General features: G+C 36.2%; 87 protein-coding genes (1 of these 87 running past the window's edge). 36 read left to right on the forward strand and 51 right to left on the reverse strand.

The window, feature by feature from the left end; all coding sequences use genetic code 11:
* Together J5J03_RS10330 and ytvI are read left to right on the forward strand one after the other, a co-directional pair.
* Positions 1-231: the 3' portion of a YugN family protein gene (locus J5J03_RS10330; protein ID WP_208589356.1), read on the forward strand. It extends 135 nt beyond the left edge of the window; the window shows 231 of its 366 coding nt (coding positions 136-366); its start codon lies beyond the left edge, outside the window; it ends in the stop codon at positions 229-231.
* Positions 232-335: 104 nt separating this feature from the next.
* Entirely contained in the window at positions 336-1,391 is a 1,056-nt protein-coding gene (gene ytvI / locus J5J03_RS10335; protein ID WP_208589357.1) for a sporulation integral membrane protein YtvI, read from the forward strand.
* Between the two features lie 93 nt (positions 1,392-1,484).
* Here the strand turns inward: ytvI and J5J03_RS10340 are convergent, their stop codons facing one another.
* From J5J03_RS10340 to cyoE, 7 genes are all read right to left on the reverse strand, one after another.
* Positions 1,485-1,940, reverse strand: coding sequence for a DUF420 domain-containing protein (locus J5J03_RS10340; RefSeq protein ID WP_208589359.1), 456 nt, complete (start codon positions 1,938-1,940; stop codon positions 1,485-1,487).
* An 18-nt stretch (positions 1,941-1,958) separates the two neighbouring features.
* Positions 1,959-2,849 carry a cytochrome c oxidase assembly factor CtaG gene (gene ctaG / locus J5J03_RS10345; RefSeq protein WP_208589361.1) on the reverse strand — a complete coding sequence of 297 codons (891 nt, stop codon included), beginning with the start codon at positions 2,847-2,849 and terminating at the stop codon, positions 1,959-1,961.
* Positions 2,850-3,731: 882 nt separating this feature from the next.
* Positions 3,732-4,055: a cytochrome c oxidase subunit IVB gene (ctaF, locus tag J5J03_RS10350; RefSeq protein ID WP_208589363.1), complete on the reverse strand. Its 324-nt coding sequence runs from the start codon at positions 4,053-4,055 to the stop codon at positions 3,732-3,734.
* Positions 4,056-4,058: 3 nt separating this feature from the next.
* The gene (locus tag J5J03_RS10355) at positions 4,059-4,679 is read right to left on the reverse strand and encodes a cytochrome (ubi)quinol oxidase subunit III (protein WP_208589365.1); all 621 of its coding nucleotides are present in this window, start codon (positions 4,677-4,679) and stop codon (positions 4,059-4,061) included.
* On the reverse strand, positions 4,679-6,529 hold the full coding sequence (gene ctaD, locus J5J03_RS10360; protein ID WP_231710695.1) for a cytochrome c oxidase subunit I: 1,851 nt from the start codon (positions 6,527-6,529) through the stop codon (positions 4,679-4,681). The genes J5J03_RS10355 and ctaD overlap by 1 nt, the downstream gene beginning before the upstream one ends.
* Before the next feature lie 26 nt (positions 6,530-6,555).
* On the reverse strand, positions 6,556-7,650 hold the full coding sequence (gene coxB / locus J5J03_RS10365) for a cytochrome c oxidase subunit II (protein WP_208589369.1): 1,095 nt from the start codon (positions 7,648-7,650) through the stop codon (positions 6,556-6,558).
* 85 nt (positions 7,651-7,735) lie between these two features.
* Positions 7,736-8,671, reverse strand: coding sequence for a heme o synthase (gene cyoE / locus J5J03_RS10370; protein ID WP_208589372.1), 936 nt, complete (start codon positions 8,669-8,671; stop codon positions 7,736-7,738).
* A 370-nt stretch (positions 8,672-9,041) separates the two neighbouring features.
* Between cyoE and J5J03_RS10375 the strand changes: the two genes are divergently transcribed.
* Positions 9,042-9,932: a COX15/CtaA family protein gene (locus J5J03_RS10375; RefSeq protein ID WP_208589374.1), complete on the forward strand. Its 891-nt coding sequence runs from the start codon at positions 9,042-9,044 to the stop codon at positions 9,930-9,932.
* 433 nt (positions 9,933-10,365) lie between these two features.
* On the opposite strand, the gene J5J03_RS10380 is transcribed toward J5J03_RS10375, so the two are convergent.
* Together J5J03_RS10380 and J5J03_RS10385 are read right to left on the reverse strand one after the other, a co-directional pair.
* Entirely contained in the window at positions 10,366-11,559 is a 1,194-nt protein-coding gene (locus J5J03_RS10380; RefSeq protein ID WP_208589376.1) for an FtsW/RodA/SpoVE family cell cycle protein, read from the reverse strand.
* A 273-nt stretch (positions 11,560-11,832) separates the two neighbouring features.
* Complete coding sequence (locus J5J03_RS10385; RefSeq protein ID WP_153835369.1) at positions 11,833-12,114, reverse strand: YlaN family protein; 282 nt, start codon at positions 12,112-12,114, stop codon at positions 11,833-11,835.
* A 194-nt stretch (positions 12,115-12,308) separates the two neighbouring features.
* Between J5J03_RS10385 and J5J03_RS10390 the strand changes: the two genes are divergently transcribed.
* Positions 12,309-12,767: a hypothetical protein gene (locus J5J03_RS10390; protein ID WP_208589378.1), complete on the forward strand. Its 459-nt coding sequence runs from the start codon at positions 12,309-12,311 to the stop codon at positions 12,765-12,767.
* Between the two features lie 86 nt (positions 12,768-12,853).
* Positions 12,854-13,444, forward strand: coding sequence for a YhcN/YlaJ family sporulation lipoprotein (locus tag J5J03_RS10395; RefSeq protein WP_208589379.1), 591 nt, complete (start codon positions 12,854-12,856; stop codon positions 13,442-13,444).
* A gap of 87 nt (positions 13,445-13,531) precedes the next feature.
* Here the strand turns inward: J5J03_RS10395 and J5J03_RS10400 are convergent, their stop codons facing one another.
* Positions 13,532-13,795: a hypothetical protein gene (locus J5J03_RS10400; RefSeq protein WP_231710696.1), complete on the reverse strand. Its 264-nt coding sequence runs from the start codon at positions 13,793-13,795 to the stop codon at positions 13,532-13,534.
* 269 nt (positions 13,796-14,064) lie between these two features.
* On the opposite strand from J5J03_RS10400, the gene J5J03_RS10405 reads away from it, so the two are divergent.
* Positions 14,065-14,271, forward strand: a complete 207-nt coding sequence (locus J5J03_RS10405; protein WP_208589381.1) for a YlaI family protein — start codon at positions 14,065-14,067, stop codon at positions 14,269-14,271.
* Positions 14,272-14,303: 32 nt separating this feature from the next.
* Here J5J03_RS10405 and J5J03_RS10410 read toward each other — a convergent pair whose 3' ends face one another.
* Positions 14,304-14,687 (reverse strand): YlaH-like family protein, encoded by a 384-nt coding sequence (locus J5J03_RS10410; RefSeq protein WP_208589382.1) that lies wholly within the window; start codon positions 14,685-14,687, stop codon positions 14,304-14,306.
* Between the two features lie 119 nt (positions 14,688-14,806).
* Between J5J03_RS10410 and J5J03_RS10415 the strand changes: the two genes are divergently transcribed.
* Positions 14,807-14,977: a DUF5325 family protein gene (locus J5J03_RS10415; RefSeq protein WP_208589383.1), complete on the forward strand. Its 171-nt coding sequence runs from the start codon at positions 14,807-14,809 to the stop codon at positions 14,975-14,977.
* A 37-nt stretch (positions 14,978-15,014) separates the two neighbouring features.
* Here J5J03_RS10415 and J5J03_RS10420 read toward each other — a convergent pair whose 3' ends face one another.
* Positions 15,015-15,818, reverse strand: coding sequence for an inositol monophosphatase family protein (locus J5J03_RS10420; RefSeq protein ID WP_208589385.1), 804 nt, complete (start codon positions 15,816-15,818; stop codon positions 15,015-15,017).
* A 141-nt stretch (positions 15,819-15,959) separates the two neighbouring features.
* On the opposite strand from J5J03_RS10420, the gene J5J03_RS10425 reads away from it, so the two are divergent.
* Complete coding sequence (locus J5J03_RS10425; RefSeq protein ID WP_208589386.1) at positions 15,960-16,580, forward strand: YktB family protein; 621 nt, start codon at positions 15,960-15,962, stop codon at positions 16,578-16,580.
* A gap of 102 nt (positions 16,581-16,682) precedes the next feature.
* Here the strand turns inward: J5J03_RS10425 and J5J03_RS10430 are convergent, their stop codons facing one another.
* Positions 16,683-16,952 (reverse strand): UPF0223 family protein, encoded by a 270-nt coding sequence (locus J5J03_RS10430; RefSeq protein WP_208589387.1) that lies wholly within the window; start codon positions 16,950-16,952, stop codon positions 16,683-16,685.
* Positions 16,953-17,096: 144 nt separating this feature from the next.
* On the opposite strand from J5J03_RS10430, the gene J5J03_RS10435 reads away from it, so the two are divergent.
* Entirely contained in the window at positions 17,097-18,566 is a 1,470-nt protein-coding gene (locus tag J5J03_RS10435; protein WP_208589388.1) for an aminotransferase class I/II-fold pyridoxal phosphate-dependent enzyme, read from the forward strand.
* A 73-nt stretch (positions 18,567-18,639) separates the two neighbouring features.
* On the opposite strand, the gene J5J03_RS10440 is transcribed toward J5J03_RS10435, so the two are convergent.
* The 8 genes from J5J03_RS10440 to J5J03_RS10475 form a co-directional block, all read right to left on the reverse strand.
* The gene (locus J5J03_RS10440; protein WP_231710686.1) at positions 18,640-19,557 is read right to left on the reverse strand and encodes a hypothetical protein; all 918 of its coding nucleotides are present in this window, start codon (positions 19,555-19,557) and stop codon (positions 18,640-18,642) included.
* A gap of 98 nt (positions 19,558-19,655) precedes the next feature.
* On the reverse strand, positions 19,656-20,171 hold the full coding sequence (locus tag J5J03_RS10445) for a TetR/AcrR family transcriptional regulator (RefSeq protein WP_208589389.1): 516 nt from the start codon (positions 20,169-20,171) through the stop codon (positions 19,656-19,658).
* A gap of 219 nt (positions 20,172-20,390) precedes the next feature.
* Positions 20,391-21,299 (reverse strand): polysaccharide deacetylase family protein, encoded by a 909-nt coding sequence (locus J5J03_RS10450; RefSeq protein ID WP_231710687.1) that lies wholly within the window; start codon positions 21,297-21,299, stop codon positions 20,391-20,393.
* A 340-nt stretch (positions 21,300-21,639) separates the two neighbouring features.
* The gene (lpdA, locus tag J5J03_RS10455; protein WP_208589390.1) at positions 21,640-23,049 is read right to left on the reverse strand and encodes a dihydrolipoyl dehydrogenase; all 1,410 of its coding nucleotides are present in this window, start codon (positions 23,047-23,049) and stop codon (positions 21,640-21,642) included.
* A gap of 4 nt (positions 23,050-23,053) precedes the next feature.
* Entirely contained in the window at positions 23,054-24,337 is a 1,284-nt protein-coding gene (locus J5J03_RS10460) for a dihydrolipoamide acetyltransferase family protein (RefSeq protein ID WP_208589391.1), read from the reverse strand.
* 30 nt (positions 24,338-24,367) lie between these two features.
* Positions 24,368-25,345, reverse strand: coding sequence for an alpha-ketoacid dehydrogenase subunit beta (locus J5J03_RS10465; RefSeq protein ID WP_208589392.1), 978 nt, complete (start codon positions 25,343-25,345; stop codon positions 24,368-24,370).
* 3 nt (positions 25,346-25,348) lie between these two features.
* Positions 25,349-26,431 carry a pyruvate dehydrogenase (acetyl-transferring) E1 component subunit alpha gene (pdhA, locus tag J5J03_RS10470; protein ID WP_208589394.1) on the reverse strand — a complete coding sequence of 361 codons (1,083 nt, stop codon included), beginning with the start codon at positions 26,429-26,431 and terminating at the stop codon, positions 25,349-25,351.
* Positions 26,432-26,818: 387 nt separating this feature from the next.
* Entirely contained in the window at positions 26,819-27,463 is a 645-nt protein-coding gene (locus J5J03_RS10475) for a YkyA family protein (RefSeq protein ID WP_208589395.1), read from the reverse strand.
* A gap of 172 nt (positions 27,464-27,635) precedes the next feature.
* On the opposite strand from J5J03_RS10475, the gene def reads away from it, so the two are divergent.
* Positions 27,636-28,190: a peptide deformylase gene (def, locus tag J5J03_RS10480; protein ID WP_208589396.1), complete on the forward strand. Its 555-nt coding sequence runs from the start codon at positions 27,636-27,638 to the stop codon at positions 28,188-28,190.
* 137 nt (positions 28,191-28,327) lie between these two features.
* On the opposite strand, the gene J5J03_RS10485 is transcribed toward def, so the two are convergent.
* Positions 28,328-29,104 (reverse strand): Cof-type HAD-IIB family hydrolase, encoded by a 777-nt coding sequence (locus J5J03_RS10485; RefSeq protein ID WP_208589397.1) that lies wholly within the window; start codon positions 29,102-29,104, stop codon positions 28,328-28,330.
* A 430-nt stretch (positions 29,105-29,534) separates the two neighbouring features.
* On the opposite strand from J5J03_RS10485, the gene J5J03_RS10490 reads away from it, so the two are divergent.
* Both J5J03_RS10490 and rnjA read left to right on the forward strand, forming a co-directional pair.
* Positions 29,535-29,744: a DNA-dependent RNA polymerase subunit epsilon gene (locus tag J5J03_RS10490; RefSeq protein WP_208589398.1), complete on the forward strand. Its 210-nt coding sequence runs from the start codon at positions 29,535-29,537 to the stop codon at positions 29,742-29,744.
* Between the two features lie 3 nt (positions 29,745-29,747).
* On the forward strand, positions 29,748-31,415 hold the full coding sequence (gene rnjA, locus J5J03_RS10495; protein ID WP_208589399.1) for a ribonuclease J1: 1,668 nt from the start codon (positions 29,748-29,750) through the stop codon (positions 31,413-31,415).
* Between the two features lie 74 nt (positions 31,416-31,489).
* Here rnjA and J5J03_RS10500 read toward each other — a convergent pair whose 3' ends face one another.
* From J5J03_RS10500 to J5J03_RS10510, 3 genes are all read right to left on the reverse strand, one after another.
* Entirely contained in the window at positions 31,490-32,161 is a 672-nt protein-coding gene (locus J5J03_RS10500) for a potassium channel family protein (protein WP_208589400.1), read from the reverse strand.
* 112 nt (positions 32,162-32,273) lie between these two features.
* A complete protein-coding gene (locus J5J03_RS10505) occupies positions 32,274-34,100 on the reverse strand; it encodes an ABC transporter ATP-binding protein (protein ID WP_208589477.1) in 1,827 nt (608 codons plus the stop codon).
* Positions 34,101-34,127: 27 nt separating this feature from the next.
* A complete protein-coding gene (locus J5J03_RS10510) occupies positions 34,128-35,879 on the reverse strand; it encodes an ABC transporter ATP-binding protein (RefSeq protein WP_208589402.1) in 1,752 nt (583 codons plus the stop codon).
* 191 nt (positions 35,880-36,070) lie between these two features.
* On the opposite strand from J5J03_RS10510, the gene J5J03_RS10515 reads away from it, so the two are divergent.
* Complete coding sequence (locus tag J5J03_RS10515; RefSeq protein ID WP_231710688.1) at positions 36,071-36,904, forward strand: mechanosensitive ion channel family protein; 834 nt, start codon at positions 36,071-36,073, stop codon at positions 36,902-36,904.
* Between the two features lie 97 nt (positions 36,905-37,001).
* Here J5J03_RS10515 and J5J03_RS10520 read toward each other — a convergent pair whose 3' ends face one another.
* The 3 genes from J5J03_RS10520 to cbpB form a co-directional block, all read right to left on the reverse strand.
* Positions 37,002-38,117 (reverse strand): N-acetyldiaminopimelate deacetylase, encoded by a 1,116-nt coding sequence (locus J5J03_RS10520; protein ID WP_208589403.1) that lies wholly within the window; start codon positions 38,115-38,117, stop codon positions 37,002-37,004.
* 591 nt (positions 38,118-38,708) lie between these two features.
* The gene (dapD, locus tag J5J03_RS10525) at positions 38,709-39,428 is read right to left on the reverse strand and encodes a 2,3,4,5-tetrahydropyridine-2,6-dicarboxylate N-acetyltransferase (RefSeq protein WP_208589404.1); all 720 of its coding nucleotides are present in this window, start codon (positions 39,426-39,428) and stop codon (positions 38,709-38,711) included.
* Positions 39,429-39,497: 69 nt separating this feature from the next.
* Positions 39,498-39,938, reverse strand: coding sequence for a cyclic-di-AMP-binding protein CbpB (gene cbpB / locus J5J03_RS10530; RefSeq protein ID WP_208589405.1), 441 nt, complete (start codon positions 39,936-39,938; stop codon positions 39,498-39,500).
* A gap of 175 nt (positions 39,939-40,113) precedes the next feature.
* Between cbpB and J5J03_RS10535 the strand changes: the two genes are divergently transcribed.
* The 3 genes from J5J03_RS10535 to J5J03_RS10545 all read left to right on the forward strand — a co-directional run bounded on the left by J5J03_RS10535 (position 40,114) and on the right by J5J03_RS10545 (position 42,078).
* On the forward strand, positions 40,114-40,965 hold the full coding sequence (locus tag J5J03_RS10535) for a metallophosphoesterase (protein WP_208589406.1): 852 nt from the start codon (positions 40,114-40,116) through the stop codon (positions 40,963-40,965).
* Positions 40,966-40,978: 13 nt separating this feature from the next.
* Complete coding sequence (locus J5J03_RS10540) at positions 40,979-41,551, forward strand: SCO family protein (protein ID WP_208589407.1); 573 nt, start codon at positions 40,979-40,981, stop codon at positions 41,549-41,551.
* Positions 41,552-41,613: 62 nt separating this feature from the next.
* The gene (locus J5J03_RS10545; RefSeq protein ID WP_208589408.1) at positions 41,614-42,078 is read left to right on the forward strand and encodes a YkyB family protein; all 465 of its coding nucleotides are present in this window, start codon (positions 41,614-41,616) and stop codon (positions 42,076-42,078) included.
* A gap of 60 nt (positions 42,079-42,138) precedes the next feature.
* Here the strand turns inward: J5J03_RS10545 and J5J03_RS10550 are convergent, their stop codons facing one another.
* A complete protein-coding gene (locus tag J5J03_RS10550) occupies positions 42,139-42,471 on the reverse strand; it encodes a hypothetical protein (RefSeq protein ID WP_208589410.1) in 333 nt (110 codons plus the stop codon).
* A 111-nt stretch (positions 42,472-42,582) separates the two neighbouring features.
* Between J5J03_RS10550 and J5J03_RS10555 the strand changes: the two genes are divergently transcribed.
* Positions 42,583-43,743: an aminotransferase A gene (locus tag J5J03_RS10555; protein WP_208589411.1), complete on the forward strand. Its 1,161-nt coding sequence runs from the start codon at positions 42,583-42,585 to the stop codon at positions 43,741-43,743.
* A gap of 424 nt (positions 43,744-44,167) precedes the next feature.
* On the opposite strand, the gene J5J03_RS10560 is transcribed toward J5J03_RS10555, so the two are convergent.
* The gene (locus J5J03_RS10560; RefSeq protein WP_208589412.1) at positions 44,168-44,347 is read right to left on the reverse strand and encodes an aspartyl-phosphate phosphatase Spo0E family protein; all 180 of its coding nucleotides are present in this window, start codon (positions 44,345-44,347) and stop codon (positions 44,168-44,170) included.
* An 803-nt stretch (positions 44,348-45,150) separates the two neighbouring features.
* Between J5J03_RS10560 and J5J03_RS10565 the strand changes: the two genes are divergently transcribed.
* The 3 genes from J5J03_RS10565 to J5J03_RS10575 all read left to right on the forward strand — a co-directional run bounded on the left by J5J03_RS10565 (position 45,151) and on the right by J5J03_RS10575 (position 48,253).
* Positions 45,151-46,308, forward strand: a complete 1,158-nt coding sequence (locus J5J03_RS10565; RefSeq protein ID WP_208589413.1) for a zinc-ribbon domain-containing protein — start codon at positions 45,151-45,153, stop codon at positions 46,306-46,308.
* 16 nt (positions 46,309-46,324) lie between these two features.
* Entirely contained in the window at positions 46,325-47,452 is a 1,128-nt protein-coding gene (locus J5J03_RS10570; RefSeq protein WP_208589414.1) for a S1C family serine protease, read from the forward strand.
* A 165-nt stretch (positions 47,453-47,617) separates the two neighbouring features.
* Entirely contained in the window at positions 47,618-48,253 is a 636-nt protein-coding gene (locus tag J5J03_RS10575; protein WP_208589415.1) for a hypothetical protein, read from the forward strand.
* Positions 48,254-48,374: 121 nt separating this feature from the next.
* Here the strand turns inward: J5J03_RS10575 and J5J03_RS10580 are convergent, their stop codons facing one another.
* Positions 48,375-48,821, reverse strand: coding sequence for a hypothetical protein (locus tag J5J03_RS10580; RefSeq protein ID WP_208589416.1), 447 nt, complete (start codon positions 48,819-48,821; stop codon positions 48,375-48,377).
* 148 nt (positions 48,822-48,969) lie between these two features.
* Here J5J03_RS10580 and J5J03_RS10585 point away from each other — a divergent pair, with 148 nt between their 5' ends.
* From J5J03_RS10585 to spoVAE, 4 genes are read left to right on the forward strand one after another with little or no spacing between them, the layout of a single operon-like run.
* Positions 48,970-49,428: a YhcN/YlaJ family sporulation lipoprotein gene (locus J5J03_RS10585; RefSeq protein ID WP_208589418.1), complete on the forward strand. Its 459-nt coding sequence runs from the start codon at positions 48,970-48,972 to the stop codon at positions 49,426-49,428.
* A gap of 13 nt (positions 49,429-49,441) precedes the next feature.
* Positions 49,442-49,897: a stage V sporulation protein AC gene (gene spoVAC, locus J5J03_RS10590; RefSeq protein ID WP_208589420.1), complete on the forward strand. Its 456-nt coding sequence runs from the start codon at positions 49,442-49,444 to the stop codon at positions 49,895-49,897.
* Positions 49,897-50,901: a stage V sporulation protein AD gene (gene spoVAD, locus J5J03_RS10595; protein ID WP_208589421.1), complete on the forward strand. Its 1,005-nt coding sequence runs from the start codon at positions 49,897-49,899 to the stop codon at positions 50,899-50,901. Before spoVAC ends, spoVAD begins: the two co-directional genes overlap by 1 nt.
* Before the next feature lie 17 nt (positions 50,902-50,918).
* Positions 50,919-51,269 (forward strand): stage V sporulation protein AE, encoded by a 351-nt coding sequence (spoVAE, locus tag J5J03_RS10600; protein ID WP_208589422.1) that lies wholly within the window; start codon positions 50,919-50,921, stop codon positions 51,267-51,269.
* A 104-nt stretch (positions 51,270-51,373) separates the two neighbouring features.
* Here spoVAE and J5J03_RS10605 read toward each other — a convergent pair whose 3' ends face one another.
* Entirely contained in the window at positions 51,374-52,351 is a 978-nt protein-coding gene (locus J5J03_RS10605) for a zinc-binding dehydrogenase (protein ID WP_208589423.1), read from the reverse strand.
* Between the two features lies 1 nt (position 52,352).
* Positions 52,353-52,826: a DUF6884 domain-containing protein gene (locus J5J03_RS10610; RefSeq protein WP_208589424.1), complete on the reverse strand. Its 474-nt coding sequence runs from the start codon at positions 52,824-52,826 to the stop codon at positions 52,353-52,355.
* Between the two features lie 662 nt (positions 52,827-53,488).
* Between J5J03_RS10610 and ilvB the strand changes: the two genes are divergently transcribed.
* The 8 genes from ilvB (at position 53,489) to J5J03_RS10650 (ending at position 62,488) form a co-directional block, all read left to right on the forward strand.
* Positions 53,489-55,222 carry a biosynthetic-type acetolactate synthase large subunit gene (gene ilvB, locus J5J03_RS10615; protein WP_208589425.1) on the forward strand — a complete coding sequence of 578 codons (1,734 nt, stop codon included), beginning with the start codon at positions 53,489-53,491 and terminating at the stop codon, positions 55,220-55,222.
* Positions 55,219-55,737 (forward strand): acetolactate synthase small subunit, encoded by a 519-nt coding sequence (ilvN, locus tag J5J03_RS10620; protein ID WP_208589429.1) that lies wholly within the window; start codon positions 55,219-55,221, stop codon positions 55,735-55,737. Before ilvB ends, ilvN begins: the two co-directional genes overlap by 4 nt.
* 54 nt (positions 55,738-55,791) lie before the next feature.
* Entirely contained in the window at positions 55,792-56,823 is a 1,032-nt protein-coding gene (ilvC, locus tag J5J03_RS10625; RefSeq protein ID WP_208589430.1) for a ketol-acid reductoisomerase, read from the forward strand.
* Positions 56,810-58,333 carry a 2-isopropylmalate synthase gene (locus J5J03_RS10630; protein ID WP_208589431.1) on the forward strand — a complete coding sequence of 508 codons (1,524 nt, stop codon included), beginning with the start codon at positions 56,810-56,812 and terminating at the stop codon, positions 58,331-58,333. Before ilvC ends, J5J03_RS10630 begins: the two co-directional genes overlap by 14 nt.
* Positions 58,334-58,357: 24 nt before the next feature.
* Positions 58,358-59,425 carry a 3-isopropylmalate dehydrogenase gene (gene leuB, locus J5J03_RS10635; RefSeq protein WP_208589433.1) on the forward strand — a complete coding sequence of 356 codons (1,068 nt, stop codon included), beginning with the start codon at positions 58,358-58,360 and terminating at the stop codon, positions 59,423-59,425.
* A gap of 174 nt (positions 59,426-59,599) precedes the next feature.
* Positions 59,600-61,018 carry a 3-isopropylmalate dehydratase large subunit gene (gene leuC / locus J5J03_RS10640; RefSeq protein ID WP_208589434.1) on the forward strand — a complete coding sequence of 473 codons (1,419 nt, stop codon included), beginning with the start codon at positions 59,600-59,602 and terminating at the stop codon, positions 61,016-61,018.
* Between the two features lie 21 nt (positions 61,019-61,039).
* On the forward strand, positions 61,040-61,624 hold the full coding sequence (gene leuD, locus J5J03_RS10645) for a 3-isopropylmalate dehydratase small subunit (RefSeq protein WP_208589435.1): 585 nt from the start codon (positions 61,040-61,042) through the stop codon (positions 61,622-61,624).
* A gap of 165 nt (positions 61,625-61,789) precedes the next feature.
* Complete coding sequence (locus J5J03_RS10650; protein WP_208589436.1) at positions 61,790-62,488, forward strand: TraR/DksA C4-type zinc finger protein; 699 nt, start codon at positions 61,790-61,792, stop codon at positions 62,486-62,488.
* A 48-nt stretch (positions 62,489-62,536) separates the two neighbouring features.
* Here J5J03_RS10650 and J5J03_RS10655 read toward each other — a convergent pair whose 3' ends face one another.
* From J5J03_RS10655 to J5J03_RS10690, 8 genes are all read right to left on the reverse strand, one after another.
* A complete protein-coding gene (locus J5J03_RS10655) occupies positions 62,537-63,163 on the reverse strand; it encodes a DUF421 domain-containing protein (protein WP_208589437.1) in 627 nt (208 codons plus the stop codon).
* Positions 63,164-63,637: 474 nt separating this feature from the next.
* Positions 63,638-64,309 (reverse strand): deoxyribose-phosphate aldolase, encoded by a 672-nt coding sequence (gene deoC, locus J5J03_RS10660; RefSeq protein ID WP_208589438.1) that lies wholly within the window; start codon positions 64,307-64,309, stop codon positions 63,638-63,640.
* Positions 64,310-64,318: 9 nt separating this feature from the next.
* Entirely contained in the window at positions 64,319-64,720 is a 402-nt protein-coding gene (locus tag J5J03_RS10665; RefSeq protein ID WP_208589439.1) for a cytidine deaminase, read from the reverse strand.
* A gap of 20 nt (positions 64,721-64,740) precedes the next feature.
* Positions 64,741-65,553, reverse strand: coding sequence for a purine-nucleoside phosphorylase (locus J5J03_RS10670; protein ID WP_208589441.1), 813 nt, complete (start codon positions 65,551-65,553; stop codon positions 64,741-64,743).
* Positions 65,554-65,569: 16 nt separating this feature from the next.
* Positions 65,570-66,748 (reverse strand): phosphopentomutase, encoded by a 1,179-nt coding sequence (deoB, locus tag J5J03_RS10675; RefSeq protein WP_208589443.1) that lies wholly within the window; start codon positions 66,746-66,748, stop codon positions 65,570-65,572.
* Between the two features lie 17 nt (positions 66,749-66,765).
* Entirely contained in the window at positions 66,766-66,930 is a 165-nt protein-coding gene (locus J5J03_RS10680) for a XapX domain-containing protein (protein WP_208589445.1), read from the reverse strand.
* 90 nt (positions 66,931-67,020) lie between these two features.
* Complete coding sequence (locus tag J5J03_RS10685; protein ID WP_208589447.1) at positions 67,021-68,322, reverse strand: pyrimidine-nucleoside phosphorylase; 1,302 nt, start codon at positions 68,320-68,322, stop codon at positions 67,021-67,023.
* 289 nt (positions 68,323-68,611) lie between these two features.
* Positions 68,612-69,337 carry a GntR family transcriptional regulator gene (locus J5J03_RS10690; RefSeq protein ID WP_208589448.1) on the reverse strand — a complete coding sequence of 242 codons (726 nt, stop codon included), beginning with the start codon at positions 69,335-69,337 and terminating at the stop codon, positions 68,612-68,614.
* Positions 69,338-69,565: 228 nt separating this feature from the next.
* Here J5J03_RS10690 and htpG point away from each other — a divergent pair, with 228 nt between their 5' ends.
* From htpG to J5J03_RS10705, 3 genes are all read left to right on the forward strand, one after another.
* On the forward strand, positions 69,566-71,446 hold the full coding sequence (gene htpG, locus J5J03_RS10695; protein WP_208589450.1) for a molecular chaperone HtpG: 1,881 nt from the start codon (positions 69,566-69,568) through the stop codon (positions 71,444-71,446).
* A gap of 430 nt (positions 71,447-71,876) precedes the next feature.
* On the forward strand, positions 71,877-73,814 hold the full coding sequence (locus J5J03_RS10700; RefSeq protein WP_208589452.1) for an aconitate hydratase: 1,938 nt from the start codon (positions 71,877-71,879) through the stop codon (positions 73,812-73,814).
* A gap of 20 nt (positions 73,815-73,834) precedes the next feature.
* Positions 73,835-74,011, forward strand: coding sequence for a hypothetical protein (locus J5J03_RS10705; RefSeq protein WP_018934035.1), 177 nt, complete (start codon positions 73,835-73,837; stop codon positions 74,009-74,011).
* 44 nt (positions 74,012-74,055) lie between these two features.
* Here J5J03_RS10705 and J5J03_RS10710 read toward each other — a convergent pair whose 3' ends face one another.
* From J5J03_RS10710 to J5J03_RS10740, 7 genes are all read right to left on the reverse strand, one after another.
* Positions 74,056-75,099 (reverse strand): lactonase family protein, encoded by a 1,044-nt coding sequence (locus J5J03_RS10710; protein ID WP_208589454.1) that lies wholly within the window; start codon positions 75,097-75,099, stop codon positions 74,056-74,058.
* A 268-nt stretch (positions 75,100-75,367) separates the two neighbouring features.
* Complete coding sequence (locus J5J03_RS10715; RefSeq protein WP_208589456.1) at positions 75,368-75,625, reverse strand: hypothetical protein; 258 nt, start codon at positions 75,623-75,625, stop codon at positions 75,368-75,370.
* 72 nt (positions 75,626-75,697) lie between these two features.
* Positions 75,698-76,234, reverse strand: a complete 537-nt coding sequence (locus J5J03_RS10720; protein ID WP_208589458.1) for an RNA polymerase sigma factor — start codon at positions 76,232-76,234, stop codon at positions 75,698-75,700.
* 14 nt (positions 76,235-76,248) lie between these two features.
* A complete protein-coding gene (locus J5J03_RS10725) occupies positions 76,249-78,252 on the reverse strand; it encodes an ABC-2 transporter permease (protein ID WP_208589459.1) in 2,004 nt (667 codons plus the stop codon).
* A complete protein-coding gene (locus J5J03_RS10730) occupies positions 78,227-79,126 on the reverse strand; it encodes an ABC transporter ATP-binding protein (protein ID WP_208589460.1) in 900 nt (299 codons plus the stop codon). The genes J5J03_RS10725 and J5J03_RS10730 overlap by 26 nt, the downstream gene beginning before the upstream one ends.
* The gene (locus J5J03_RS10735) at positions 79,101-79,508 is read right to left on the reverse strand and encodes a GntR family transcriptional regulator (protein ID WP_208589461.1); all 408 of its coding nucleotides are present in this window, start codon (positions 79,506-79,508) and stop codon (positions 79,101-79,103) included. The genes J5J03_RS10730 and J5J03_RS10735 overlap by 26 nt, the downstream gene beginning before the upstream one ends.
* A gap of 763 nt (positions 79,509-80,271) precedes the next feature.
* Positions 80,272-80,880: an alpha/beta hydrolase gene (locus tag J5J03_RS10740; RefSeq protein ID WP_208589462.1), complete on the reverse strand. Its 609-nt coding sequence runs from the start codon at positions 80,878-80,880 to the stop codon at positions 80,272-80,274.
* Between the two features lie 186 nt (positions 80,881-81,066).
* Between J5J03_RS10740 and J5J03_RS10745 the strand changes: the two genes are divergently transcribed.
* Positions 81,067-81,690: a precorrin-2 dehydrogenase/sirohydrochlorin ferrochelatase family protein gene (locus J5J03_RS10745; RefSeq protein WP_208589463.1), complete on the forward strand. Its 624-nt coding sequence runs from the start codon at positions 81,067-81,069 to the stop codon at positions 81,688-81,690.
* On the opposite strand, the gene J5J03_RS10750 is transcribed toward J5J03_RS10745, so the two are convergent.
* From J5J03_RS10750 to cobA, 3 genes are read right to left on the reverse strand one after another with little or no spacing between them, the layout of a single operon-like run.
* Entirely contained in the window at positions 81,687-82,733 is a 1,047-nt protein-coding gene (locus J5J03_RS10750; RefSeq protein WP_208589464.1) for an anthranilate phosphoribosyltransferase, read from the reverse strand. The genes J5J03_RS10745 and J5J03_RS10750 overlap by 4 nt on opposite strands.
* The gene (locus J5J03_RS10755; protein ID WP_208589466.1) at positions 82,705-83,472 is read right to left on the reverse strand and encodes a sirohydrochlorin chelatase; all 768 of its coding nucleotides are present in this window, start codon (positions 83,470-83,472) and stop codon (positions 82,705-82,707) included. The genes J5J03_RS10750 and J5J03_RS10755 overlap by 29 nt, the downstream gene beginning before the upstream one ends.
* Before the next feature lie 12 nt (positions 83,473-83,484).
* A complete protein-coding gene (gene cobA, locus J5J03_RS10760) occupies positions 83,485-84,267 on the reverse strand; it encodes a uroporphyrinogen-III C-methyltransferase (protein ID WP_208589467.1) in 783 nt (260 codons plus the stop codon).
* Positions 84,268-84,520 lie beyond the last annotated feature (253 nt).

The raw sequence follows: 84,520 nt of genomic DNA on the forward strand, positions 1-84,520 counted from the left end.
TCTCCTGAAAAAAACATTACATATTATATAAGAGTACAAGGCTATGCAGTGGAAGGCGATGTTGATAGAGGTGATGCAGTAATCAAATTGCTAACACCTTTATTAGGGAAACATTATTATCCTCATGGAGTTGAGTATGGAGAGGAAGAGGAGTTTCCTGCTTCTACAGTGGAGAGAGCGTCAAAATTATTGCAAAATGCAAAAGAATATATGGAACCGTTTGTAAAATAGTTGTGCACATTCCTAATAAAAATGGCTGTATCCAGAATACAGCCGTTTTTCATAAGGGTTCTAAGTGGACACTATGATTTTGAAAGGAGTTTCAAGATTACTTAATGAAAAATCTCAATAAAAAACATATCAAATTATTTTTTGTTATCCTATTCCTACTGTTAGTAGCTATATTTATACTACCAGTTTCGATTCCCCTTTTATTAGCATTTGTTACAGCATTAATTCTGAATCCGATTGTACGATGGTTTATCAGAAAACTAAAAATAAACCGTAAACTTTCCGTTACCATTGTATTTCTCCTTTTTCTCATAATAGTCAGCATTATCGGAACATATACGGTAACCAAAATAGTTGGTCAAGTTATCAGTTTTGCTGAAAATGTACCAACTTACATTATTCAAGTAAAAGATCAATTACTTCAATGGGAAACAGAATTTGACCATTTTACTGAAGATTTACCAAAAGAACTCGTAGAAGAAGTAAATAAACAAATACAATCCACTACAACAGCTTTGAGTAACAATGTCAGTGAAATGCTACGGATTGAGGAAATTGCCAAAGTTGCTAGTAAAGTACCAGATTTTCTTGTTAGCTTAATTGTATACTTAATTGCTTTATTTATGTTCATGTTAGAAATACCTCGCTTAAAAGCTAAGGCATATAGCCATTTAAAAGAAAGCACAGCAGATAAAGTGAAATTTATGAACGACCGTTTGTCTTACGTAATTTTAGGCTTTTTTAAAGCGCAGTTTTTAGTAAGTATCATCATTTTTATTGTGACACTTATTGGTCTATACATTATAGTACCAGAATATGCGTTAATTATGTCCTTAATTATTTGGGTTATTGATTTTATACCTATTATTGGTTCGATTGCTATATTAGGTCCATGGGCTCTTTATATGCTAATTACAGGTGACTTATTTATTGGCGGGCAATTAGCTATTTTAGCTATCATTCTCCTTGCCATTAGAAGAACCGTGGAACCAAAGGTAATGGGTAAACATATCGGCTTGTCGCCTCTTGCTACACTTATTGCCATGTATGTGGGGCTCAAACTATTAGGAATCCTTGGATTTATTGTTGGACCATTGATTGTCATAGCCTTCAACTCGGCAAAAGAAGCCGGTATTATTAAGATGAATTTCAAAATCTAACCTATCTCCACTTGAAAAAAGTTACCCTTACAACTTAATGAAATACTTTTTTCAGATTAAGGCATAAAAAAGCTGAGCATATGCTCAGCTTTTTTATGTACCTAATATTGCTTTAATTAAACTTGTTGTTTCTCCGCCGTCATAGAAAACATACAATAATAAGTATACCATTACCCCTGTAATAGCACTACAAAACCAAATAACACTTGTCACAGGGCCAATTTTTTGATGTTTTTTAATATTTCGCTTAAATGCTAATGTTAAGGTTATAACACCAAAAACAGCTCCAGAAGTAGCTAATATAATGTGAAAAATTAAAAATATAGTGTAATAAATTTCTAATTCCGCTGGTCCACCAAAGCTTGTATTGCCAACGAAAATTGTCCTAGACATATAAATGATAAAGAAAGTAAGTGCACTTAATGCTCCTGCTATCATTACTTTTTTATGAGCTTTATATTGCTTTTTTACTACTAAGCGCCACCCAATAGCAACAAGAATCGCACTTAAAATAATAAAAAATGTACTTAGTGTCGGTAATAATTCCATTAGATCTTATCCTTCCAATTAAATTTGTTCTGTATGTTGGTTAGTCGGTAACGGATCGATTTTATCAGCGCCACTTCTAAACCATGGGAAGAAAATCCGGGCTAAAATTGCACCATAAATAATCTCTTGTGTAATCTTCATTACAATCCCACCAAGTTGTTGATCTTCCAATATCCCTAATGGTGAGAACATTTCGGGTCCACTTAATGACAGACTACTTAATACGTCCTCAGGCACACATAATGCCAAAGCTTGTACCCATCCGCCAGTTGCACTATAAGTTGTATATATAGTCGCATTAGCAAAAATAATAAGCGCACAAGCTGGAGTTATTAAGATTCCATTTGCTGCTATATAGCCGAGCTTAAGTAAAGGTGACATCGTATCCATCTCTTTTATTGGCGTAAAGATTGGCCACCAGACAATAAAAGCAGCGACTAAAATAGTTAATGTGATCAGAGCATGTGCAAATTCATTAGCTTTAGCGTAATCGAAAACCAATGGAATATGATAGATAGAAAATAGTCCATTAAACAACAATAAAGCGATTAAAGGCTTCGTTAATAAGCGTAATATTGGACCAATTACAGGAAAATGGAATACTTTTTTCCATACCCAAGTCGGGATACCTTTAATGATCAGAATCGGAAACAATAAGTAATATAATGCCATTTGGACCATATGGGCAGTAAACATAATATGAGATAATAAATCTATAGGAGATCCTTTAATAATATAGAGTAAGAGTAAACCACCATAGAAATAAGTAATCTGTTTAATATCCGCTTTTTTATTATCTTTTCGTTTAATAAAAAATAAATAATATAGAACTGCTAAACTAAGTATAAATAAAACATAGTATGGACTCCATAATGCTCGAAAACCAAATATTTGCAATTCTTGCCACATGTGTATCACTCCATTTTATATCGTAACAACTATTTCTTATTATACCGAACTTAACAAGTATTAAAAAGCAATATAAATATTATATTTTAACAATTTAATGAACTGCGTTAGCATTTACTTTTCCGATTCGCAAAAGATGCTATCTACCCTTAGAAAAACCGGCAAACCCCGTCGGTCCATCATTAAATACTAATTAGATGCGATTACTTTGGTAGTAATGATGAAATATTTGAACAGCTTGACCATTACTCCGGCTGTCTACTTCCTTTCCATGAAGGAATTGAAGTGTTCGACCTACGCTATCATCATGCTCTACAACGCTAGCAATAAGTAATGCCGTTGCTTTCATACAAAAAGTAGCGATCTTTTCATATATCAATTATATAAAGTCAATATACTACTACCTCTTACAAAGATTACCATAACTTCTAATAGTGGAGACCAAGCGACTGTAGCTTTTGTGTCTTCCTTGTTTGATTTGTTGGTTATCTTCATTTATTCAACAAATCTTATGACTTCCTTACTGGATTTGTTGGTTATCTCATTTTATTCAACAAATCTTATGGCTTCCTTACTGGATTTGTTGGTTATCTCATTTTATTCAACAAATCTTATGGCTTCCTTACTGGGTTTGTTGATTATCTCATTTTATTCAACAAATCTTATGACTTTCTTACTGGATTTGTTGGTTATCTCATTTTATTCAACAAATCTTATGACTTCCTTACTGGATTTGTTGATTATCTCATTTTATTCAACAAATCTTATGGCTTCCTTACTGGATTTGTTGGTTATAAAAGTTCTCAACAATAGGGTTATATACATTCATTCCATAAAATAAAAAAGCTTGAGAAGTGTGGTTTACTTCTCAAGCTTTTTGGACTACCACCAAACTAACACCACAAGTGCTAAGATTGTTAAGAATGCGGCAAATACCCCGCCATAGAACATTAAAGCCGGAATCTCATGTCCTTTATGACTCATATGCATAAAGTAATATATTTGAAAACCAACTTGGATAGCTGCTAAAACCAATAAAACAGGAATAACAAACAGTTTATCCAGTTCAGCTTCAACCATTGAAAAAGCAACAATGGTGAAAATAATCATTAAAGAAAAAGTAATAACTTGTTGCTTCATTTCATCTTTTCTTTTTTGCTTTTCAAAATCAAATTGATCAGTAGTTCCAGATACTTTGTCAGCCATTTGTTAAAGCACCCCCATGAGATAAACTACTGTAAAGATAAATACCCATACGACGTCAATAAAGTGCCAGTAAAGACTAGCAATATAAAATTTTGGTGCATTGTATAAATTTAATCCTCGTTTTGCATTTCGGATCATTAGTGCTATGATCCATAACAGACCAAAGACAACGTGACCTCCGTGGAAACCAACAAGTGTATAGAATGCTGAACCAAATGCTGAAGATCTCATTGTAAATTCATACCCATGAATATAATGATAAAACTCATAAATTTCACAGCCAAGGAAACCAAGGCCAAGAGCAACCGTAATCCCTAACCAAATTTGCATCTTTTTAAAATCATGGTTTTTCATATGGTACATTGCATAAACACTCGTTAAAGAACTAGTCAATAGCAACATAGTCATAATGAAAACTAACTCAAGTCCGAATAATTCTTCTGATGAACTGCCGCCATTTGTAGAATCCTTTAGAGCTAAATAAGTACCAAATAAACTAGCAAAAAGAACCGTTTCTCCACCTAGGAAAAACCAAAAACCCATAAATTTGTTTTTACCTTCTAAGGTGGCTTTTTCAGGGTCATGAGGCATATGTTTTGGATTTAGCACATCGTGTTCACTCATTATTCCTCTGCCTCCTTCTTCAAGTCTTCTTTATGGATATGGTAACCTAGGTCATCTTTAACTGATCTGATTAACATACACCCTAGTGTGATACCCATACCGATAAATAATACAATTAGCCATGATAAATCATACTTTTGATAAATGAAACCAAAGCCTGCAATAAATAAACCTAAAGACATTACAAACGGTAAGAAAGAATTATTTGGCATATGAATATCTGTAAGTGGTTCGGCTGGTGTCATACCTTTTCTTCCTTCTGTTTTTTCCACCCATAATGGGTCTAAACCACGAACTAATGGTAATTGCTTAAAATTATAGAATGGTGGAGGTGATGGTATTGCCCATTCTAATGTACGTGCATCCCATGGATCCCCACTCACTTTTTCATTTTTTACAGAAGTTTTAATAATATTGATTAATAAAACAATCGTACCAATTCCCATTAAGAAAGCACCAATTGTACTGATCAAGTTTCCTAAATCAAGTCCTTGTCCTTCTAAATATACCCAATAACGTCTAGGCATACCCATTAAACCTAAGAAATGTTGGATAAAGAACGTCAAGTGGAAACCAATAAAGAATAACCAGAAAGTAATCTTTCCTAATTTATCATCTAAGATTGTACCAAACATCTTAGGCCACCAATAGTGTGTACCTGCAAGCAATGCAAATACAACCCCTCCAACTATTACATAGTGGAAGTGTGCGACAACGAAATACGTATCATGGTACTGAAAGTCAGCAGATGCTGCTGCAACCATAACACCTGTCATACCACCAAGAGTAAATGTAGGTATAAAACCTAAAGCCCACAACATTGGCGTATTTATCTGGATATTACCACCCCAAAGGGTAAACAACCAGTTAAAAATCTTAATACCTGTCGGAACAGCAATCGCCATTGTAGCAACAGCGAAAATAGAGTTTGCTGCTGGCCCCATACCTACTGTAAACATATGGTGAGCCCATACCATAAATCCTAAGAAACCGATTAAAACTGTTGCGAACACCATTGCTGTATAACCAAATAAGCGCTTCTTAGAAAAAGTTGAAATAATTTCACTAAAAATACCAAAAGCAGGTAAAGCCAAAATATACACTTCAGGGTGTCCAAAGATCCAAAACAAGTGTTGCCATATGACGGAGTTACCACCCATGGCAGGATCAAAGAAACCTGCACCGAATAATCGGTCAAACATCATTAAAAATAAACCTACTGTTAATGCTGGAAATGCAAATAAAATAAGTGCACTTGCAACAAAAGCAGTCCATGTAAATAGTGGCATTCTCATATAAGTCATACCTGGTGCACGCATGTTTACAATCGTTACTAGGAAGTTAATACCACCTATCAATGTACCCGCACCTGAAATTTGCAGACCTAGTACATAGTAGTCTACCCCTTCACCTAGTGAAGTAGTAGAAAGCGGTGCATATGCTGTCCAACCAGCATCTGCGGCTCCACCTGTAAACCAACCAACGTTTAACATAATTCCACCAAATAAAAATAACCAAAAACCTAATGAGTTTAAAAACGGGAATGCAACATCACGCGCCCCAATTTGTAAAGGCACTACTGCATTCATAAACGCAAAGATTAACGGCATTGCTGCCAGAAATATCATCGTTGTACCGTGCATTGTGATTAACTCGTTATAAAAACCTGCACTTACAAAGTCGTTCATCGGCTGCACTAATTGCCATCTAATAGCTAATGCTTCTAAACCACCAAGGATAAAGAAGAAACCACCAGCTACGAGGTATAAAATAGCAATCTTCTTATGGTCTACTGTTGTTAAGTAATCCCATAATGTGGCACCGAAGCCTTTTTTGTTCGTAGCTACCATAGTACTCACGTTAAGTTAACCTCCCTTTAGTTCTCATTTGCTTCATTTTCTCTAAATTGCTGAACACTGTCTACTGGTTCATCTGTAGCTTTTAATTCTAGTAAGAAATCAGCGATTTTATCCGCCTCTTCTTGCCCAATCGTATTTTCCTCCAAATATGGTGCATCTAACATTCCGTTTCCTGGTTTTACTTCAGCAGGGTCTACAATCCAGTTAACTATTTCTTCTTTACTGAAGTCATTGATGCCAGCAACCTTTGTACGGTTAGCAAAGTCTGCTAAGTTAGGACCAACAACAGGATGATTCGCACTTGCGTCAATAGCATGACAGCTTATACAGCTATTTTCAAATAGCTCCTGCCCTTCCTGAGCAGTAGCAGATTCAGCTGTGTATTCCGGATCAGTGTTTTGCATTGCAGTTACCCACTCATCGTATTCTTCTTGACTGACGGCAACAATTTTAAAGTCCATTAGCGAGTGAGAATCTCCACAGAACTCTGTACATTTCCCCCAATAAACACCTTCTTCATATGCCTCAATGTACATGGTGTTTTCGTTTTCAGGACTTACATCCATCTTACCTGATATGGATGGGACCCAAAATGAGTGAATGACATCACTGGACATCATGTTTAAATAAATTCTTTCATCAACAGGAATATAAAGCTCCTGGCTTGTTTGAATCTCTTCATTTGGATACTCGAAATTCCACCAGAACTGAAGGCCTGTTACATTAACATTAATACTGTCTTCTTTTTCTGATTCATCTGCTAAATCATATGTACTAGCGATAGTCGGAACAGCAATAATAATTAATAGTAATATAGGAATCACTGTCCAAACCACTTCTAACGTTTTGTTCCCCTCTGTTTGTTTAGGGATTTGGTCTTCTTGTCCTTTTCTCTGGCGATACTTCAAAACAACATACACATATATTGCCATAACAACAACAAAGACCACAATCATTACAAGGATTGAAATAATAATGACATTAAATGATTGTTCTGCCCCATATCCTTTTGGTACTAATGCAGTTAAGTTATCTTTACCGCACGCAGAAAGTATGATTACCAAAAAAGAAAATAATGACAGAGTTCGGATTTTTCCCATCCAATCTTTCATGTTTAACCCTCTCTTTCTTTTTAACTTAATATATTATTTAGAAAAACTTGAATAAAATCAAGTTCTACTGACGAAATTTATTCTATTATAGCAAATTACTAGGTAAAGTTATAATAATCATCGAAAAGAAAATTGCTGTTAAATACAATAATGAATAAACAAACATTTGGTTGGACCATTTTTTATTATCAATCGTAAACAGCCCTTTAATTGCTAAGGCTAACCAACCTATATTTAATATTGTCCCTAACAGAACAAAAATAAATCCTAATTCATGTAATAAAAAAGGAATCGGTAGTAAACATACTACATATACAATCATTTGGCGTTTCGTGATATCAATTCCGTGTACCACTGGTAACATCGGAATATTAGCATCTTGATAATCATCCACTTTTTTCAGCGCTATCGCAAGAAAGTGTGGAGTCTGCCAAATAAAAATAAGTAAAAACAAAATCCAAGCAATAACATGTAAATCAGGGTCAACTGCTGACCATCCAATTAGAGGAGGTACCGCACCTGATAAGCTTCCAATTGCAGTGTTGATCGTATAGCGCCGCTTTGACCACATGGTGTATAACACAACATAACTAAGCCACCCGATCACACCAAAAATTGCTGTTTGAATAGAAGCTAAGGATAATATTAATACACCCACTACAGATAACGAAATACCGATTATTAAGACATGTAATAAATCAATACTTCCGGTCACCGTAGGACGTTTTTTTGTTCTTTTCATCACTTGATCAATGTCCCGATCATAGTAATTATTGATGACACAGCCACCAGCAATTACAAATGCTGTACCGACAAGTGTTACTAATAATACATGCCAATATAGAGATAAGGAGGCACCCGTATAGAATAAGGCTAACCAAAATCCAGCAAACGCAGTCATTGTATTCGAATTAATAATACCGACTTTCATCAATGATTTAAGTTCAGACCATTTATACAAATATTCACTTGTAGGAGTTGATAATATCGGCTCATTCGAAGAAAACCCCATTTTATCCATCTTAGTAGTTACCTCCTTTCCATCATTTCAAAACATAAAAGTTTATTATTTTAACACAATAGTTGTATCCATTATAAACTATCAAACAATGATATTGTATCATGTATTTAACCGCTTCGCTATTTATGTTGAATATTGATTTTGAATTTTGACATTTCTGTGAACAATTGATTCAGATAGTACTTAGTCGACACGAATGTAGGTTTATTTGTTATAATAAATAGGATTTTGATTTCAACGCTTTCTATTATACCCTATTTATTTCTAGCATAATACATAAATACTTTGCAAGAAATATATGTAATTAAATAAGTTTGCAGAAATTTTGATGAGTCATAGTAGAATGATCTAAAGTTTATGAGGTGTAGTGATGATGAAATTTTTAAAATATTTATCGATAGTATCAACATTTGCCATGATTGGGGTTTTAGTCGGTGGTGCATTAGTAACAAAAACAGAATCTGGAATGGGCTGTGGGGCTAACTGGCCATTCTGTTACGGCAACTGGTCTATGGAAATGTTCATTGAACTAAGTCATCGTATCGTTTCTTCAGCTGCAGGAGTTTTAGTCCTGTTATTATCGATTATTTCTTGGCGAAAAATAGGACATATTCGTGAAACCAAGTTTTTAGCATTCATTTCAATTTTTTTTCTTGTGGCACAAGGCTTAATCGGGGCTGCAGCTGTTTTATGGCCACAATCCGACTTTGTATTAGCACTACATTTTGGAATTTCTTTAATTTCATTTGCGGCAGTTTTACTATTAACCATATTAATATTCGAAGTCGATCACAAATTTGATGCAGATTCATTAATTATTTCTTCTTCTTTTCGAAAACAATTTATTTGGCTAACTATTTACATAATGGTAGTAGTTTATTCTGGAGCACTTGTAAGACACATTGATTCTAGCTTGGCGTGCCCTAGTTGGCCATTTTGTGAAGCTAATCAACCTTTAAGCTTTGATTATCATCTAGGTCAGTGGGTACAAATGGGACATCGTTTGTTAGCTGGTATCGCATTTATTTGGACATGGTTAATATTTTTTAAAATCAGAAAGCATTATCGGAATAGTCGTGTCATGTATTACGGTTGGGGAATTGCTACCTTCTTTATTACTATCCAGGTGATTTTAGGTGGGCTGGTCATTTTCACGAAAGTTAATCTCGTGATCGCACTATTACATGCACTATTTATTACCTTATTTTTCGGTTTATTATGTTACTTTTTATTACTGTCCAATCGTAGCATAAAAAGGTAATGAACAAAGTGATGTATATCACTACAATAATATACAATGAACACTATTTTTACTTGAGTTATATATAAATAAGAAAAACCGGCAAACACCGCCGGTCCATTATTACTTTGATAGTAATGATGAAATATTTGAACAGTTTGACCACCACTCCGGCTGCCCACTTCCCTTTACGTGGGCTTTGGCCTTCTGCTAACTTTTTTGAGCAAAACCCGCTCAAAAAAGTGGATCTTCAGGTCAAACAATTGCCACAGGAGTGGAAGCGGTCGGCCTCCGCTAAGATCTGCTCTACAACATATGTCAGAGCTAAAAACTTGGATTACTACCCCATAAAAACACTAAAATATAGCATTAAAATCTCTAAAAAGTTGTGATACCAATGTTTATATACTTTCCTTACAAGCCAAAAAAGCAAAGCCATGATCAGCTTTGCTTTTTATGATGAATAATTCCTTCTTAATCTACCTGTTGTTCGCGTATCTTGGAAATTAGTTTCTTCCGATTCAGTTGTTTCACCATTAAATCGTTGATAATTCACATGGCGGGCAATATTATTTAAAATACCAACAGAGAATAATAGCATAATTAATGAAGATCCTCCTGCACTCACGAATGGCAAAGGCACACCCGTTATCGGTAGTAATCCACTAATAGCTCCTAAGTTAACAACAGCTTGTATGCCAACCATGGAAGAAATCCCGATTGCTAAAAGAGTACCAAAAGGATTCTCACATTTCTTAGCGATAAATAACCCTCTTATGACAATAATACTTAAGTTCACCAGCACAAATAACACACCGAAGAGACCTAGTTCTTCAGCAATAACGGCCATAATAAAATCACTTTCAGCTTGAGTTAAATAGCCTAATTTCTGAATGCCCTGTCCAATCCCTACACCTGATAATCCGCCTGTACCAATAGCTATGTATGATTGTATAAGCTGATATCCATCCCCAGCGATATCTTCAAATGGTTGATAAGCCCCAGTAAACCTCGAAATTCTTTCATCGGATACCATATGTAATCCAACTGCACTTAATACAATCAAACCAGTAAGTACCAATAACGACAAATGTTTAAACTTTATTCCCGAACTAAATATTACTGTACACGCAATGGCGAAAACAATTGCAGCTGTACCGACATCGGGTTGCTTGATAATTAATGCTGTTAGAGCACTCGTAATAATTAACGGAGGTATAACAGCTTTAAAAAAATCGTCTATGTAATTGAGTTTTTTTGTATAAATGGCAGCCAAATAAATAATCAAACCAATTTTGACGAATTCTGCTGGCTGTACGGAAAATGGACCTATCGCCACCCATGATTTTGCATTATTTAAAGTATTTCCAAAGAAATCTACCCAGATAAGACTAATAAACATGATAAGAACGATCCACTTCGTTAACTTAAGGTACAAAGTGTATTTAAAAAAGCTAGCAAATAGAAAGAACCCCAAACCAATAAGCAAATACATAGCTTGTTTTAATGCTAAAGAATAAGCCGGATCTTCCCGCACTACTACCGATGTAACCATACTCGCACTATACACCATAACTACACCGAAACCAGCTAACAACAATGGTGATATCATCAATAAAAAGTCAAACGTTTTAGTTTTTTGTTTCATAACGATTACCTCAGAATCTTGTAGATTATTACTCTTATTTTATCATAATCAAGTAAGCTTTTAACATAGGACATTTTATATAAAGTAGGACTATGTTTAATAGGGGTTTTGACCCCCACTGATCATTAGTGTTAGCGTCTGTTCATTCTCACTTAGCTACCTTGTTTTACTTGATACTTGAAGTAGGGCTTACAGAAGATTAGTACCCTGATAAATCTGCTTTTAAATACAAAAACCTTGCCTAGTCTGGCAAAGTTTTTACGTGTTAAAACATTATGCTTTCTGTGATGCCTCATGTAAAACATTCAACTGTCTTTCAAGATTTTCTAATAATGCTTTTCCATCTTCTTCTCTTATTAAATGTAGCCTCACAGCAAAATCTATTTCTCTTGATAAACCAAACATTTGTGTATCCAATACTTCTTCGTATAAAGGGCATTGTGGCATCGTTAAATTATCTATCTGAACTTTTATTAATTGCAAAATTTTATCCGCATCTGCCTTTAGAAGGGCATAGGCTTGCTCTTCTTTACTTAAAGCCACTTCAGGTATCAACTAAATCCCCTCCGTATTAAAACTTCTACTTTTAATATTATCGTGAAAAAGACAAAAATGCAAGATTACTGTTATTATATATATTCTCGATAAATTAAAATAGTATTAAATTAATAGAATAATGGATGTGGAATGCATTTTCCTTTATTGTTTGCTATCCTAAGAAGTAACGTAAATTAAAGAGGTGAAGTAAAGTGATCATTCAAATTAAGGGCAATGTTAAATATCCAATAACACTCGACCCAAGTGTATGGATTTTTGATGACAGAAAAGTGAAATTAGAAGAGGCATTTACGCCATCTACTGTTCTAAATGAAGATGTAATCGAATCCAATAGTAAATTAAATAAGCCACCTGTCAATCATAGTATAAAAAAGTATAATAAGAAGGAATTATTAGAACATTCCTATCTTATGCCTATTAAAGAATTCATTGAAAATGCTGAAGCAGATAAACAAGTATCCGAAGCAATATTAAATACAACAGATAATAACAAATTTAAAATTACATATGGTGAATTATTGGAATCGTTTTTATTATTTTCTATTGATGGTAAACAAATAAAAGAAAAAGGTCCTGCTTATTTATATTATGGAGATGGTTCAAATCGGGATGAACCAATAAAGGGAATTAAGGTTATTGAACTAAGATAGATATGTTGTACCTCCTTTCTTCTTCTCGCAAGTATATTTTATTAATTTAAACAAAAAATATACAGAGAAGAAGGAGGGATTTTTTTATGAAGTACATTTATTTATTGTGCTTTTTAGCTGTTTTGATTGGTTGTCAGCAGGATGTACAAGAGAATAAATTCGCTCAGAATTCGGATGACTTTGGAGCAGTTCAAGTTAAGAACTCTGATCCAACAACGACAGATGATATGGGTAATCAAGAAAAAGCACAATATTTGGCTAATTTGGCAAGTAAGGTGCCGAATGTAAATGATGCATCTGCTCTAATTACGAATCGTGGTGTCATCGTCAGCATAGATGTCGATGAAGATTTAGACCGTTCACATGTAGGTTCAATCAAATTCTCCGTTTTGGAAGCTTTAGAACATGACCCATTTGGAAGAAAAGCAATTATCGTAGCTGATGCTGACTTACATGAACGAATACAAGGTATGGGACAAAAAATCCAGGATGGTCATCCGATTGAAGCTATTACAGAAGAACTGGCTAACATTACTGGTCGCTGGATGCCAGAATTACCTTTAAACGAAAATCAGTCGGATAACGAAGACCAAAATAAGCAAATAATGGAAGAAAATGAAGAAGAACAGCTTGAAGAAATTAAAGAAGAGCAATCAAACCATCAGACAAATCGTTAAATATTGAAACTGAACAAAATAAAACCGCATGAAATAATTTATTTCATGCGGTTTTATTTTGTAGTTAATTCATGCCCCGACTTCTTTTTACTGTCTTACTTTATTATAATAGTGAACTCCAAATTGTGACCCCTCTGCTACCATATCTGCATTTTCTAAATTATCTTTACCCGGGTCGCCAGCTTCTTCAATTGGTAAATGAGATTCATTCTTTTGCATAGAATTTTTCCATTCATTCCATTTATTCATAAGCCTGTCTCTTTTCGACTTATCCATTAACACAAACGATATAGAGGTAGTTATCCCAGCTGCTCCTATCATTCCTACTATACTTCTTTTGCGCACCTTCATCATCCTTTCGCATTTCTTCTTATTATAGCTATACCCAGACATCAATCGTTAAAACATTTTTTTCACAAGTTAATATTACTTAAAATATTTAGGCAAGTTCATTTAAAGTAGTGATATTTTGAATATACAAAGTACGACAAACAGGACATGACTGACTAATGAAAGAAAAACTAAGACCTTAGCCACTAACAATTATGTGAAATATGAAAAATGTGAAATTTGTGTTACAATAATGAGAAATAGGTACTGTTTATATTTGAGGTGAAACAATGCGAGTAAAATGTGTCATTTGTGATAAAATAAATAAAATCGATAATGATTGCCCCAAAGCTAAGAAATTGCGTAATCGGCTCATCCACACGTATATGTGCCCTGAGTGCGATAAACGTATTAAAGAAAATACAATCAACAGACATAAAACTGGTAATTTTAAACTTTATCGAAAAAAAGAAGTACAAGACCAGTATTTATCATAAACAAAAATTTTAAAAAAAGCTGAGCAATTCTTCTATTGCTCAGCTTTTTGGTTATTATTTTGTTTTCGTTCTTGAGATAGCCTGAGACGATAGACTCCCATTACTACTGCGATAATGAATAGACTTTCTGCTAACGGGAGATTTAGACCAAAAATCAAAGTTAAAAAGAATGTCCCAATAATTAATAAGATATAGATAACGAGTGATTTAAGTGGCGAAAGTTTTTTGGCAAAACCAAATTTATACGCGAATATGGCGAAAATCACAACTGTTAGGTAAAGTAGCATAAACCCTCTGATTAAGGTGGCCATCTCCCCTTCATCAGCTACATTTACTTCCCCACCTAAATCTCTCATAAAAAAATCAGCCACTGGCCATAGATTGTCAGGTACTTGAATTACTGTTTCTTTTTGCATGTGAAACCTCCAAATTCTACATTCAAACAAATCTATTATACTTTAATCCCTTGATAAATACAATTTCTATTAAAGATATGGTATCCTAATACTAACTACTAATTATTTGAGGTGACATAATGAATTTTCAACTGTCGAAATTTCTTTTAGCATTATGTGTGATCCTAGCATTTTCTGCTGCGGGAGTTGGTGTAGCCCTTCGAAGCATTTGGTTTATCGTCATTGCATTCCTAGTTGGATTTGCGCTAATGGGATATGGTATCTCATTAAAGAACAAAGAAACCAGTTAAAAATACTAGCAATCCTAAGACTGCTAGTATTTAAATGTTACTTAAATTCAATATATTCAGCAAGTAACTGTTGCTTAATTTTGCTATTGCAAGTTAATATCGTATTTTTCTCTAAAAGGTTTACAGGTTTTCCATTTGCCTGGATCGTAACCCCGCCTACTTCTTCTACAAGAATTAAGCCTGCCGCAAAATCCCACGGTGCTAATCTCATCGTTAAATAAGCGTCAACTATACCTTCTGCTACAAAGGCAAATTCTAATGCTGCTGAACCATATGACCTTGTTCCACGGCTATCTTTAATTAATTGCTGTACTTTCTTTTCATTAATTCGTTTATTTTCACAAGCTAAGGAACTATTTAAAGCTATAATACTTGTTTCCAAGCTAACCTGTTCCCCTAGTGGTTGTAGCTTGTCTTGATTTCGGTATGCTCCTTCACCTTTTTTTCCGCTATACAATACATCTTCCATAACATTATATATCAGCCCTATTTCTCCAACGCCTTCATGATAAATACCAATTGAAATGGCAAAATTCCGTTTTTGATGTACAAAATTCATCGTACCATCAATAGGATCAATAATCCACAGGGTGCCATCTAACGATTCTACTTTATCACCATAGCCCTCTTCACCTACGATAGAATGATTAGGATATTTTTCTCTTATTTTCTCAGTAAAAAACTGCTCTGTTGAACGATCTACTGCAGTTACAAGGTCATTCGCATCTGATTTAGTTTCAATTTGATATGGATCATCTATTTGATCACGAATTAGTTTACCGGCTTGATAAACCCATTTTCTTGCGTCCTCAAAAATTTGTTGCCGAGTGGTTTCATCCATCAACCTTCCTCCATTCTCCTTAGGCTACTTATTATTTTAGCAAATATTCAGTTAATTTAAAAATGTATACTATTTCTTTGCAATTAAATAATAATTAATATAATATTAAAATGATACTAATTAAATTGAAAGGTGAACAAAATGACATTTAACGGATTTGAACAAAAAGATTTTGAAACATTCCGAATCGATGGACTTGATGAAAGAATGGAAGCAATTCAAGAACGAATTCAACCCAAGTTCAAAAGTATTTACGATGAAATTGAAGAAGAATTAAATGAATTAGCCGGACGTGAAATGCATTTACACATTGCAAAGCACGCAAGACGAACAGTCAACCCACCTAAAGATACTTGGTCAGCATATTGTCATAATAAGCGAGGATATAAAAAACATCCTCATTTTCAAGTTGGTTTATGGGATGATAATCTCTTCATCTGGTTAGCATTTATTTATGAATTACCACATAAAAGTGACATTGCGGAAAAATTCTTAAGTGAAATAGATGATATTAAAGAATTTGTCCCTGAAGACTACCATATTTCACTCGATCATATGAAAAATGAAGCAACACTCCTTTCCGAAGCTGATTTACAAGAAGGGCTGGAGCGCTTTAAAAAAGTTAAAAAAGGGGAATTTTTAATCGGACGTAGAATCGAAGCAAATGACCCTCTATTATTGGATGGAGATAAGCTTATCGAGAAGATTAAAGAAACATTACAAACTTTAGCACCTTTATATCGCTCTTCCATGGACCTCTAATAAAAACACAGCAAAGTTGCGGAAAGATATTCAGCCTTTTTAGCACCATCATTTAGTCTAGGTGTGCTACTGTTCTCTCGATCTTTCCGCTAACATTGTCTGTTACATTTTTAATATATCTTTTGGAGATAAGTCTTTTGCTTTTTTGATCACACGGAAAGGAACATATCCAGACTGTTTTTCAAATTGTTTATCTAATTGTTTTTCTTCACTTTTAGATGGGACGATTTCTTTGTACCGATTATACGCTGCAACTAAGTCTTGCTTTTCTACCCCTTTTTCATAAGCTTTTTCAATTAATGAAAAATAATTAACTACATCAATTATTTCCTCAGTCGTCCATGTTTCATCAATAGGATAACTATAATTCATTTACAACACCTCACGATTGGATTCGCCCGTATTTTAACATGTTCATTTTAGAAAGTATAGCGATATAACTAGCTATTCAACAGTGGATTTGCTATAATACCATTTGCTTTATATTTCAAATGGTAAAGGAGCACTATACAAAGCATGAATCAGAATGCAACACCACTTTTTAGTGGAATACTACAACATATCAAGAAAGACCCGAAAGCATTTCATATACCTGGTCATAAAGCAGGCAAAGGAATGGATCCGTCATTTCAAGAGTTTATCGGATACAATACACTTGCTATCGATTTAATTAATATAGAGCCGTTAGATGACTTGCACCATCCGAGAGGTATAATCAAGGAAGCGCAACAATTAGCAGCCGGTGCCTTCGGAGCTGATCATACCTTCTTTTCCGTACAAGGTACGAGTGGTGCAATTATGACGATGATTCTTAGTGTATGTAATCCTGGTGATAAAATTATCGTGCCAAGAAATATTCACAAATCCGTATCTTCTGCTATTATTTTTTCCGGTGCAATACCCATATTTATTCACCCTGAATTAGACCATACATTGGGTATTTCACATGGCATAACACCAAATGCAGTTGCAAAAGCATTACAAGTACACCCAGATGCAAAGGCTGTCCTTGTTATCAATCCTACTTATTTCGGTATTGCTGCTGACTTAAAACAAATTGTAAATATTGCTCATCAATTTCATATACCTGTGTTAGTTGATGAAGCTCATGGTGTGCATATTCATTTTCATGACAAACTTCCATTATCAGCAATGCAGGCCGGTGCAGATATGGCAGCTACTAGCGTCCATAAGCTAGGTGGCTCCCTTACCCAAAGCTCTGTACTTAATGTCAAAGCAGGACTGGTAAATCACGATCGCGTCCAAACCGTTATGTCAATGTTGACTACAACTTCTACATCATATATTCTCCTAGCATCATTGGATGTAGCGAGAAAGTATTTATATCAGCATGGAACGGATTTATTAACCCAAACATTAAAATATGCCGAGTTTGCAAGAAACGAAATTAATCAAATCCCTCATTTATATAGTCCAGGAGAGGAACTTTTAGGTACAGAAGCAACCTTTGATTATGATCCGACAAAGATTATTATTTCCGTTAAAAATTTAGGGATTACAGGACATGATGCAGAAGTATGGTTAAGGGAAAACTATCAAATAGAAGTTGAATTATCGGATATGTATAACATATTATGTATTTTAACACCCGCTGATAGCAAGGAAGATCTAGAATATATCTTAAATGCTTTAAGACATTTATCTCAATATTATCAAGACGGTGCGAATCTACAAGAAATTAAAGTTTCTGTTGCGGAAATCCCTCTTCTAGCAGTTAGCCCACGAGATGCATTTTATGCAGAATATGAAGTAATACCTTTACAAGAATCTGCTGGCAGAATTAGTGCAGAATCAATAATGATCTATCCTCCTGGAATTCCAATTTTCATTCCAGGAGAGATCATTTCTGAAGAAAACCTAGACTATATATCCGAAAATATTAAATCAGGTTTACCCGTTCAAGGGTTAGAGGATGAGACATTAGCAACTGTTCGTGTACTGAAAGAACGCACGGCTTTTAAATAAAAATATGAATTAAAGTAAAATAAAATGAACTGCCCACTTTCTAATGACCTAATGGCAGTTCATTTGCTTTAGTCTATCTACTCTGCTGTGTAACAGATGCTTGATCTAATGATAAGTTGTTGTCGCTTTTTGGTTTAATAAAAAACACAAACGCACTGATTAATGAACAAAGCCAAATTAACAACATTACACTAGCTATGATAGGCAAGGTTGTTAATTCAAATACGGAGCGGCCAAATCCAGATTGAATCCCGATAAGTAAAATCATAAGTAACCAAGCAATACTGCCTAAATGGATTAGTCTTTTTTTGATGTGGTCTTTAACCTGCGTGTTCTCTAAAAAACAAGCTGGTAAAACTAATGTTTGCAGTGCATGGAATCCTAGACCGTGGAGTACAATTAGATTACCTGCATCACCTGTAAGTCGGTCTTGAAGTAAAATCATCCATATTCCAGCAACATTGGCTGCAAATACAGAAAGAAAGGCATAACGAACCCCCAATATGAGCAATGGTCTTTCGTAAGGAGATTTTATTCGAAAGAAATGAATCATAAGTATGACCGCTAAAACTACAAGTACTAAAGAAAGGATCCCAAATAAAATTCCCGCTATCATATCTATTTCCGCACCTACGCGAGAAAAGCGTGGATTAATTCCTCTATAGTTTTGAACAGTTTCAATGACATATCCATAAATGCTTGCCACGATAAAAAACCACCGTATCATATTCCTTTTTCGATCACTAAATCTTGCAAGGGGTAAAATCGCAGCTATGGATAGTATAAAAATACCAATAGCTGCATTAAAGGAGAATGCATCCTTCATATTGCCTTCTGGTAACCTAATGTGCCCTTGAAAAAGGATAAAAAAGGCAATACCTAATGAAAGTATAAATCCAAATAAGCCTGTAATAATAAGCCAACGTTCCCCTTGAAACAGCTTTACTGACGGTTCATCTTCAATTCGGTTTAACTTCATGAATTTTAACATGGAATAATCCCTTCTTTCGAATAGTTTATTTTTACACCAATATTTATTTATTGATAAATAAATATTGGTGTAAAAAAAGGAGATTTATTACTCCTTTCTTACATATGATCATCTTTATGGAATAATTGTGGTAAATCCAACACTTCTGCAACAGTAATGAGTAAACCAGTGCCTATAAATTGAGATGCTGTCTGTTTTGCATTTGAAATACCTGCATTTTCAAATTTTAATGTCAAGGATTCAAACATAGTAAGAAACAGTTTTTTTACATGATCACGAATTCCAGACTCTGCAATTGCATGTGCTTGCATAACCATCAACACTTCAGCACGGTGTGTCTGAATAATTTGTTCAAACGCACACCCCATTGTTTCAATTAACTTATCAGTAGGTGCTTGAACTTCTGAAAACGTATCGTAAATTCTGCTGAAAGCACGATCAATAACTGCTTTGAATAGTTCTTCCTTGTTTGTAAAAAAATGAAATACATATGGCTGCGTTACCCCTGCAGCTTTTGCAACCATTGCAGTTGTTGCTTTATAATACCCCTTTTCCGCAAATACTGCTACAGCGTTATCAATAATGATTTCTTTTTTATCTTCTCTTGGTGCCATTTAATCATCCTTATGTAGGTTATTTATTTATTACTCAATAAATAATATGATATTTATTGAGTCTTGTCAATAAGCAAATGTCGTGGATTCCTTGATTAATATTTTTTGTTACTCATTCCCCACTACTAGCTTTGGCTCGAACATATAAAAACACCTTCGAAATAGTTTTTCAACTATTCGAAGGTGTTTTTAGATTAATGGAAGATTGGGTGAGTTCGATTACTCCGGTACTTGTAATCTCATTGGATCTACGAATTCGTAACCTTTATCCCGCAAACCTTTTACAATATCTTCTAATGCAGCTGCAGTCCATTCTCTGTCATGCATTAATAAATTGGCACCAGGTTTTAAGAGCGAATATGAGATATCAATTTCGGGAGCTTCACCTGAAATCATAGCTTCTTTGAGTTTTTCTGCATCCATATATGGCTCAAAATAATCATATCCATATGTCCAATTCATGAGAAGCATACCTTCTTCCTCTACTAAAGATGTAGCATAATCAGTATTTTCCCCGTGTGGTGCTCGGAAAAATTTTGGTTTTTCCCCAATTATTTCTTCAATAAGATCGTTTAACTCCATTATTTCTTGTTTTTGTGTTTCCTCATCAACATCTGATAATTTTTGATGATGATATGTATGGTTTCCTATTGCAAATCCCATCTCATGAATTTGACGTAATTGTTCTTTTTTCTCATCAGTTTCTAAGAAATGACCATTTACAAAGAAAATTGCCGGAGCTTCAAGTTCCTTTAATGTTTCAGCCATTTCTAAAGCATATTTTTCTGGACCATCATCAATGGTAAGTAACACTACCTTCTCGTTCGTACCTTCATCTAGAGGTACTACACTCCAGTTATCATCGATTTTATACAGTGGTTCCGTTATTTCTGGTACTGTTTCTTCTTCTTTTTTTTCCTCATCTTCAGTCTTATTCTCGTCATTTTCCTCTGTAACCATTGGCTCTTCCTCTACTTCATTCTCTTTTTCTGTTTGCTCTGTTGATGTCTCTTCAGTATTAGCTTCTTCACCTTCAGCTACTTCATCGTCGTCATTGATGGTGTCATTACATGCACCCAATATGAGCAATGTCACTAACAGCAATGTATAGATATTTTTTTTAACCAACAACAATTCCTCCATTTCAAAAATTAGAAAGATAACCAGACAAAATCCAGTCCACCCTGTTTGTTGATCGGACATTTAGTGCGTTATTTGGCGGAATAACAGTCGTTTTTCAGTGTAGGCGGACATTTAATCCCTTATTCAGTTACTTTCGGTGAAAATTAGCCTTATTCTCGAGGAATAGCGGAATAGATGTCCGCTGGGCTCCTAAAAAAGCACTTTTTGTCACAAATAACGGAACAAATGTCCACACACAGGCAGGAATTAGGTTCCTTCACAATTTATGTATTTGTTGCGTGTTAAAAAGGAGTCTGCCATAGCAGACTCCCCTTTGGTCACTTTATTATTTCACAATATGAATTGGTGTTCCAATAGCAACTTCTGCTGTTTCCATTGTGATCTCACCTAAAGTAGGGTGAGCATGGATTGTTAGAGCTAGATCTTCCGCTGTCATACCAGCTTCAATAGCGAGTCCGAGTTCAGAGATCATGTCACTTGCGTTTGGACCAGCAATTTGAGCACCAATAATTAAGCCATCTTCTTTACGTGTTACTAGCTTCATAAATCCTTCAGATGCATTCAGGGACAATGCACGACCATTTGCTGCAAATGGGAATTTAGATGCTTTTACATCGTAACCAGCTTCTTTCGCCTCTTCTTCAGAATAGCCAACAGTAGCTAATTCTGGATCAGAGAATACAACTGCAGGAATTGCGTTATAGTCAATTACTGCATTTTCTCCAGCGATTGCTTCAGCAGCAATTTTACCTTCATAAGAAGCTTTGTGTGCAAGTGGAGGTCCAGCAACGATATCACCGATCGCATAAATGTTATCTACATTTGTACGGCATTGCTCATTAATTTTGATAAGACCTTTATCTTCCATTTCGATACCTAATTGCTCAAGACCAAGTTCGTCAGTGTTTGGTTTACGTCCAACTGTTACTAATACATAATCAGCTTCAACTGTTTCTGTTTTTCCATTCACTTCATACGTAACTTTCACTCCGTCTTCTGTTTCTTCTACACCTTGAGCCATTGCTTCTGTTACAATTGTTGCACCTTTAGATTTCAATTTCTTTTTAACAAGGGCACTCATTTGTTTTTCGAATCCACCTAAAATTTCTTTCATACCTTCTAGGATCGTTACTTCTGTACCGAAGTTTGCATATGCACTACCTAATTCGGTACCAACATATCCTCCACCGATAACTACAAGTTTTTTCGGAACTTCTTTTAAGTTAAGAGCTCCAGTTGAATCTAATACACGATCAGAGAATTTAAATGTAGGTAATTCAATTGGACGAGAGCCTGTTGCAATAATACAATTTTTAAATGTATATGTTTGAGAATTTTTGTCATCCATTACTTTAACTGTATTTTTATCAACAAAGTAAACTTCACCATGGACGATATCTACTTTATTTCCTTTTAATAATCCTTCAACACCGCCAGTTAGTTTTTTAACAACTGAGCCTTTCCATTCTTGTACTTTGGAAAAATCTACAGAAACATTTTCTGATTTAATTCCTAATGACTCATCACCTTGAGCATGATCGTAACGGTGACCTGCTTCAATTAATGCTTTAGATGGAATACATCCAACGTTTAGACATACACCACCTACAGTACCTTTTTCAACTACTGTTACTTTTTGTCCAGTTTGTGCTGCGCGAATTGCCGCAACATATCCCCCAGGACCAGCACCAACTACAAGAGTGTCTAATTCTACCGGAAAATCTCCTACTACCATTTGTTTACCCCTCCATCATAATTAATTGTGGGTCTTCTAACAGACGTTTAATCTGGTTTAACGCTAACTGTGCTGTTGCACCATCAACAATTCTGTGGTCAAAGCTTAATGATAATGCTAGTACAGGTGCAACGACAATTTCACCCTCACGTACTACTGGTTTTTCAGCAATACGTCCAATTCCTAAGATAGCTGCCTCAGGATAGTTAATAACAGGTGTAAACCATTGCCCTCCAGCTGAACCGATATTAGAGATAGTACAAGAAGCACCTTTCATTTCGTTAGGAGCAAGCTTTCCATCTCTTGCTTTTCCTGCTAGTTCATTAATTTCGCTGGAAATAGCAAAAATTGATTTAGAATCCGCATTTTTCACTACTGGTACAAGTAAACCTTTCTCTGTATCAGCTGCAATACCAATATTGTAATAATGCTTATGGATGATTTCATCTGTATCATCATCAATAGAGGCATTTAAAATTGGATATTTAGATAATGCAGAGGTTAAAGCCTTCACTACATATGGTAAATAAGTAAGTTTAATTTCTTGTTCTGCCGCAATTGGTTTAAATTTCTTACGATGTGCAACCAATTCTGTCACATCAACTTCATCGTGTAAGGTAACGTGTGGTGCTTTATGTTTAGAATTAACCATTGCATTAGCAATTGCTTTACGGATTCCACTCATCTTCTCGCGAGTTTCAGGGAATTCACCTTCAGGAACTGTTTGAGTAGATGCTTGAGTTGGTTCTTCACTTGCCTGATCTTGAGCTGCTGTATCTGCTGCTTTTTGATCGCCATTTAAGAAGGCATCAATATCATCTTTTAATACCCGATTATTTTTTCCCGTTCCTTGTACTTCAGCAATATTAACATTGTTATCTCGTGCATATTTACGAACAGAAGGCATCGCAATTACGCGGTTGTTCGGATCTTTAGTTGCTGGCTCTTGTTTTTCTTCTTTAGCCGCACTGTCATCTTTAACTTCTTCTTTTGGTTCATCTTTTGCTTCAGCTTTATCACCATCATCTGCTGATCCTTCATCTTCATATCCTTCAGCGTCGATCGTAATAATAGTTTCACCAACTGTCGCAACGGAACCTTCATCAAAATGTACTTCTTTAACCGTACCCTCTACTGGAGAAGGAATTTCAACAACTGCTTTATCGTTTTGCACTTCACAAATTACGTCGTCTTCTTTTATCTCTTCACCAGCTTTTACAAACCATTTTACAATCTCACCTTCATGGATACCTTCACCAATATCAGGCAATTTAAATTCAAAAGCCATTCAAATGACCTCCCGTCTCGATTTTATTGCTTAAAAATTAATGACTTTATTTACTTTTTCGATAATATCGTTATAGTTTGGTAACCAAACTTCTTCTGCTTGTGTAAATGCATATACTGTGTCAGGAGCAGCTACTGTCAGGATAGGTGCTTCTAAGTGTAGTATAGCTCGTTCTTGAACATTAGATACTACATAAGAAGCAATACCTGCTTGACGCTGCGCTTCTTGTACCATTACTACACGATTTGTTTTCTCTACTGATTTAATAATGGTATCAAAGTCAACAGGCATAACCGTACGTAAGTCGATTACTTCTGCATCAATGCCATCTTTTTCCAGTTCTTCTGCTGCTTTTAGTGAAGAATGTACCATTGCTCCATATGTGATTAATGTTACATCATTACCTTCACGCACAACATTTGCTTTACCTAATTCTAGTGTGTAATCTTCTTCAGGCACTTCTTCACGGAATGAACGGTACAGTTTCATGTGCTCTAAGAATACTACCGGATCATTGTCACGGATAGATTGGATTAAAAGACCTTTTGCATCATAAGGACCAGATGGAATAACTACTTTCATACCTGGCTGTTGCGCAATAAGACCTTCTAAAGAGTCAGCGTGAAGTTCCGGAGTATGCACACCTCCACCAAATGGTGAACGAATCGTAATTGGAGCAGTTTGAGTATTACCAGAGCGGTAACGTAAACGTGCCATTTGGCCATTAATAGCATCCATTGCTTCATACACGAATCCAAAGAATTGAATCTCCGGTACCGGACGGAAGCCTTGAGTTGCAAGACCAATGGAAATACCTGCAATTCCAGATTCAGCTAATGGTGTATCAAAAACTCGATCTTCACCGAATTCTTTTTGTAAACCTTCCGTTGCACGGAAAACCCCGCCGTTTTGGCCAACGTCTTCTCCATACACAAGTACATTTTCATCATTTTTTAATTCTACTCTTAAAGCATCAGTAATTGCCTGGATCATTGTCATTTGAGCCATGATTTACTTCGACTCCTTTGCTTTATATTCTTCCATTTGTTCCTGCAAGTGAGCTGGAAGTTCTTCATACATATTACCGATTAGATCAGTAACTTTTTGTTTTGGTTGTTCATCTGTTTTCTTAATTGCTGCTTTGATTTCTTCCTTAGCTTTTTCGATTACTTCGTTCTCTTCCTCTTCAGACCATAAACCTTTTTCTTCTAAGAATTTACGGAAGCGAACGATAGGGTCTTTTTTCTCCCATTCATTATCCATTTCTTCTGTACGATAGCGAGTAGGGTCATCACCAGCCATAGTATGAGGACCATAACGGTATGTTAAAGTTTCAATTAAAGTAGGACCTTCACCATTCACAGCACGCTCTCTTGCATCTTTTGTCGCTGCGTATACAGCAAGAACATCCATACCATCTACTTGGATACCATCAATACCTGCAGCAACTGCTTTTTGAGCTAATGTATCAGCGGCAGTTTGTTTTTCAACAGGTACCGAGATAGCAAAACGGTTATTTTGCACAACAAAAATAGCCGGAGCCTGGTAAGCACCAGCAAAGTTGATTCCTTCATAGAAATCACCTTGAGAAGTACCACCATCACCAGTATAAGTAATAGCTACTGACTTTTTGCCACGTTTTTTCATACCTAAGGCTACACCTGCTGCTTGTGTGTACTGTGCACCAATGATAATTTGCGGACTTAAAGCATTAACACCTTCAGGCATTTGGTTACCATGGTAATGGCCACGGGAAAATAAGAATGCTTGATATAACGGAAGCCCGTGCCAGATTAATTGAGGTACATCACGATAACCAGGTAAAATAAAGTCTTCTTTTTCAAGAGCAAACTGTGTTCCTAATTGTGATGCCTCTTGTCCTGCTGTCGGTGCATAGAATCCTAAACGACCTTGACGGTTTAACGCAATCGAACGTTGATCAAGTATTCTTGTATACACCATGCGATACATAATTTCTTTTAACTCTTCATCTGAAAGATCAGGCATAGCATCTTCGTTTACGATTTTACCTTCTTCATTCAGAATTTGAAACGTTTCAAATTGTTCTTCGATATTTTCTAAAGTACGTTTCAAAAGAATTCACCTCTTCCTTTCCTTTATAGCCTAATTTAAATTTATCAAAATTAGCTTTCCCAAAAGATTAAAAAATCTGTACCAAAGTCATTATTATTGCTATACCCTTTAGGACAAAAAATAATCTGCCTATGTAATATTAAACTGTTACATAAGAATCGACTTAAATTACTGGTACAATTTTTATACATGTATAGTTTAGCTTATTGAAGTCTGTTGGTCAAACACTTTGCAAGATTTAATTACATTTTTATTCTACCCTTTTAAAATCGTATCCCCACATTAATTAAAGCGCTTTTATAAAATCTGTTTCATAAACTTTTTTTATCTGTACTATTATTATTAGTTTTTAAAACAACAAAAAAAGCTTCCGAGAAATCGAAAGCTTTACTCATATACAACATTCAAATCAGCTGCTTTATAGAAATCTTCTTTAAGCTGATTGTATGTATCTGTTAGTTCATTAAATTCCGTATTAATTTCCATTACATCATCATATGATTGGTTTACTGTATCAATTTGTTCGCGGAGTTCTTCCTCTGTAAGCTCTTCATCCATAAATAACTCATATAAAGTTGTATCTTGATCTAAAGAGTTTAAATAAGCTTCATTTAGCTGTTGATAAACATCATATCGTTGTTCCATCGTTTGGATCATTTCTTCAGCTATTTCTTTAGGTTCTTCGTCTAAATCATCCAAATACTCTTTAACTTGAGAAAATTCTTCTTCTGCTCCTTGCATACTTTCCAACTCTGTTTGAAGTAATTCTTTGCGTTCTTCAATTGTGTCAATTGCTTGTTCTGATAATGATGTAATTTCATCCATTTCATCAGCTGTCAATTCGATAATTTGGTTATATAGTTCTTGTTCTTCTTCTTCCAGTGCTGTAAATGGCTCTTGTTGTTCCACAAATGTTCGTTCTAATTCTACTGTTTCTTCTAAATGTTCATACATGTCATTAGCGGCAGATTCTCCACTACATCCCACTAATACCAGTGTAAGCAAAAAGCTGATCAGTAATAATCTTCTCATATTCCCTAAATCCTCCTAAAGCAACTTCATGAATTATTATAAGCCAATTTATTATAACATAAAAAACCTTTGCTTTTGTACAAAAGTTAAAATTGCATTGTAGAATTCTATATTTTTTACTCATTTTTCGATATGATAGATAATACGAATATTTATGAAGAGGTGTTTGTCAATGATTACTATGAAAGATATAATTAGAGAGGGAAATCCTGTTTTAACTCAAGTGGCAAAAGAAGTAGAACTGCCACCTACTAAAGAAGAGAAAAATACATTGGAGGAAATGCTGCAGTTCTTAAAGAATAGTCAAGATGAGGAGATTGCTAAAAAATATGATCTACGAGCAGGTGTTGGTTTAGCTGCTCCACAAATTGGCATATCTAAAAGAATGATCGCTGTCCACTTTCAAGACTTTGATGAGAAAGAATACAGCTATGGATTATTTAACCCGAAAATTATTAGCCATTCTGTTGCAGAAACATACTTATCTGGTGGTGAAGGTTGTCTATCCGTTGATAGAGAAGTGCCTGGGTATGTCCCACGCTATCAAAAGGTTACGATAAAAGCCATTAACTTAGAGGGGAATGAAGTGAAACTTAAATTAAGAGGCTATGCCGCGATTGTATTCCAGCATGAAATTGATCATTTAAATGGTGTGATGTTTTATGATCGTATTAATAAACAAGATCCATTTGCAGTTCCAGAAAATGCTAAACCGTGTGACCAATAATAAAATAAATTATACACAAGAATCCTGCTTCAACAAAGTTGAGACAGGATTCTTTTATGATCTAATTTATAGTATCTACAAACTGCGAAGTAAATGTATTTTGTCCTTGATAAGAAACTTTATTTAAACAACATTTTTTATTGGATCAATGATAATTTCCTCATGGCGTTGCTTAAACCGTTTTGATCTACGCCATCAGTTACGAACGTAGCTGCTTCTTTGACTTCTTCTACACTATTTCCCATCGCAACACCTGTATGAACTTTTGAAATCATTTCTAAATCGTTTAAACCATCTCCAAAAGCATATGTATCTTCCCAGTTAATATGTAATGCCTCAATAAATTTCTCAATACCATTAGCTTTTGATCCGTTTTGTGGCATAACATCGCAGGAAACCGGATGCCATCTAACAAAACGTAGTTGCTGAAATGCCTCTTGATAAAGTTGTTGTTCCTTTGGTTCACCAAATAATAAAACTTGAAAGATTGGTTGATTTTTATAGTACTCCGTATCCATTAATGGATGATTTCGCTTTAAACTCCCCATACCTTCTTCAATTTGTGGATGATTAGTTACAGTAGATTTCATATCATCAACACCTTGATAGACAAGTGGATGATTATGATCAACACTAAATGCTGTCAATTTCTCCAGTTGATCCGTACCAATCGGATTTTGATAAATAACTTCACCATTATATACGGCATACTGGCCATTAAAACTAATATACGATTTAATACTTAATTCCTCTAAGATATCTTGAAACATAAATGGTGCTCTCCCGGTAGCTATCGATACAATCACACCCGAATCTTGCAGTTGTTTTACAGCCGCTTTTGTTGCTGCTGGAATTTGTTTGTCATGATCTAAGATTGTCCCATCAATATCAAGAAATACGACTTTTTGTCCCACATTCATTCTCCTCTATATATAATTTAAAAATAACCAAACTGATTATACCACGAAGAAAATGCATAAGTATAATCTTTGATGTAAAAACTAAGGGAAGCTATTGATACACGAAACCAAAATAACAAGCATTTAGAAAATAATTCATTTATTTTAGCCTTTTTTGTTTCAAATTTCCGAAATTCATACTATACTATATAGTAATAGGGATTGGATCGGTTCGTTGAATACTTGCTTTTCTTTTCTATATAGATAGGAAGGAGTTGAGCAGTAATTATGTTAAAACGTTTAAAAGAAAAATTAAAACGACGCATGCGGGAAGTTTTACGGAGAAAACGTATACCAACTACCATTAATCGTTCTGGCGATGTGTACAAACAACAAAACAAACCATAGAATCGAAAAACAAATAACAACTAAAGGAGAGATAAGTATGATCTATAAAGTACTTTACCAAGAAAACGCATCAGAAATACCTGTACGTGAACATACAAAGAGTTTGTATATGGAAGCTTCTTCTGAAAGAGAAGTGCGTGACTCTTTAAAAGGAAAGCATATTAATATTGAATTAATCCAATTGTTAAGTGAGGCACATTTAGAATATGAACAACAATCACCTTTTTACAAAGTGGAGACTGCTTAATATATGAAATTTGTAAAAAATGACCAAACAGCGGTTTTTGCTCTAGGTGGTTTGGGTGAAATTGGTAAAAACACATACGGTGTTCAATTTCAAGACGAAATCATTCTTATCGATGCAGGTATAAAGTTTCCTGAAGATGAATTATTAGGTATTGATTATGTCATTCCTGATTACACCTACCTTGTGCAAAATCAAGATAAAATAAAAGGTTTATTCATCACACACGGTCATGAAGACCATATTGGTGGAATACCTTATTTGTTACGTGAATTAAATGTGCCTATTTATGCTGGTAAATTAGCAATTGGCCTTATTCGAAATAAATTGGATGAACATGGATTATTACGCACGACAAAGTTACACAGCTTCCAAGAAGATGATGTAATTAAATTCAGAAAAACAGCTGTGTCCTTCTTCCGAACGACACATAGTATTCCCGATTCTTATGGTATTGTTGTAAAAACACCTCCAGGAAATATTGTTCATACTGGTGACTTTAAATTTGATTTTACACCAGTTGGTGAACCTGCCAATTTGGCAAAAATGGCTGAAATCGGCAAAGAAGGCGTTCTTTGTCTATTATCAGACAGTACAAACAGTGAAGTTCCTGGCTTCACTTTATCAGAACGAGTAGTTGGTGACAGCATTAATGATATATTCTCACGAGTGGATGGCAGATTAATTTTTGCCACTTTTGCTTCCAACATCCACCGCTTGCAACAAGTCGTTGAAGCAGCCGTTAAACATAATCGTAAAGTTGCCGTATTCGGACGAAGCATGGAAGGTTCTATTAAGATTGGACAAGAGCTCGGATATATTCGTGCACCTAAAAACACGTTTATCGATGCACATCAAATAAACCAACTTCCTGCTAACGAAGTGACCATCCTATGTACTGGTTCACAAGGAGAACCTATGGCTGCATTATCTAGAATCGCAAACGGTACACACCGTCAAATTCAGATTATACCTGGTGACACAGTTGTATTCTCTTCCTCACCAATCCCTGGGAATACACTGAGTGTTAGTAGAATTATCAACCAATTGTACCGTGCTGGTGCCGAAGTAATTCACGGACCACTTAACGATATCCATACTTCAGGTCATGGTGGTCAACAAGAACAAAAATTGATGCTACGTCTTATTCAACCTAAATATTTTATGCCGATCCATGGAGAGTATCGTATGTTAAACGAGCATACGAAATTAGCTGACAGCTGTGGCATACCACCTAAGAATAGCTTTATTATGGATAATGGTGAAGTATTAGCGTTAGGAAAAGATAGTGCTGCAATTGCTGGTAAGATTCCTTCGGGCTCAGTCTATGTAGACGGTAGTGGAATTGGAGATATTGGTAATATTGTATTACGCGATCGACGGATCCTTTCAGAGGAAGGACTAGTTATCGTAGTCGTAAGTATTAATATGAAAGAATTCCAAATTGCATCAGGTCCGGATATTATATCGCGTGGATTCGTCTATATGCGAGAATCTGAAGACTTAATCAATGAGGCTCAAAAGCTTGTTTCCAAACATTTAAATAAAGTAATGGAGCGCCGAACTACACAGTGGTCTGAAATTAAAAATGAAATTACCGATACAATCGCTCCATTCCTTTACGACAAAACAAAACGTCGTCCAATGATTTTACCAATCATTATGGAAGTATAATTTAGCTAAAAACCCGTTTCAACTAATAGTTGAAACGGGTTTTTTGTTTAAGTATAGATACTCTTATCAACAAACTAGTCTTCTACTACTAATTGCTTTTCAAATCGGGATATGTCTTTATCCGCTCCAATAACGATAAGAATATCATCTCGCTCGATTGTTTGTGTTGCCATCGGAGAGACATTGATACCTTTCTCGTCAGCTTCTTTAATAGCAACAACGTTACAGCCATACTGAGCACGAATATCTAATTCCAGCAAGGTTTTGCCGTCCATTTTCTCCCCTACTTTAACTTCCACAATACTATGATCATCAGATAGTTCCAAATGATCCAAAATATTGGTCGAGATAATACTATGTGCAATACGTTTCCCCATGTCACGCTCTGGATGTACCACATGATCTGCACCAATTTTATCTAATATTTTTGCGTGATAATCATTTTGTGCTTTAACCGTTATTTTGTTGACCCCCAATTCCTTTAACATCAATGTGGTGAGTGTACTTGCTTGGATATCATCACCAATTGCAACAATAACATGGTCAATATTTCGGACACCTAATTCCTTTAACACATTTTCATCGGTTGTATCCGCAATTACAGCGTGTGCCGCAATATTTTTAAATTCTTTTATTCTATCCTCTTGTATATCGATTGCCAATACATCCAAACCATCTGCACTCAGCTCACGACAGATACTTCCTCCAAATCGACCTAAACCAATCACTGCAAATTCACGTTTCATATAAACTCCTCCAACACTTATAATCATACTCATTTTATCACATTGAAACAAAAAAGAAACCAGATTTAATATCTGGTTTCCACTTTAGATGCGTTTGCTCCCAGCGCTCTTCTTATAACGCGTCTAACATTTCAAATTGTGATTTAACAAGATCATAATACTCACCTTTTCGCTTCATTAATTCATCATGGTTCCCTTGTTCCAAAATGCGACCATGCTCTAAGACGATAATATTATCCGCTTCTCGAATAGTAGACAATCGGTGGGCAATCATAATTGCTGTACGTCCCTCCAGCAATTTTTTTAGTGCTTGTTGAATTTTTACCTCTGTTTCTGTATCAATACTAGCTGTTGCTTCATCTAAAATTAAGATCCTCGGATCAGCTAATAATGCACGAGCAAAAGATAACAACTGTCTTTCTCCAGCAGACAATATATTGCCCCGCTCTTCTACCTCTGTATGATAGCCATTGGATAATCTTTTAATAAAATCATCTGCTCCTACTACTTTTGCAGCTTCGATTACTTCTTCATCTGTTGCTTCCGGACGTCCGAAACGAATATTCTCCATGATTGTACCCGAGAAAATAAAAGTATCTTGCAATACAACTGATATATTGGTTCGTAAACTATCTAATCGCATATCACGAAGATCATGCCCGTCAATCTTAACGATACCTTCAGTCGGGTCATAAAAACGACTGATTAAATTCGCAATTGTAGACTTACCTGAACCAGTATGACCAACAAGTGCAACCGTCTGTCCTTGTTTCATTTCCAATGAAATTTCATGTAATGCTACACGATCATCATCATAAGAAAATTGTACTTTATCAAATACGATATGACCTTTCATATCATGAAAATCTTTTGCATCCTTTTTCTCTTCAACGTTTGGTTGTTCATCCAAAAATTCAAAGATACGTTCTGAGGAAGCCATCGCGACTAATAACTGATTATAAATTTGTCCTAAACGGGAAATAGGTTCCCAAAACATCCCTAAATAGAAGGCAAAAGATACAAACACACCAATTTCGATATTTTCTGTAATAATGAGATGGGCACCATATGAAATTAAGATCACTGTACCAATCGCGTTACTCATCTCTACGAATGGACCAAAATAAGCACTCTTCTTCATGGCTATTCGCTCTTTTTCATAGTTATCTGTATTCACACCATTAAAGAACTCGGTATTTTCCTTTTCCTGAGAGAAGGACTGTGTAATGCGAATCCCCTGCATACTTTCGTTTAAGTGTGAGTTCAAGCGCGACTTCTGAATACGTACATCCTGCCAGGAACGACGAATCCTTCTTCGTAATTTAGTAGAAATAAAGAACATAATCGGTAATATAAATAGAACGGCTAATGCTAATGGCGGACTTAATGCAAACAGGATAACAATAATACCTGACAGCATCACAACATCCATTAGCAAGTTAATAATCCCGTTCGTAAACAGTTCCTGTAAAGAGTTAACATCGTTTAATATCCGTACCAGGATAGACCCTGCCGATCTCTTATCAAAGAAATTATGAGATAGACGTTGTACATGCGAAAACAAACTCTTACGTAAATCATGAATAACTCGTTGTCCTAAAATATTGACCCATCTGATTCGAAACGTATTTGCTACATAACTTAATAGATATAATACTGATATTCCTATAATTAAATAAGTAAGTAAACTAACGTTTTGATCTGCAATTGCCCTATCAATAACCCATGTACCAATAATGACTGGTACAACTAATCTAACAATAGTAGATACAAGCATAGCTATTATTGCTGCAGGCATCAACGTTTTGGCATATGGTTTTAAATAGATAAGCAGCCGCCACATTTGCTTCCAATTAAAAGGCTTTTCCACCACTTGATCTAACGGATAATAAAACCGATTTAAATGGGGACTGTCCTTTTTCATCTCTTTTGCTGTCATCGACTTCGCCACTAAGATTCCCTCCTTCTATTCAACAGATTGCATAATACTGTCGCGATCTTGATATTGAATATCGTAAATGCGACGATATGCTCCATGCTGTTTAATTAGTTGATCATGTGTACCACGTTCTTTGATTTCTCCTTCTTCTAACACAAGAATCTCATCAGCATGCTTTAATGAAGAGATACGGTGCGCGATAATAAATGTTGTCCTACCATTCATTACTTCTTTAAGCGCTTTTTGAATCTGAAATTCTGTTTCCATATCTACTGCTGATGTCGCATCATCTAAAACTAAAATACTCGGATCAATTAATATCGCACGAGCTATTGCGATTCTTTGCTTCTGACCTCCAGAGAGTCCCATACCACGTTCACCAAGTAACGTATCGTACCCCTTCGGCATTTCCATAATGAAATCATGTGCCTGCGCCCGTTTGGCAGCAGCAATAATTTCATCGATGTTTGCTTCCGGATTACCGTAAGAAATATTCTCCCTTATCGTTGTAGAAAATAAAAAGGATTCTTGCAATACAAATCCAATATGTTTTCGCAACCATTTTATAGAATAGGAACTTGTCGGTTTACCATCTACTAAAACCTCTCCTTCTTCTGGTTCATAAAATCTTGTAATTAACTGTGTAATACTTGTTTTACCTGCACCAGTAGGACCAATTAAACCGATAACTTTTCCTGGTGGTGCATCAAACGAAATATTTTTTAATGCAGAATCATCATCTTCCGTATACGTTAATGAAACGTTGTTAAAAGTAATATGACCTTTAATGCGCTTTGGAACTATTGGATCTTCTTCCTCCACAATATCTTCTTTTGCTTCAAGAATTTCCAGCAGTCGTTCACCAGATGCTTTAGCCTGTGAGAATTGATTTACGATAAAACCTAAATGCATTAATGGCCCTAAAATATACGTTACCAAACTAAAGAAAGCAACCAACTCACCTAGTTGTATGGAACCATTAATAACTAAATAACCTCCGTAAATCAACAATGCTACCATGCTTACATTACCAATAAACTCCATTAATGGGAAATATCTCGACCAAATGTTAGAAGTAAAAATATTTACATCTTTATAGTTCAAGTTATTTGATGAAAATCTCTTAATCTCAAAATTTTCTTTCGATAATGATTTAACCGTATTCATCCCACTAACATTTTCTTGGATACGAGTATTCAATCGACCTAATGACTTCCGGACACTTCTAAATGCTGGGTGTACTTTTTTATCAAAGCGGTAAACAACTACAGCCAAGAATGGCATAACAGCCATTGTCACCAGTGCTAGTGGTATAGAATAATAAAACATTACCCCTAAACTGATTACGATTAATAATGATACTCTGATTAGTTCACGAAATCCTGCCGCTAAGAAAAAACGGAACCCTTCTACATCCATTGTTAACCTCGACATTAGATCACCAGTACGTGCGTTATCATAATAAGTAAAAGAAAGCCTTTGCAATTTCTTGTACAATTGATCACGCAAAGTATATACAGCCTTCACACCAAACAAGTCACCTAAGTACTGTTGCAGAAAGTTGGAAACCCCTTTCAAAAGCATAATTAAAATAAAGCCAACTGCTAAGAACGGAATCAGTTGATAGTTTCCAGGTGTAACCACATCATCAATTGTAATTTGTAAAATGATTGGATATACTACCGTAATACCGGCTACAATCATAACAAATAGCACCGATAAGAAGAAGTATTTTTTAAAAGGCCAATAAAATTCTTTCAGTTTCTGAAATGTTTCCATCTTGTTTGCACCCCCTATTTTTTTACGTATGTATAAATATAACGGCATCCGAAATAAATTTCCACCTTTTCGACTTATTTTCTGAATTTTTTTTTTGATATTGATAATAAGTGAACAGATCCAGTTTTTTATTTGCGTGTTGATTTACATTTTTATATGATAGAGTTAATCATCATCAGAGGAGGCAAAATATGTTTGAGGAAGGATTACAATTTGATTGGGGTTACATATTAGAAACTGTGATTAATTACGGTATTAAGATTTTAGTACTTATTATTGCTCTACTTATTGTATCGCCAATCGGAAAGAAATTAATCTCTGCAGCACTAAAAAAATCCAGTCATCGGCAAAATGTATCTGAAGCAAGAATGCAGACTTTAGAAAAACTACTATTAAATGTTTTCTCTTATGTTTTAATTTTTGTTTTTGTCGTTATGTTCTTTGGCATCATTGAACAACCGATTGGTCCCCTACTTGCTGGTGCAGGGGTTGTAGGTTTAGCGATTGGTTTTGGAGCTCAAGGATTAGTAAGTGACATTGTAACTGGATTTTTTATCTTATTGGAAAAACAGATCGATGTTGGAGAGTATGTAACTGCAGCTGGATATAATGGAATTGTGGAGGAAGTTGGTTTGCGAACTACAAAAATTCGTGGTTTTGATGGCACACTTCACTATGTTCCAAACAGGGAAATTGCTGGAGTCAGCAATCACTCCAGAGGAAATATGCGAGCACTAGTTGATATTGGAATTAGTTATGATGATAATATTGATCAAGCAATGGCAGTATTAAAAAGTGTATGTGAAGAATTTGAGACAGATCCTCGCTTTGCGGAAGGTCCAGATGTATTAGGTGTACAAGCCTTCGGATCTAGTGAAGTTGTTTTACGCATTATCGGTAAAACCGAAAATATGGAACAATGGGGTGCGGAAAGAGATATTCGTAAACGGATTAAAGAAGCATTTGACGAAAACAATATCGAAATTCCATTCCCACATCAAGTATACGTACAAAAGAATAACTAAACAAAAAACTCACTCGTTTGTCAGAGTGAGTTTTTCTATTGAATGACTGCTATACCTCATCACAAATTAGCGCTTGAGCATTATTGATTCCTACTACTTAAATCTCTTTGATCATTGCTGTTACTGCTTTGATACCTATTTCGATCGCATCTTCGTTCGGGTTTAGTTTGCTGTGATGCAATCCATATGGTGAATCTACCCCTAACCAGAACATAAAGCCTGGTATTTCCTTTAAAAAATACCCAAAATCTTCACCAGTCATCGCTTCATTTGCTTCACTATACTGAATCCCTTCTTTTTGAACAACATCTGCAAATTTATCGACACATACCTTATTATTGTTCACTTGATAATACATTGCACCATAATCTACTTCTATCGTACAATCATAAGCAATTTCAAAGCCTTTGATCATGTTCGCAAGCTCTTTTTTGATAACCGTCATTGTTTCCGGTTGTAACGTACGTATAGTTCCTTCCAAACGAGCCGTTTCTGCAATAATATTTTGTACGGTTCCAGCAGTCATTTTACCTATTGTGATCACACCACTGTCCAAAGGATCAACTTTTCTGGAAATAATTTGTTGTAATTGTGTAACAAAACTACTGGCCGTGACAATCATATCTTTCGTTAAATGCGGATATGCTGCATGTCCACCTTTTCCAGTGAAATATATAAATAATTCACTTGTATTAGCAAATAAGGTCCCTGCTCTACTTGACACTGTTCCGACAGGAAGTTCAGGCGCTATATGTAATGCAAAAATAGTGTCTACCTTCCACTTTTGAAATGTTTCAGATGCAAGCATTGGTTCCGCTCCACCAGGTCCCTCTTCAGCTGGCTGAAAAATAAATAAAACATTATTATCAATTGGATTTGCACTAATCTCGTCGAGAGCTCCCAATGCAATTGTCATATGTAAATCATGACCGCACGCATGCATTTGGCCAGAGTGTTCAGATTGAAATGAAAGATCTGTTGCTTCGTTAATCGGAAGTCCGTCTATGTCCGTACGGTAGGCAATTGTTTTCTTCGGATTTTTTCCTTGTACCAAAACAAACAAACCAGTTTCCCATTTGGTAATTTCAATATTTGGTCGGTTCAAATTTTTAATTATTTCTAGTAAGTATGCTTGTGTCTTATATTCCTGAAAACCAAGTTCCGGAATCTTGTGCAAAGAACGTCTAATTGCTACTAACTGATCCTTATTCATCAAAACTTCCCCCTTTTCCGTTATTCATACTAGACACATACTGCGAAGTTGTGAAAATTTGTCTTGGCGTAGCTTCCTTCCACTCTGATTTTTACTGAGTGCTTTCATACGCTCCGGCAATGTACTACGCTTTCCACGGGAACGGCCTTAGCCTCCTCGGAAAGCAAAGAAGATCGCTTTCCTGCGGGGTCTTCGGCTCGCGCTATTCCCGTAGGAGTTTACGTATCTTGCCTCCGCCTTGCGTAATGTTCTGATTATTGAAATATTGAATCCATGAGAATGAATGGCTATGTACTTCCCCTTACAAAAGATAAATCAGTTCTCTAAGCGTAGGCAGAATACGGAGACTCCTATGGGACAGCGAGAGCTGAAGATCCACTTTGCAAAACGGTTTTCTTTGCAAAGTTAGCTGAATCCGAGCCCAAGGAAAGCGCAGTATTCTACCGGAGCGAATGGTAGCACTCATCAAAAAGCAGTGTGAAGAGAGCAAACCCATTTCCAGTTACTTCGCAGTAAATAAATTACATATTATGCTGCATTCTTTTTCTTAAAAAAGACAGGATCTACATGACCCTGTCTTTTTACGAGATATTAATCATCTAATTTTCGTAATGCTTCCATAATTTCAGTTTTTGATTTTGTTTGGTCATCGATTTCTTTAATTACTTTTGCCGGAGTCCCAGCTACCACAGTGTTTGGTGGTACATCCTTTGTCACAATCGCTCCTGCTGCAACAACTGCTCCTTCACCTACACGAACACCTTCAAGCACTACGGCGTTCGCACCTATTACTACACCATCTTCAATAACTACTGGTTGTGCTGAAGGTGGCTCAATAACACCTGCTAATACTGCACCAGCTCCAACGTGACAATTCTTACCTACTGTTGCACGACCACCTAATGATGCATTCATATCGATCATTGTTCCTTCACCAATAACAGAACCGATATTGATCATCGCACCAAACATAATAACAGCACCATCACCGATTTCCACTTGTTCACGAATGATCGCACCTGGCTCGATACGTGCATTAATATCTTTCATATCTAATAGTGGGATCGCTGAATTACGACGATCATTTTCCACAACATGATCAGTAATGTTATCACTGTATGTATCAAGTAATGCTTTTACTTCTTTCCATTCACCAAAAACAACGCCATTAGTATCGTTTAAGAAAGTCTGGATTGACCCTGTTGCTTCAATGGTATCCAACCCTGTACCTTTCACATATACTTTTACAGGTGTTGATTTCTTACTGTTTGAAATAAATGAGATTATCTCATGTGCATCCATTTGCTTCATTGTTTTCTTCCTCCAATATTTGTTGTTTTTATAAATGTAACAAAAAATAATTTACTTTTACAAGTATTATTATTTTGCCGCATACATTGATTTGTTAACCTCTTTTAAAATAGCACGCCTTGTCAAAATACCGAGAAAATATCCCTCTTCATCAACTACACATGCAAAAGCATAATTAATGACGACTTTTAGACATGTTAAAAAATCGGTATCCATTGTTAAAGTTGGTTGCTCAACTTGCATAACAGCTTCTACTTTTGTCTCTGCTAATTTCTCCATCTCGAACCGTTCCATTCCCATTACACTTTTTAAAATCGGTGTTTTGGCAATCGTTCCTTTGAATTTATAGTCTAAGTCCAACACCGGAACAGATGAATAACCTGATTCAACTAATACAAGTAAAGCATGCTCTACAGGATTACCTACTTGAACATGTGCCACCTTTTCTGCTGGTATCATCAAATCCTCTACAGTCAAATCAGTTAAAGATTTTTTTAATAAGCTTGACATATGGGACACTCCTTTTCTCTTTGGTGAAGGAGCTATTATGACATCACCTCTACTATTTTAACATAAATTTTAAAAATTTGTGTAATCTATCGCATGGATATCATATTTACCTCACCCCATGCTATAATGGAATACATATATTATTATGGCTGTAAGGGAAAGGGCTTTAAACTGTATGAACCGTCGAACTTTTTTAAAACGTTTATTTGGGGGTATCATTACACTATTTGGACTTAGTGGTGGTACTTATTATTATGCGAGAGAAATCGAACCTAATATGTTGGATGTACACGATGTTAATATCTATTCATCTAAAACTCCTTCTGCATTTGAAGGATACAAAATACTACAATTCAGTGATACTCATATTGGTTTTCAATATACAATCGATCAACTAGAAGAATTAGTAGTTAAAATTAATCAATTAGAACCGGACATGATTGTATTTACTGGCGATTTAATAGATAATCCACGTACATATCAAATCGATGAAAGGTTAACATCCACACTTGGTAGACTAAGAGCTAGAGATGGGAAGTTTTGGATATACGGCAACCATGATCATGGTGGTTATGGAACAGATATATTAATGGATGTTTTTCAGCAGAGTGGGTTTGAATTGTTACAAAATGGACACAGACAGATTGATAAAAATGGTGATATGATTTATTTAGCTGGGCTAGATGATGCGTTATTAGGAAGACCTGACATCGAACAAGCAATAGATGGGATTAGCAACGACCAATTAACCATTTTACTAGCACATGAACCAGACTATGCAGATATAACAAAAGACTATCCGATTGATATTCAGTTATCAGGTCATAGTCACGGTGGACAAGTACAGATACCTTTTATAGGGTATATTTACACTCCTCACTTGGCTCAAAAATACGTGGAAGGCTCCTATGAAATCGGCAGTCATCCTTTGCAGTTGTTTGTGAGTCGTGGTGTAGGAACCACCAGATTACCATACCGTTTTTTCTGCAAACCTGAAATTACGATGTATCAATTAAAGAAATCATAAACGAGGTGAAGGTATGAAACGTAATGTAATACTTATGATATTTGTTGCACTAATCTTAGCTGGCTGTACAGGTTCGAATAAATATGAAGGTGATTTTTCCTTTGAAGTAGAAGATTTCACCTTTACAAATCAAGATGGAGAAGATTTTTCGAAGAGTGATTTAGACGGTAAATTTTGGGTAGCTAACATGATATTTACTAACTGTAATACCATTTGTCCATCCATGACTGCTAATATGGCCAGACTCCAAGGTCTTTTAGAGGAAGAAAATATAGATGCTGAATTAGTTTCCTTTAGTGTTGATCCAACTAATGACTCTCCAGAAATTTTAAAACAATATATCGAAGATCGTGGCGGGACATGGGATAATTGGCATGCACTAACAGGTTACACAGATGAAGATATCAGTCAATTTGCTTCTAATTCCTTTAAAGCATTCATAGAAAACCCTGAGAATGAAGATCAGGTAGTTCACACCAGTCAATTCTACCTAGTAACACCAGATGGAAATGCTATTAAAAAATATACTGGAGATCAAGCAGACAATATGCAAAAAATAGTTGAAGATATTCAATCAATGAATTAAAGTAACAAGTAGAAGGGGTGATGTCCTTCTACTTTTCTTATGATGTGAAAGAAGGTGATTAAATGAAAGATTCGGATCAAGCGATAGAAAGAATTGGACAAGCCTTATTTATTGTTAACCGACATGCCAAGACCGCTCCAGATCCAACGCAATTATATCGATTGAAAAATGAAACAATGAAAAAGCTTATTAAGGAAAAAAAAGCAATAAAAGTTGGCTTGCATTTTTCAAACAATCCAAAGCAAAGTCGCCAACATTCGGTATTACTTGTTCAAGTAGGAAATTACTACTTTCACACTCCTCCTAATAAAGAGGACATGGATACCTTACCCCACCTTGGTCAGTTAAATGATAGCTATCGAAATCAAAAGCCTATCCTTTCATTGAACAAGGCAAAAGCATCATTATTGGAATATTTAAACTGGACTGTTCCAAAGCCAGCAAAAAGGCATAATCCTAACTATAATCCTTTTTTACAGAAAACCTCTTCTCTTTCTCCTTTCTATCACAAAAGAAAACGCCGGTAATAATATCCCTATCACTAACAGGAAGATATGCACATCTTCCTGTAAACCGCTTTCCGTATATTAGTTGGAATAGGGTTGGTTTTTTTTCATGATAGAGAAACTTCTCTTGACACTTATAATAATAGAAAAGATTAATACTCCATACAGAACATATCTCCAATCCGGCACATCCATAAATGCAGATACGAGCAGGAACATGAGTAACACAACAAACATATATGTTATGAAAGTGTTCCATTCTAATGCTATAACAAACTTTACAAAAGGCTTGCATACATAGTATAGAATAATTAATCCACTTACGATAGAAAGTACAAAAAACAATTCAGTCTGCATCGTTAACAAAAGAAAATCACTAAGTCTTACTATCTCTTTCCAAAGGTCTTCAGCCATCATGTGTCCCTCCTTTTCATTTTATGATAAAATAATGCTAGCTTTTATAATTAGTATTATTATTTCCAAAGATTGTGCTAGTTATAAGAGGAAATGAAGGAGGCATACATTTTGGAATCATTCATCAATGAACAAGTGAAAGACATTGAGATATCTGGAATCAGACAATTTTTTAATATGGTGGGAAATAAAACTGATATTCTCTCACTAACAATTGGTCAGCCAGATTTCCCTACCCCTTCCCATGTTAAAGAAAAAACAAAGGAAGCAATTGATCACAATCAAACAACATATACACATAATGCAGGTATATTATCTTTAAGAGAGGCGATAGCTTCATTTATAAACACGAACTACCAACTAGAGTATGATCCTAACAATGAAATTATTGTTACTGTTGGAGCATCCCAAGCAATTGATATTACACTTAGAACTATTTTAATGAAAGGTGATGAAGTACTCTTACCTGGGCCGGTTTATCCTGGTTATGAACCGTTAGTGAAATTAGCAGGAGGAATACCTACGTTTATCGATACTCGTCAATCCCATTTCAAATTAACAGCTGACTTAATAGAGAAGTCGATTACACCTAAAACAAAAGCTGTCATTATCCCTTATCCCTCCAATCCTACGGGAGTGACACTTACGAAGGAAGAGGTAACAGAAATAGCATCTGTTGTGGAAAATCATAATATCTTTTTGATTGCAGACGAAATATACAGCGAATTAGTTTATGATCAAAGCCACTATTCCATCGGACGTTTACGAACCATTCGTGATAAAGTAATCATTATTAACGGCGTGTCAAAGTCACATTCTATGACTGGTTTTCGAATTGGTTATGTTCTTGCTGCTGACTGGTTAGCTAAACATATACTGAAAGTCCATCAATATAATGTATCTTGTGCTTCTTCCATTAGCCAACATGGGGCATTAGAGGCTATCAAGAACGGCGAACATGATCCGATTAAAATGAAAAAGGTATATCAGGAACGCAGAGACTATGTATATCAAAGGCTAAAAGCAATGAACATACAAACTTACTTACCAGATGGAGGGTTCTATTTTTTTGTAGACGTTAGCCACCTAGGAAAAGATTCTTTCTCATTGGCTTTACAATTAGTCGAAGAAGCGAAAGTGGCACTAGTACCTGGCAGCGCGTTTTCAGAATTTGGGGAAGGCTTTTTGCGTTTGTCCTATGCTTACGATATGGATACTTTAAGAGAAGGACTAGATCGGATCGAGGCGTTTATCTCCAAATTAACAAGTTAGTTAGAAATATTCCATGATAAGAAAAACCGGCAAACACACTGCCGGTCCATTATTACTTTAGTAGTAATGATGAAATATTTGAACAGTTTGACCACCACTCCGGCTGCCCACTTCCCTTTCCGTGGGGTTTGGCCTTCAGCTAACTTTTTTGAGCAAAACCCGCTCAAAACAGTGGATCTTCAGGTCAAACAATTCCCACAGGAGTGGAAAATCCACTTTACAAAGTGAATTTCTTTACAAAGTTAGTTGAGGCCGTGCCCGCGGAAAGCGAAGTAATTAGTCGGAGCACACTTAAAATTTGTCAAAATAACTACTTTGTTAAATACCGTCATTACGCTGATTTTATGCTTTCTTTCCATATCAGCATACAAAACCCGTTTCAGGGAGTGGTTGAAACGGGTTTTCCTTATATATTTATTCCTACTCATTCTGTATCTTTATTTTGTTTTTGCTTATAATGCTCATAGTCATTTAATAACTCGTCCAACTCTTGACTAATGTGCAGTGATTCTTTGCTTGTAATACCTTTTTTGAGAGCAACATCGGTCATTTCTTTTCGTAATTCCTCAATCTTACTTATTAAATTTACTGGATATAATGTCATTTACCGAGTTACCCCCTACAATAGATTTGTCTGACAGCGCATTTGGTAAACGCTATTGATTATCCCAAAAAAATGGTTTCTTGTAAAGCGAACCGCAAAATTAGACAATTCTTTCATATAACAAAAGATTTCCTCGTAAATCCTGCAACATTTCGACATTTTTGTTCCCTAATTTGTGATAGTATTATGTAATGAGTCTGCGTCCAGTAATGGTCCATTGTACTTTTGCCTATATCCGAAGTGACTCTGTTTCCCTCTATATGAAATCAGATTTAATGGCTTGAAAGAACAATTGAAAATTCAAATATATGTATTAAATATAAAATATTTGAAGGTATTTTACAAGCAAAGTACGTATTGTGCGACTAGGAATAATGGTGATTTTTGTCTATATAAGGCACTGTACTAGATAAGCTAAAATAGCAAGTAGCCTTTTTTATCATACGAATAAAACCAACCATAACAAAACCTCAATAGACTATTTTCTATTGAGGTTTTGTTACTTCTACATTATTTTACACGATCAAAAATACTATAACCCATACAACCGATTAAAATCACAAAACATAAAATACCAAAAAGATCCACGTTCTACACCTCATTTTCCGTTTCTTCTTGTTCTATTATACCTAAAATTCTCATTTTAATAAAGAATATTTTAGCATTTTCTCCTCAAATCCTCTAAAGAAATAAATGGATTCATGCTATAATAAAAGAAGACTTTCAGGAGTGATGGTCCTATAAACCGTTAGCATCATGATAAACGAACCCAACTTAGTCAAACTAGAAGGCGAGGAATTATTTTGTCCTTTTGTCCCAATTGTGGTAGTCAAGTCGAAGCAATAGAAACTTTTTGTGTTTCTTGTGGAAAAAGATTACCAGAAGATATAAATAAAAGAAAATTACCAGAGAAACCATCTAAAAAATGGTGGTTACTCCCTACTGTATCATTGATATTTGCGAGTTGCTTGATTGGCTCCACCTACTTTATTACAAACTATCAATCTAATAAAGCCTTAACTTATTATGATGAAGCAGCTGAGATGGCTCTGATTGGTGATTATCAGCAAGCAATAAATTTACTTGAACGTGCACTGGATTACAAGGAGAATTTTCCAGCAGCTGAAGAAGTTATAGCATTTTTAGATGTTGCTATTGAAGTCGAAGAAAATATCAAGCAAGTTGAGACTTTAAATGAACAAAGTAAATTCGCTGAGTCATTTAAAATAATTCGAGACTCTGAGACTAATTTACAGAAATTCAGTGGGGACTTAACCGATCAAATAATAGAGGAAAATATTTCAACCAAGAATCAAACTTTATTAAAACAGGCTAGACATAAATTGAATAATGATCCTACTACCGATGAATTAAAGGCTTTATTTTGGGAGGTAGAAGATATTACACATGACCAGGTAGCTGAGTTACAAGAAGAAGTACACCAAAAGCTAGTGTCCATGACTTATCAAGAGGCAACTGCTCTATTAGAAGAATTTCAATTTTCTAAGGCGTTACATGTAATTGAAGATACGTTGAAAGTAGTAGAAAGCTCTGAACAATTAGAAAGTTTAAAAGCAACAGTAAATAAAGAGAAAACAGCTTTCGAATCTGCTCAGGAGCAACGAATCGAACAAGCTCTTTCTGCTTTTGAGGAAGAACAAGAGGTAAATGAAAGTCATGCTATAGAACTCATTGATATACAAATACAAGAAGAAAAAGATAACTGGATCATTACTGGTCAACTAAAAAGTGTTGCTACAGTCCCTATCCATTCTATTTTAGTCAGTTATTCAGTTCATGATAAGGACGACAATACTGTTTTAGAAAACGATGTTTATGTATTCCCAGAGACATTATATCCAGATGAAGAGGGTAATTTTGAATTTACTCATTATGACATTGATGCGGATTACAAGCGGTTAACACCTAAAGTAGAAGAAGTTACTTGGTACTTAGAATAAACTTCGGGGGATTTTTATGTATAAAAAAAGAAAATATATTCCTATCTTTTCAACTGTCATCATACTATTATCAGCAATAATTGCAGCAATTAGTATTTACTTCAGTTGGATGGAACAACCAATAAAAATAACTAATACGCTAGCTTCGAATATTACAACTGAGAGTGAAATAAATTTAAAAAATATTATTCATCAATCTCAAAAATCAGTCGTTCAAATTGAAAGCTCCAGTGATGTCAATAACAAAACAGGTTCAGGTTTTGTGATAAATAATCAAGGTGATATCCTTACAAACGCCCATGTGGTCGAGGATGCGGATACCATTATTGTTAAATTAACCAATGCCAGAGAATATCCGGCTGCAATAGTTGGGATCGGAGAGGATCAAGATTTTGCAGTAATTCGCGTTCCAGAGCTAAACCAACTAGAGCCAATAGCGCTAGAAACAGACAAACAAGCCGATATTGGTGATGAAATAATCGCTATCGGAAGTCCGATGGGAGTTCAGAATAGTGTATCTCTCGGATTGATCGTTGGTACTGATCGATCATTTTCGATAAATGATTACCAATATGATGAAGTGTATCAAATCTCTGCTAACATTACACATGGGAATAGTGGTGGGCCACTTATTTCAAGAAATAGCGGAAAAGTAGTTGGGATTAACTCTGCGGGCATTTCTGACACAGACATCGGATTCAGTATACCAATCTCCCAAGTAGCGCAGATAGTTTCAGAATGGACGGAAAATGTACAAGAAGATGAATTAACTATTCTCTCCCCCACCGATCAACAAATTAATAAGGAAAAGCTTAAAGAAGACACCCTTTATATTGCTGATTACTTTTTTGATAACATTGAACTAAGGGATTATGTTAACGCCTATTCTTTATTAGGTAGTCACTATCAAAACAGTACGAGTTATACAGACTTCCGTCAATTATTTCAAACACTGATCAATTTAGAGGTTCAAGACAAAAACATAATTGATACTCAAAATGATGAAGTCCATATGGAAATCAACGTCGAAATAACGAAACGAAATGAGTCATACGAAGAAGTCCAGGAATCACGGCAGTATGTGTTAGTTGTCGGATATGAAAATGATCAGCTAAAAATACTTAAATTGCAACAAGCCACATAAAGTGAGACTTCCATCAGTAGGGGGGTTTTCCCCTACTGATGGTTAGCGAAACTTATCAGGGGGTTAGCGTCCGTTTTATCCTACTTTCACCTCTTTGAAGCACTTACATTTTCCAAGTGGGAAATTACGGACGGTTAGCACTAAAGATAAAGAGGGGGTGCTGCTTTGAAGATAGCCGTTATTATTTCACTTATTCTTTTGATCGCATGTAGTAATCAAGAAAGCGAGCCGATGATCACCAAGGAAGAGCCTGATCAACCAATAGATGAATTATTAGACCATGAAGAAACACCTCAGGAAAAAGAAAGCCCTGAAGTAGAGTTTGTATTAGAAGATGAAATCATAACATTAAACACAGAAAATATTACTATACTTGGTGCCTATCTCAACACGGTGGACGACAGAGATAGAGCTATAGCTAACATGAATCTTGAAAAGCTTGACCTGGATCGACTTTACCTACTATCTTTTAATTGCTCCTCTACTACTTGTTCTTATCTCTTATTAGATAGAAATGAGCCAAACCGTTCATTTCTAGTGGATGATTTAGTTCATTTGAAGGAAGTAATTTTATCACCTGATCAATCAAAATTATTATTTATTTTGAATGAGTTTCAAGTGGATACATGGAGAGTATTCAACCTGGAAGACTGGACTACAGTTAAATTCGAGCCCACACCTCCTGAAGCAATACATATTCAAACAGCAGAATGGCTTGATGAAGAATCTATTACGATCAAATACCAACAACTACCAGATGATACAGAACAGGAAATGATTATTACGGATAAACAAGAGTAATTGTTTGATTTAGAAAACTAATCGTATAGTATCAATCTGAATTTCAGGGGATGTTAACAACAGCAAAAGCCCGTTTTCATTTATCATATGAAACGGGTTTTAAACGGGGTGATCAGGCGAATCATTGGAAAGAAATCGTTTCCTCAGTTTTAATGTCAATTCTTTCTCCATCAATAAAGAACTGGGTATGGACATACATTTTATGATCCCCTTTTTCAAGAGCAGGAAAATTCAATGGTTGCTCTGGGTGATACTGGTACCCAGGTTTCATCTGTTTGGTTATCGGACTACCAGTAAAAGTTGCATTATCTGCATTAATAGTAACTTGAGTTAGCGGTGTTCTGTGCTGAATCATCATATTTTCTTCCCCAATATATTGAATAGACCGCAACACTTGAAAACCATCACTAGTTTCTTCTGCGCGTATATGTACAATAAAATCCTCATATTGTTCTTCAATCTTGACTGTTTCAACTAAAGATGCTTTCTGTAAATCCTTAATAACAAACAGTAGGACAGTCCCAATACAAGCGATTATAGCGATGACAATTGTGTATTTCTTCCACACATGCCACTCCTCCTCGCCATTTTTCTTTTCTTATATAGACGTATTTCCTAAGCGTTTGGTTTCATTTCTTTTATAAATTTTAAATGTATACTTTTTTAAAACTTCTACAATATATGTATAAGGCTATTTCATATAGGGAGGAAAAAAGATGAAAGTGTTACATATATTCACTACAATCATGTGCATCTTAATACTTGCCGCCTGTAATAATCAAGGTAATTCCTCTACAACTCAAAGTGATTCATCCGATATCGTCATGTTGAGTTCAGAAACGTCAGATGTACATGAGGAAAAGTCTATTCCAAGCATAGCACAAACCTATTTGGACGACCAGACAAATGACATTGCTTCATACAAAGCAATTCACCTTGAAGATCAGCTTTTTGTTGCCTTTAATGCAACACCTCTTAAACAAGCTGTTGAACAAAAAATAGAAAAAAGAGTAAAAAAAGACCTAGAAACATTAACGGATATCAAAGAAATTCAAGTGACTTCTGATCAAAAATTTTTTATGGAGTTAACCAAGCTAGAAAATCAACAATTGTCAAAGGAAGAAGCTCAAAAAAAATTAAAGAAACTCAAAAAACTTTTGAAAGAAAAAACGTGATGGAGGATAAGCAATGAAGGATCACCATACAAATTACAAGGATTATGAAAAAGCCCAAGAACCTAAAAGACCATTACTAAAAAACTGTATAAAGGCTTTTTTAATTGGTGGGCTTATTTGTGTCATTGGACAGGTAATATCAACCATTTATATGTACTTCTTTGACTTCACCGAGCAAACTGTTGGTAATCCAACAGTTGCAACTCTGATTTTTATCACCATGTTACTTACTGGGTTTGGGCTTTATGATCGTATTGCTCAATTTGCAGGGGCGGGTACGGCTGTTCCTGTTACAGGATTTGGTAATGCTGTAATTTCTGCAGCAATTGAACATCGTACAGAAGGATTTGTACAAGGTGTCGGTGGAAATATGTTTAAACTTGCTGGGTCTGTAATTCTTTTCGGTGTATTTTCTGCATTTATTATAGCTTTAATTAAAACTATTTTTTCTTATTGGAGTGGCGCATAATGATGACAGGTAAACAAACATGGGTATTTGATACCCCACCATCCATCATTTCAACAGGAGTTGTTGGAGGACCATTAGAAGAAAAAGGGAGTATTCCTAATGACTTTGATTATTTCTATACTGATCAATGGATGGATGAAAAGTCATTTGAACTCGCACATCAACATATGATCGAAGATGCTTGTCACTTAGCCATTGAGAAAGCCAATTTGGAGACAAGTGACATCCAGTTTTTTCTACATGGAGATCTTATCAATCAGTTAACTCCATCAAACTTTGCAGCAAAAAGTTTATCTATCCCTTATTTTGGTATTTTTAACGCTTGTGCAACTTCAATGGAAGGTTTAGCTATAGCAGCACTGATCATCAATCAAATGAAGGCTGATTATGTTATGACCGGAGCTGCAAGTCATACTTCTGCTGTTGAAAGACAATTTCGTTATCCTAATGAATATGGAAGTCAAAAACCTGACACTTCTCAATTAACAGTTACTGGTGCAGGCATTGCCATTCTTTCAAAGAATGGTACAGGTCCAAAAGTAACATCAGCTACCATTGGAAAAGTCGTAGACAGAGGCTTGAAAGATCCTTTTAATATGGGTGGTGCTATGGCTCCAGCTGCTTATGATACCATCACTAGACATTTGAAGGATCGAAATATTTCTCCAGATTATTATGATTACATTATAACCGGAGATCTCGCTCAAGTCGGCCGTGAAATTTGCTTAGATTTATTCAAACAAAATAATTATCAAATTAATGAAAATCAATTTGTTGATTGCGGGTTAACCATCTATAAACCTGATCAACCGATATTTGCGGGTGCTAGTGGGGCAGCATGTTCGGCAGTGGTTACATATGGCCACTTCATCAATAAGCTGTTGCAAGGAGAATGCAATCGCATTTTAGTTGCAGCTACAGGTGCTTTGTTATCTCCCCTAACCGTTCAACAAAGACAAACAATTCCGTGTATTGCACACGCAGTATCTATTGAAAATGCTTAAAAAAGAGGTGGTCTAAAATGGTTTTTTTATGGTCTTTTATAGTTGGGGGACTAATCTGTGTAGTCGGTCAGTTATTACTTGATATAGGAAAGCTGACTCCCGGTCATACCTTAAGCACATTGGTTGTAGCTGGGGCTATTTTAGATGGGCTCGGATTATATGAGCCGTTAATTGATTTTGCTGGGGCTGGTGCTACAGTTCCGATCACAAGCTTTGGTAACTCACTTGTTCACGGTGCATTAGAAGAGGTTGAGAAACACGGATTGATAGGTGTTGTTACAGGTATGTTTGAAGTAACAAGCTCCGGTATTTCTGCAGCAATCATCTTCGGAATGATAGGCGCCATCTGCTTCAAAGCAAAAGGTTAAGAAAGAACAAACCACATCCATTTTTGGATGGTGGTGGCTTGAATACTTTAAGTGCCCAAAATCGGCAGATGGAGCCGCATTAGGTCCATCTGCTTTGCTTTTTTTTACATATGAATATATATTTTGCCTAGTTGCTTTTGTGTCTCTAAATAAGTGAAGGCTTTATCTATATCAGCCAGTGGATAACCTTTATCAAGCAGTGGCTTTATATTATGTTTTTCGATGAAATCAATCAACTCGCGTAACTCTTCCCTACTCCCCATTGTCGAGCCGATTAGTTTGTATTGTCCGTAAAAAAACGAACGCAAATTAAATGTAATCTCATCGTTAGTAGACGAACCAAAGGTAACTATTCTGCCACCTTTTTTAAGTACTTCTAATGACTTGTTAAAGGTAGCACCGCCAATACTTTCAATCACCATATCAACCATTTCATCAGCTAATACAGTTTCCCAATCTTCATCGGTTAAGATTCCTCGGTCAAATCCTAACTGCTCTGCTTGCTTTAATTTATCAGAATCTCTAGAAGAAGTTATCACTCTTGCTCCTACTGCTTTAGCCATCTGGATGATAAAGGATGTTACTCCACCACCAACACCAGGAATAAATAATGTCTCGCCTTTTTTTATTTGCCCTTGAGTAAATAAAGCACGGTAACCAGTAAGAGCAGATAATGCAAAAACTCCTGCTTCTTCCCAATTGAGATGCACTGGTTTTCTCTCAACAAAGGCTTCTGCAATAAGAATTTTTTCAGCGAATGTACCATTAAATGGCACTCCCACAATCTCAAAGTCTTTCGGTGGTGCCTCTGAGTTATTATACCAGTTTAAGCCAGGATTAATAAGTACCTCCTCCCCAACCTGAAATCGAGAAGATCCTTCACCAGCTTTCTCAATCACACCAGCTCCGTCAGATCCAAGAATATAAGGATCAGGTTTACTTCCAACCCGATCTTTTATTTTCAAATCCCTGTGATTTAACCCTGCTGTTTTTAAGCGTACTAAAACTTGCCCTGCTTTCGGCTCTAACTCAGGCATATCTACTAATTGGTATGTCCCGTTTTGGACAACATATGCTTTCATATTAGCACTCCTTTCTTCTCTTATGTAAAGCTTTGTTATTGTTCATGCTATTCTTTAATAACCCTTGCATCTGACCAATGCCTTTTGTTCCTAACAAAGGATATTGAATACTCTCTGCTTGCTGAAAAGTTTGATTAATAATTGGTTGATATTTTTTTCCTGTTAACACAACGATGTCCTGAAACAAATCCAAACCCTTTTCCTTTAATTGATTCCTTAATATGTCAATCGTTATTACTTCTGGATCATTAGGGCGAAATGTGACATCGTAATTCCCCGGTATCATATCATCTGGTAATAACAATCCGTACTTTCCAGATATAATAACCCAATTATCGAAATGTAATTCTACATATTGACGGCACAAACGGTGCAATACACCTATGTACGCATTTTTTGCTTTAGTTGGACCTGTACTAGGGATTTTATCCCATATTTTCTTCTTCCCACAAGGGATAATACCTAACTGCGACATGATCATCTCTCCATTCTAATCACTCTATTATATATAACTAAATGGCAACCTGTAAAACGCAAAAAATATTGTCAGAATAAAACGAGATAACAGCAACATTGTTATCGCTTACAGTCGTCTTTACCAAGAAGAAATGTCAGAAAATTATTAAAAAACGGTTGACCAAAAGGCTTTTTGGTTGTATTATTGTCGTCAATCAGATATTTCAGAAAATTAAACATTTTTTAAAAAATATCTGTAGACAGGATAGAATCAATCGTATAGTATAAATTATAGAATATATATATAAAACGTTGACGGGAATAAAGGATTAGGATTATGTATTTAAAGAGAGCCGAGGATGGTGGAAGCTCGGTAATACACCCTATTCCGAATACTCATCCCAGAGTGCTATGTTGAACAGTCTTTCTTAGTAAGCATAGCCAGGTGTTCATACACCTGTTACCAAAATGAAGCTATCTATGAATGTAGCTTCATAAGGCAATATTTGTAAGAATATTGCGAATCAGGGTGGTACCGTGAAAAGAAAGGCCTTTTCTCCCTTGTTTTTGCTATCTCAGTAGCAACAACAAGTTAGAAATGGCCTTTTTTCTATAATAAAGAAAATGAAATGATTATATTATATTTAATTTTTCAGATTCTAACATTTAGGAGGGATTATAATGGAAAAAACACAAAAGCAAGCACAATCAGCTACAGACTATAATGAACCCAAAACAGGTGCTGATCTACTCGTCGAATCGTTAATTAACGAAGGTGTCGATACATTATTCGGTTACCCAGGCGGAGCAGCTTTGCCTATTTTCGATGCTCTTTATAAAGCTCAGGATGCTTTCGAACAAATCCTAGCTCGACATGAACAAGGCTCAATACATGCAGCAGAAGGTTATGCAAGAGTTTCTGGAAAGCCTGGTGTTGTCGTTGCAACATCAGGACCAGGTGCAACCAACTTAGTAACTGGTATTGCCGATGCGATGATTGATTCTTTGCCGATGATCATCATTACAGGTCAAGTTGCCCAAGGAGTAATTGGAACGGACGCATTTCAAGAAGTAGATGTAATGGGTGTGACTACGCCTATTACGAAGCATAATTATCAAGTTCGCGATGTTAAAGATCTACCTCGCATTGTCAAAGAATCGTTTCACATTGCAACAACAGGGCGTCCTGGACCAGTATTAATTGACATACCGAAGGATATTTCTGGTGAGGTGGTTGAAGCAGATTTCAAAGCAAATGTGGAATTAGATTTACCAGGATATCAACCAACAACCAAACCTAACCCATTGCAAACGAAAAAGCTTGCTGAAGCAATTGGTAAGGCAAAAAAACCAGTTCTACTAACAGGTGCAGGTATCTTATTTGCAAAAGCTTCCGAGGAAGTACAAGAGTTTGCCGAGAAATATTCTTTACCTGTCGCCTCTACTCTGCTAGGTTTAGGAGCATTCCCTGGTGACCATCCATTATTTATGGGAATGGCAGGTATGCACGGGACATACGCTTCCAATACCGCTTTATATGAATGTGACTTATTAATCAATATTGGAGCAAGGTTTGACGACCGTTTAACCGGTAAATTAACATCCTTTGCACCTAACGCAACAGTAGCTCACATTGATATTGATCCAGCAGAAATTGGTAAAAACGTTGCCACAGATATACCGATTGTTGGAGATGCCAAGGCAGCAGTACAGAAACTTTTATCACATGATATCCAACATCCTGAGCATGATGAATGGCTTGTCCGCATTCACGAAAACAAAGAAAGCTATCCACTATGGTTCAATAACCCTGATCAGGAGATGATCGGACAATGGGTTATTAAGAAAGTCCATGAGGCAACCAAAGGAAATGCTATTGTGACTACTGATGTGGGGCAACATCAAATGTGGGCCGCACAATATTACACCTTCACCAAACCTGACAAATGGGTATCATCTGGTGGCTTAGGAACAATGGGTTTTGGTTTTCCAGCAGCAATTGGTGCACAGCTTGCTAAGCCTGATGAGACAGTTGTTGCTATCGTTGGTGACGGTGGTTTTCAAATGACTCTTCAGGAGTTATCAATCCTGCAAGAAAAGGGATTGCCAGTCAAAGTAATCATTGTAAATAATCAAGCATTAGGAATGGTTAGACAATGGCAGGAAAAATTCTATTCTGAGCGTTATTCACAATCTATTTTTAGTATTCAACCTGATTTTGTTAAATTGGCTGAATCTTATAATGTTAAAGGGTTACAAGTAACAACACAAGATGAGTTTATTCAAGCATTGCCTGAGATTTTTGATTATGAAGGTCCAGTAGTAGTTGATGCTCGCGTCTTGCAGCAGGAAAATGTATTCCCAATGATAGCACCTGGTACAGGATTAAATGAAATGATTGGGGTGAAACCATGAAACGTATAATAACTGCAACGGTCAGAAATCGCAGCGGAGTGTTAAACCGCATCACAAGTCTCTTACAACGACGTCAATTTAACATCGAAAGTATCTCTGTTGGCAGAACTGAAACAGAAGGTATGAGTAAAATGACATTTGTTGTTGATGTTGAAGATTCACAAAAGTTAGAACAAGTAACGAAACAGCTAAACAAACAAATAGATGTTATTAAAGTTTCGGATATTACGGATAAAGCTATTGTCTCACGTGAGCTTGCACTGATAAAAATTGTCAGCAACAGCCAATTACGCGCAGAGGTTCAGGGCATTATTGAACCATTCCGTGCTTCAATTATCGATGTAAGTAAAGATAGCTTATCCATCCAAGTTACTGGTAAGCCAGATAAAGTCGAAGCATTAATTGAACTGCTAAGACCCTATGGCATTAAAGAATTAGCACGCACAGGCTTAACAGCTTTTGTTCGTGGACAGCAGCCCAATACAGACGGTAGCTTTCAATCACTATTAGGTTAATAATAATTTCATTATTATATAATATTAAAAAATATGGAGAGGATGTAGTTTATTATGACTAAAGTACTTTATAACAACAATATTAACGAAGAGGTATTACAATCCAAAAAGATCGCGATTATCGGTTATGGCTCTCAAGGCCATGCACATGCATTGAACTTAAAAGAAAGTGGTTTTGATGTAGTGGTTGGTCTTCGTAAAGGTCGTTCTTGGGATAAAGCGGTAGAAGATGGTGTGGACGTAAAATCTGTAGCAGATGCATCTAAGGAAGCAGATGTTATTATGATCCTACTTCCTGATGAATATCAACCATCCATTTATAAAGAGGCAATTGAGCCAAACTTAGAAGCTGGAAATGCACTAGTATTTGCTCATGGATTTAATATTCACTTTAATCAAATCGTACCTCCTGCAGATGTGGATGTATTTCTAGTAGCACCGAAAGGACCTGGTCATTTAGTGCGCAGAACATATGAAGAAGGTGCTGGTGTACCTGCACTTTATGGTATTTTCCAAGATGCGACAGGCCAAGCAACAGATGTGGCTCTAGCCTACGCAAAAGGGATCGGAGCCGGTCGCGCTGGTATTCTAGAAACAAGTTTCCAAGAAGAAACAGAAACAGATTTATTCGGTGAGCAAGCTGTACTTTGTGGTGGTACTTCTGCTCTTGTAAAAGCTGGATTCGAAACACTTGTAGAAGCTGGATATCAACCAGAAGTTGCCTATTTTGAATGTCTACATGAATTAAAACTAATCGTAGACCTACTTTATGAAGGTGGATTAGAAAACATGCGCCACTCTATTTCTGATACTGCTGAATGGGGTGACTTTATGTCAGGTCCTCGAATTGTTGACGAAGATACAAAAGCACGTATGAAAGACGTATTATCTGATATCCAAACAGGTAAATTTGCTCAAGGTTGGATTCTTGAAAATCAAGCTAATCGCCCTCGTTATACTGCTATTAAGAAAGCAGAAAGCGAACATCAAATTGAGAAGGTAGGTAGAGAACTGCGTGAATTAATGCCATTTGTTAAGCAAAAGGCAATTAATAAAAAGGAAGTGGTCTCTAGTGACTCAAATTAAGATTTTTGATACGACACTTCGTGATGGTGAACAATCACCAGGTGTCAATCTCAATCAGCTAGAAAAATTAGAGCTTGCTAAACAATTAGAACGCTTTGGGGTAGATGTCATGGAAGCAGGGTTCCCTGCTTCCTCCAAAGGCGATTTTGAAGCAGTGAAAAAAATTGCTGAAACAGTGAAGAATGTATCTGTAACTGGTTTAGCTCGTGCAGTTAAATCCGATATTGATGCTTGTCGCGATGCTTTAAAAAATGCGACTCAACCTAGACTTCACGTTTTTATTGCCACCTCCCCTATTCATATGGAATATAAATTAAAGAAAACGCCAGAAGAAGTGATTGAAACAGCTGTTGAAATGGTCCAATACGGTAAACAATTCTTTGATCATGTTGAATGGTCTGCAGAGGATGCATCACGTACTGACTTAGATTTCCTGGTAAAAATTATTGAAAAAGTAATTGATGCTGGTGCTACCGTGATTAACTTACCTGATACAGTTGGTTATACTATGCCACGTGAATACGGTGCAATGTTTAAGTATATTAAAGAAAATGTACCAAACATAGATAAAGTTGATCTTTCTTGTCATTGCCATGATGACCTAGGGATGGCTTTAGCTAACTCTATTGCGGCAGTAGAAAATGGTGCTACACAAGTCGAAGGTACAATTAACGGTATCGGTGAACGTGCAGGAAACGCATCATTGGAAGAGTTTGCTGTAGCATTAAAAATTCGCAATGATTATTATCCTTATCATACTAATTTAGTTTTAAATGAAATTAAACGTACTAGTGATATGGTAAGTAAATTCACTGGTATGACGGTACCTGGAAACAAAGCGGTTGTTGGACGAAATGCTTTTGCACATGAATCTGGCATTCACCAGGATGGTGTATTAAAAAATGCACAAACGTATGAAATTATTACACCAGAATTAGTCGGTGTTCATTCTAATAACCTTGTATTAGGTAAGCACTCAGGTCGTCATGCATTTACAGATAAAATTAAGCAGCTTGGATACGACCTTACAGAAGACAAAATAAAGGAAGCATTTAAGGCGTTTAAATTATTAACAGATCGCAAAAAAGAAGTCACAGACGATGATTTGTTTGCAATCCTTACTGACATTCAAACAGATACCTCGAATGTGAAACGTTATCGACTGCAAAATTTTCAAGTTCAATATGGATCAAATGATCAGCCTAGTGCAACAGTGTCACTTTCTACTCCTGATCATGAACAAGTAGAAGATACGAGCACAGGTTCAGGTAGTGTGGAAGCACTATATAACACATTAGATCAAATAATTACGGAAGAAACACACCTTACTGATTTTCAACTAAATTCAATTGGTCAAGGTCGTGATGCACTCGCAGAAGTACATGTGAGCTTAACCGTTGATGGAAAGACTGTAAGTGGACGCGGTTCCGCACAAGATGTGTTAGAAGCTGCTGTGCAAGCATATCTAAACGGTGTAAACCGAGCTATTTACCAAAAAAAAGCAATCTAAGTCGGTATGTAGGAGGTCAATGAATTGAGTAAAAACATCGTCCTGCTTCCGGGTGATGGAATTGGAGCAGAAGTTATCTATTCTGCCAAAGAAGTCCTAGAAGCAATTAGCAAAAAATATCATAAAGCTTTTGAATTTTCTTCATATGACATCGGTGGAGTTGCCATTGATAATCATGCTACTCCTCTTCCTGACGAAACGGTAGAAGCTTGTAAGAGTGCTGATGCTGTTTTATTAGGTGCAGTAGGTGGTCCGAAGTGGGATAATAATCCTTCCGATTTAAGACCCGAACGTGGTTTGCTGGGTATCCGTAAAGCGCTAGATTTATATGCGAACCTGCGCCCTGTTAAAGGCTTTAAAAATCTTTTACATGCATCTCCACTAAAAGAAGAAATCATACAAGGCAGTGACTTATTAATTGTCCGTGAACTAACTGGTGGTTTATATTTTGGAAGACCAAGTGAACGACTTGATAATGGGAATGCTGTTGTGGACACATTAGCATATACCCGAAAAGAGATGGAACGTATTATCGATAAAGCCTTTCAAAGTGCAGAGTTACGTAATAACCACCTAACCTCTGTTGATAAGGCAAATGTGTTAGAATCTAGTAAACTATGGAGAGAAATTGTCGAAGAAAAAAAAGGAGAATATCCAAATGTTACCGTTGAGCACGTATTAGTCGACGCTGCGGCAATGAAACTGATCACAAACCCGACACAATTTGATGTGATGGTAACAGAGAATATGTTTGGTGATATTTTAAGTGATGAAGCTTCTGTTCTAACTGGATCACTTGGGATGCTCCCTTCTGCCAGCTTAGCAGAAGATGGTGTTGGTTTATATGAACCTGCGCATGGTTCTGCACCTGATATTGCTGGTAAAGGTATTGCCAACCCAATTGCAATGATCCTTTCAGCTGCCATGATGCTACGATATTCGTTTGATATGAATGAAGAAGCACAAGCAATTGAAGATGCAGTAGAAAAAGTATTAAATCAAAACTATCACACAGCAGATTTAAAAAATGACAAAGGAAAACTAGTCAACACAACCGAAATGACACAGTTAATCGTTGACGCAATCCAATAATAAGACGGAAAACTTCGGCGTACCTATTCCAAATAGATAAACGCCGATCTTTTTCTAAATGAGCAACTAGTTTTCTGGAGTGAATAAAAATATCCCACAATAGATATATTTTTCAGCAGTGTTGAGCAATACAGTCTTATCTTGGTAAAAACTAATAAGTAAGGAGTGAAACAGATGAGAAAACCGAAGACTATTATTGAAAAGATTTGGGAAAAACATATCGTCCATCATGAAGAAGGGAAACCTGATCTTTTATATATTGACTTACACTTAGTCCATGAGGTTACTTCCCCTCAAGCGTTTGAAGGGCTTAGAATCAATAATCGAAAAGTACGCAGACCTGATCGTACCTTTGCAACCATGGATCACAACGTACCAACGATCCACCGTAATGTTATCAAAGATGAAGTATCCAAAACACAAATGGAGACATTAAAAGCAAACTGTGAAGAGTTTGGTGTACCTTTAGCAGATATCCACCATCCTGACCAAGGTATCGTACACGTCATCGGGCCAGAATTAGGATTGACACAACCTGGTAAAACAATTGTTTGCGGTGACAGTCATACTTCTACTCACGGAGCATTCGGTGCATTAGCCTTCGGTATCGGTACCAGTGAAGTAGAGCACGTATTAGCTACCCAAACCATTTGGCAGCAAAAACCAAAAACATTAAATGTGAAAGTCAATGGAAAATTAGGTACAGGTGTAACAGCAAAAGACTTAATTTTAGCAATTATCGGTAAATTTGGTGTGAAATTCGGTACCGGATATGTTATCGAATATACTGGAGAAGCAATCCGAGATCTATCTATGGAAGGTCGTATGACAGTCTGTAATATGTCGATTGAAGCTGGTGCTCGTGCAGGTTTGATCAGCCCGGATGACACAACCGTTGAATTTTTACGCGGAAAACGCCATGTTCCAAACGGTCAAGAATTCGAGCAGCTTGCTGAAGAATGGAAAGCACTAGCAACAGATGAAGGTGCCATTTATGATGAACAAGTCGAAATTGATGCGGATGAAATTGAACCACAGGTTACATGGGGAACAAACCCTGGTATGTGTATTCCCGTGAGCGCAAACGTTCCAACAGTTGATGATGCAAACCATGATAATGAACGTGAAGAAATAACGCGTGCTTTAGAGTACATGGGACTTGAAGGCGGAGAACCGATCTCTTCTGTTGAAATTGAACACGTATTTATCGGATCTTGTACTAACTCTCGACTTGCAGACTTACGTAGAGCATCTGAAATTGTGAAAGGCCACAAAGTGAACCCTAATGTTCGAGCTATTGTTGTCCCTGGTTCTCATAGTGTAAAAGCTCAAGCCGAAAAAGAAGGCATCGATCTTATCTTTAAAAATGCTGGTTTTGAATGGCGTGATGCTGGATGCAGTATGTGTCTTGCCATGAACGATGACGTTGTTCCGGAAGGCGAACGTTGTGCTTCTACTTCTAATCGTAATTTTGAAGGTCGTCAAGGTACTGGTGCTCGTACACACTTAGTAAGTCCTGAAATGGCTGCAGCAGCTGCAATCAAAGGACACTTTGTTGATGTTCGACATTTATCCATTCCAACACCAAGCTAAATGTTAAAGGAGGCTACCAAAATGGAACCAATCCGTAAACATGAAGGGCTAGTATACCCTTTAAATCGTGCGAATATTGATACTGACCAAATCATTCCCAAACAATTTCTAAAACGTATTTCACGTCAAGGATTTGGTCAATTCGTTTTTTATAACTGGCGTTTTGACTCAAAGGGCGAATTGCGTAACGATTTCTCTTTAAATCAGCCAAAATATCAAGGAACATCTATCTTAGTTGCCGGAGAAAACTTCGGCTGTGGATCTTCCCGGGAACATGCACCATGGGCATTACAGGATTATGGCTTTAGAGTGATCATAGCTCCAAGCTATGCTGATATTTTTTATAACAATTGTACGAAAAATGGCATCTTACCTGTTAAATTAACAGAAGAAGAAGTACAAACCTTAATTAACAATGCGGAAGCCGATCAATATCACGTAACTGTTGACCTTGAAGTAAAAAAAGTCTATGACAATCAAGGTTTTGAAGCTTCTTTTGACTTAGATGACTATAAGCGAGAAATGCTTCTAAATGGTTGGGATGAAATTGCTGTTACCTTAACACATGAAGGTAAAATATCTCAATTTGAACAAGCAAATGGTTAATCGAAAAAGCTGATTTCCTTAGATAAGGAGGTCAGCTTTTTTTAATGACATTCTATAATATATCCTCTCCTCTCTTCTTTTCCTTTATCCATTTAATTTTCCAAAATCATCTTTAGTGGGATATGAAGATTCGGACATACTAACAGATATAAGGAGGTGTAATATTTGCTACATCCCACAGAAATACAACAATGCAAACAGGAATTATTAACACGAAAAAAAGAAATTAAAGAGCATCTCAAAGATCATTTCGGCTTAGAGCAAGCTGTCAATAAAGAATCCGTTTCAGAATTATCCAATTACGATAATCATCCAGCTGATACAGGTTCAGAGTTATTTGAACGTGAAAAAGACATTGCGCTTAATGAACATGAGGAAAAAGAATTAGCTGATATTAAACACGCATTACAAGCGATCGACAATGGAACATATGGAAAATGTGAAATCTGCCATAGCGATATACCTGCAGAACGTGTGATGGCAATACCTACCACTACTCATTGTATGATGCACGCAGAACACGAAGTCAAGAAACAAAGACCGATTGAAGAAGATATTCTCCACTCCAATATCGATGAACAGGAATTAGAAGGTTATGACCATACGATATTTGATGGTGAAGACGCATGGCAAAGTGTAGAAATGTACGGTTCCTCTGATGGCCCTTCAGACTTTTATGATACAGAAAAAGATTATGATGATATGTATTACCATTCAGAAGAACAAGTCGGAAGTGTAGAGGAACTGGAAGGATTTTTATTAGCTGATATGGATGGAAAATATATTGGCGTTAATGAAAGACATGAAAAATATGAAGATTATTTAGATGAAAATGATATCAAGTCGATTTTATATGATCAGTAACATCTTTATGTAGGACCATCTATTATATAGTTGGTCCTACATAATACTTTACTCAAGATGTTTAGGAGGTGGAGTTTGGTGTTGTTTATTGGCTACCTCTTGAAATATATTGCCTTGATTCTTAGCATTTTGATTGGAAGGGTTTATATTATCCTGTAATGTGTTTATCTTCATTTGTAATTGTTGCAATTGGTGTACAAGTTGTTGTAAATCACCTTTTGTCATAGGTTGAGCTTCAGATTTTAACATATACCCTAGCTGCCCATTTGGTTCTAATGTTGCCCATTCTACATCACTAATATTACTCACGTTTTGCTGACGTAACAACATTTCTAATAAGTCTACAGATATTCGGTACTTTTTTAAATTCTTTTCAATAAGTTGGCCATTTTCGATTAAGGTAACTGACTTCCCAGTAATAATTTTTTCTGCTATATCCCATTTAATTTGTGAATACTCCATCACAATTAAGGTAAGAATCAAAATTGCCCCTACTCCAAATGTTACCCAGATATTTTCACCAGATATAGGCTGAATGAGTAAGGATCCTATACCGATCATCAGGACAGTTTGTGCTAAAGACATTTGGGATATTGATTTTCTGCCGGCTACGCGAAGTAGTAACGTTCCTATAATAATAATTAAAATAGCTTTCCATATCCAATCAAATTCCATCAGTGTCCATCCTTTCGATATCTGGCTGAGCCTAGTCTATCGTTTCCTAAGTAAAGTACTCAAGTCTTGCATTTGGAAAGAACTTTATATCGTCTTTTTCCCTCATCTAATTCTAATTTTGCGGATATGTATTACGATAAAATACATAGACAATATCCCTGGCTTGATATTCATTCTCTTGCAAGTCCATTAGGATCACTTCCTACTTTTCTTCCTTCATAGGATGTCTTGTCATAAATGGATTATGTATGTTTTTTACTAAATGATTTCAAGTATTGCCAATATACCTGAAATAGCGTAAAAGTATAATAAATACTTTTGGTCCTTACCATTCTTACGGATAAAGCAAGCTATCTGGGCATATTGAGATCTTAAATGCTGAAATGTATGCTATCTTATAAAAATATGCTTGTAGAGAGAAATAAATGGGTCTCTCTACAAGCACAATCACATAAAGTACTTTAATCATCTTATTTAATAGTCACTATCAGTTGCTTCGCCTTTTACAATGGCTACACTTGCACTTGCTCCAATTCGGGATGCCCCTGCATCGATCATTGCTTGCGCTGTTTCTAAATCACGTACGCCACCAGAGGCTTTCACCCCAATATCTGGCCCGACTGTTTTACGCATTAAGGCAATATCTTCTGTTGTTGCTCCTCCGGTTGAGAAACCTGTAGATGTCTTAACATAGTCAGCACCTGCTGCAACAGCTAACCGGCATGCTGTTTCTTTTTCTTCCTGCGTTAATAAACATGTTTCAATAATTACTTTTACTAATGCCTTTCCAGATGCAGCCTGTACAACTCCTGCGATATCTTTTTGAACTAGCTCCTGTTTTCCATCTTTTAAGGCTGCAATATTTATTACCATGTCAACTTCTGTCGCACCTTTTTCGATAGTATATTTCGTTTCAAAAGCTTTAACTGCCGAAGATGTCGCACCTAATGGGAAACCAATCACCGTACAAACTGCTACATGGCTTCCTTTTAATAATTCTTTCGCATAGCTAACCCATGTCGGATTGACACAAACAGAGTAAAAACCATATTCTTTCGCTTCATTACATAACGTCTCAATTTGTTCATTTGTTGTATCTGGTTTTAATGCAGTATGATCAATTTTGTTTGCTAAAGTCATGTTCATCCTCCTTCATTATTTTACATTGGACATATCATCAGCAATAAATGCACCTGGAAGTAACTCCCTAACCGTGGTTTCTTGTACATCTCCTTGAAGATTCGTTAACAGTACTTTCATATCAGGTTCACAAAGCTCTGCCAAGACTTGACGACAAGCTCCACACGGTGATACGGGGCGATCTGTATCTGCCACGACAGCTATCATTTCAAATTTATTAGAACCTGTTGCATACGCATGAAATAAAGCAGTTCTTTCACCACAATTAGTCATGGAGTAAGCAGCGTTTTCGATATTGCAACCGTGGAAAATGTTTCCTTTGTCATCCAATAATGCCGCGCCTACTTTAAACTTGGAATACGGTACATATGCTTTTTTACGTGCCTTTTTAGCCTCTTCTATTAATTGTTTTTCCATCTCGTTCTCCCCCTTTTATTTTAGCCAATATCTTGTATTAGCTGTTTCACAAATTTTAAAAAGGATTCTCGAACTTTTTCTGTCGTTTCAATAACCTCATCATGTGTTAATGGTTGATCTAAAATTCCTGCCGCCATATTGGAGATACAAGAAATACCGACACATTTGATGCCCGCGTGACGAGCAACGGTTACTTCAGGTACAGTCGACATTCCAACGGCATCTCCCCCGATGGTATCTAACATGCGGATTTCTGCCGGAGTCTCATAACTTGGTCCAGTATTCCAAACATAGACACCTTCTTTTAAGGTAATGTCTAGTTGTACAGCCGCTTGTTTTGCTACTACTTGTAATTCACGATCATATGCAGTTGACATATCAGGGAATCGAACTCCATGCTCATGAACGTTTTCTCCGATTAATGGGTTTTGTCCAGTATTGTTGATATGATCCGTAATCAACATGAGATCTCCCGGTTCTAAAGAACGGTTCACACCACCCGCTGCATTCGTTACTAATAACTTTTCAACACCTAATTCTTTCATAACACGAACCGGAAATGTTACCGCATCAAGTCCGTATCCTTCATAGTAATGAAAACGTCCTTGCATGGCGATGACATCGACACCTTGCAAGTTTCCAATCACTAATTGTCCTGCATGTCCTTCAACAGTTGATACTGGAAATCCTGGAATTTCTTCATATTTAATTTTTGTTGAATTTTCTATTTCATCTGCTAGCATGCCTAAACCCGATCCCAGAATTAAACCGATTTTAGGTTGTGTTTTTATTTTGTCTTGTAAATATGCAGTTGCTTCAACTAGCTGGTTCACTTCAAACCGCCTCCTATTACTCAATCTCTTTCAGAAAACTTTTCCCGTTTACTGGCAATGTTACACCAAAATTGTCTGCAATGGTAGCACCAATATCAGCAAATGTTTCTCTTATTTCTAATTGTTTACCATTTGTAATTTGATTATGACGAACTAAAAGCGGGACATACTCTCTCGTATGATCTGTTCCATGATGGATAGGATCATTACCATGATCCGCTGTAATAATGAAAAGATCGTCATCTTGCAATTTTTCAAGCATTTCTGGTAAACGTTGATCAAATGCTTCCAAAGCTTCTCCGTATCCTTGAGGGTCACGACGGTGTCCATATTTTGCATCGAAATCAACTAGGTTGAGGAAATTCAATCCGTGAAAGTGTTTATCCATTGACTGAATGAATTTCTCCATACCATCAGCATTATCCTTTGTACGAATTGCTTCTGTTACCCCTTCACCATCATAGATATCAGATATTTTCCCTAAGGCAAGCACGTCATAGTCAGCGTCTGCTAAGTCATTCATTACAGTTCTGCCAAAAGGCTTTAGGGCATAATCATGACGATTAGATGTACGCTCAAAAGCACCTGGCTCGCCTACAAAAGGACGAGCAATGACGCGTCCTACCATATATGTTTCATTTTTCGTTAAATCACGGGCAATTTCACAGATTCGATATTGTTCCTCAATCGGAATAATATCTTCATGCGCTGCAATTTGTAATACAGAATCAGCTGATGTATACACAATCAGAGCTCCTGTTTTCATATGTTCCTCACCTAGCTCTTCGATAATGGCAGTACCGGAAGCTGGTTTATTGCCAATAATTTTTCGTCCTGTTTTCTCTTCTAATTGTTGTACTAAATCATCAGGAAATCCATCAGGAAATGTTTGAAACGGCTGGTCAATATGCAAGCCCATAATTTCCCAATGTCCTGTCATCGTATCTTTCCCGTTTGATGCTTCTTGCATTTTCGTGTAATGTGCTTTTGGCTGCTCTGCTTTTTCGATTCCTTTAATTTCTCTAATATTACTTAAACCTAATTTACCGATATTAGGCATATGTAAGCCATTCATATGCTCGGCAATATGGCCTAATGTATCTGCACCTTTGTCATTGAACTGTGCTGCATCAGGGGCTTCACCAATCCCCACAGAATCTAATACAATTAAAAATACACGTTTAAATGATTTCAATAGTATTCTTCCTTTCTTTAAAAAAATGACTTCATCCATTCGGCGATCTGTCCACCAAAATAAACACCAAATATACCTACTACACCCGCTAGTACAGGGGGAGCCGGCAGAGGTAATTTCATGAATTTAAATAAGATGCCGATAATGATTCCAGCAAGTAAGCTCAGGACAATCTCTTTCATGCTGTTCACTCCTATTTTATCTACTTTGATGTAGGATGTCCAACCTCTCTAGCTGAAACCTTTTACTTTATGTAAAAGGTTTCAGTATTATTAGTGAATAATATCGTATATTAATGGATGGTTTGGTGTGTTTTCAGCTTTGATCGTATAAGCTTCGATGATTTTTTCTTCTACTTCTTTGATGTTTTCCTGATTACTATATACTTTAACCAGTGTCTCCCCTTCTGATACTTGATCACCAATTTTTTTCTGTAACACTATCCCAACAGCCAAATCAATTTCTGAATCTTTGGTTAAACGCCCAGCACCTAGCATACTTGCTGCAATACCGATTTCATCAGCTACTATTTCATTTATAAAACCGGCATGTGTAGCTTTCACATCTATAACATATTTTGCTTGTGGTAATTTACTTGGATCATCTACAACTGATGCATCACCATCTTGTGATGACACGAATGTTTTAAATTTCTCCAATGCTTTGCCTGAGGCTATAGCATCTTCTAGTTTATGTCTTGCTTCTTCAATAGAATCTGCTTGTCTCGCTAAATATACCATTTGGCTACCTAGTGTTAAACATAATTCATATAAGTCTTTTGGTCCCTTTCCTTGTAACGTATCTATTGCCTCTTTTATCTCGAGTGCATTTCCTACAGCAAAACCTAATGGTTGGTTCATATCTGAAATAACTGCGATTGTTTCACGACCTGCTCCATTTCCAATATCAACCATCGCTTTTGCTAAATCTTTTGCATCATCCAAGTTCTTCATAAATGCGCCTGATCCAGTTTTGACATCCAACACAATTGCATCTGTGCCAGAAGCAATTTTCTTACTCATAATTGAGCTAGCAATTAATGGGATCGAATTCACGGTAGCCGTGACGTCACGTAAACCATAAAGCTTCTTATCTGCTGGAGTTAGATTTCCACTTTGTCCAACAACAGCTACTTTTTGCTGATTAACGAGTTGATTAAATTTTTGAGCCGTTAATTCTACTTGAAACCCTTCGATTGACTCTAATTTGTCAATGGTCCCACCAGTATGACCGAGTCCTCTTCCTGACATTTTTGCTACAGGAACTCCTACAGAAGCAACTAAAGGAGCCAATATAAGTGTAGTAGTATCACCTACCCCTCCAGTTGAGTGTTTATCTACTTTAATACCTTGTATATCTGACAAATCAACTTGATCGCCGGATTCTACCATCGCCATAGTAAGATTTACTCGCTCTTCTGTTGTCATATCCTGAAAATAAAGAGCCATTGCCATTGCAGACATTTGGTAATCAGGTATCTGTTCTTTTGTATAACCATCAATCATAAAATCGATTTCATCTTTCGATAACCTTTGACCATCACGTTTTTTAGCAATTAAATCGACCATTCTCATTGTACTGACTCACCTTTCTGAAATAAAATTAGACTTTCATCAGTCGGGGTTATGAATACCTTATTATACCCGAAAAACTTGTTAACATAACCCTACTTTTGCCTCATCGAATTGTTACAGGAACTTGTATATGTACGTATTTCCCGAAATTGATAGGACGTCCAACGACCTATTGTCTGTTAAAAGAACCCTTATATATTGGATTCGGTTTCATTATATAGGTAAGACGTCCAACAAGTCAATATTTTTTTGTTCAACCATAAAAACCATCCTTATCAGATGGCTTTTCTTAAAATATTCGTTTTCGAATGACACTAAAACTTACCTGATCAGCCCGAAAAAAGTTTAGTGAATATAAGATCGGTTGATCATCAGTGTCATAATGCGTTTGTTTTAAAATTAATAGTGGCTGATCTGGATCAGATTCTAATACCTCGGATATCTCCTGATGATAGCCTATCGTTTTAATATCCGCCTTTGCATAACTGATCGTAATTCCCTTTTTCTCTTGGAAAGAATATAACATCGATTCTTCGCCGAAATAATAGTCCTCTCCAATTAAAGAAACCGGCACCTTGTCAATACAATAGACCAATGGTTCACCATCTGCTGTCCTCACACGTTTAACAAGGTAAACTCGATCATTATCTATTAAGTCTAATTCTTGTTTATCTTCACTAACAGCATCAACAATCCCCTGAAAAAGCAAATTGGTTCCAGGTTCTTTACCCTCTCTTTTGATAAAATCAGTAATACTGAATAATTCCTCAATCCCGCCAGAAAAAGAAGGTTTTTTATTAACAAATGTTCCTATTCCATGTTTACGAATAATAATATTTTCTTCTTCTAATATACGTAGTGCTTCTCTTAATGTATTTCGTGATACATTTAACTGTTTGGCAAATTCCATCTCGGATGGCAATCGCTCACCCGGTTCTAGTTCTCCATCATTTATTTTGTTTTTGATTTGTTCTATTACGTGCACATAACGTGGCGTTTGGTAATCAAAGGCCATGCTGACTTCCCCCTTCATAAACCGAACAAATTTTCTCATAAGAACATCTTATCATAAATAAACCAAAAAATACTGCTTCTTTTTTAAAATAAGTGATTGTAACCAAGAAGTCAAACGGCTTTTGCGCTTGACACTGTAAGGGTTTTGTGATAATTATTATGTGTTAGCACTCACCAAACAAGAGTGCTAAAAATACATAAAACAAGTAATATAAGGAGGAGAATTACAATGGAACAAAAGCAATTCCAGGCTGAATCAAAGCGATTGCTTGAAATGATGGTACATTCCATCTATTCACAAAAGGAGATCTTTTTACGTGAACTTATTTCAAACGCTAGTGATGCAATTGATAAAATCTACTATAAAGCTTTAACAGATGATAGTATCTCTTTCAATAAAGATGATTACTTTATTCGAATTGAACCGAATAAAGATAATCGTACATTAACTGTTAAAGATACTGGTATCGGGATGACAAAGGAAGAATTGGAAGATAATTTAGGTACGATTGCCAAAAGTGGTTCTCTTGCTTTCAAAAATGAAGTCGAAATGAAAGATGGCCAAGAAATTATTGGTCAATTCGGGGTAGGGTTCTACTCTTCTTTCATGGTTGCGGACAAAGTAACCGTTTATACTCGTGCACTTCATAGTGATGAAGGCTATAAATGGGAATCTGATGGTGAAGAAGGTTATACAATCGAACCTTATGATAAACAGGGTGTTGGAACGGAAATAATTATCCAACTAAAAGAAAATGCAGAAGAAGAAAACTATGATGAATTCCTTGAAGAATACAAATTAAAATCAATTATCAAAAAATACTCTGATTTTATTCGCTATCCTATTAAAATGGAAGTGATCGAACAGAAACCGAAAGAGGATAATGAAGACGAACTAGAAGATATAATCGAAGATCAAACGATCAACAGCATGGTACCAATCTGGCGTAAAAACAAACAAGAGTTAAGTGATGAAGATTACGAAAGCTTCTATCAAGAGAAACATTTCGGATTTGATAAGCCATTAAGCCACCAGCATATCAGTGTAGATGGTATGGTGAGATTTCAATCTATTCTTTACATTCCTGAGCAATTACCGTTTAACTATTACTCTCAGGATTTCGAGAAAGGGTTGGAACTATATTCTAACGGAGTCTTAATTATGGAAAAATGTGCTGATCTTTTACCAGATCACTTTAGTTTCGTACGGGGAATTGTTGATTCAGAAGATCTCTCCTTAAATATTTCTCGAGAGATATTACAACAAGACCGTCAAGTCAAATTAATCGCCAAAAATATTGAGAAGAAAATCAAGAACCATTTACAAAGCATGCTGAAAAATGATCGCGAAAAATATGAGAAATTTTATGATGCATTTGGTCGTCAAATTAAATATGGTGTCTATGCCGACTTCGGTGCCAATAAAGATAAATTAAAAGACTTATTATTGTTCTACTCGTCCAGTGAGCAAAAACTTGTGACTCTAAAAGAATATGTGGAACGTATGCCAGATGACCAAGAACATATTTATTATGCAACAGGTGCTTCACATGACCGCATTGAAAAATTACCACAAACAGAAATGGTTAAAGATAAAGGCTATGAAATTCTTTACTTCACAGATGAAGTCGATGAATTTGCTATTAAGATGTTAATGAACTATGATGACAAAGAATTCAAAAATGTATCAAGCGGTGACTTAGATTTAGAAGATGAAGAAACGAAAAAAGAAGCGGAAAAACAAAAAGAAGAACATAAACGTTTATTAGAGGAAATGAAAGAAATTCTTGGTAATAAAGTGAAAGATGTTAAGCTTTCCACTCGTCTAAAAACACATCCTGTCTGCTTATCAGCTGAAGGCGATGTTTCGATCGAGATGGAAAAAGTCTTAAAACAAATGCCTGATAACCAGAACATTGAAGCAACTAAAGTGTTGGAAATTAATAATAAACATGAGATTTTCCAAGCATTAGTTCGGGCACATGAGTCAGATAAAGAAAAAGTCAAACTGTATACTAATATCCTATACAACCAAGCATTACTTATCGAAGGCCTCCCTATCGAAGACCCAGTAGCATTAACAAATGATATGTGTAAAGTAATGGTTTAACAAAAGCGTCGCAGTTCTCAAACTGCGACGCTTTTTTCGGGCACTTTCAATCAGATTTTGAGCACTTCCCATTTATCAGGCACTAGGGAAAACTGTGCAAAACGCTCCGTCCTTATGACTAAAAGCAAAAGATTTACCATTTCTCTAGCATCCATTATGAAATACTTGAACAGCTTAACCGCCACTTCGGCTACCCACTTCCCACAGAAGTGAAAGTGGGCGGCCTTCGCTATTATCATGCTCTACAACGCTAGTACACTAAATTTATACTTTCTTGTTAAAAAAATACCTCCTTTTAATTTAATGATCAGAAGGGAACTTATTCCTTTTGATTTTTGTCGTGGAAAGTTTATAAACGACTAAAATGTGTAATATTAACTGTAAAGTACATTCTAAATATGTCGGATAAAAAGCTAAGGAGGGAAAAAAGATGAAACAAAATGTCGCTCAAAAATTAATTAGTGAGCATCTGATCTCCGGGGAAATGCAACCAGGAAAAGAAATTGGTCTAAAAATTGACCAAACGTTAACACAAGATGCTACAGGAACAATGGTAATGCTTGAACTGGAAGCAATGGGGATCGATCGTGTCAAAACAGAAGCCTCTGCACAATACGTGGACCATAATTTAATTCAGGAGGATTTCCGTAATGCAGACGACCATCTATTCTTACGAAGTGCAGCACGTAAATTCGGTATTTACTATAGCAGACCGGGTAATGGAGTCAGTCATCCTGTCCATATGCAACAACTTGCCAAGCCAGGAAAAACATTACTAGGGTCTGATAGTCATACTTGTGCGAATGGTTGTATGGGTATGCTTGCCATTGGCGCAGGTGGTATTGATGTTGCCATGGCAATGGCTGGAGAACCCTATTACGTGAAAATGCCAAAGGTAATGGGTGTAAAATTAACCGGTAAACTACCACATTGGGTTAGTGCGAAAGATGTTATTTTAGAAATGTTACGTCGTCACGGTGTTAAAGGTGGCGTTGGCAAAATCATTGAGTATTATGGTCCTGGTGTAAAAACTTTATCGGCTATGGATCGACATGTTATTGCCAATATGGGAGCAGAGCTTGGAGCAACAGCTACCGTCTTTCCGTCAGATAATGAAATCAAAAACTTTTTAAGACAACAGGGCCGGGAAAATGATTGGATGGAACTTACAGCTGATCGTGGTGCTCATTATGATGAAGAAGACAGTATTGATTTGTCTGAATTGGAACCATTAATAGCGAAACCATCAAGTCCCGGTAATGTCGTACCAGTCGTAGAAGTAGCAGGTGAAACGATCTACCAATCCTATATCGGTTCATCCGCCAATCCAGGCTATCGTGATTTTGCCATTGCTAGTGAAATTGTAAAAGGTAAACAAATAGCAGCTGGTATTTCCTTTGATATTAACCCTACATCACGTCAATTATTAGAGCAGTTAGTGGAAAACGGGCATATTGCTAACCTTCTTTCTGCCGGTGCGCGAATGCACCAAGCAGGGTGTAATGGTTGTATTGGAATGGGACAAGCGCCCGCTACCGGAAGAAATAGTTTACGAACTACACCTAGGAACTTCCCAGGCAGATCTGGTACTAGAGAGGACAGTGTGTTCCTATGTAGTCCTGAAACAGCAGCTGCTTCAGCTCTGAAAGGTAAAATCACCGATCCAAGAACATTGGATATGAGATACCCGAAAGTTCAAGAACCGAATAAATTCACCACCGAGGGAATGCTGGAAGCCCCTCCTGAGAACAACGCAGATGTGGAGTTAGAGAAAGGACCAAATATTACAACGATCCCAGATTTTGAACCGATAAAAAACAATTTCGATTTACCCATATTGCTAAAAATGAGTGACAATATTTCCACTGACGAAATCTTAGCTGGTGGATCCAGAGTATTACCGTATCGTAGTAATATTCAAAAAATAAGTACATTCGCCTTTGAAATCGTTGATGATGACTATTATGATAATGCAATGAAAAAACGGGATATTGGTGGGCATGCACTTGTCGCGGGGGTCAATTATGGTCAAGGTTCAAGCCGTGAACATGCGGCATTGGCACCAAGGTATTTAGGGTTAAAAGTCGTACTTGTAAAAGATTTTGCTCGTATTCACTTACAAAACCTAATTAACTTCGGTATTCTTCCATTAACTTTTGTAAATGAAATGGACTATGAATATCTGGCACAGAACGACATTTTGGAATTCCGAGATATACATGAAACTATCCAGGTTACTGACACATTTGACATTAAAGTGAAAGGAAAAGGTCATACAATTCCTGTACGACATGACTTAACAAAACGTCATATCGATATTATTTTACAAGGCGGTATTATCAACTGGATTAAGCAAAAACAAAAATAATACAGAAAGGAAGTATAACAATGGGTTCGCAACATATGAAATGTAAAGCTTGTGAAGGTACAGGGTTATTGATGGATGATGAAGAGTGGCGTTATACTTGCTCGATATGCCACGGGGATGGCTTTATATCACGTTATGAATCAAAGGAAAATATGGAATTAATAGATGTAGATCTCAATAACAGGACGCTTGAATGAATAACATAGAAAAAAGGCCACTTTGTTAGGTGGCCTTTTTTCCATTAGTAATTTAAAAATTTTATGCAGACAGCTTCTGGAGCTTGTATGTCTTTTTGTAACATGGTGAGTGTTCCTTTTTCAGGATCTCGTTCGAATAAAACCAGTGTGCCTGATTCTTGATTAGCTGCTACGATAAATTGTTCAGTAGGATCTAATACAAAATCACGAGGCCAATCCCCTTCTGTGTGCGTCCATTCCATAAACTCTACCGTATAATCCTCTTTTATGCGATAGGTCGCAATCGAGTTGTGTCCCCTATTTCCAGCATAAACAAACTTTCCATCTGAAGAAAGATGAATTGCGCTTCCTTGACTATTTTCGGTAAAGTCCTCTGGAAGGGTAGTAATATATTGGACTTCTTCAAACGTTCCTTCTTTTTCATGATATTTAAGTACGATCACTTCATTACTAAGTTCTGTCATCACATAAGCATAGGAAGCATTAGGATGAAATGCAATATGACGTGGACCACTTCCAGGTTTTACAGTTAATACACTTACTTCCTGTAAAACGTCTTTAATTGGACGATAGGTTGTGATGGTATCACTGCCTAAGTCCACCACAACTACATATTGTTCGTCTGGTGTATAACCTGCAAAATGAAGGTGAGGTTTTTCCTGGCGCTCATGCGGACCGTTCCCTTCATGTTCAACAGCTTTTGGTGGTTTTAATGATCCATCTTCATTAGTTGAAAATGCCTCTACTTGCTTCGTATGATAGTTAGCTGATACAACTAGCTGATTCTCACTGTCTACACTGACATGACAAGGAGCTGAGCCATCTGTTACTTGACTGTTTATTTTGTCTAATGTTCCTGTTTCATCCGTAACTGTAAAAGCAGTAACGCCACCTTGGTCTCCTTCTTTTGAAACTGCATATACATATTGATTATTGCTGCTTACAGTTAAGTAGGTGGGATTATCAAGATTAGCCACAACTTCTACATTCGTGATTTGTTTCTCTTCTGTATCCAAGGTAAAACGATAAACACCTTGGCTTTCCTTTTTCGTATACGAACCTATATAACCTATGTATTGTTTCCCCATATCCAAAACCCTTTCTTTTCAGCATAATTTTCACTCTTTTTATTATACCAAACATCAAAGATGAAAGAAAACTTGGCAATTGCCAAGTTTTCCAAAGCGTTAAATCGTTCTGTTTCTGCGCATTTGATAATATGCATATGCACCTATACCAATAGAAGCAAGCATTGGTAACATTCTGTTTCTTCTTCTCATGTGTATCCCTCCATTCAATTGGGTACACTTATATTCTTTGCTGTTTAGTTAATTCTAATCGAGATTATGGTAGATTTTACTGGAATTTGCTTCCAACGAAAAGAAAGAACAAAATAAACAGACCAATTGTAAATGGTAATGCACCGATTAAACTGAGGCTCATACCATTATAGCCACCTACTACTTCATTTCCAATTAAATAAATGATTACGCCTATCGCACAACTTACAAATCCCCACCAATAGGCAAGTTTTTTCCATAAGCTGTACATTGCGCCAATGACAAATAAGCATAAAAATATCCAAGGTAAGACAACATATATAATATAACTCATGTAATTCATCCTTTGATTAACAATACTACCACTATTATAAACCTATTTAGCTAAAGAAAAAACCAGAAACATTTAAGCTCCTGGTTCTAACATGTAATCATCATTGACTTGATAATGCTTTTTCAGTAATTGTCTTGTTCTAAATATCCGAGTTTTAACCGCTGAATGGGTAATATTTAACGTTCTTGCTATCTGCTCATCATCTAATTCTAATTTGAATTTTAACTGAAAAACACGCTTCAACTTCTTGCTTTTAGCAATACATTGCTCCAATTCTTCCACTGTGGATTGCCAATTGATCCGGTCATCAACTTCATTTGTAGAACAGATAGTCAATTCTTCTATCAAGTATGGATTGTCGAATAAGCATGTGTGACGCCGCTTTTCCTTCCTTAACATATCGATAGCGGTTCTTGTGGTGACTGTTCGTAACCATGCTCCCCATTTATCAATAGCTTCCATTGCCTCCTGTTGTTTCATTATCTTCAGCCAGGATTCTTGCACAACGTCTTCTGCAATTTGCGGATCTTTTACTATTTTTAATGCAGTATAGTGCATCATTGTCTGATAATTATCTACTAATGATTGATAAAAATCGTTTCCGAACATGGATTACACCTCCCCTATTCAAAATATTCCTTTACATAACTTGGAAGCTGGTCTTCCTGAACTTTATAACTATCTATAAAATCATTTTCATATGGTCCGTAGAAAGCGAGCTCCCACGTACCGCTAGCCTCTTTATCTAGACTAATTAATTCCTCTATTTGCTCACTATCTTCGACAAGCATCCATTCGTTAAGATCGATATCTTCCCTGTGAGGTAGTTCATAAAACATTTCCTCATTTTGTGTTGAATTAGTGATGGCAATCATGGAAACATCAGTCGAATGAAGGGTCAGACCTCGATCTAATTCTTCTTGGTCCAAAACTTCCAATACCTTTGAGTAACTATCTAATATTGGTAATTGACGGAAGTGTTCCTGTTCTGATTTCAGTTCAAAGTCCAGTGACTTTCTTTCTCCATAGCTGCCTTGCATCATTTCTTCATAAGAAGTATCCAGATAATCTTGTTTTAAAGCATTACTAATTTTGTTAATGGTTTGCTGATCTGTTACTCGCTGCCTATAATCATAGCCAGAAACTGCAACAGAGCTAATACGAATGTTGTTGTCATACAACCAATTTAAACTGGATTGTTTGTATGCTTTCGACTCTAAAATCGGCCTTACATATTGCTCGACTTCATCAATAGATGGAATAAAATATTCCCTTGCCAGCCTACTGCCATTTTCCAAATGATAAATAATATCTATATCGGTTGACTTCTCCGTGTAAGTAACACCTTGGGGCTGTCCGATATGATCATTTGCTATAATATAGTCATGTAGATTAATGATCTTCTCTATTAATTCTGGATTGGTAATATTCGATTGTTCTAATTCTTGGTCTTCGCTACCACTGTACCAATTATTGAATGTACTTTGATCAACAAAATAAATTCCTTCCACTTCTCCTTCATCAGGAACATTTGTCTCAAACCCATACCAATCAAACATAATAGATAATATCACCACGATAGATATTCCTATATAAATCATAAAGCCTTTCCATTGGTCAAATACACGCCAAGTTTTTTGGATTAGCATTTTTGCTAGCAAATAGCCAAACAAAGCACCACAGATATAACCAAACATTATCCAACCTTCCGACTGTCCTTGTGCTGCACCAAAATAACCACCACCGAGTAACATAAAACAAAACGTTACACCGAATTTAAAAATTGGCTTAAGTAAAGGAAAGGCAATCGTTTGGTTGGCAGATTCTATTGGACGAATACGATATAAAATCAAGGATATACCAATAAAGGCGATGGAAAGTAACCAATATATCCCATATAACCAATTAGCCATTTCCAAGTTGCTTTTATTAGACAATTCCATAAACCACCATATTGGTGTTAAATTGCTGGAATAGGAAAAGAAACTTGAATGATGAACACTAAAACCTTCTAATAGCATATTTAAATTTTCGTTAATTAAGACGGAGATTCCAGCAGGGAAAATAATGAATATAAGGCTTAAACCACCTTGAACTACCGACATACCTGTTAATGTACCAACACAGTAAGCAATTGTATATACGAAAGTCGTAAATGTTAGTGTTTCGTAAAACCAATTTAGGATGTCCTTGTTTTGATAAATAAACTCAACATCCATCACTCCCGACATAACAAAGAGAATACAAACTGTGATACATACTGGAATCAGAATCATCATGTAACCTATTAAAAATTGGTGAGTAAAAAGCTGAGAACGTCTTAGCGGTAAACTATGCATAAAATCTGCTGAACCTTTCACATGCATGTAGCGACATGTAAAAACAGCTGCTAAAACCGGAATAATAAGAAACAGCATGCCTTGTATGTCACCATTGATACCAAAGAAGCTGTCTACATGCTCTCGATAATAGTTGATGTCATCCGGATCATTTTTTGTCTTGACCATTATAATTTGTAGAGGTAATAAGAATAGAAGGGCTAGAAAATAACCAATACCTACCCAACCGAAAGAACGGAAAGCTTGCTTCCATAATTCTCTTTTAAAGTAAGATGTTTTCGATGGCATATCCTACACCCTCCATTTCGTAAATAAAAATTTCCTCCAACGTTAATGGTAAAATATCAAACACAACTGGATTATACTGTTCGATTATTTCTTCTACTAGCTGATCATCACCACGGATAATACAGATATAAACACTTCCACGTTTTTCTTGATGAAGGACGTCTAACTCATCAAAAAGTGTCGGATTCATTTCTTCCTTGAAAGCAATTTGTACTTTATGAATATCGGATTTAAGTTCATCTAAGTCTTTTTCTAATAGCAATTTTCCACGATGAATAATGCCGATAGCATCACAAATATCTTCTACTTCGCTTAAATTATGAGAAGAAACCATTACGGTCATTTCCCGTTCGGCAACATCTTGAATAATCCAGGACTTAATTTTTCGACGTATAACTGGATCTAAGCCATCAAAAGGCTCATCAAGAATTAAGTAATCGGGCATTACACATAATGCGAGCCAAAATGCTACCTGCCGTTGCATCCCTTTTGAAAAACGTTGAATTTTGCGATTAGGATCTAAATCAAGTGCCTGTTGCATTTGATCAAACCGTTTTGGGTTCCAATTAGGATAGACACCCATATAAAAGTTAGCCATTTGTGTTACGGTATAATGGGAAAAAAAGAACAAAGTATCGGGAATGAACACCATTCGCTCTTTTAGTCCTACATTTTCATATACCGGCTTCCTTTCCAGTTCTACAGCACCTTCATTTTGCTTGATAATACCTGCAATTGTCTTTAATAAGGTCGTTTTACCAGCACCGTTGGACCCGAGCAAACCATAGATAGACCCTCTTTGGATTTTTAGACTTACATCATTCAATACATAGTCCTTTTCGAATTTTTTAATGACGTTCTGGACTTGAATCATCTTGATCCCCCCTTGTTACCGATTGCTCCACTTCTGTAATCAATTTCTCTAACTCTTCTATTGTTACTCCTAAAAAAAGCGCCTCTGCTATTTGTTTTTTTAATTGCTCTTTTACTTTTTTTATTTCAGCTGAATTATCTGTCATCATGATATGATTCACGAAGCTTCCCTTCCCTTTCACCGAATATATATAGCCTTGTGCCTCTAATTCACGATATGCCTTTTGAATGGTATTAGGGTTGATCGACAGTTGCTGAGCGAGCACACGAACAGAGGGTAACTTCTCATCTTTATCTAAGACATTATTAATGATTAACTGCTTCAAGCGATCTACTAACTGCTCATAAATCGGCTTTCGACTACGCAAATCCAACTCAAACATAACACCCTCCCTTTCCACTGTGTGAACTGTATTAATTGTATTAACTGTATTAATATATTTAGTACAGTTATATTATATACCTTACTTTAGAAAATGCAAGAAGAAATTTTTGTCCTTGAGAGCACTTAACGAAGAACCACCTTTTTCGGTCACAGAATAAGAAAAACTGAGAAAAAACGCTCCGTCCTTATGACTAAAAGCTAAAGATTTACCATTTCTCTAGCATCCATTATGAAATACTTAAACAGCTTAACCACCGCTCCGACTGACCACTTCCCTTTCCGTGGGGTTTGTCCTTCAGCTAACTTTTTCGAGCCAAACTATTCCCACAGGAGTGAAAGTGGACGGCCTACGCTAAGATCTGCTCTACAACGCTAGCATGAAGTAATACGGTTGCTTTTATCATTACAAATAGCAATTTTCACTTTGTCCATTGTAAAAAGTCAACCTATTACTTCTGACAAGAATGGTTGCACTTCCTCATAGCGGAGACTCCTGCGGGAATAGCACGAGTTGAAAATCCACTTTGCAAAGTTAGTTGAGGCTGTGCCCGCCGTATAGGATACACTGCGAAAAGCTTGCTTTTAGCAGATGTTGACTTATGCCCTTTGGGTGAAAGCGAAGTAATTAGTGGGAGCTTTGCAAATAGACATCAAACATGTCAAAATAACTACTTCGTTTAACACGGTCATTGCGCTGATTTAATACTTTTTTCCATACAAAAAAGCTATGCACCTTGTAAAAAAGATACATAGCTTCACGGTTAAATATTTTTATGATGATACCACTCTTTTGCAGCTTCAGCTTCTGTTTGGGTTAGCTGATGTCCATTGTTCTCCCAATGAACCTCTACATCTGCTCCATTTTCTTTCAAAATTTCCTCTAGCTCAAGTGATTCTTGTTCTGTACATAATGGATCATTTCGACCTGCCGTTATTAATACTTTTACACTTGCCAAATCAGGTAGTTCAATACCTCGTCTAGGCACCATTGGATGATGCAGAACTGCAGCACTCAATGCATCTTGGTAGTGGAATAATAAACTGCCAGCAATATTAGCCCCATTAGAATAGCCAACTGCAATTACGTAATTACGATCGAACCCATATTCTTCAGATGCCTCATCCAAAAATTCATGCAACTCTTTTGTTCGCAACACTAGATCTTCTTCATCAAATACTCCTTCAGCTAATCGTTTAAAAAAGCGTGGCATACCATTTTCAGAGACACTTCCACGCACACTTAAAATATTTGCATCAGCATCAATAATATTCGCTAATGGCAACAAATCATTCTCCGTCCCACCAGTACCATGAAGCAGTAAAAGTGTCGGCCCTTGTAAACTTTTACCTTTTTTAAAAATATGTTTCATGTTAACATCCTTTCCGAATATCTCAACTTCAAAATACGTTCAGATAATCAAGCTATCTTTAGTTTAAAAAATTACACAATCTTCTGTCAATTAGCTTGCCTTGACACCTTTTTAGATACTACAATGTAGTGAGACTTCCTTTAATGGGCCGGTAACGTAGTGACTAAGTATAGGAGTGGTAACCACATGGAATATTTACCTTTTTTTATAAACCTGCAAAATAAGCAAATTGTGATTATCGGTGGTGGAAATGTAGCAGAAAGACGATTAAGAAGACTGCTTCCATTTAAAGAAAATATTACACTTGTTAGTCCAACATTGACCAAATCTCTATATCAACTTATCGATTTACACAACATTCATCTGCTCCAGACAAAATGTGAACTAGATCATTTTAAACAAGCAGATCTTATTGTAATTGCAACTAACGATGACGTGATAAATCAATATGTCATACAAAACGCTCCCTCTTCTGCTTGGATAAACGCTACCCATCAAGCTGAAGCAGGCAATATTCACTTTCCCATTACCATTCAAAAAGGAAAATTACAAATTGCCATTTCGACTAGTGGAGCTAGTCCGATCTTAGCCAAAAGATTAAAAAAATCAATCGAAGCAGAAATACCAGATCATTACGAGCAATATATTGACTTTTTATTTGAAGCAAGACAGCTTCTGAAGCAATTAAACATCTCTTCTTCCGTTCACCAAAAACTATTGCATGAAATTGTAGAAAAACCGATCTATTCACGAAAAGAACAACAAACTTGGATCGAAAAAGTAAAAAAAACAAATGTGAAAGGAGATTAAGCTTCACATTTGTTTTTTTGTAATTCTTTTAACTTCTGCATGGCTCTGCCTGATTTTATTTGCTCTTCGGCTATCTCAATACCCTCTTCAATGGAACCAGTAACGTTAAACAAATAATAACGCAAGCCTGCATTTAATAATATTTGCTGATAGTAATATCTGTGTTCTTGTTTTTTATCATTGGAAAAAATAGCATGAATAATACCTGCTTGTTCCTTAGCAGACAGTTTGACTGTTTTATCAAATTCTTTATATTCTAATCCGTAATCTTTCGGTTTGACGATAAAAGAATTCAGCCCATCTGGTGTCCAATCAAACACAAAACTATTACGATGAACAGGTACGTCTTCAGATCCTTCCAAGCCTTGGACAATATATACATGTTGATAATCCAAATGTTTAAAGACGCCTTCTAACTTGTTAATTGCCGTCCGATGAAAGGCACCTAACATTACATTTTGCGCTTGAGAAATATTGATAAGCTTTTCTACTGTATTAAATAATGTGCGAACTCCAATCTCTTTACGAATGGATCGTAATTTAGCGAGCGACGGACTGTATTGTTCTGTATCCGCGAAAGCTATATTGATTTTCTTCATCTTCTTTTCCGTTTCATCACGATCACTATCTACTGCAACGCCTAATTCTGAAAAGATGGTTTTTAAGGATGTCCCATACTTTGGTGGCAATGTATCACTAGCTGATAGAAATACCGGCACACCATAATCTGCCAACAATAATGATACAGGTATGGTTGCTGCAAAAGAATTCCGACCATTATAAGGTCCAGCAAAATCGATTGCTTTTTCTCTGATATCAGCAGGTAAATGTAACCTTTTTGTATGTTGTTGTAATGTATGAATAAATGCCAATAACTCTTCATGTGTTTCGGTTTTTATTCGTTCTGCAACTAAATATGCTGCAATTTGGGCAGTGGTTGCTTCACCAGATACAATACTTTCTGCAACTTGCAATGTTTGTTGATAATCTAGATCCTTTGATCCTTTTTTTCCTCTAGCTACTTCTTTCAGCCATTGTTGCATACCCGTCCGCTCCTTCTCTTGCTTCAGCCACTCTTTCGGCCAATACTTCGACAACATTGGGATGGTGTCCCAAATAATCAGCCAGCAATATCTTTTGCCCTTCCTTTACATCTAATGAATCGATATACTTCTTTATTCCCTTATCTAATAAACCAGTAAAAAGAAGATATGGCAGTACAAGAACTGATTTACCTTGCTCCACCTTTTCTAATAAGAATGGCTCAAACTTTGGTTGACTTGCAGCTAAAAAGCATTTATCTATTTGATTTTGAGGAAAATGTGTCCTTAGCATACTGACAATTCGTTCGGTATCCTTTACTGCCGATACATCACTGCTTCCTCGACCGACAAGTAATACATCCATTTCTTTTAGGTTATCGGTACAAGCTTTCATTCGATCTACTAAAATATCTACCATTTTCGGTTCTACTTCGATAGCTCGACCATAAACAAATTTCACTTCCGGATAGTTACGCTTCTCGTTCTCAATCATGTCTGGAATGTCTTTTTTGGCATGGCCAGCTGTCAATAAAAGAATCGGGATAATAACAACCTTCGTCGCTCCTTGATTGACTACCTTATGAACTGTTTCGGCTAAATCAGGTTCTTGTAATTCTAAAAAACAAGTCTCTTGGATCGCGACCGAAATATTCTTTTTGACTTTATCGATTAATGCGAAAGATTCTTGTTTTGCTTCTTGTAGCCTGCTTCCATGACAAATATAAATGACAGCTTCCATTGTTTCTCACTCCTAAAATGCTTTTAAAGCAGCAATAGTCTCTTGATCTTGAAATCTATCTTTTAAATATTGTAGTTTTTCGCCAACTTTCACTACTTCCCCAATGACAATCATTGCTGGATTTTTCACCTGATGTTGTTCTACAAGATGGACAATATTCTGTAATGTTCCTGTTACGACTTTTTGGTTGGTTGTCGTTCCTTCCTGAATGATTGCAATTGGCGTTTGGCTTGATTTTCCACACTTGATTAATTGTTCTGTAATAAAAGGTAAATTACTCATACCCATATAAATAGCTAACGTATCGACTGATTTAGCTAAATACTCCCATTGAATATCTGAAGGTTCCCCGTTCTTACAGTGACCTGTTACTACTGCAAAAGATCGACCTAACTCACGGTGTGTAATCGGGATATCTGCATATGCTGGTGCTGCAATGCCTGAAGTAATGCCTGGCACAACTTCATAGGCTACTCCATTTTTCGCCAATGCTTCTGCTTCTTCTGCACCACGACCAAATACAAAGGGATCTCCTCCCTTTAAGCGTACTACAAATTTCTTCTTTTTGCCATATTTGACGAGCAAATGATTAATTGTTTCTTGCTTCATTAAATGTAATTTTGGTAATTTCCCACAGTATATAAGGTCCGCTTCTGGTTTTGCTTCATTTAGTAGTTCCTGATTAACTAGACGGTCATATAAAATAACGTCTGCTTGCTGAATGGCTTTTAAAGCTTTAACCGTAACCAAGTCCGGATCACCAGGACCTGCCCCAATCAAATAAACCTTCCCCATATTTATTCCCTCCGTTTTCATGATTACTAAACTTGTAGCTTATAATCTCTTGTAAACAAATTCGTTAGTGGATACATACTGCGAAGTAATGAAAATACTGTTTGTTCGAAACTAGATGTACAGTCACTTATGAAGTAATTTTGACATGTATCGTGATGATAACCGCCACTCCGGCTGCCCACTTCCCTTTCCGTGGGGTTTGCCCTTCAGCTAACTTTTTCGAGCAAAAACCGCTCGAAAAAGTGGATCTTCA

Origin of the sequence: Gracilibacillus suaedae (assembly GCF_017599345.1) — a bacterium.
GTDB classification, from domain to species: Bacteria; Bacillota; Bacilli; order Bacillales; family Amphibacillaceae; genus Gracilibacillus; species Gracilibacillus suaedae.

What these genes read in the sequence shown, in the direction of transcription:
- cbpB (WP_208589405.1), bottom strand. Translation starts at nt 39,938, where the DNA reads ATGTCAAGCTTATTAAAAAAATCTTTAACTGATTTGACTGTAGAGGAT.
- J5J03_RS10710 (WP_208589454.1), bottom strand. Translation starts at nt 75,099, where the DNA reads ATGGGGAAACAATACATAGGTTATATAGGTTCGTATACGAAAAAGGAA.
- spoVAC (WP_208589420.1), top strand. Translation starts at nt 49,442, where the DNA reads ATGAAGGATCACCATACAAATTACAAGGATTATGAAAAAGCCCAAGAA.
- J5J03_RS10430 (WP_208589387.1), bottom strand. Translation starts at nt 16,952, where the DNA reads ATGAATTATAGTTATCCTATTGATGAAACATGGACGACTGAGGAAATA.
- J5J03_RS10550 (WP_208589410.1), bottom strand. Translation starts at nt 42,471, where the DNA reads ATGGCTGAAGACCTTTGGAAAGAGATAGTAAGACTTAGTGATTTTCTT.
- ctaG (WP_208589361.1), bottom strand. Translation starts at nt 2,849, where the DNA reads ATGTGGCAAGAATTGCAAATATTTGGTTTTCGAGCATTATGGAGTCCA.
- J5J03_RS10585 (WP_208589418.1), top strand. Translation starts at nt 48,970, where the DNA reads ATGAAAGTGTTACATATATTCACTACAATCATGTGCATCTTAATACTT.
- J5J03_RS10740 (WP_208589462.1), bottom strand. Translation starts at nt 80,880, where the DNA reads ATGAAACATATTTTTAAAAAAGGTAAAAGTTTACAAGGGCCGACACTT.
- J5J03_RS10520 (WP_208589403.1), bottom strand. Translation starts at nt 38,117, where the DNA reads ATGAATAAGGATCAGTTAGTAGCAATTAGACGTTCTTTGCACAAGATT.
- J5J03_RS10425 (WP_208589386.1), top strand. Translation starts at nt 15,960, where the DNA reads ATGACATTTAACGGATTTGAACAAAAAGATTTTGAAACATTCCGAATC.
- J5J03_RS10440 (WP_231710686.1), bottom strand. Translation starts at nt 19,557, where the DNA reads ATGTTAAAATTCATGAAGTTAAACCGAATTGAAGATGAACCGTCAGTA.
- deoC (WP_208589438.1), bottom strand. Translation starts at nt 64,309, where the DNA reads ATGAACATGACTTTAGCAAACAAAATTGATCATACTGCATTAAAACCA.
- lpdA (WP_208589390.1), bottom strand. Translation starts at nt 23,049, where the DNA reads ATGGTAGTAGGAGATTTTCCGGTAGAATTAGACACTCTTGTAGTTGGT.
- coxB (WP_208589369.1), bottom strand. Translation starts at nt 7,650, where the DNA reads ATGAAAGATTGGATGGGAAAAATCCGAACTCTGTCATTATTTTCTTTT.
- J5J03_RS10560 (WP_208589412.1), bottom strand. Translation starts at nt 44,347, where the DNA reads ATGACATTATATCCAGTAAATTTAATAAGTAAGATTGAGGAATTACGA.
- J5J03_RS10510 (WP_208589402.1), bottom strand. Translation starts at nt 35,879, where the DNA reads ATGGAAACATTTCAGAAACTGAAAGAATTTTATTGGCCTTTTAAAAAA.
- J5J03_RS10340 (WP_208589359.1), bottom strand. Translation starts at nt 1,940, where the DNA reads ATGGAATTATTACCGACACTAAGTACATTTTTTATTATTTTAAGTGCG.
- J5J03_RS10400 (WP_231710696.1), bottom strand. Translation starts at nt 13,795, where the DNA reads ATGAAGGTGCGCAAAAGAAGTATAGTAGGAATGATAGGAGCAGCTGGG.
- J5J03_RS10610 (WP_208589424.1), bottom strand. Translation starts at nt 52,826, where the DNA reads ATGTCGCAGTTAGGTATTATCCCTTGTGGGAAGAAGAAAATATGGGAT.
- J5J03_RS10745 (WP_208589463.1), top strand. Translation starts at nt 81,067, where the DNA reads ATGGAATATTTACCTTTTTTTATAAACCTGCAAAATAAGCAAATTGTG.
- J5J03_RS10515 (WP_231710688.1), top strand. Translation starts at nt 36,071, where the DNA reads ATGTTTGAGGAAGGATTACAATTTGATTGGGGTTACATATTAGAAACT.
- spoVAE (WP_208589422.1), top strand. Translation starts at nt 50,919, where the DNA reads ATGGTTTTTTTATGGTCTTTTATAGTTGGGGGACTAATCTGTGTAGTC.
- def (WP_208589396.1), top strand. Translation starts at nt 27,636, where the DNA reads ATGATTACTATGAAAGATATAATTAGAGAGGGAAATCCTGTTTTAACT.
- leuC (WP_208589434.1), top strand. Translation starts at nt 59,600, where the DNA reads ATGAGAAAACCGAAGACTATTATTGAAAAGATTTGGGAAAAACATATC.
- cyoE (WP_208589372.1), bottom strand. Translation starts at nt 8,671, where the DNA reads ATGGATAAAATGGGGTTTTCTTCGAATGAGCCGATATTATCAACTCCT.
- J5J03_RS10405 (WP_208589381.1), top strand. Translation starts at nt 14,065, where the DNA reads ATGCGAGTAAAATGTGTCATTTGTGATAAAATAAATAAAATCGATAAT.
- ilvC (WP_208589430.1), top strand. Translation starts at nt 55,792, where the DNA reads ATGACTAAAGTACTTTATAACAACAATATTAACGAAGAGGTATTACAA.
- J5J03_RS10755 (WP_208589466.1), bottom strand. Translation starts at nt 83,472, where the DNA reads ATGGAAGCTGTCATTTATATTTGTCATGGAAGCAGGCTACAAGAAGCA.
- dapD (WP_208589404.1), bottom strand. Translation starts at nt 39,428, where the DNA reads ATGAAGCAAATGGATGCACATGAGATAATCTCATTTATTTCAAACAGT.
- J5J03_RS10750 (WP_208589464.1), bottom strand. Translation starts at nt 82,733, where the DNA reads ATGCAACAATGGCTGAAAGAAGTAGCTAGAGGAAAAAAAGGATCAAAG.
- J5J03_RS10655 (WP_208589437.1), bottom strand. Translation starts at nt 63,163, where the DNA reads ATGGAATTTGATTGGATATGGAAAGCTATTTTAATTATTATTATAGGA.
- J5J03_RS10540 (WP_208589407.1), top strand. Translation starts at nt 40,979, where the DNA reads ATGAAACGTAATGTAATACTTATGATATTTGTTGCACTAATCTTAGCT.
- J5J03_RS10725 (WP_208589459.1), bottom strand. Translation starts at nt 78,252, where the DNA reads ATGCCATCGAAAACATCTTACTTTAAAAGAGAATTATGGAAGCAAGCT.
- J5J03_RS10355 (WP_208589365.1), bottom strand. Translation starts at nt 4,679, where the DNA reads ATGAGTGAACACGATGTGCTAAATCCAAAACATATGCCTCATGACCCT.
- leuD (WP_208589435.1), top strand. Translation starts at nt 61,040, where the DNA reads ATGGAACCAATCCGTAAACATGAAGGGCTAGTATACCCTTTAAATCGT.
- J5J03_RS10605 (WP_208589423.1), bottom strand. Translation starts at nt 52,351, where the DNA reads ATGAAAGCATATGTTGTCCAAAACGGGACATACCAATTAGTAGATATG.
- ctaD (WP_231710695.1), bottom strand. Translation starts at nt 6,529, where the DNA reads ATGGTAGCTACGAACAAAAAAGGCTTCGGTGCCACATTATGGGATTAC.
- J5J03_RS10445 (WP_208589389.1), bottom strand. Translation starts at nt 20,171, where the DNA reads ATGGCACCAAGAGAAGATAAAAAAGAAATCATTATTGATAACGCTGTA.
- J5J03_RS10570 (WP_208589414.1), top strand. Translation starts at nt 46,325, where the DNA reads ATGTATAAAAAAAGAAAATATATTCCTATCTTTTCAACTGTCATCATA.
- J5J03_RS10730 (WP_208589460.1), bottom strand. Translation starts at nt 79,126, where the DNA reads ATGATTCAAGTCCAGAACGTCATTAAAAAATTCGAAAAGGACTATGTA.
- J5J03_RS10715 (WP_208589456.1), bottom strand. Translation starts at nt 75,625, where the DNA reads ATGAGTTATATTATATATGTTGTCTTACCTTGGATATTTTTATGCTTA.
- J5J03_RS10535 (WP_208589406.1), top strand. Translation starts at nt 40,114, where the DNA reads ATGAACCGTCGAACTTTTTTAAAACGTTTATTTGGGGGTATCATTACA.
- J5J03_RS10435 (WP_208589388.1), top strand. Translation starts at nt 17,097, where the DNA reads ATGAATCAGAATGCAACACCACTTTTTAGTGGAATACTACAACATATC.
- J5J03_RS10690 (WP_208589448.1), bottom strand. Translation starts at nt 69,337, where the DNA reads ATGGCCTTTGATTACCAAACGCCACGTTATGTGCACGTAATAGAACAA.
- ytvI (WP_208589357.1), top strand. Translation starts at nt 336, where the DNA reads ATGAAAAATCTCAATAAAAAACATATCAAATTATTTTTTGTTATCCTA.
- J5J03_RS10665 (WP_208589439.1), bottom strand. Translation starts at nt 64,720, where the DNA reads ATGGAAAAACAATTAATAGAAGAGGCTAAAAAGGCACGTAAAAAAGCA.
- J5J03_RS10380 (WP_208589376.1), bottom strand. Translation starts at nt 11,559, where the DNA reads ATGAAACAAAAAACTAAAACGTTTGACTTTTTATTGATGATATCACCA.
- J5J03_RS10685 (WP_208589447.1), bottom strand. Translation starts at nt 68,322, where the DNA reads ATGAGAATGGTCGATTTAATTGCTAAAAAACGTGATGGTCAAAGGTTA.
- J5J03_RS10705 (WP_018934035.1), top strand. Translation starts at nt 73,835, where the DNA reads ATGGGTTCGCAACATATGAAATGTAAAGCTTGTGAAGGTACAGGGTTA.
- J5J03_RS10395 (WP_208589379.1), top strand. Translation starts at nt 12,854, where the DNA reads ATGAAGTACATTTATTTATTGTGCTTTTTAGCTGTTTTGATTGGTTGT.
- J5J03_RS10720 (WP_208589458.1), bottom strand. Translation starts at nt 76,234, where the DNA reads ATGTTCGGAAACGATTTTTATCAATCATTAGTAGATAATTATCAGACA.
- J5J03_RS10490 (WP_208589398.1), top strand. Translation starts at nt 29,535, where the DNA reads ATGATCTATAAAGTACTTTACCAAGAAAACGCATCAGAAATACCTGTA.
- ctaF (WP_208589363.1), bottom strand. Translation starts at nt 4,055, where the DNA reads ATGGCTGACAAAGTATCTGGAACTACTGATCAATTTGATTTTGAAAAG.
- J5J03_RS10460 (WP_208589391.1), bottom strand. Translation starts at nt 24,337, where the DNA reads ATGGCTTTTGAATTTAAATTGCCTGATATTGGTGAAGGTATCCATGAA.
- J5J03_RS10500 (WP_208589400.1), bottom strand. Translation starts at nt 32,161, where the DNA reads ATGAAACGTGAATTTGCAGTGATTGGTTTAGGTCGATTTGGAGGAAGT.
- J5J03_RS10375 (WP_208589374.1), top strand. Translation starts at nt 9,042, where the DNA reads ATGATGAAATTTTTAAAATATTTATCGATAGTATCAACATTTGCCATG.
- J5J03_RS10700 (WP_208589452.1), top strand. Translation starts at nt 71,877, where the DNA reads ATGAAACAAAATGTCGCTCAAAAATTAATTAGTGAGCATCTGATCTCC.
- rnjA (WP_208589399.1), top strand. Translation starts at nt 29,748, where the DNA reads ATGAAATTTGTAAAAAATGACCAAACAGCGGTTTTTGCTCTAGGTGGT.
- J5J03_RS10475 (WP_208589395.1), bottom strand. Translation starts at nt 27,463, where the DNA reads ATGAGAAGATTATTACTGATCAGCTTTTTGCTTACACTGGTATTAGTG.
- J5J03_RS10735 (WP_208589461.1), bottom strand. Translation starts at nt 79,508, where the DNA reads ATGTTTGAGTTGGATTTGCGTAGTCGAAAGCCGATTTATGAGCAGTTA.
- J5J03_RS10420 (WP_208589385.1), bottom strand. Translation starts at nt 15,818, where the DNA reads ATGGATGAAACCACTCGGCAACAAATTTTTGAGGACGCAAGAAAATGG.
- J5J03_RS10415 (WP_208589383.1), top strand. Translation starts at nt 14,807, where the DNA reads ATGAATTTTCAACTGTCGAAATTTCTTTTAGCATTATGTGTGATCCTA.
- spoVAD (WP_208589421.1), top strand. Translation starts at nt 49,897, where the DNA reads ATGATGACAGGTAAACAAACATGGGTATTTGATACCCCACCATCCATC.
- J5J03_RS10680 (WP_208589445.1), bottom strand. Translation starts at nt 66,930, where the DNA reads ATGAAAGAGATTGTCCTGAGCTTACTTGCTGGAATCATTATCGGCATC.
- cobA (WP_208589467.1), bottom strand. Translation starts at nt 84,267, where the DNA reads ATGGGGAAGGTTTATTTGATTGGGGCAGGTCCTGGTGATCCGGACTTG.
- J5J03_RS10410 (WP_208589382.1), bottom strand. Translation starts at nt 14,687, where the DNA reads ATGCAAAAAGAAACAGTAATTCAAGTACCTGACAATCTATGGCCAGTG.
- ilvB (WP_208589425.1), top strand. Translation starts at nt 53,489, where the DNA reads ATGGAAAAAACACAAAAGCAAGCACAATCAGCTACAGACTATAATGAA.
- J5J03_RS10465 (WP_208589392.1), bottom strand. Translation starts at nt 25,345, where the DNA reads ATGGCTCAAATGACAATGATCCAGGCAATTACTGATGCTTTAAGAGTA.
- ilvN (WP_208589429.1), top strand. Translation starts at nt 55,219, where the DNA reads ATGAAACGTATAATAACTGCAACGGTCAGAAATCGCAGCGGAGTGTTA.
- J5J03_RS10545 (WP_208589408.1), top strand. Translation starts at nt 41,614, where the DNA reads ATGAAAGATTCGGATCAAGCGATAGAAAGAATTGGACAAGCCTTATTT.
- htpG (WP_208589450.1), top strand. Translation starts at nt 69,566, where the DNA reads ATGGAACAAAAGCAATTCCAGGCTGAATCAAAGCGATTGCTTGAAATG.
- J5J03_RS10505 (WP_208589477.1), bottom strand. Translation starts at nt 34,100, where the DNA reads ATGACAGCAAAAGAGATGAAAAAGGACAGTCCCCATTTAAATCGGTTT.